The sequence below is a fragment of the Clostridium cavendishii DSM 21758 genome, from assembly GCF_900141845.1.
Lineage (GTDB): Bacteria > Bacillota > Clostridia > Clostridiales > Clostridiaceae > Clostridium_AG > Clostridium_AG cavendishii.
In genome coordinates, this window is the sequence record NZ_FQZB01000011.1 from 1 (window position 1) to 115,343 (window position 115,343).

The window sequence follows — 115,343 nt, forward strand, 5'->3', positions numbered from 1 at the left end:
CTTATACTTTTTACACTGCTTGGTATTTGAATACTAACTAAATTTGGACATTCACGAAATGCATCATACCCAATACTTTCTACACCTTCTTGAATTTCTATACTTGTTAGATTGTCACAAAGAGATAGTGCTTCAACTCCTATACTTTTTATGCTACCTGGTATTACTATACTTGTAAGATTATCTGTATTTTGCATCGCCCAGCCTCTAATGTCTGTAACGTTATACACTTCATCATTGCATACAATTTTACTTGGCAATATAAGTTTTGAATCTATTTCTCCTACTACATCATTCACACTTACACATTTATTATTAGCATCTGTTAACCTAAATTTTATACCTTTTATTGTAACGCAGTTATCTTTAAAATCACTATCTGTTTTCCATTCTGTTAAATCACTTATTCCAACCATTGTAGGATTTAACATTCTAGCTTTATTTTTAGATTTTTTATCTGTTGTTGAATTACTCTTATCAATTTTAGAAGATGAATCTTCAGCTGATTTCTCTATTTTAGCATGACTACCTATTCCACTACTTCTTAAAAGCATTTCAGTACTATCACATTTCGTTATTCCATTATGATCTATAAACACTCTTGTTCCTTCATCAGATTCTAAGCTTTTAAGTCTGCTTTCCCCATAAAATGTATGGTTTTCTGTGATAGTTATTGTACCTGGTATTTTTACAACTTCTAAATTATCACATCCATGAAATACATCATATCCGATGCTTGTTAATTCACCTGTTAATTCTACCGATTTTAACTTACTACAACCATTAAACGTATTATTTTTCAAACTTTTCACTTTACTTGGAATTATTATATTCTCTAATCCAATACAATTATAAAATGCATTCTCCTCAATAGCTTGTACACTTTCTGGAATTGTAATATTTTCAAGATTATTACACGAGAAAAATGCTCCATCTTCTATAGTTATTACACTATTAGGTATTGAATATTTCTCTTTTGCTTTTCCTTCTGGATATCTTATTAACTTTGTTATTCCTTTATTAAATAAAACTCCATCTTTACTTTCATAGTTTTGATTATTCTTATTAACATTTATGTTTAATAAATTACCACATCCATTAAATGCAGTTTCGTCTATGTACATTATATTACTTGAAATCTCTATACTTTTTAGGCTACTACAGTTAAGAAATGTACCACTCTCTATTTTAGTTACATTACCTAAATTATCTATACCAGTTAAATTACTACAATTATGAAATGCATACTTTCCTATGGTTTCTATTGTATCAGGAAGTATTACTTTTTTAAGATTCTTAGACTTAGCAAATGCCATTTCACCTATAATCTTTACTGGAACTCCATCAATTTTACTTGGTATCTCTACATTCGGCTCAGTTCCAGTATATCTTGTTATTGTTCCAGTTGATTTATCAAATTTAAAATTTTCCTTTGCCTTTACCTTATTAGCATCAATATTGTCTTGATTGTCTTGATTTTTAATAATTACTGCTGCTTGTACAACAGAATTTAAATTTGAAGAAATTATTGATGTAGCCAAAATTAAATTCATAATTTTTTTCCTTAGCATAATTATCCCCCTTATAACTCATACAATATTCTAATTATAAATAGTTCTTATTAGCAATTATTTCATTTTATTCATAATTATTATATTTATATTATATACAGATTAATCGCATATTTCTACAAGTTTCTTGCATAGTAATTATATTACATAAATACACTAATTAAACTATCGTAAGATTAATGCCTTTTCTAAAATATTAAATACAGCTTTTCTACTCTTTCATATTTTATTATTATAATTTATTGTATATTTTAAAGTATAAACGCCTACTACAAAAAACACCTTCTTGTAAAAATTTATTTATCTAAGGTATTATTACAAATAAAAAAGATAATTTAAATTGAAGATTACTCATACAAAGGATATAATGAAATTACTCTTTGATAATCACCAAATCCGTAGTTTGGTGTTTATCCAAAATCTATTAAAATTTTTAATTTCATAAAAATATTAATTAAAAATAATACATTTAAAATTTACTTTAACACTTGTTTTAGCTATGCTATCTCAAATTGTCCTAATATCAGAAAGGAAAAAAATTATATTAAAGTATTTTTTTAACTTATACGAAATCCAAAACTAGAGAGGAATTGTAATGAGAGAACAATATTATGAAAAACTATTAAATATAAAAACTTTAGAGGAACAAAAAGTATTCTATCAATCATTGCACTATAGCACATATGAACCAACCCCTTACTCTGCATTAGAAATATTATGTGAGCAATATAATTTTACTGCTGAAGATAGTATAATTGATTTTGGATGTGGCAAGGGACGGTTTAACTTTTATATAAACCATTTTTTTGATTCCACAGTTAAAGGTATAGAAATGAATACATTTTTCTATAAGGAATCTATTGATAATAAAAGAAATTATTTAAAAAAACATAAAAAAATAAATGATAAAATTAATTTTTTAGATTGCTTTGCAGAGGAATATAATATAAGTCCATCAGATAATAAATTTTACTTTTTTAACCCTTTTTCTATACACATATTTATAAAAGTTATAGAAAACATTTTAAATTCTGTAAAGGAATATAAAAGAACAGTAGATATTATATTATACTATCCATCAGAGGAGTATATTTACTTTCTAAATGACAATACCCCCTTTGTACTTTTCACCGAAATAAAGCTACCTTACTTATACGATAAAAATCCTCGTGAAAGTTTTTTAATATATAGACTAGTCTATTAAAAAAACATAATAACCTATAAATATTGTATTACTTAGGCAAATCTCCACTTCTACAATTCACTACTCGCTTATAATTATAAATAATTTTAGTGCTACCTATCTGAGATACATAATTTTTTTAGTAGTCTCTAAAAACACCTTAAAATGTCTTGCAAAAGTATATACATGGTTATACAACCTATATTTTATTTAAAAAAATGTAACTAGAATTAATAATCCTAGTTACATTTTTATAAATTTTATCTAAACTATTTTCTAGATTAAAGCTACAATTAATATAATCTTAAACACTAAATATTGTTTTATATAGCATTAGATTATTTATTATAAATTCTACACAATATATATTAGTAAATATTATTCTTTTCCTAGTGCAATTAATTCATTTACATCATTATCTTGAGGCAGTCTTTTATCTCTTTCTATAAGGCTATATATTACAGGAACAATTATAAGGGTTAATAAAGTGGATAAAGTAAGTCCCCCTATAACTACAATAGCCATATTTTGATACATAGTTTTTTCACCAAGTAAATTAGCTGCTTGAGGTATAAGAGCCATTATAGTTGCTATAGCAGTCATGAATATTGGTCTTAATCTTACCATTCCTGCATTAATTAATGCTTCATGTACTGTCATACCCTCTTTTCTATTATTCCCTACTTTATCAAGTAAAACTATGGCATTAGTTACAACTATACCTATAAGCATAAGTAAACCTATAAGCCCAACCATTGATAATGCGTTTCTTGATATAAATAAAGCTAAAAATGCTCCAGCAGCCGCAAATGGCAAGGAGAATAATATAGCAAACGGTGCTTTAGCTTCTCCAAAAGCTAGAACCATTATTATATATACTAAAACTACAGCTACTAAAATAGCTACCATCATTTCTTTAAAACTAGTATTTAGTTCTTCAGAAGCACCACCCTGAAGATAATCAACTCCTTTAGGAAAGCTAGATTTTATACTATCTATTTCTTTATAGGCTTTAGATGAAATTTTTTGAATATCTTCACTATTAATATCTGCTGTTATAGAAGTATACAATTCACCATTTAATTGTTTAATTGATACAGGTCCATTAATAACACTTACATCTGCAATATCAGATAATTTTATATTTTCTCCCATAGGTGAGGCTATTTCTATATTCTTTACATTATCTAAAGATTTTAAATTATCTTTTGATATTCCAAGATATACAGATACATCTTTATCATTATTTTTAAAGGTAGTTACAGTATTATAGCTAAGTAATTCTTGAACAGAAGTAGCAACTTGATAAGTTAATAAACCTTTCTCAGCGGCTTTATTCGCATCTACTTTAATTGATATTTCAGGTTTACTATTTTCCAAGTTATTTTGAATATTTTTAAGTTCTTCTATTGTTTTAAGTTTATCTACAACAAGCATTGCAGATTTATTAATATCTTCTTCTGATTTACCTCTTATATTTACAGAGAAACCATTCATAGAATTTCCACCAAGAAGTGATATTGGATTTATAGAATATTTTTTACCATCAGATGACATAGCTCTTACCTTATCCATTATTTCAGTTGAAGCTTTATCTCTATCACTATTATCCTTTAATACAATTACAAAACCTGCAGAATTACTAGCAGATTTAGTTCCATTAGAGTTTTCAATAGAACCTACAGTAACACTTACTGATTCTATATCATTTCTAGATAACATATCTTTTTCAAATTTTTTAATTTCTTCATTAGTTGTTTTAGCATCAGTTCCAGCTGGCATAGCTAAGTTACCAGATAAGGAATTAGGAGTTTCCTTAGGTAAGTATTGAAGACCAACCTTAGTTACTGTAAATATTGATACGGCTAAAAGTACTATAGATACAAAAATAGTAATAAGTCTATGCTTTAAGCACTTTTCTAATAAACGTTTATAAGTATTTGCTATCTTACCATCGTGATTATTCTCTTTTATACGCTTTCTTCTAGTAAGCATTACCTTACTCATAGCAGGAACTACAGTTAATGCAACTAACAAAGATACTACTAAACAAATTATTACAGTATAAGCAAAGGCTTTAAAGAAAGCTCCAATTTGACCACTTATAAATGAAAGTGGTAGGAACACTGCAATAGTTGTGATGGTTGAGGAAGTTATAGCCCTTGCAACTTCTGATGTTCCACTTTCTATTAGTTCAGTGTCTGCTTTTCCTTTTAAACTAGCCCGCCTATATATATTTTCTATTACAACTATGGAATCATCAACTATACGCCCGACTGCTACAGCAATTCCAGAAAGGGACATAAGATTTATAGATATATTTAATCTTGGAAGTATAATTAAAGCTGTTAAAACTGATAAAGGTATTGAAATTACAGCTATAACTGTTGCTCTTATATCCTTTAAGAATATAGCTATAACAAGAATTGCAAATATAGTTCCAATTACACCTTCCTTAAGCATATTATTTATAGAACTCTTAACATAAGTTGACATATCAAAAATCTTTTGAAAAGATATAGAGTTATCTTGATCGTGAAGTTTCTTTAATAGATCCTCAGTTTTTTTAGAGATTTCAACTTGATTTGCCGCAGGTGTCTTTGAAATACCTAGTATTAAGGCATCTTTACCATCAGATCTAACATAACTATCACTTTCACCAGACTTTAACTCAACATTTGCAATATCACTTAAAAATGCTATTTCAATTTTAGGTTCAGTTCCGTTTGTAGACACTGCTGAAGAATTAGAAGCTTTACTGCTTTGTGATTTTTGCATTTCACTAGCTTTAGCTTGTAATTCTGAGAATTTCTTAGCTTGGTTATTTAAATTATTTGAAAGACTTGTACTAAGAGCTTCTAATTTTTCTTTAGACGCCACAGCATCTTTACTAGCAGCAGCTACTTGTTCAGGTTTTAAGCTTGTATCTTTCGGATTAGCTTGGAACTTATTTAAAATAGCTAAATCACTATCAAGTTGCATTTTTACCGCTTGGATTTGAGCGAGTGTAGCTATTGATTCTGTATTTCCACCAGTTAATTCTCCAATACTTGCAGTGCCCTGAGCTACTTGTCCAAGACCGTTAGCTAGAGAATTCATACCAGCACTTGCTTGTTTAATAATATCTCCAAACATCTTAGATTGGTTAGGTGGAATAATAATAGGTAGAGATTTTATATCATCAATGGAAGTAATTTTCTTTTCTACTCTTATTGGTAGATTTTTATTATCTACATTTAAAGAACCTGTTGGGTATGAAAGATTATTTGCTTCAAGCATCGGCTTAATCTTATCTATTGTTAACCCTTTTTCTTTAAGTTTGTCTAAGTTTAAAGTGACATATACATCGCTATTACTTATACCCGAAACAGCTATTTCACTTATTCCTTGTATACGACTTAATTCTGGTTTTAGGGTTTCATCAATGTATTTTTTTAAATCATCTTTTGATTTTGTAGTCTTTAAACTATATTCTGCAAATTCTCCACCACCTACGCTAAAGGTAGAGATTTTTGGTTTTAGAGCTTTTTCAGGTAATTTAACGTTATTAACAACATCTTCTACCTGTTTTTTTACCTTCTCTATATCGCAAGAATAAGGAAATTCTGCTGTTAAAGTCACATAGTTTTCATTTGAAGTAGCTCTTATCTGCTTTACTCCTTCTACTGAAGACATAGCTTTTTGCAGTGGATTCTCAATTTTTTCTGAAATTTCTCTAGATGTAGCTCCAGGATAAATTCCTGTTACAAAAACATAGGGAACATTCATACTTGGGTAGAATTCTTGTTGCATATTCATAGTTGAATAGATACCACCAGATATTAGAACAAATACAAGTAAGAATATTACAAAGGTATTTTTCAAGGAAAATTTTACAATATGCTTCACTTACGTTCACCTCGCTTTAATGTATTTAATTGAAAGATAAGTATAATCCTATTGTCCTATTTTTAATAAATAAAAATACCTAATTAATTTATAATATAGATATTAACACCTCCAAAATTAATTACTATTTAACCAATCATTTATTTATATATGAATTATATCATACAAAAGTAAAATACTGGTTATAACTGATAAATTATTACAACTCATTTATTTTATTGAGCTTTTTAACTAACTTCCTAGAAAAACTACCATACTCCTATAAATGTGAATTAATATTAAAATTATGTATTAATATGCAAAAATAATCTTATATAAATATAATATAAATTTATTTAATTATAAAAAAGTTACTATAGTCACTAGGATTTAATGACTATAGTAACTTTTTAAGTTTATTTGTAATCTATCCTTTATTTACTAGTTTTTAAAGGGTTCTTAGACATTTTCTCAAACATAATTAAAATCATAGTTCCTATGAAATAACACAAAATATCCTGCAAATCAAAGGAATCACCTATAATTGTTGCAATTATTTTATGCTTTTCTAGATGTAATACTCTTACAATATGAAAATACTGCATTATTTCAACTGTTGTAGCAAATAAGAATAGGTAGATAGGCAAATGTCTTATTGACTTTTTTGTAAATCCTTTTATTAAGGTATATATTAAAATAACTACTAGAATATCTCCAATGTAAGGTCTAATAATTGTATCGTGGACAAAAAGAGCTATAAATATTTCAGTGAGTAATAAAATAATAAAAGCTAATATATACTTTATATTTAGTTTCATGATGCTTACCTACTTTCATTTGTTCATAAATTTTATTAATTAACAAATAACGTATTTACTAATTTAGTTCACCTATTATATATTTAACATCTATATAATCAGTTAACCATACACCATTTTCTGATAAGTAGAAACTTGCCATATAACAAAATATTAACACTTTATAAGTGTTTGGTGAAGAAAAAATATTGTTCATTAAATAAATTTTAAAAATAGTAATGAAGATAGGGGTATACCACCAGATAGATATGCAGTGAATTAAATATTAAATTTTATGGGACTTACATTTTAAGATGATTGGAGAATCTGTAAGGCTAATAAGGGAATGAGCTTAGAAGTGGTGATGAAAAATATGAGGATTATCATATAAGATATTTACTTGAAAGTGGCAAAAAAGTGATTTTGGTAGATTTGCTTAACTAAAAAAGTAACGATGTTAATTTTTTGAAAATTAACATCGCTCATTTGAGTCTAGATTAACGTAAAGTTACAATTGAAAGCATCCAATTGACTTTGTATTGGAAGAGCATAACCTATATTGCTTAAGTAACCTTTCTGAATACGAAAATTTAGTCCAATGATTTGATTGGTATCTTTAAGTATTAATACAGAACCCGAATCACCACCAAACATCCAAGGTTTACCGTCAGGGTTACCAACGCCATGTACTTCTATTAAATTAGTAAAACCATCTGTTGAAGCGGTAATAGAGTCTATTACTCCAGTAGTGAATTCAGTACTACAACCATATTTATAGACAATGTCGCCAACTTTAGGTGTACCTATTGAAGATATATTTACCTTAGTAGGCTCATTATGTCCTTTTAAAACACTATTTTCATACCTTCTATCAAAAACTAAATGAACAATGCCACAATCTGTACTTCTCTGTCCACTTTGATTAAATCCTTTTGTATATATACCGCATAAACTTTCTTTAACATTAGGATGTGGTTGGTAAACTTCTTCATTTGGATTGGAATGAGTAAATACATGTTCACACGTTAACATGTATTTTCCTGGATGAATTCCAAAGCTTTCGTTACCAGTTTCAGTGCGTAAGAAACAGCCTATCGATCCAGGATCGTGAGTATGACTTTTTCCACAAAACCCTATCCCCATAAACATAGGCTCATGACGATCCAGAGGATTAATATCATTCAATTTTAAATTCATATTTTTAAATCATTCCTTTCAGTTTATAAATAGTAAAATATAATGAAACTTATAATTATTTAGAATGTTTATAAAAAATTCAATACATATTTATTTTTATAAAAATAATTCTAATTATACAATGAAATACTTAGAGTATTTTATATGTATTTACATATACAGATATTTTGGAGATTATAGAAAATATAACTTTATATAAAAATATTTAATTATAAGATTTATTAGATAGATTGGATAATTTTAAGTACAAATAAGGTGAATAAATTTTATATTTAAGCCTAAAATAAAAAGGCAGTTAATTGATTAGCTACAAGATTAAAATTATGTTATAAAATAATAATTCTTTTATAAAGCTAATCTGATAATAGTTAAAAAGGAGATGTGTATAAATGGCAGCAAAAATAAGTGGAGGAGTATCATCAGCGGGAGTAATTGCTTATCAAGATGACAAAGATTCAAATCAATTTCATTATCTACCTGCAAATATAGAATTTGTAGAAGGAGATACATTAAAAGAGTTTAGTGTCACTTACTGGGGGTTAGGAGATCCCTATTATGTTCAAGATGACACTGGAGAATTTATAAGCCTTTCTGGAGCCACACTATCTGGAAGAGCAACTTTTGATATTTCTAATAATCAACGTAAAAAAATAAAAAGTGCTATTCAGGATAGTTATAAAATTAAAGAACCACAATTAATACCATTACACTTAGAAAATTGTAATGTACAAATGGTATATGGTGAAAATACTTTAAAATTTGGGCCTCAGTCTGATAAAAAATTCCCTGAAGTCGTTAATTTCGGGTCTACTTTTAATTATCTTTTAGGTACTGGAAACAGCCTTTTTGCAAATTATGTAGGAGCTCAAACAACTGAAGCTGGGGTTGTTTCAAATTCCGATTTTGGAATAAATATATTTGGTGATGCAGAATTTGTAGGAGATCCTTGGGAGGTAAAAGTTACAGCAGATTTAAATCAAGTTTGGTCTTATGTCAGGGAACAATTTGATCTTAGTATTTCTATAGGTTATTTTGAAATTCCATTAGTTAAATATAATTCTATAATTGAAAGTTTACATAAAAACCAAATTATAAAGTTAGAATTCAAAGAAGGTTCTTTAGATAATGAAAAATATGGCAGACAAATTTTTGATATGGGTAAAGAAATGTTTGAGGCATTAAATAACGAAGTAAAATCAAGCGAAGGCTTATTTAAGTTTGAGCCTAATCCAAAACCAAGTGAAACGGTAACCCCAGGACAAAAACCTAATATATGGCCATGGAGAGTTTATATTAATGGAGGCTATGGTAAAGAATCTTTGGAAAAAAGGCAAGTAATACATTTTGAAAAGACTATAAAGTATAGTGGTAGAATAAAAGTTCAAGTAAGTTCTTCAATGACATTAGCGGTAAAGTGTAATAATGATACTCAAAAATATTTCAAAGATCTTGGAGATTTAAGTGTACCATGTGTTACTAAAGATAAAATGACTAAATTTAATGAACGTGCAAAAAAAGAAAGAGTTAAAAAAGGAAGTCTTGCAAAGGAATTATTAGAAAAGGTTAAAAAAGGTACTATCACACAAGAGGAATACGAGAAACAAATGAATTATTTATATGAACATAATATTTTTGAGGTTTTAACACCAATAAAATCAGAAGATGGTCATTTTAGTAAGGCATATAGACAAGGAATTTTGGAAAGTGAATTCTTTGGAAATTTAAAGGATTGCGAATGTTGTAAAGGCTAATATAAAGGTGCATAAAGACTCTAATATTAAGGTTTAGGATTTATGCACCTTTTTTGTTGCATTTAAAATGTAAATTAAATATTTAACTATAAACTATGTATATTTTTGAGCCTTCGTCTAATTTCAGTAGTAAGAAGTTCCTTCTCCACTTCATCTATTCCATCTACAGATAATTTACGAGTAGCTATAATTAAAATCCAATCTTCCATTTCTTTAAGAGATATATTTGAATGTTTTAAATATTCATCTAGAAACACTTTAATTATTTTTTCTCTAATTGAATCAAAATAGGATACTATTTCATTAGGTATGTTCGCAGGTACAATTCCAAATCTCATCATAACAATATATTCCGCTAAATCTGCTTCTGGATTACCACTAGAAGCATTTGCCCAATCAATTACTAAAGTTTTATTATCTCTAACTAATATATTATTGGGATTAGGGTCTCCATGACACAACTGCTTCTTAACAGGTATATTATTTGAAATATTGAGAATTAAATCTTTTTCTGAGCTTGTTAAGTGATTTCCTCTATTTATAGAATTAATAATAGACTCTCTTTGAGATGACATATTTATAATTGATTTACTATGTATTTCACTTAAAACTTTAGCTGTCATTTTAGTGGTATCTTCATAATTAATTTTTTGTATACTCTTTTCAACGGAAGAATGGATTAAAAATTGTTTCATGAAGATTTCCATCAATGTTTCACCATATACACGTTCAAATACAATTCCCCAACGACCATCAAATTCTAATACTTCAAAAGGTTCAGGTACAGGCAACCCATTATCCCATACAATTTTAGTATTTGAGTATTCTATTTCCATTGCATTGTAATTAGTATTAGCTTTGGCTAATTTAATTACTTTTTCATTACCTTCCCATTCAAAAACTTCCGCGCAAGCACCCTCACTTATTTTAACACCAATTTTTCTATTCATTTTTCACACTCCAATAGAACAGCATGTCCATATTATACCATAATATAGCAAATTATTAGTTTTGTTATTAAAATTTTTACATTCTAATATATTTCTCAAATGAATAGATATATTTAAAATAAATTAACTTTCATAATCACTAAGAATATAACATTACTTAAAATTGAAACTCAAAATGTTTAATACCACTCTTGATACTTATAACATTAACTATAAATTTAAAGTTAAACTTAGTAATTAATTCATTATTCAAGTTATTTTGATACACTCCCATTGACTTTAGCTAGCCTTTAATATCTTTTCTACTTTTTAGAAACTCAATTGTTTTATCAATTAAAAAATTTTGAATTAATGGGTATGTTGGATTTAAAGGTATACTATCAAATAATTTAATCTCACATGTCTCAAAATCTGGTAATTCGCTTAACCTACTTACATTAGCATAAAAAAGTTTTCCTAAAGACTCTATTCCATTATCATCAATTGAATAAATACATATAGGATATAACTCATATTCTTTAGCACCAGTTTCTTCCCACAATTCTCTTGAAGCAGTAGTATTAATATCCTCAAAACTTTCTCTATGTCCACCAGGCATTTCCCATGTTTCTCTTTCCTTATTTCTTACAAATAACCACTTACCCTTGTATTGTGTTGCAATTACAGCAAACTTTAAATCACAATCTTTAATATTTTTTAAATCATAAGATTTTAATTTTAACATATTTCTCCTCCAAATTAATATTATTAATTAACTTAATTATCAATTATATATTTTTTTATTCTCATTGACTTTGTTTAAAAAATATATATCCTAAATTTTGTTTTATCCATTTAAGAATAATCTCATTTCTTAAAATTTTTCATAAAACCATAATATTTTCCTTATTTATTATTATGTACCTAAAAATGTTAATATGAAAGTGTTTAAAAGCTAAAATATAAAATTGTGAGCAATATTAAGGATAGAGATTTTCACGATTCGAGCATTAGAACTTGGGATATCAGCAAAAAAAATTCTAATTTCAAAAGATGGCTCCCTACTTGATGGTATTTATATTCCTATTAGAAGAAGATAAGAAATGTTAAAATTTTTTCTGTGCCTTAATAAAAGATTTTATAGTTATATTACTGAATGAAGCACTTGAAATATTTATTTAATACTTTTATTTCAATGTTAATAATCGAAAAAATTTCCAACATAAAAACTTATTATCTGCACAAAATAATTTAGAAGGTGGTGATTATAAAATGACTAATCAAAATAACCATTCCAATTTCACTCAAAAAAATAATTGCTTAAACTCTAAGCAACAAGATAATTCTTTTAATGCTATACATGATAGCGGAATTTCTACCCCTAATAAATATAAAAATGTTGAACCTCTTCCTGAATCCTCACGTCCAAGACGAGATGGCCCTGGTGGAGAAGATGGCGATTAATTTATATTAAGTAAAATAAACAAGTGATAATATGTATTAATATCGTCACTTGTTTATTTTATTCTTTTTTACCACCAGTTAAAGTTTCAATTTAAAAATTTATAAAGAATATAAATATGATTCTCCACAAATAATAGACAGGCTATATGTATGAATGTAAAAATCATATCGAAACATATATATTTAAATATTCACTTATTATTTTGAAACTCTTAATCACCATTAGAAACTTTAAAATTTATGCATTTCCATGTTGGAATTTTTCTACATTTTGAAGTTGATATTTACACCCTTATATTGATTAAAAAAACAGGAATCTATAGGATAAAATTCACTATTATGTTATTATAAAACTATTAAATAAATAATAATTTGTATTTAAATTAATGAATTATGATTTGGAGATGTACAATGAAGGGGATATTTATAGGAAATTTTTATCATTGCATGCCATCTAAGATTCCTGACGATGATGGTAAAAGAGCTATAATAAATTATTATTGTTTTGGCCCAATTGAAGTAGTTATATATGGTATAACATCAACAAATGAATATTATTTTGATTATACTTATCCAGAACTTTGGGGCGATGCTGAATTGGAACATGAGTATAATATAATAACTAAAGAAAAGATGCTAAAACTTATTGACGAAGAAATAGAATTATGTGAGCGTAATGGTGGCGCTAATATTGCTGAAGCACTAAGAAATGAAAGAAAATTAATTGAAAAATAGTAAAATTAGTTATATAAATAGCTATTTTGTGAGGAGAAGATATATATGAAAAGCACTGAAAAATCAGAGGATTTTAAAAGCAATGATGATAAAATTGATTGGAGCAAACAGTATGAAGTTGTAGAGAAGATAGGGGTAAGAGGTTATTTACAAATACATCTTGAAGAATGTAAATACATATGGAGAAACATGGTGCCTAAATCAGGGCAGGCTAATAACCTCCAAGGCGAAATGCTTAGAATGGTAGTAAAGTTAAGCAATGAAGCCATTAATAACGGAAATATAAATTGGGATGACAACTTCGAATGGTTCTGCGATTTTCTCAAAGAAAATTTAGTAAGTTGTGGTTTGTTTGATGAAACAAAGATTATGAAAATAAAGATGATTTTAGATTATATAAAGGATAATGGTAATTATGCTCGTAAATATGCTAATGGTGAAATTAGTGATAATCAAGTTGATATACTTAAATTAGCATATACAGATGATGATATTTATGACTATTTATCCGATGCCATTGCAGAGTATTATTTAGCCCATAAGGCTCCTATATCATATGAAATTAAAGATTTTATTTATAGATAAAATATTAATACACATTTCAATTTGAGTTTAAGCAATATAAATAGTAATTGGAAAGGCAGATTGTTTATATCTACAAACAAGTTAGAAAGGGGTATGTTGAATGAGTGATTGGTTCACAATTGACCATATAGACAAGGACACACATATTATCAGCGAATACAGGCATTGGGAGGAAACGCACGCTTATCTTTTAAACGGCGCAAACCGCAGCCTGTTAATTGACACCGGTCTTGGCATCTGCAACATTTACGATGAAGTGATAAAGCTGACCAACAAGCCAGTAACTGCCGTGGCAACCCATATTCACTGGGATCACATCGGTGGTCATAAATACTTTCCCGATTTTTATGCCCATGTTGAGGAATTGAATTGGCTCAGCGGAGAGTTTCCGCTAACCATGGAACAAATCAGGGGAATGGTTGTAGATCGTTGCGATTTGCCGGAAGGATACGACGTGGATAACTATGAATTCTTTCAAAAAACGCCTACAAGGGTGCTGAAGGATAATGACGTGATTAATATCGGTGGTCGCATCTTGCAGGTACTGCATACGCCTGGCCATTCACCGGGGCATATGTGCTTTTATGAAAAGGAGCGTGGCTATCTTTTCACTGGAGACTTGGTTTACAAAGATACCCTGTTCGCCTATTATCCCTCCACCGACCCGAAAGCCTATTTGAAATCAATGGAGCGAATTACTGCACTTCCGGTAAATAGGGTATTTCCGGCGCATCACAGTCTGGATATACAACCGGAAATACTCCTAAGAATTCGAGATGCTTTCCAGCAGCTGAAAACAGAAGGCAAACTGCACCACGGCAGCGGGACTTTTGAGTACAAAGATTTTGCTATCTGGCTGTAATTCAATCCATGGGCACAAGCATAATCTCTGTTCGTCAAATTCCAATTTATCGCTTATATTAGCTTATATGAATTATATGGAGAAATTAATATGAAAATGAACATAGAGCCTATGAATTATGATGGCGCAAAGCAAATTTCAAAATGGATTTATAAAGAGCCCTATTCAATATATAGTATGGACGGAAGTGAGAACTGCATATCTGAACTTCTTAATGGAACATATTTTTTAGTTTCTGATGAAGAAAATAATATTATAGGTTACTATTGTTTTGGTGAATCAGCTCAAGTTCCAGTAGAAAATAAATTTGGAGTTTATAATTGCAAAGATATTATTGATATTGGATTAGGAATAAAACCAAATTTGTGTGGTCAAGGAATAGGATTAGAATTTTTAAGTAATGGCTTAAACTTTGCTAATAATAAATTATCAGTAAAAAGAATCCGTTTGACAGTTGCAGCCTTTAATCAACGAGCAATAAAAGTTTATAAGAGTGCAGGTTTTGAAAAAATTAATTCTTTTGTAAGAATATCAGAAACTGAAGAAGTTGAATTTTGGGTTATGCTTAAATAAGCTAGTTTGTTTATATAAATTCCAATTTATTCAACAGTATTATTTATATGTATTGAATAAATTCTAAGTTTATTATTTAGCATACTTTTTTATCTAGATAAGTATTTAGACCCATGGTTTGGTTATATTATTCCAAATAAGAGAGAAATTATATCTGTTTTAGAACACCATTTATTCAAAGAAAAAAATGCTGATGTCCGAGAGGATATTCTTGATTTATTAATTATGTATTCAGACTCTGATTTAGACTATTTAGCAGAAAACCTAAATTTATTAAATAATGAAGATTTAGCAAATGCCATAGCTGCATTAGGTAGTACATTCAATTGGAAATATATAAATGTGATTAGATTATATAAAGATTACGATGATGAACGTGTTAAGAAAGAAGCAATAGAATCAGAAAATGATTTACTTATGTCTAAAAAAATAAATGGTGGAAACGAAGCACACAATATTTAGATTAAATTTAAAAATATTTGATGGAGGTATTAAATGCATTTAGGTTCAATTTATTTAATAGTTAAAGATTTTAATAAGTCCATAAATTTTTATGAAGAGTTATTGGAGATGAAAGTAACTTCAAGAAATATGGATCGCTTTGCTCAATTTCAATTTGAGGGACATAATATATCTATAATGAACGGTTATTTTGATAATCAAAACCCTGAATTAACAATACATAAAGGTCAATATGTTGAAAAATTTGATAACCTGGTTGCTATAGCAAAGGCAAAAAACACAAATAAGTTTGTATTAAATTTTTGGGTTGAAGATTTAGAAAAAGAACGAGAAAGAATAATAAATCTAAAAATAAGCGATTTGGTGACTAATGTTAAGTATGTAAATAATGTAATGCCATATTATTACTTTCAAGTTGCAGATCCAGATGATAATGTGATAGAGATTACAGGCAAATATACGTCTAAAGATGGTGAATTTAATGAATAGAGACATTGTGAAATTGTCTGAACAAGATAAATAGTAATTTATCTATGTTTGAATTTCAACAAAGGAGGTATAGAATTAAAATGAAAATTGAGATTACTGATGAAATTAAAGAACAAGATAAAAACATTATTTTTCAAGGGATATTAGAATATAATTTAGCAAGAATTGAAGATAAAAACCCAAAGGATTTAGGGGTTTATTTGCAAGATGAAACAGGTAAAAAAGTTGCTGGTCTAATTGGAGATACACATGGTAATTGGTTGTTTATAAAATTTTTATGGGTAAGCGAAGAATTACGTGGACATAATATTGGAAGTAATATTTTAAATCAGGCAGAAAAAGTAGCAAAAGAGAGAGGTTGCAAGTATTCATTTTTAGATACATTTAGTTTTCAAGCACCTGAATTCTATAAAAAGCATGGATATGAAGAAGTGTTTAAATTGGAAAATTATCCCGTGACAGGAAAACGATATTATTTTACAAAACCGTTATAAACTCAAAGATAAATTCCAATTTGAAAAGAAGGTGAAAATAAATTATGAGAGTTCTTGGTAAAGGAAATACAGCAGAAGTTATAGAATGGGATAACGATAAAGTTTGTAAACTGTTTTATGAAGGATATCCTCATAGTGCAGTTGAACGTGAATACAATAATGCAAAATTAATACAAACAATGGACATACCAATGCCCGAAGTTTATGAAATTGTACATGTTGGAGTGCGTGAAGGAATAATTTATGATAGACTTGAGGGACAATCAGTATTAGAAAAATTGCTTGAAGGCGGAGATGTTAACCTTTTGTTTAATCAAATTGTTGACTTGCATAAAAAAATATTAGGATATAATACTTGTGAAGTAATGTCATATAAAGAATTCCTTCAATTATGTATTGGGGAAAAAACAACTCGTAATGTAGATATATACAATGAAATAAAAAGTTTACCAGATGATACTTGTTTGTGTCATGGAGATTACCACCCAGGGAATATTTGGATGGATACAAATAATAAAATTTCGGTAATTGATTTTATGAATGTATGCCATGGGCCATGGCAATATGATGTTGCTCGCACATATGTCTTAATTTCGGAGGGTGATGTACCACAAGAAGTACCTAACAGAGAAAAAATTATATATATGCAAAAGCAATTAGCCAATATATATTTGAAGAAACTTCATGTTTCATATAATAATATTAGTGAATATGTCTCAATAATACAAAAATGCCGTGAATATGAATTACAGTATTGATTATATAATATAAATTTCAATTTCATAATTGAGTTTATTTAAAATAAATTTTAATGATGCTGTATTAAAATTTATTTGCTAATAGCGGATAAAAAAAATCACATGTGAATATTAGTGCAATTTCACATGTGATTTTTTTCAAGATTTTAACTTAACTATCAACTTTTGTCCTAGAAACGAAACTCGTTTACTTACTTATACTTTTTCTGAATTTTCAATAACAGACTGTCCATTTGTTTCAATTACTTCTTTGTACCAATAAAAACTATCTTTTTTATACCTTTTTAAATCTTTTAAATCTTTATCAGTTCGATTTACATATACAAAACCATAACGTTTACGAAAACCACTAGTAGTACTTAACAGATCCATAAATGACCATGGACAATAACCAAATAGGTTAACTCCATCATTGATTGCCAAATTACATTGTTTTAAATGACTTTTTAAATAATTAATTCTATATTCATCATTAACTTTATTTTCTTCTGTTAAATTTTCGATACCACCTATACCATTTTCAGTTATTATAATAGGTAAATGATATCTATCATTTAATTCATTCAAAACTACCCTTAATCCAATAGGATCTACTTCCCAATCCCACTCTGTTTTTTCAAGAAAAGGATTAGAATCTCCTTTATAAAGTCCAGGATTTACTTCAAAGGATGTTGTCCCACTTTTTCCGTCAGTATTAAGAATAACATCTCTATTTTCTATATCCTCTGGTGCATATTCAACCACTCTGCTCTGATAATAATTTATACCTAAAAAATCTGGTTTTGCAGCTACAATTGATTCCATGTCTCCATCTTCTATGGTTGGCTCAATATTATTTTCCTCCATGTACCTCCATACATTTTCACGGTAACATCCATGTACATAAAGGTCTGTAAACAAATAGGTACGGAAATCATCTGCTTCCTTTGCAGCTTGAATATCTTCTGGTTTACAACTCTTAGGGTAATTAGGTGAAATCCCTATAGCCGGTCCAATTTTACCTGAAGGAACCATCTCCCTAAAAAGCTTAATAGCTTTAGCATGAGCTACCATCATAATATGATTCATTTCATATTTTTGTTTTTCTAGTGGAATTTCACTATTAAAAACCATAAGATATGGAAGAAGAAACATGTTGCTTTGTTCATTAATAGTAAACCAATATTTTATATCTTCACCTAAGTTCTTAAAGAGAACCTCACAATAATAAACAAAATCATCGATAACCTCTCTACTTGACCATCCACCATATTCTTCTTGTAGACAAAGAGGCAAATCAAAATGATAAATAGTTGCTAAAGGTTCAATATCATTATCTTTTAACTCTTTTACAAGTTCCTTATAAAAGTTAATTCCCTTTTCGTTAACTTCCCCTCTTCCATTAGGCAACACTCTACTCCAAGATATTGAGAACCTATAGGCTTTCATGCCTAATTCCTTCATTAACTTTATATCTTCTTTGAAACGATGATAATGATCAGATGTAATACTTGTATTAGTATAATTTTCATTAATATTAGCATCTACAATGGACATAGTTTTTCCATCCTCTAAATATGCTCCTTCAAATTGATAAGCTGATGTAGCTGCTGCCCATAAAAAGTTATCTGGAAATGCTTTAGGTTTTTTATATCTCATTTTAATTTCACCTTCTATTTTTAACGTTTATCATATTTTTTAAATAATTTCATAAGACGTCTAGTTGTGTTTAGTTCACTCATAACCACCATTAGTGTATCTTGTGCATGTGCAAATAATACTGAGTAAGGAAGTTTATCTCCCATAGCCTCTCCTTGAATAGCCTTTGTTTGACTTGAATGAGCAAAAGAAATTTTCTTTTTAGCTTCTGACATCTTTTCTTCAGCTTCTTCAAAATTGCCTTCTTCAATGCATACTATAACTTCTTCAATAATTGCTCGTGCATCCCCTGCATTTAATATAATCTGCATACTTATTTCATTTAATTGTTCTAAATCTAACATCGCTTAGACCTCCTACTACGTTTTATCTTTCTTCTATTAAATCCTTTTTTGTTTCTTGAATATCATAAACCTTAAAGAATGGATACCAAATCATAAGTGATACAAAAATATTCACAAATAATAACAATATACCTTTAAAATCAAAGTTTACTAAATAAGTTGAAATTCCTACTGGCAAGTACCAAAGTTGCATAACTTTTGAAGGTATTGTAACCATGCCTATATTTAAGAAAATATAAGTAATTGATGGTATTATTAGTCCATTTAGCCACATTGGAACCATCAAAATCGGATTAAATACGATTGGTGCTCCAAATACTGTAGGTTCATTAATATTAAAAATGGCTGGCACTATGGTTACCTTTCCTACAGCTTTTAAACGTTTAGATTTTGCAGCAAATAACATCAATAGTACAAGTGGTAAAGTAGTTCCCATACCACCAATCCATACCCAACCCATTAATGTTTCAAAGGTATGAATGTTATTTGCACTCAATCCTTTTGCAATATTTTGAGCATTAGCATCAACTCCTGCAACCCAGATAGGGAAAAGAATTGGATATAGAGACCATGGACTTATTCCAAAAGAATATAGGAATACACAAATAAACGTACCTAGAACAAATCCACCAAAACTTTGTCCTATATAAGATAACGGTTCAAAAATTTTCAAAATAGCTGCATACAAATCAAAATGTAATTGGAAAGTAAAAAGCCATCCTAGAATAAGTAAAATAGATATTGGAATGATTGTGTCAAACCAAACAATTATAAAATCAGGCAAAGAACTTGAATCTTTAAATAGTGACATCTTACTAGAAAAATACATTGCTATGCCTACTATAAGACCTACTAAAAGTGCAACAAACATTCCGTTAGCACCTAAGCGCTCAAAACTAAATGAAATATTTCCATCAGCTATATTAGGCTTTAATAACATTAAAAATAGTGCTACACCTGTTAATGCTGAAATAAGCTTTCTATCATTCTTTTTTTGCTTTTCCATAATAAAATATGGTGTTAAAAATACTATGAATATACTCATTAGTCCAAAAGAAAATGACGAAATTGGCGAAAGATCTGGCATACTTGGGAAATATACATTTAAAATAGATATCATAGTTATTAAAGAACCTACAAGTATTAAAGGTATTGCACCCATAATAGAATCTTGAATCGCTGATACCCATACGTTTCTTGTAATTTTATTCATTGCTGGAGCAAATTTATCATTCATCCAATTAATAAATTTTTTCATAATATTACTCCTTTCTATATATTATTTTATAAGTAATTCTAAAATTAACTCTAAAGCTTTATCTCCATTTAAGCTTCCATAAATTAAATTATCAATCATTGCCACAGGAACATTATGAGCCTTACCTTTACTTAATAATTCTTCTTCCATGTACTTTAAATGTGGACCAAATAATAAAACATCAATATCATTGATATAATCATCTACTTCTGACTCACTGCGCGCTTTAATATTAATTGCTACATTACGTTTTTTTGCAGCCTTTCTAATATTTTGAGCCAAAAATCCACTAGATGCTCCACCTCCACAAACAATTAAAACATTTTTTTCATCCATACTAATTCCTCCTTTGCTTTTTGTAATTACAGATTAATCTATTTAAGTTCTCAATTCAAATACTTCTCATTCCTACCATTAGGAAAATAATTTATTTGAGATAATAAATTTCACTATATATACTAATATTAAACATATAATAGATAAAAGAAATTTCATATTGAAAGGATAATTTTTTATGGAAGAAAATAAAAAACTATTATTAGAATATCTTAAGAAAAAAAATGATTGGGTAAGTTCAAAACAATTATCTATATTGTTATCTGTATCAACTAGAACAATTCGTAACTATGTAAAACAGTTAAATACAGCTTTTGAAAATCAAGAACTAATATTTTCTTCCTCACTAGGATATAAAATAAATCTAGAATACTATAATTTAATTAAAAGTAAAAAAAAGGAACACGAAAACATTGAAACTCCTCAGCAAAGGATAGATTTTATTAGAAATAAGCTAATAATACATCCTGAAGGTTACAGTATATACAACCTTTATACTGATTTATATGTAAGTGAAGAAACTATATTAAGTGATATAAATGTTTTACAAACATTTTTTAAAAGTTTTAATTTAGAAGTAATAAAAAAAGACGGTGAAGTTCTATATTTACAAGGTCTTGAACGAGATAAAAGGAAAATGATTAAATATATTATAAATTTAGAAAGTGCTGAAGATTTCATTCCAACTGAAGCATTAAGCATGTTTGCTATGAATTTGAATGAAGAACAATATAAAGATTTCCGTAATTCCATTCTTTCAATTTTTAATAGTAATGGCTTATTTATAAATGATTATGCTTTGAATAATGTTACTCTCCATTTAATAGTTATGGTTCAGAGGATTGCTAAAGTATTGAATATATCAGAATATGTACCAATTGATAAAATAAAAAACACCATAGAAGCTAAAGTAGCAGAAGAAATAAATATATATCTTAATAAAACCTATGAAATCAATCTAAATGATTCTGAAATTTATTATTTAACTTTAACAATATCTAGTAATACATCTAAAATTAATTATGCATTAATAAATGCAAATAATATCCATAACTTCATCGAAGATAAATACATCAAAATAACAAAAGAAGCTGTTGAAAATGCTGAAAAAATCTTCTTACTTGATATTTTTAATGATGAATTTTTAACTAAATTTACGATACATATTCGTAATCTTATAATAAGAGCAAACAATAATTTTTATACAAAAAATCCTTTGACGAATAAGATAAAGGAGACTTATCCTTTAATCTACGAGATGGCTGTATTTATAGCAATGGAAATTGAAAAAAATGCAGATATACAAATTAAAGAAGATGAAATAGCCTTTCTTGCTTTGCATATTGGTGCAGAAATAGAAAAAAATAATTGCTTTAAAAATAAAATAACAGCTGTGTTTGTATATGCAGATTATTATAATTTACACACCCATGCTTATGATAAAATTAAACATATTTTTAATGATGATTTGGAAATTATAAATGCAACATCTATTAATAATTTTTCTTTAAAAGAAGTAAATGCTAATTTGATTATATCATCTGTACCGATAATATCAGATAAACATACAACAATTATAGTAAATCCATTTATTAACGATGATGATTTAAATAAGATAAAATCTACAATAAACACTATAAAAAAGAATAATAAACAAGGAAATTTAAAAAAATATCTTGAATACTTCTTAAGTCCTATACTTTTTAAAAAAAATCTTTATTTATACGATAAATTTGATATGATTAGATGTTTAACTGAGGAAGTTATTACCTTAGGATTTACGAAACCTGATTTTTATAAAGAAGTTATTCAAAGAGAAAAAATGTCATCTACGTCATTTGGTAATTTAGTAGCCGTCCCTCATTCAATGAAACAGAATGCAAAAAAATCCTTTGTTTCTATAGTATTAAATGAAAAAGCAATAGAATGGGGAGAGCATTTAGTTAACATTGTTGTTTTAATAGGTATAAGCCCTACTGACTCCTCAGCTTTCAGAGAAATTTTTGATGTTTTAATAGAAATTTTATCTGAACCGAAAAATATACAAAGCTTGTTGAAATGTAATAGCTTTGATGAATTTTTCTCCACAATTTTAAATATGATTTAGTACTTATTCACTTTATAGTTGTAATATACAATAAAGTCTGTGAACAAAACTCTATAAGTCACAAAATAAAATAGCCTTATATGATAAAATAAGAATATCATATAAGGCTGTTTTTATTATAAAAAAAGAAAAATATTAAATTTAAACTTAATTAATATCTTAATTTTTCATTATGTATATGATAAGCATTAATACTATAAAAAATGTTTAAAAGAAAGTAATTGTGATTTAAAAATAACTAAAACAGAAAAAGCCTATATTGCTAGGATTATAGAATGTTAAGGAGGTATAATACTATCTTGTAATCACAAACAATCAATTACTGCATATTATAAAACGAAAAAATATTATTTTAAGGAGTGTTTTTTATGCAGAAATGGATTCTCCAACCTAGTAATTCTTTATTGATGTTAGGGGATTTCAATGCTAACTATTATGTTTTTCCCTATGAAGTAGATTCTGATGTAGAGATTGTTATCAAAGGGCAATTTCCATATGCAAGATATATATCTTTTACTTTAAGTGGTCAAATGGACAATGTCATAGCTACAGCATCTGATCGATTATTAATTCCTGACCCTGGAAGTACAAATCCTTTTTTACCTTGTTCTGATTGGAATGCAAAGAATCGTAATTATACTATAAAAATCCTTCCTACTGCTCCACCAGAGGGATCTGAGCATTTTGTCCCTGAGGCAGGCAATAACACCTTTTATGCTGGAACTTTAAAAGATGGTACACCTAATAAATTTGGACTTATTGGATTCCGAATTTATGTTCCTAGCATTGGCTATGATAAGACGGGTGGCGTAGGTCTTCCTAAAATCACTTACTGCTCTACAAAAAAGAATTGTAGAAATACAAGAACCTATAAAACTGTTAACAAAACCACTAATCCTGAAATTCCATCAACCCCTACAAATATTTTTGATAAAGAACTTTTCTCTGAACGTTGTAACAATATAGTTGGACAAAACTGCGATTTAATCTGGAGTCGTATAGGTGTTATAGCAACAAGAATTTTACAACCTGACCTAAATACTGTCTATATACTTTCTGATCAAATAAAAAGAGATCCTGATAATTTATTATTTATTAGATGGAAAGCTCCAACATTTCCTGACACCTATCATAATATCGGAATCTCAGGACACGAGGACATGCGTTACTGGAGTATGTCTTTTATAACAAAAGTGGGCTTATTAGGACTCTACACTCTTAGTGATTTTCAAACCGTTACTGATAAAAATGGTTATGTTAATCTTGTTATCAGCTTTGGAGCCCCACGACCATCTTGTGTGACAACCGAAAATGGTTTTAATTGGATTGATGCCAGTGAACTTCCTTTAGTTCCCCTTACCCTTTTCTATAGAAACAACCAGGTATCTCAATCATTTCCTTATACAGCAAAGAATGTACCAGAAGGCCAAATCGTTCCACCAGAAGTTATGGGAGAGTACTACCCTTGTGGTAAATATGTAGCTCCTTTCTATTTTGATCCATGCTATTGTCATTATAATGACGGACATGACAATGATAATTACTCTTGTTAATGTAAAGAATATCTATTAAATATTATTTCATCTGTTATTTTATGATGGTTGATGTAAATGTTAATATGAAAAGGTATGAAAATTCAAATATAAAAATAAAATGTATCCTTTGTCAATGACAATTTCAAAAAAGTCTATGCGCCATTGACAAGATGATTTCTGTATTAACAGGAATCATCTTTTTTATGCCCCTTAAAATTATAAGTCTTTAAGATGTTATCTTTAGAAATCTCATACTCAGCATCTTGTTTAAATCTATAATTCTGTGGCTTTGATGAAAAATAATTATAATATCCTCATCTAGATACTTCCGGTTATTTTGCATAAATGACTAAGTATATTTTTAATTAAACTTTTATTCTTAAATGGATAAAGTCATCACTTTCCCATAATTCATCAAAATATTTCATATCAATACAATAACCCCAATATATTGACAACAAACCAGTGTTTACATATAATTTTAATGAAAGGGGTGGAATTCTAATGTTTTGTAAAAATTGTGGACAAGAAATTGATGATAAAGCTCACATATGTATACATTGTGGAGTTGCTACAAACTCAAATCCTGCATTAGTAGATAATGGTGGATTCGGATGGGGAGTATTAGGTTGTTGTATTCCAATTGTTGGTCTTGTTTTATTTTTAGTTTGGAAAGACAGTAAACCAAAAACTGCAAAAGCAGCTGGTATTGGAGCTTTAGTTTCAGTTAGTGTTATAATACTATTTTACGTATTAATTTTTGTTATTGGAGCTGCTGGAGCTATGTCTAGTTATTAAAAAATGGTACAAGCTTTTTTTTATAAGTGGTTACCAATTGTTTTTGGTTGCCATTGTAGAGCGGATAGATCTTTCTATTTTAGAAATGAACAATTCCCTATATGTGCTAGATGTACTGGTGAACTAATCGGGATAATTTGTTCTCCATTTCTATTCTCAGTATATCATCCTAATATAATATACAACATAATTTTAATGGCTCCAATGATTTTAGATGGACTTATACAATTATCAACTAATTATGAAAGTAATAATCTAAAAAGATTTATTACAGGACTTATTTTTGGTTATGCTTTATGTAATATCTTTATAATATCAGTTGTTTTTATGTGGAACTGTGGTTATAATTATGGTAAAAATTTCTAAATATTATACTTAATAAGTTTAAGCATATGGTTCTATAATTTAAACAATATAAAAAATCAATTTTATGAGAAATTCATAGACATAAGATAAAGGAGCTGTCCCATTAGCGGATTTTAAATTCGTCATATGCTCCCCTTATGGTAGACAGATAAAATAATAAAACTGTTTATCATGAGGGGAGTATTTTTTTGTATAAAAAGATATTGTTACAATGATAAAAGTGCTGAAGAAAAATGCTATGTAATTAGCTTTTTAATTTTTGTATCTAGAATTATCTTTTTCTCTATCATACTATTTTAATCTAAATACTCCTCAACATCATCTATTTGATTATCTATTAACATCTTAATAAATACAGTAAATTTCTTATTTATCTCTACAGCATATTTATCTATTAATTCGTAGGATAAATCATATTGCTTCATTACACCCTTACTAAGCAATGTTATTATTTTGCCATTAAATACACTTTTATCTACGATAATTATTCTAGGTTCTCCATCATTAAGTACATTTAAATCCATACATATAGCATTACCACCTGTTGTAGTTGCAAATGTTATTACTCCATATTTTATCAATAGTGCACCTGGAGCTAATTCAGAGTTTTCATGTTTTATGTCATCAAGCGATAATAAAAATACATCCCCTCCTAAATCTATACCATTTATAGGAGAAAATCTTTTGTAAAAATAAATGATTTTTTTTGGAACAGTGATATCTTTTAATTCTTCTAATTCTTCTTTTTCATAAATACTATTATAAAAACTATACGTTTTAAATAAGTTACTTATAACTTCTAAATCATTATCTTCTGCTATTTCAAATAAAGAATCACTCGTTTCTTCATTATTACAACTTAATTTTATTTTTAATTCTTCTACTAACCAATCTATTGATTTCATTATATCTCATACTCCTTTATTTTTATTGCTTTATGAACTTCTTACTTTATTAACTGCATTATTATACCTACAATAATTTATTATGCACTGAGCTTTATACATTTAATTTTTTATAGTTTTGTAGTAAGTACACCTCTTAAATTAACTCATTTTTATTATTCAATTTTCCCTACCATTTGTGTAATTAATTCTATATACTCTTTTATTTTTACTTTTTGTAAATTATGTACTTTTTCACTACCTCCTACCTCCTACCTCCTACCTCTAGTAAAAGTACATATCCAAAGCATTCGTTATAATCTAATTCTCCATATTTTTTTAAAGCTTCATTATATTTATTTAATTCCATATATTTCTCTACAAAATACTCATCAACTGTTAATTTGTTCATACCAGCTTCTTGCTCTACCAATTGCCTAGCAAATTCAGCTTCATCATATTTGGCTTATAATTAAAATTTTCTTCAATTGCATCTATTCTAAATATAGCTTTCCCAGCTTTAGTCGTCCCCTTGTGGAACTAAGGTCGTCTTATTTAATTTTAGTAATATTTTCTAATATTTTCAATATTTCTTATTAATTTTCAACTATAAAGTCAATGAACTAGACTACTTTATTTTTCAGCTAGTTCACTTTCTCTTTATATAACTTATTTATTAAGATTATGCAGTAAGATATCATTAAGATTATATTAGTTTTAATATATACAATGTAAATTTAGACTTATCTGATGATGATTTCTTTGAAGTAGGTAAGTCACTTACAAAGCTTTTAGATCCACCTAATACTTCATTCCAAAAAGAAGTTAGATTAGCTCTAGCGTAGGCTAAGCTACTAAGATAAGTGGAAGTTTATTAATTTTCTTGTTCCGTTAATGCCGTTATAAGTCACATAAAATTAATAAACTTCTACCTACAAACTTATAACCTAATTTTAATATAAATTAAACAAAATCAATCATTGTACAAGTATGTATACGAGATATATAAGGGAGGAAAAACATGAGTAAAAGAAACCTAGTACTTATTATGACTTTCAAAACTGAATTTTTAAAAAATGCTAGCATATCCTTAAGTGGTGTTAAAGAAAATCTTTCTAAAGAAGATGTTAACTGTGTTATGGAGCTTTTAATAGCTAAGAAAGCTTTTGATTGTAGAGGTGGAAAATTAGTTTCAAAGGTTAAACCTGATGTAGTTAATAAAACTACTGAAACCTATAAATTACAATAATATATACTGCCCATAAAAAAGAAGAGAAGTGATATATAAAATGGAACCTATAAGATAGACACTTATAAAAGAGAGCTATCTATATAGGTTCTTTTTTTAATATACTATGACAATTCTTGGTATATTTATGTTATTTTAAACTTCATTAAGTACAAATTCCTTTAAATACCTTATCATTTCGTTCCATTCAGCTGGAGCTTTTATTATATTTGTTTCTTCATACATATCAGTTTTAACTACTCCTTTGTTGGGCAAAACATCTATAGTATTAACAATACTTGTGGAAATTTGATTTCTAATATAGCTTTCTAAGGTTTCTTTACACTTAAAAAAACATTCTGCTGTTGCTTCTATCGGATTTACTAGCTTTGTGATGGTGTTATGTGAGTTTTCTTTTATTTCTTTAAATAAATTATCAATATTTTCTTGATTTACCTTATCTTCATTAATGTAAAAATAATTTTGTGCTAATATTAGATACTTTTTAAACAAATCTAAATCAATATTTTTTATTTTATTCCTATCAAAAAATTGCCATCTTCTACAATTAGTTAGAATTACTTTTTCATTTTTACAAAAATATGTTGTAATTTCATTTATAATATGAATATCATATGAATCAAAATCCTTATTAAACATTTCAGAATTTGCTTGACTTTTAACCTCTATCAAGCCATAAATTTGAGTTTTAACACCACCTTCTTTATTATTCTCATATTTATACCCTTTAGCTATTAATAAATCTGGAGCTGTACCATCTTCAATAGTATAAATAAACCTATTATGTTTAGGTTTATTTGTACTTTTCCTAGGCTTACTATTGCTAGATGTATCCACAATTTGATAATCTTTAAAGACGCTTTCTAAAAATGGTTTTATAATTTCTAACTGATAATTAATTTCTCTAGGACATGTTTCAGATATTGTAATTACCTTATTTAAATAAATATCAAATGTATAATTCATTCCTACTATATCAAGTTTATCCACACGCCTTACCTTCCTTTCAAATTACTACCTATAATGTATATTAATATCATATTTCCTATTACAAATGATAACATTAGCAAGAAACATTGTAAACAAAACCGATTTATTAAATATGACCTTATGAAGATTACATTAATTACTTAGTTTGATATCCATAATCTAAAGGTTTTGCAAAAAATTTATCTTTACCTATCTTATTTTTAACAGGTATTTGAATTATTCTTCCGCAAATTCTATAAAAAAAAGGATTCATAAAAGATTTAGACATTAACTTATATACCTCTTTAGGTACACTTTCATCATTAATAAATGAATTAATTAACATATTTAATGATGTCATAAACTTCTTATAAGTTTTAGCTGATTTCTCAAGCTCATTACCATCTATAAGAGTTCCTGGAGATAAGCTAATCCCCCCCATCCATTCAAATCCCATTTCTTTTGCAAACAGCTCACAGGTTTTAATTGCTGCCTTATTTGCTTCAACTTCTGGAAATCCGCTGTTTGTTATTACAAACAACTTTTTTTGCTTTGCTTTTAATTTTTCCCTGTTCTCATAAAGAGTCTCAAAGAACTTAACAACTAAACCAGGTACTGAATTCTGATATATTGGAAGTACAAGTACTATTGTGTCTGAAACATCAACACATTCCACCTGTTGTCCTTCTTTTCTCAAGTAAATCATCGAACAATGCGCCTCTTTCTTATTCAACTTGTCCATTATATAATTCCCAATAGATTCTGAATTACTTTTTTTTGACTTTGGACTACCTATAGCAATAAGTATATTTTTCACCATATTTCTTACCTCCTATCATACTATATTAATCGCTCTAAAAAACTTAAATCAGTTTCATCAGTAACTATCTTAACATCTGCTTTACTGCTAGCCTCTGATAAGTTACAGTTTAACACTGTACTTTTAAAATTATTTATAGCTTCAACATCTTTATTCTTAATAATTCCTATAAATATAATATCTGGATAGCCATCATAACGATTCTTCATAGCAGTTCTGCCATTTTTTTCAACTTGGTAAGGTAGAAAAAGTGGCTCAGTTCTGTCAATAAAATTCTTCGTTACAGAATTACACATACCAAATTGAATCGGCGAAACAATAATTAAAACATCACTCTCTAAATATTGTTTTAGGATATTATTAACCCCATCATTAATAGTACAAATTCCAGGCTTAACATTTTGACAGCAATCGCATCCTATACAATTTTTAGGATTAACTTCATTTAAATTATTAATTTTGTAATTTATATTCGCCTTAATTAAACCTTCTTCTAATTTTTCTATTACTTTTACATAAAATAAATTGTCTTCCCTGCATCCATTAATAATTGTTATATTCAAATGTAATCCCTCCAACTAATTTCTATATTTTAAAAATCATTTTTGCTTTTATTGCTTATCTTTCATAAATCCAATCCAGTTAATCATAGTATCATGGCAAAGTTTTAAATTTCCCAAATTGCAATGTGCCTCTCCTGACTCATATTCTGTAAATATTCTAACTGTAATTGACTTCGCATTAGTAAGTGTATTAATTTCTGCTCCTACTGTTCTATAATCAATTAAATGATCTTTTGTTGCCCCAATAATTAAAACATCCTGCTTAATCTTATCAGCTATATTATAAATTTGATACTGATCCATTTTCTTAAGATACTCATAAGGCGTTTTTGCTTCATAAGCATACATTCCATGAAGAAATCCCCATTTTACAAGCTCATCACCTTTTTTAATCTTAGCTCCTATAATAGTATTAATTATAGAAGCTAAATTGTACTTCATACAAAAATTAGTTATTCTTTGGATTTTCTTAGGACGCATTCCTATCAGCACATCTTTAAAATTCGTAAATACTGACCATGCAATAACTTTTTTAATCCTGTCATCAAAAGCTGCTGCACGTGGTGCAAGCATTCCTCCAAGTGATGCTCCTATTATAGTTACTTCATCTAGCTTAAGATAATCTAGTACTGCTTTTACTGGTTTCTCCCATTCATGAGTAAAGTGTTTCCTCTGAACACGTATGACTCCTCCCTGTCCTGGACCTTCAAAAAGATAAGTATCATATCCCTGTTCCGCAAAATAAAGCATAGAAAAGAAAAATTCTTCTATATATGAATCATTTCCACCATGAAGAAGTACTGTCCCCTTCTTTTCCTTATTAGCCTTTGCAAACATTACTGGCAATTTTACATCTTCATAAGGCACTTTATATTGTTTTACCTTTCCACTTTCAAAATAATCTGCATAGTATTCATAAAACATTTTTGTTGCTAAAAGATAATATTTTTTCTTATCTGGATCGCCATCATACATAAAAAATTCACTCATTCTATAATAAGCAATGGCATTTTCTATTCTTCCATCTTCAATAGCTTCATCACCTATTTCAATCATTTTTCTTTTCCAATCATTACTTGTATGTATATCTTTAGCTATATATTTAATGTCTTCTATGCGTCCACCATCCCACATAATTGTACGGTTTAACTGAAAATTTAGATTTAAATTATCATTTAATTTATAAGATCCAACCCTAAACTTAACCATATTATAAAACACCTCCATTTCTTATATTTATTTTAAAAGAAATGGAGGTGTAATTACTTTCAATTAGTTGCTATTCTTTTATTGTTTTATATACATCTCTTAAAGATATACCAAACATTCGCTTACAAGTTGATGCACAATGTGATGAACTATCAAATCCTGCTAAAATGCATGCGTCAGTAATGCTTCTACCTTCACAAAAGTATTTATAAGTTTTACGTAGCTTTTCAAATGCAAGATAACTATGTAACGTCATACCTGTTTGCTCCTTAAATAAATGTGATAGTCTACCTTTTGATACATATATATGATTGCTCAAATCTTCAACAATTGAATGTTCAATTGTTTTTAATCCACTAATATAATCTAAAACTTTTTCTATTCTTTCCTCATATCTACCTTCATCCGAATTATCAATTCTACACTGCCTCAATAATATTGTATCAAGTGTTTCTTTATCATTAAGATGCTCTATATATTTCTTTACAATACTATCAACAACATTGTCATTTATAATGCAATAAGAATTTCCATTAAGATATTTTTTCTTTATTGATGCAGTATACCTACTTATTTCAGTAAACAAAAATATAATTGCACCATTTTCATCTATTCTTCCTGTATGAACTACATTTGAAGCAATACAAATTCCACGACACTTTATATTTTTATTTTCAATCTGCCATTCCATTTTCCCACCTAAAGAAATAATAATATGTGATGCAAGATGTTTATGACTTTCTGGACTTTTATAATCAGCTAATATCATCATAGGATCACAAAATTTAAAAATCTCCGACATTTTTACCTCCTCGTTTAATAATATTAATACACTTATTTTTATAATTTTCTCTTACGTTACTCCATCTCATTTTGTCTTACTCCTTCATGCATAAACTCTTTCAACGTATTCACCTATACAAATTTGGAATTTATATATTTTGCCCTTCCTCCAATCTTATCCAAATCACCAACCAAAGTAATACTTATCTGCTCTGAATATAAATCTATATTAGAAATCAAATTTCCACATACACATCATAATCAATGTTGTTTCAAATTCAAGTTTCTATTATAGCTTTTTATAAAAAATAAGATAATTTTAGTTAAATAACTTATTATTTATTAACTAAAACTATCTTATTCAAATCTCTAACCATACACTTATCTTATCTTATTTTATTAATTTCATCCTCATGTAACGGTAACTATTATAAGTCTTCTGTCTTATAAACAGTATATCCTTCATAATAATAACTCGTATCAATTCCCTTCATATAGATTTCTCTATCGTTAATTTTATCAGTTAATGCTTGCTTTAAAAGGTGCTTAATCTCTATATCTTTTATAGGACTACGTTCCATTGCAAGCAAATAATCATTCTTATCAACTTCACTCCAGTTAACTACTTTGCCTAACTCTTTTTTTAACATTAAATCAAACCAAATTCGTGCACTTCTTCCGTTTCCTTCTCTAAAAGGATGGGCAATATTCATTTCAACATATTTTTCAATTATTTCATCCAAACTTGATTGTGGCATTGACTCAATATGTTCTAATGATGCTTTTAGGTACATAACAGGCGCAAATCTAAAATTCCCTTTTGCAATATTCATATCACGTACTACTCCTGCAAATTCATATATATCCTCAAATAAATATCTATGAATCTCAGCTAATGTATTATATTTTCCTGCTTCTAAGCTATCTAAATATCCACTTTCGAATAATTCAATAGCTTTTTTCTTACTTATTTTTTCTTCTACCCTAGCAAGTTCAACCGAATCTGTAATTTGCAATTTATTATTAAGTGCCATAATACCTCCTGTATAAATAAATCTCTACCTTTTCTCTTATATATTAATACCTTTTTATTCTCTATTTTAATTTTTTATCTTATTATAACACTAATTGAAAATTTCTTTAATAAAAACTTGGTTTTAATCTTAATTTACTTACACTATACATATCTTATATAAATTTAATGTTCTTTAAAAGTTAAATACTAATCCTTAATATTTTTTCTAACAATTTGGGTTCTCAACAGATACGCTTCATCTCAGGCAAACCCTTTTCATAATTCTTTAAAGACTATATTATAGCAATAAATTTTTCAGTAATTCTTCACATTCATTGACACTCATTATTTTAGGCACAGGATAACTTGGATTTCCTTCTTTTATAGCTCTTTGTGAAATTAAAGGTATATCTTCTTGCCTTAATTCTTTTATACCTAACGGAATATTCATATTCTTATTCATATCCTTTATAGTTCCTATCAATTTTAGGGCTAAATTTTTTTTATCATCATTTTTATCTCCTAAATTTGCATAAATAGCAATTTCAGATAACTTTATATAAACTGACTCTCCATAATACTCCAATACCTTTGGAAGTATTATGGCATTAGCTAGACCATGAGCTACCCCATACAATCCACCAATACTATGCGCTATTGCATGTACATAACCAACATTAGCTCTAGTAAAAGCTTCCCCAGCATAATTTGATGCCACTAACATAGCGTTACGGCCTTCAATATTAGTTCCATCCTTATATACATTTTCTAAATTATCAATAATTAGTTTTATTGCTTTTAATGCCTTGTCATTTGTATAGCTTGTTCCATTTTTACCCACGTAAGCTTCAATAGCATGGGTTAATGCATCCATTCCAGTTGAGGCAGTGAGATGTTGTGGGACACCAACAGTTAATTCTGGATCTAATATTGCAAAATCAGGGACAAGTTTTAAATCTGCTATTGCATATTTTTCATGGGTATTTGAATCTGTTACTACTGCTGCAATGGTAACTTCCGAGCCACTTCCTGCCGTAGTAGGCACTGCAAAAAATGGCGGTATAGGTTTTTTCACCTTAAAAAATCCTCTTAAGTCTTTAATCTGTAAATTGCTATTTGTAGCTCTGGCTGCTGCCACCTTTGCACAATCAATTGGAGAACCTCCTCCAATTGCAACTATTGCCTCACAATTAGAGTTTTTATAAACTTTCAGACAGTCTTCAATATTTTCTATAGTTGGATTAGGTTTTACACTATCATAAATCTCATAACTTATATTGTTTTCTTTTAGCTTTCCGAAAAAGTCTTCCAATAATCCTGATTTCACTATAGTTCGGCTTACTATGATTAGCACCTTATCAATACGCTGTTCCTTCATTATATCTGGTAATTTATTCACACTACCTGCCCCAGATACTAATTCAGGTATTTTGAACTTTACAATTTTAGTTCCTACTCTAGCTGCTGCTTGGATAGTTCTATAATATCCTTTTTTTAATTCCCAAATCATATTCTACCTCCATGTTACACTATGTTAAAATTAATACCATTATAAAAGAAAACCTACCATATTATAACTATTAATTTGCTAGCATTTAGCCATTCCAGTTACTTTCATGTTGCTTTTCCAATCATTTCATTTTTACCTCCTATTATTTTACTTATATTACAATATGATACACCTTATAAAGGAAGTTATCAAATCTATTTTTCATCTAAAACTTCATTCAGATTCCACCTCAAGGTGGACATCCTTGCCATTAGCTAGTGGTTCCTACTACCAAGCCAACGATGGACTTTCATCATCAGGTACTTGCCAATTTTGAGTACATTAAAAAGGAGCTATATAAGAATATAACTTGATATACCTCCTTTTATATGTTTTACTCATTCATTTGTAATACAAATTATTAATAGAAATCTACTTAAACATTCGATTTTTTGTTCAACTTTTTCATCTTTTAATATTTATATTTTATAATCTTACCTATAGTCCAATAGAGTATTATCATTTAAGAATTTATTGCTGAAACAACTTTATTTCTACTGTTATTTGTAGTTAAAATTATTTCTTTGTAAATATAATCTATATTATTTTCAATTAAATCACTGATTTTCATCACTTCTATTACAATAAAATTATAACATAATCCAATAAAATTTTTTATATCATTAGTTTATTTACTAATATTTAATCACTATATATTTACTTCATCACATATCTCAACTACATCATTTAGATTTTCAAAAAATTATATAACGCTGTTTTAATTAACTGAAAACCTTATTTAACAATCTACTTTTCCCATACATTAAGTTGATAAACAATTGTATTTTCCTCATCTAATGAAGAAAATTTAAATCTACGTAATTCATTAAATCCATAGCGTTCATAAAATTCCCAACTACAATCGGTAGTAGTCCAAAGAAATACTGTATCTAAGTTATTTTCCTTACAAAATTCAACATATCTATTCATAAGCTTACGACCATAACCCTGACCTCTTAAAGAAGGAGAAAGTATGAATAGATTTATCTCACTATCAAAATTATCAGCATCTGCTTCACCTTTTGCATCATGACTCTTCATATTTTTATATACTTCAAAAGCTCGTTTACGTTGTCCCAAATCTCCAATTATAATGTGCCACCACATACTAATATTCAGCTTATATTGAATAATAGTATACTTAAATTCCTTAATCCAAGCATTATCTTCAATACTACCAAATAAAATTCCAACTACCTGATCATTATCATCAACAATTAGGTCTAAATGCTCTGACCAATTAACACAATTCATAACATAATGCTTATAAATATACTTAGGATTTTTTGGATTTATAAGATTTTCTTCAAATAACCATGTACTCTTAACTATTTCTATACAGCTATCCAAATATTTCTTTTCAAACTTTTTATACTTTAACATCATTTTTTCCTCCAATCTACTATTTATAAATTCTAAAGCACATCATATTTGTAGGTCAATATATCAAAACAATTATAATTTGTCTTATCTAATAGTTGATTTAAATAACTCTCTAATGTAATTTCTACCGACAAATTAATCCCATTTAAAACCGGCTTTATATTTTCTTTATGATATTATTAAATGTATACTACTATATAGGAGGTACAAAGTATTGTTTACTAAAGAAAAAATAAATACCGGAAGACAGCTCGAATTTGATATTGCACGTGGTCTTGCCGTCATCTTTATGATTATAATTCATGCTCAACTATACTTTGCAAATACAAGTACCTTAAGCACTTATTTTGCAAATTTCAATGATTTTACTGGAGATATTCCTGCTGCCCCAGTGTTTATGTTTTTATTAGGTGTTGGTATTAACTATACTAGAAAAAATAATCCAAAGTTAATAATGCAACGTGGATTAATACTTATTTTTATTGGCTATCTTTTAAACTTTATTAGAGGATTTGCTCCTTTAGTAATTTTAGTAATTAAAGCTTATACTCTAGCTGATGCATCCTATTTATATAAAGCTATTAGTGAATTATTATCTGTGGATATTTTACATTTCTCAGGCCTTGCAATGATTATGTTTGGATTATTTAAAAAATATAATTTAAAAAATATTCAAATATCAATAGTAGCCATAGTTTTTGCTTTATTAAATCTAGTTATGTTAAATATTAAAACAAATAATATTGCAATATCAGCCCTTACAGGATTATTTTGGGGAAGTAATGAAATTACCTTTTTCCCATTTTTAACATGGATGTTTTATCCTATTGCAGGATATATTTTTGGTAGTTTTTTAATTAGATGTACTAATAAGAAAAGATTTTATACTATATCTGCTTTAATCTCAGCAATAGTATTTTTTTGTGGAGCATATTTATTTAATATAGTTTTTGAAATTCCAACTGGATTAAATAGTGATATAGGATATTATCACCATTTTTTAACTGACAATATCACATTCACAGCGTTTATAATACTTGAGATTTGCATCATAAGTTTTATAACACCTTTTGTGCCTAAGTTTTTACAAAATATTTTCACAAGATGGAGTAAGAACGTTACAATAATATTCTGTATCCACTGGGTCATAATCACATGGTCTACGCTATTTATTCCTTTAGGAAGCATGGGAATATTTAATTTTATATTATATATAATAATTCTTATAATAGTAAGTGATTTTTTAGCATATTACTATTCAAAGCTAAAAGAAAATTAATTTTGCAATATATGAACTAATAATAAATTTATAAATGGAGGATTTATGGATTGGATAGAAACTATAAGAAAGGCTTTAAATTTTATAGAAGATGAAATATCAAACAGTAAACTTTCTATAGAACTTATTGCGCAGCATGTATATGTTAGTGAGTCACATTTTGCAAGAGCCTTTAATATTTTGACTGGATTTACTTTGTCTGAATATATTCGTAATAGAAGATTAAGCATATCTGGGGAACTTTTAAATAAAACAGATTTATCAATAATTGATGTTGCATTTAAAGTTGGATATGAATCTCCTGAAGCTTTTTCTAAGGCCTTTAAAAGATTTCATGGTGTAAATCCAAGTGAAGGTAGAAATGCTAAACTTAAAGAATTCTATCCTTTACATGTGACTTTAATATTAACTCAAGAACGTCCTCTTACTTGGACTATTGAAGATAAAAAAGCAATCTTTTTAAGCGGAACAACTACAGTGGTTAATTATGAAAATTCTTATGAAACTGAGTATATATGGCCACAATCAGAGGCAGATGGATATATTGATAAGTGTTTTAATTTCGCCGGGTTTAAAGCCTTAGTGGGAGTATCTGTAGATAAAGGATACACTATTAAAGCAATGTGTGATAAAAAATCACCGGAAACAACCTGTATAATCCCACCTAATAAGTGGGTAATTTTCCCTTGTCATGGTGATATTCCAGAACATATTAGTAGAGTATGGTCTCAAATCTATACAAATTGGATGCCAACAAATGATTATAAACTTAACGATTATCCAATGCTTGAGGTTTACTTTGAAAACGAGGATGGCTATGATGACTGTGAAATTTGGATTTCTATTGAAAACAAGTACTAATATTATAATTCATAGAGTGTGTGAAAGTTCTTCTTTTTTGCATAATAAAACAGCTTTTTATTTTATCATAAAAAGCTGTTTTATTTTATAATATACAGAGTTTTTTCACAGATCCTCTGTATCATTAACCATTGAACTATTTTCTTTTTCACTGTAAATACTGAATCTTTCCAAATACTTATCTACATCAAGCTAACTGTGTTTATAATTAATTTTATTAGACATACTTTCTAGAACTTTAATAAATATCTCATGAAATACCGTAACTCCGCAGGTGAGGATAGTGGATGGTATTTGATATACTTGATTTTCAACCTATTTGTTCCTCTTTGAATATTTCATTACTACAATACCATCTTCAACAGAGTAATATTGTAATGATAAGTCTATTTTAGGGTTATTTTCTAAAAATAACTTTCTGCCCTTCCCCAAAATAGTAGGTATTATCCCTATAACATACTCATCTATTACATCCGCTTTGATAAAATAATCAATTACTCCACCACCGCCAAATAGAAATATGTTTTTCCCTTCATTTTTCATATTAGCAATTTTTTGCACTATATCTCCATTTATGAAATGATAGTTTTCATAGTTCTCTATTTCTTTAGATGTTGCTATATATACATCTTTTCCTGTAAAGTCTTTATGAAAACCTTGGTCATAACAATTTTTCCCCATGACTACAACATCAATATCTTCCAAAAATTTATTATAATCCCACTTCTCCACAGTATTAAGTGTGTTATTACCAGCTCCAATTATCCAATCATAGCCTCCATTTTCATCAGCTATGTATCCATCTAAGCTTATTGCTAAGTTTAATATTATTTTTCCATCCATTTCTTTTACTCCTTCAATTTACAGCTAATATTATTGTGTTATAAATTAGTATCCTTGATACAAACTATATTATACTTGACAGCCTATGTCATATTAAAAAAGGATTATTATAAAAACAGATAATTTAACATTTAAAATTATATCTATATATATAAACTTTGAATAAAACTCAATTCAAACTTATATAAATATTATTTATACTTTTCAAGATGATATCTTAAATAATTAATTTACATAGAAATCGTAAACTTTTTATAAACACCTACTTATTATGATAATTATTTTCTCATTTCTTAAGTATTCTTTCTAAACTTCCCATATCTAATAAATTAACCGTCTCAAATTTCCCCTTATAAAACACACCATAGTTATTAAAAACACAAGGCAATTCCTTTGCTTTTTGTAGTGTATCCACTTGAATTAAAGATAAAGGAACATCTTTCATTTCACAATACTGTTTTATCTTTTCAATGTTTTGATAGATGTAAGGGCATTGCATATCATAATAAATTATTAAATCTTTACATTCAATTTCTTGTTTTTTAGCATTTTGCATGAACTTTGGTGTTGTCCCATCAAAAGAAAGTGCAAGCAATTCATATCCATTATCAGTAGTATCAACAACCTCAAAACCAAACCTCTTCACAAATGATTGATCAGAAAGCCAATGTTTTTGTTTCTTTGCTCCCAGCATACAAATACCTGATTTACCCTTTTCCCTTGCATCTGCTAAACAATACTCCATCAATGATTTTCCATACCCTTTCCCCTTATAACTACCAGAAACCCATAAGCAATATATATAGTAATAATTATCACCAGTTATAGGAACCCAAGCTTTCTCAAGAGGCGCATATTCAATAAAAACTGTTGCCTTTTCATTTAACTTTCTAAAAACGTGCCCTTCATTTAATCTATCAGAAAGCCATTGTCGTTTTCCCTCAATACCTTGATGTGTTTTTTTACTGCGTATGATACAGCATAAATGCTCATCAGCAATATTTTCTGTTGTTAAGTTAACAAAATCATTACACATATTTTAATTTTCCTCTCCTACAAATTCCAATCTATGTTACGAAATTTAAAATTATTATTTAGCAAAGTAATTCACATCTATTTTCTTCATTATGATTAATCCAAAATACAGATTCATATGCTAAATATTTTTATACATACTATAATCAAGCCTACTTGTAAATCATTATATTTTAAGTAACATTTGTAAATAGTGTAATTATATTATAATATGAAAATAAATCAAGAGCTATCATGTTAAGTAATATTATTTAAATTTCTGATGAAAATTTTTGTATTAAATTCGGACAACTGTTTCGATATTACTTTGGAGGTAAATCCCCCCCATTACATTAGTTGCTTTAGCCGGTAAAAAGTAAATAATAAATCCTATAATCACTGCACTGACTACTAACATTAATACTATTTTTTTCAAAATTCCCACTCATAAATTTAAAATGCGTATCACGAAGCTCATATTTTAACAAATTAGATTTTCAATATAAATATAAGTATCTACTACTAGAATTAATGATTTGTTAATGTAATCCTAATAAAGGCTAAAATTTATAATGGTAGAGGAAAACCTCATCGTATCAAATGTACAATTCCGATTAATGATTATAGGAATAATTAATAAAATTATAAAAAAAACAATAAGGTATGACTTTTATAGCCACACCTTATTTGGATTATTTTTCATCTAGAATGCTATTAGTACCTATTTTAAAAATGTCTGCAATTGCCTCTAGACCCATTACTTCAGTAAGTGTAATCAATAGACAAAATGTGATAAGAACTTTAATGAATATTTATATCTTTATTATTCCTTTAATCGATTACAATTTCTCAAAAATTAGTGTAGCTTGAATTCTATCTCCGCCCATAAAACCTTTGCTACCTGACGAAGCAGTAGTAATGGTATGTAATCTATAACCTTTAGCAGCTTGTGCGTTTATAACTTTTTCTAATTCTGTCAAATTACCTGAGCCTGTCCCAATAAGCTTTTCTTTTAGTACAACTTGCAAAACAACATATTGCATAATATTTCATCCTTTCTTTAGCGCACATATCTATATGCTTAATTTTTGTACATTTCGTATCACACCTATATCGTTTTTACACTTTTTATCATAAATAATATCATTTTACATAATATCTTAAAAATCAAAAAATGTCAATTTTTTTACATTTTCATCGAAATTAAAGTTTTTAATTGTATAGCAAACCCGTAATAACTGAAACCATGACAAATGTTATTTCTATTGAATACAAAACCTCAAAAAGTCAGGGCCACAAGTAAACGTGTATATATACTTTCATACGCTTCTATTATTTCTACCCCTTTATTCTCACATAATTTTCTTAGTATCTCTCCTATATAAATTTTTATTTTCTCATAGCTAAAAGCTCTTTATAACCACAGGTATAACCTGTGGTATTCAAAATACAGCAAAAACCCTGGATTACTCCAGGGAGGACAAGTCCATAATATTACGCATCATAGAGGGGCTCATAGAAACTGTTATCATATATTATTCATCAATATGATTTGTTACTACACTCTTATACACCATTAAATTCCAAGTATCTTTTTTACTTTTCTAAATGATATTCTATAAATTATATACATAAACAAAAAAACACTAAGTGTAATTATTAAATTAATTCCAAGAGAAATAGATTCACTTTCAGTAATTCTTCCACCGTCATTTCCATACAGGATAAGAATGTTTAATAAATATATTGCAGATGCTCCAAGTATCGTTGGAATAGTAAATATTTTTTTGAGTTGAATTTTTATACATCTTTCAATATAATTATTTCTTGCACCAAGTCTTTTTAAATCATCAAACAGTAGCTTATTATTAGTAGCAATTGTTATGCTTCTTATATATGAAACTATTGCTACTGCTATAAGGCATATAATTGAGATAAAAATAAATAACATAAGAAAAACAGCTATATTTTTCAAAATATCTTGATGATCTAAAACAGTAAACGAAGGGTAGTATTTCCAATTTAAAAACAGTTGTGTATTGGAAGAACTTAACTCAACATGCTGTTGTTTTTTATAATTCTGTTTATGTTCTTCTTTTTCTACTAATTTATTTTTATATTCATCATAAGAAGTATCTACTGCTACATCATCAGAACTTCTTTTAATAATTTCATTTTTTAATTTATTTGCAAAATCATAAGTTTTATCTGGATTCTTTACATTAAAAAGAACGAAATTCTCAAAGTTTTCAATTGGAAGATTTTCAATAAACCTTTGATAATCTTCGTCAGAAATTACATATTTTGTGGTATCTTTTTTTACAAACGGTTGAAATATTATTGTTCCTTTGTATTTAACCCTTTCAGATATATCAGTTACAGGATTTGTAATTGTATTTAACTCATTAAATTTTTTATGAGCAGTTTCTGCACTATTAGTTTCAATTATAGTTAAATACTCATTAGGTCTAAGACTAACCTTATTTTCTGACACTTTATTAAAGTCACTTTCGCTGAAAAATTCACTATAGCCTATTTTTTTAATAGGAGTAAATGTTATTTTACCATTATCTTGCCAACTTTCATTAATTCCATTTACTATGAGTGAAATAGATTTAACTTCATTATAGCTAGTAATATCTACTTTGTATTCTTTAGCAAGAGAATATATCTCATCTTTTTTAATTTGATTTTCAGATGCTTTGTAGTAAAAAGCATAATCAACTGGATTATGCTTAATTGAGTAAAAAACGCTTGAAACAGCCATAGGTGAATAAAATGCAGCAAATAATGCACCACCTATTAAAAGTGATATAGTACACATATTTTTTACAGTTTGTTTTCCTATAAATTTCATCATACTCTTTGGAATTATGTTTTTATAATATTTTCTTGAATTTTTTCCTTTTTTATTATAAATTACAACATAGGTTGTAAACATATATATACCAAGTACAGATAGTAGAAATGTTATATCCCAAATTTTAGGCATATGGTAGCTAAAGTAGCGTATAGATATTAGAGGTACCCCATATCCTAAAATTAACCCTGTAATTATTAAAATTATTCCAACTACTTTATACCAGTGTTTTACATCTTTAATTACTTCAGTTTTTCTATGTTCATTAATTATATCTATTATATTAGTACGTTTTAGAAATCTTACACCCATACTAAATATACATAATGTAACAAACAAACAGAAAATAATCCCCACTATAAGTCCGAACCATCCTATATGATATTGCATTTCTTTTGTATCAATGATTAGCATTTGAAATAGTTTCCAAATACTAAAGGATATTGGAATGCTTAATAGCAAACCAATTAAAGAACTAATAAATGTAATAAGTGAAAGTTCAAAGAAAAAGACTTTTTTAAGCTTATTTTTTTTCGCACCTAAAGATAGAAGTATTCCTGTTTCTCTGCTTTTGTATTTGAAGAATAATGAAGAAGCATAAGTTGTAAAGGCTACACATGCAGTTATGGCGATTCCGAATACAAGGTATACCTGCTTTCTGCTGTCACCTCCAACTGGAAGTATTTTTTGTACTGTTGGACTAAAAAACATTACAGCAAAAGAAGTAACAAGAGAAACTGATAGTATTGTACAGAATATTAGCAAGTAATAATTTTTAATATTTTTAGAACGGAGTTTTGAGTATATAGAATTCATTGTCATCTTATGCATCCTTGTCACCTCCAAGTACTTTTAAGGTTTCAAGTAGAGAATCAAAAAAATCACTTCTATTACCGTTTCTTTTTAATTCTTTATATATATTTCCATCTTTTAATACTATAACTCTGTCACAGAAACTTGCTGAAAAACTATCATGAGTTACCATAAATATAGTAGCATTAAGCTCATCTTTAGCACGAATAAATGCATCAATAACTGCACGGCTTGATTTACTGTCTAAGTTTCCAGTTGGTTCATCTGCCAGTATTAAAAATGGATTATTTATTAGAGCTCTTGCAACTGCAGTTCTTTGTTTTTCTCCTCCTGAAATTTCAGCAGGATATTTATGCTTAATATGAGAGATACCAAAAAGTTCACATAATTTATTCGCAGAACTTTCCATAGTTGCAATGTTTTTATCACCAATTATTTGAGGAATACAAATGTTTTCAAATATTGTAAGTCCATCAAGAAGCATAAAATCTTGAAACACAAATCCTAACTTTTCATTTCTAACATCTGCAAGTTCATCTTCTTTAAGATTAGCTATGTTCTGATTATTTAATAAAATTTCTCCACTGTCAAAAGGTATAAAACGAGATATACTGTTTAATAATGTAGTTTTTCCACTTCCGGACGGCCCCATAACTCCAACAAATTCACCTTCACATACTTCAAAAGATACATTTTTTAAAACATCATACTTTATACTATTTGTTTTATAAGATTTGTATAAATTTTTAACTTGTAGCATAATAAAAACCACCTTTCTATATTTTTTCTTGATATATATATAGTAGCGTGGAAATTATTTTTATTTAAGAATGATGAATGTAATATAAAGCATGTTTTTTGTAATGTTTTGCATCAATATACATATTATATAAAAACATACAAAACAGTATGTTATAATTTTTATAGGAGGTGTTTATATGCTTCATGTTTGTATATGTGACGATGAAAAACTTCAAAGGAGTGGCCTTAAATCTACAATTAGTACACAACTTGAACTTAAAGGTATAGATTTTTCTGTACATGAGTTCGAAAATGGTGAATCGTTAAAATCAGTTCTAATTAAAGACAATAATTATTTTGATATTATTTTTCTTGATATAGAAATGAATGGAATAAACGGAATAGAAACTGCAAGGAAAATACGAGAATTAAATGATAAAGTAGTAATTATATTTGTAACTGGATTTTCTGATTATGTATTTGACGGATATGAAGTAAAGGCACTTAACTATATATTGAAACCATATATTAATGAAAAAATAGTTGATGTTCTATTTGAGGCATTAAAACAAGTTGAGAATGTTCAAAATGATTTTTTTATAGTTCAGTTAAACAGAAGTTCATATAAAATAAGTCTTAGTGATATTATTTATTTTGTAAGTGATAAACGGAAGCTAAAGCTTATAACCAAACAAACTACATACGAATTTTATGCAAAACTTGATGATATAGAAAAAAAAATGCCTAGTTATTATGTAAGAATACATAATAGATACTTAGTTAATTTGAATTTTGTAAGAGCCATTGAAAATAATTCTGTAGATGCAAATGGTGAAAAGCTTCCTATAAGCAGAACAAGATATCAAGAAGTTATGATTGCTTTTGCAAAATCTATGCTTTCTTAGGGGGTAATATTTATGGAAAATTTACTTCGAATTTGTTTTTATAGCTTAACAAGCTTAGCTTTCATTTTAATAGGAATAAATATCTATAAAATTACTGACTGTTTTGTAGATATAAAAGAAAATAAAATTATAAGGGTAATTGCATTTTTAGCCTTTCCAATTGTCGCAATGGTTGTTATATATGTAGGAGATGTTGAAAATGTAATATATGCTTTAATTGGATATATAGCTGTTATGTTAATATGTTATAAAGGTAGCATTATAAAAAGAATCTCTGTAGTTATGGTGCTTTATCCTATTATAGTATCTTTTAATTTTATAGTTAATAATATAAAATTTCTTACACAAGGGTGTTTTACTTCACGAATAAATTATATGATAGTAAGTTATATATCAGTTTTGTTCTGGTATCTTATGTATAGATTTATGAAAGATAAAATTTTGTATGCTAAAGAGTATATTAATGACAGTGTATGGATACTTATAGATATTATATGTGCTGCACCACTTATATCTATAGTTGCAACAATAATTTTATCTGAATATAACGAACAGTATAAAGCATATATAATATCCTTAGTTTGTATTATATCTAATATTGGAATTATCTCAATCATAAATTACATAATTAAAAGTGTTAAAATTAGTTTTGAAAATCAAAATTATAAATTGCAGTATGATTATTATAAATCATTAGAAGAAAAACAATTGGAAGTAAGAAAAATATATCATGACATGAACAATCATCTACAGGTAGTGGCTAATTATATTAATAGTAATGATATAGATAAAGCTAAAATGTATTTTCAGGATTTAACAACAAAAACTAGCTTTTATAGAAATAAAGTATTTTGCAAAAACAGTATCGTTAATGCAGTTTTAAATAATAAATATGATGTAGCAGTTCAAAATGAAATTGATTGTAAAATAAATATTTCAATTAAAGATCTCCTTTCAATTGACGATATGGATTTATGCACAATATTTGCAAACTCTTTTGATAATGCAATAGAAGCTTCACTTAAAATAGAGAATATAAAAAATAGAAAAATAACTGTAAAAGCTAGAATAGATAAAGGATATTTTAGTTATTCTATAATCAACAATAAATTAGGAGATATTTTAAAACTTAATGGAAATATATTATCAAGTAAAAACGATAAAAAATGTCATGGCTTTGGACTTAAAAATATAAAAGGTATTGTAGATAAATATGACGGAACTTTTAATGTCTCTTATACAGAACATGAATTCACATTAATTATCATCATAAAATTATGATAATTAATGTGAACTAATATACTTATTATAAAACCACAAAATAATTTTCCAAAACCACGAAAAGCCAATGAAAAATCTATAACTTCTAGAACTGGTAGTCATTCTAAAGAATTAGTGATGATAATCTTGTTGTTTTGTTATATAGATAATTTTATTTCAAGTTAAGTATCCTTTGGGAATTCTATATCTATGCTTGTACCAACATTCATCTTACTTTTTACATTAATTTTCCCTTCATGTGCTTCTATTATTTGCTTTGCAATTGCCATTCCAAGTCCTGAACCTTTAACATTTACAGCGCTATTAGTGCCCCTATAATACCTCTCAAAAAGCTTTCTTAATTCTTCTTCACTCATTCCTTTTCCATTATCTTCGATCCTTATATATATTTTCTCCTCTTCTTTTATAGAAACTTTTATTATAGTATCTGATGCATTATGAATTACTGAATTACACAATAAATTAGTAAAAGCTCTTTTAAAAAGTGTATTATCAAAATTAAAATTTATCCTACTTTCTGTGCAGTTAAAAATAATATTTCGCTTGTCATATTTTGGATCATTTAATATACTTATAATTACTTCCTTTAATAAACGTGCTATATTTCCTTCTTTGCGATTTATAGGAAACATACCATTTTTGAATTGATAAGTAAAATTCAAATTTTCAACTATGGTTTCTACATTTTTTGCATTTCTAAATATTACTGCTCCATATTTTTTTACAGTCTCAGGACTAACAGCATATTCAGAATCAGTTAATATTTCTGCATAACCTTTTATTGGTGATAATGGAGTTTTTAAATCATGAGAAATATTAGCTATCCATTCTTCCCTTAAAGTTTCATTCATTTTTCTTTCATCTTCACTAGTTTTAAGCTTACTATCTAAAAGATTAAGACTATGAAATACATCACTATACATTCCATTTTCCTTCATAGGAACATACTCATTTGAAGCAAGTTTTTTTATTCCTACTATTATATATGATAATGTATGCTTCATCCATATACCATAAACCGCAACAAGGAATATAATAAGTATAAATAAGCCTAATAGAACAAACTTAATATTTAAAAAATTGTCATAATTAAAGTACATAGTTATTTTTGATATTTTTGCAGGAAACCCAATAATATATGCCCATTTTTCACCATTATCATTAACATTTCCAACAAACATAGTATAATTCGGAATGTCGCCTCCAGTCTTATATAACTGAACCATTTCTATAGGATCATAATGCTTTAAAACCCCAGTAGGCTCATTATATCCTAAGGTTACATCCCCTTTTTTATCAACGATTTGAAAATAAAGCTTGTATTTTTTTAAGTCATTTATTCCTGAATCCGTTAACTGTGGCTTGCCTTCTTGAAAACAAATTTTTCCAGAAAAATTTGTTGTAAAGTATACAGGCCAACTGCTCCAGTTAGCATAACCATCTTCGCTACTAATACTAACATTTAATACATAAAAACCTATTCCTTTAAAAATTAAAATTAAAATAATAACAACAATAAAAAATTTATAATATAAATTGAATACTATTTTGTATCCTGCTTTCCTCATTCTACCCACTACTCATTCCTTTTTACAAGTTTATATCCAAGTCCTATTACAGTAACTATTAGCTCTGGTTTAGAAGGATTTTCCTCAAGCTTTTCTCTTAAATGTCTTATATGAACAGAAATTGTATTATCATATCCCATATAATCTTCTCCCCATACAACCTCACAAAGTCTTTCCTTATTAACTATCTTATTAGAGTTTTCTGCCAAATACAAAATGAGCTTATATTCCTTTGCTGTAAGTTTAACTTCTACCCCCTGCTTATATACCTGACTATGCAACCTTTCAATAGTAATATTTCCAAGATTTATCGTATCATTCCTACTATCACTAACTTCCTTTATACAGGCATATTGCTGTCTTCTAAGCTGTGCTTTAATGCGAAAAGCAATTTCTTTTGGACTAAAAGGTTTGGTAATGTAATCATCTCCTCCTATACTTAAACCAACAATTTTATCAATGTCACTGTTTTTTGCAGACAAAAATAAAATTGGACAATAAGAAAATTGTCTTATCCTTTTACATACCTCTATACCATCAATGTCTGGAAGCATTATGTCAAGTACTACTACATCGGGCTTTTCAACATTACACATGTTTATACCATCTAACCCGCAATGTGCCTTTCTAACATTCTTAAAGCCTTCTTTTAATAAAACCTCCTCTATTAAGTCAGTTATATCTTTTTCATCATCTATAAGTAATACTTTTTTATCTGCATCATTTACTAAATCCACGTCAAAAACACCTCTTTAATATAATTAGATTCTAAATACTCTATTAACTTAGAATCTAATTTCCAGATTATACATCTAGTATACAACATTTTTGGTTATAATTCTCATATAAGATTTAACAGATAAAAAGTAAAAACAGAGATAAATTACTGCATATACTCCTATGGTCATCCCCACCCATTCCATTTGTGACATTGACCAGCCAGAGCAATATTTTATAAATGCTATAAGTGGAAATATACTATGAAGAATACCAAATAAAAGTGGCATTACAAAAATAAATCCCAGTTGTTTTGATACGATTCTCAAAGTTTCCTTCTTACTTAAACCTATCTTTGAAAGTATAGAGTATCTAGTCTTATCCTCATAGGCTTCTGTTAATTGTTTATAATACATTATACTTCCAGTGGAAACAACAAAAAGAATACCTAGAAATGCACCTATAAATACATAGCTGCCATACAAAGAATGAACCTCCATATACATATCATAGTAAGAGGAAAAATTCCTATCCTTTGGCATCATTTGGTTAAGTTCTTCAACAACACCTCCACTTTTCAATATATTATCAAAATTATATGCTCTTATAACGCTTGTATTATTTCTATTCTCATCTAAAAGCTTATTAAAAAATGTATCTTGCACTACTATAGTTGCTTTTTGAAATTTAATTCCAAAAACACATCTTACATCTGAATCCGAGATATCAAATTTATAAGCTTTATCACCAATAGTTGAATCGAGCTCATCACCAGTTAGTCTTCCTCTTCCTTTAGCTAAACTACTTACTTCAATAAAAAAACACTGATTCTCTTTATTTATTTTAATATCCTTAGCCCTCTCTGTAATATCTGTACCATCATTAAAACTTGAATTATTTACAATATCCTTGTATTCAGATTCCGATATTATAAACATATCAAAAGGAGCCTTAAAATCTTTTCCAAAGGAACCTTTATATTTTTGTGTAAGTCCACTTCCATTTATCATTACAATATCTTTTTTATAAGTTGTTTTAATTTCTTTATGATTATTAATAATAGCCTCAATCCCTTTATTCAAATCCTCATTTCCACCTTGATACATTATTGAATAAGGGCATCCATTTGGTGCAACTTTATCAATTGTCATATTAAGACTGAAAGTAAAACATAGTGCTGTAATTGCAACCGCAGAAATAACAGCTATGGTTGCAAGAAGATTAGAATTTCCTTTAATTCTGTAGATTATTTGAGATACTCCTATTAGATTTTCTCCTTTATAATAAGCTTTTTTATTTTTCTCAAATAGCTTAAAGATATAAATTATTAAATTATTAAACAATATATAAGTCCCTAAAACAACAAGTAACATTACAATAAGAGCCTTATACAGCATTTGGATACCTCCAGACTCTAAATTCATTTTTAATGTAAGGCAATATCCAGCACCTACCATAATTATGGATAACAATGCCAATATTTTAGAAAATTTAGGTCTCTTTTCACCTTCCTTAGCTGCATTTATAAGTTCTATAAGCCTAAACTTATATATTATTCCATATGCCTTTATAGAATTCAGCAAGAATATAATCATAAAAACAAAAATTGTCATACATACAGATCTAATATCAAAATTATACTGTATAGGCTTATCCAACTTCATACACATAGTAAGTATCTTTAAAAATAATTTTGATGTAACTGCTCCTAATGGCACACCAACAATTAATGCAAGTATTCCTAGAAAAATATTTTCAAAGAACATTAGCGTACCTATCTCCTTCTTTTTCATACCAAGCAATGAGTATATGGCAACCTCTTTCTTTTTATTTTTTATAAAAAAGCTGTTTGCATAACCTATGAAAATAGCTGAAAATATTATAACTACAAAAGCTGCAGCTTTAAAAATAACTCCAACCTTAACTCTATCTGAACTAAAGGATTGTATTTGACGACTATAATACATAGAATAAAATATCATGAGAATAAAAACTGAAGTCAATGTACTTATAAAATAAGAAATATACCCTTTAAAATTATGTTTTACGTTGTTTGCTCCAAGGCTAAATAATGTCACTTTCAGCACCTCCTATAGTAGCAAGAGTGCTTAATAGTTCATTATAGAAATCTTTTCTGCCTTTTGTTTTTTCAATTTCAGTATGAAGTATACCATCCTTTATAAATATAATTCTGTCACAATAACTTGCTGCAAAGGCATCATGAGTTACCATAACAATTGTTGCTTTATTATTAATATTTAGTAAAGAAAGGTTGTCTAAAAGTTCTTTTGAAGATTTTGAGTCTAGTGCTCCTGTAGGCTCATCTGCAAAAATAATTTCTGGTTCTGTTATTATTGCCCTTGCTACTGCTGCTCTTTGCTTCTGACCACCTGAAACTTCATAAGGATATTTCGCTAAGATATCTTCAATATTTAAAATACTACTAATCTTTTTTAATTTTTCTTCCATAGTCGCAACATCTACCTTAGATAAGGAAAGTGGTAAAATAATATTTTCCTTTATGGTTAGTGTATCAAGAAGATTATAATCTTGAAAAACAAAACCTAACTGCTTTCTTCTAAAGCTTGACAATTCATCTTCATTAAGATTTAAGAAACTTTTCCCTCTTAGTGAAATTGTTCCTGACGTTGGACTATCAATAGTTGATATTACATTTAATAATGTTGACTTACCTGATCCAGAAGGTCCCATAATCCCTAAAAATTCACCCTTTTGAACAAAGAAACTTACTCCATTTAGTGCCCTTGATTCACTTTCTACTTGTTTTGACCCATACACTTTTTTCACATCTCTAACTTCCATTATATTCATAAAAATAGCCTCCTTATACTGTAAGGTTATCAACCTTACAGGCTTCTAAATTTAACTTCAGTTAGATTGTACATATACGATATTAATCTGGATTTAAAACCATCTTAAGTTCATCTTAAGTTTCCTTATAAAGTCATTGTGAAGAACTATTGAACTTAAAAATCAATTTTATGAAAAACTTATTAGCACAAGATAAAAGCCATATTGTAAAAACAATATGGCTTTCTTATGGTGGAGGCGAAGCATAACCTTTAAAATTTACTATACTATCATTTTTAATCCCTCTCTAAAATTAAGACTCTTACACATGCACAACTGCATGAATAAGAGCCTTTACTCTCATAATTAATAATGTTTTTATAGTTTGACTTTAAAATTGGCGATATGTCATCCAATTTATTTATCCCAGAAGTGAAACTTTCCTCTATGCTTCCTGCTTTTTAGATGCCCATATTATTCCTAATATTGACGTTATACTTATCACTACAAAAACAAAACATGAAACACTTAGTGGATAGGTAGATCCTACTTGCAGCTGTGGTGAATTAAGTATACGAATAGTAGTAACGAGAGGTACAAATGAAGAGAAAACATCTGACCATATACTCATAAACGAAACAAATGCATAAATTATAGAAATAGCAATGGCTATTACATAGCTTTTTTTACTTAAAACTGCTATACATACTACTGGTAGCATAGCTGCAAATACTAAGCAACCAACTGAAATCGTTATCCCTAAGCCATATACAAATTCATCCAAATTAATTGTAACTTTAAACAAAGCGGCTGGAAGCCCTAGCAAATAACTGTATAGACAAAAAACTTGAATTCCTGAAAATAAAACAAGTAACTTTGCTAAAGATAGCTTTACACGATTAACAGGAATAATTAGCAAATTTTTATATGTGTTCTCAATCCGTTCTCTATTGAAAAGATAACTTCCAAACAAACCAAATATACAAGGCCACAAAAACAGGATGGCAGGCCAAATGGATTCAATGGTAAAGTCTAACCAATGTTCACCTATTCTAACAGGTCTAATAAGTACTGCAACTATAGGCAGTATACTGCAACCTCCAAGACATATCCATAACATACCTGATCGCTTTAACTTCTTTAACTCCACCAAAAATAGTTTAACCAATTGTCACACCCCCTGTAAGCTTTAAGAAATATTCCTCTAAGTTGCCCTTATAAATACTAATTTCAGATACGCCTATGCCAGCTACATTGAGCTGCCTATTGATTACTTCAAAATCTCTATCTAACTCATAAATTTTAATTCCTTTTTCATCAATTACTTCAAAATCAATAACACCCAATTCTTTCTCTAGAATTGGAATCGCCCTCTGAACATTTGATACAACCATTTTAACATAATGACGATTTCTTCTTTTTACTTCATCCATTGATAATTCTTCAATTAGTACTCCCTTATCAATAATTCCAATAGTATCAGCCATCTGTTCTATTTCACTTAAAATATGACTAGAAATAATTACTGTAATACCTTTTTCAGCAGACATTTTTTTGATTAACAACCTAATTTGCTGGATACCTACAGGATCTAGTCCATTAGTGGGTTCATCTAAAATAATAAATTCCGGCTCATGCATAAGTGCCATTGCAATCCCTAGACGCTGCTTCATCCCAAGTGAAAATTTTCTAATTTGCTTGTTTTTTTCACCTTCTAAATTAACTAATGCTAATACTTTTTCAATAGCATCTTTAGATTGCAACCCTCTTAAATCAGCTATAATTTGTAGATTTTCTCTTGCTGTCAGATTTTCATAAAAGGCAGGCATCTCAATAAGTGCCCCAATACGGCTAAAAGCCTCTTTTGTTGGTACATCAAATTTTTTGTTAAAAAGTATTATTTCTCCAGATGTTGGTTCTAAAAGACCTGTAATCATACGTAATGTCGTTGTTTTCCCTGCGCCATTCCTACCTAGTAGCCCATAAATTTCACCTTTTTTAACATGGATATTTAAATCTGATACTGCAAACTGTACACCATATTTCTTGGTTAGTCCGCATGTTTCTAAAACCATATAATCTCCTCCTTTTTTATACTATGAGCTTAGTATAACAAGTACTTCTAATATCCTGCTGATATAAATCTGATATTTTTCTTACATATACGAGATTATTGGAAAACTTACATGAAATATTGTTTCTCCTGGAACTGAGCGTAGAACAACTACCTCTCCATTCATTTTTTCTGTCAGCTCCTTAGCAATAGCTAGTCCTATTCCACCACCGTTGCTTCTTGAAAAATCAGCTTTATAAAGCCGCTCAAAAATAAATGGCAGATGTTCTTCTTTTATTCCTTTACCCTTATCTTTTATATTAATGCATACTTTACCTTCATCGATGGCTACAAAAATGCCTAGGTAATACCCATCCTTCCCATGAATAAGTGTATTTCTAATAAGATTTTGAAAAATCCTTGTAATAGCATTTTTATCAGCCAAAACAAATACTTCATGTTCTAAAATATTAGCATCAAATACTATCTTTTCTTTTTCTATATATGGAATAAACTCAATGATAATCTGCCTTAATGCTTCACATATATCTATATTTTCTAAACTTAATACAATTTCACCTGCATCTAATTGAATAAATTCAAATAACTGATTGATGCATTTCTTTAGTGCTAAAGCTTTCTCTAGCGCAGTATTTATATATTCATTCTCTTGTTCTTTTTGAATTCTTTTCTGTTGAACTGCTTCCAAATAACCAATAACAGAGACGAGAGGTGTTCTTACATCATGTGATAAATTTGATAAAAGCTCCTTCTTTGTTCTTTTTTCAGTTTCATATTTTTCACTTTGAATGAAGTAAGCCGAAATCAATTCATTAATTTTAAACCCCAAATCACCTAACAAATCTTTATCCTCTGAAAAAATATAAAGCTTATTTTTCTCTTTCAACAATATATCCATTGTTTGAATCATAGCTGCCATTCTTTTCTTCCATCGATAGTTCTTTATTACAAAACAAATAATTATACCTATTAATAAAGCTATAACAACATATGCCATTACTATTCTTCCTCTCCAGAAAAACGATAACCAATCCCCCATACCGTTTGAATATATTGGGCTGTTTCAGAATCATCCCCAATCTTTTTGCGAAGACGATGAATCAACGCCATAATATTGTTATCATCAAAGACATATTCATCCTCCCACACAGCACTATAAATCTGCTTCTTGGTGAACACCTTTCCTCTATTTTTTACTAAAAAGTACATCAAATCAAATTCTTTCGCAGTCAAATCAACGCCAGTACCATTCAGACGCACTTTGTGAGTAGAAGGATCAATATGCAGATTTCCAATATCAATCGCTTGCTCAGAATACTCACTGTTTGAATTAAAAACTGTATATCTACGCAGCAGCGAAGCCACACGCGCAGAAAATTCATAGCTGCTAAATGGTTTTGTTAGATAATCATCTGCCCCCATGCGCAGCCCAGACACTTTATCTACTTCACTGTTCTTGGCAGTCAGCATTAAAATCGGCACATGGCTTGTTTTTCGAATGTCGGACAAAACATCAAAACCACTCTTCTTTGGAAGCATGATGTCCAAAACAATCATATGATAGCTATTTCTAACAGCCTCCAATGTTCCACTTTCTCCATCGTGGCATACTGTTACCATATATCCCTCTGTTTCTAAATTATTTTTTAGCAAGCGGCATAAATCAATGTCGTCGTCAATAACAAGAATTTTGTTATTCATATTTCCTTAGCACTCCTTTCCGACTTTATTCTCTCGCTCTTTCAGTGTATATACTTAGTATTTATTTAAGCAAATCAAATTGTAGATTGTCAAGTACTTTTGCATATGTTTTAAATCGATCTCTACTTACTATTTTAACATTTTTATAAAGCTTTAAATGAGCTGTTACATCATCTAGATTTCTACTATTTATTATATCTATAGGTTTTCCAGTCTTTAAATCACAAATTATTGAACCAAAAGTTACTCCTTTTCTAAATGAAAAGTCATCAATTGCAATAAATTCAGCATCATATTTTACAGTTATATTATAATTTTTTGTTAATCTGAGAATAGAACTATAGCTTACTGGTATATATTTTTTAAATAGCATATGACATTGATTATCACTTTGACTAAGACCAAGCTTAAAGAGATAGTTGGATAAGCGTTCAGTTAATCTTTTATATCTTAATAGAAACTCGCTAAACTCTTCTGAAAATATTTTTCTTGGACAACTATCATTATTACAAAAGAAGCGTCTTTCTCTAACAATTGGCCTTATATACTTATCCAGTATAGGTAAATCTAATATTTTTCTTTCATATTTACTGTGAACTTTTGAAGTAGATTTACCGCACCAAGTACATTTTGCCTCAAAATTATTAAGTTTTAAAATTATTAAAACACGTTCCTCATTGACTTCAAGCTTTTCAACTGTAAAATTACTCAAAAATGCTTCATTAATCATTTATGTCATTACTCCTAGATCAAATTTGATGCATTAAATTATAGTAGATTTTAATGTACTATTTACCGCTCTCTATTTTTTCAATTTTAAGTTTAATCTTTAAAATTACTTATAGGGTTTTAAGTTCAAAATTTAATTTATACATTTGCTTAATGCAAGATAAATCAATGATATTTTCAATGAATAAATTAAGATTTAATATTAAAATACTATATTAATCACGGTAATCACTTCACCTATATGACTAATTTTATCAAGCCTAAACAATTCCCCCATCCTTAACATTCACTACCCTATTACCATACTCAGCAGTTTCCATTGAATGAGTAACCATTATAATAGTCTTTTTATTCTCCCTATTAATCTTTCTAAGCAGTTCCATAATCTCAGTTCCAGTCTTACTATCAAGGTTTCCTGTTGGCTCATCTGCAAAGATTATTTCTGGATTATTAATTAATGCCCTAGCTATTGCCACCCTTTGCTGTTGCCCTCCTGATAATTCCTTTGGAGTATGCTTTCTTCTTTCAGTAAGTCCTACAATCTCTAATATATTATCTAATTCCTTTTTATAATCATTTGTTTTATTACCATCTAAGAGTACTGGTAATAATATATTTTCCTCTACATTTAAGTTAGGTATTAAATTATAAAATTGAAATACAAAGCCAATATTTCTTCTTCTCATAACACTTTGTTTATCATCATCAAATTTTGATATATCCTCCCCTTTCATAAGCACCTTACCAGCTGAAGGCTTGTCTAGTCCTCCTAATATATAAAGAAGTGTACTTTTGCCCGACCCTGATGGTCCCATTATTGATACAAAGTCTCCAACATTAACCTTAAGAGAAATACCTTTTAATATCATTAATGCCTCCTTGCCCATTTTAAATTCCTTGGTTATATCTTTTCCTTCTACTGCAATATTTTCATTTATACTATTCATCATTAACTCCTCCCTAAAAAACTAATCTGTTTTTATCTTTTCAACTATTTTCATCTTATTGTTCTTTATTATAGGTACAATTGAGCCTACCAATGTTAGAGCTATTCCAATGAATCCTGCTATTAAAAATGTAGATAACTGAAAATCTGGACTCATTGATATTCTTGGTCCTGCCACTATAAATATTGTTCTTATTTCTAAATAAGAAATTATCATACCAGCACCTGATCCTATTATCCCTGAAGTAAAAGCTTCTATTAAAGTCATCTTTACATTCTGTTTCGTGCTAAGCCCCACTGCTCTATACATAGCTATTTCTCTTTGTTTTTGTATATAATTTATCAATAGATTGTTTATAATACCTATAGTGCTTAATAATAAAATACAGTAATTAAGGCTATTTAATGGTTTTAAAAATGCTGTTACCACTTCTAAGCTATCCTTAGTGAATTCCTCCACCGTTCTACTGTAATTTTCCTTACTTCCATGCATACTTCTTATTTTTGCCATTGTGCCTTCTGAATCTTTTGATCTATAAACTATCATTCCGTAGGTATTCTGTCCAAAGTCACTTTCTAAATATTTAGATGGAAGTACTGCTTGTGAGTTATTAGCCCTAGATTTATAACTTCCAAGTACTTCATATTCATATTCACTATTTCCTATAGCTACTTGAATTTTTTCTCCAACTTTAACCTTAAGCATTTTTATAAACTCATAATTCAATAATATATTTCTACCATCATTGAATTTTTTAATTGCATTATTCTTCTCTTCACTATCCTCATATTTTAATGCAAACATATCATTGTACTCCTCTAAACTCTTGACTCCTTCAACTCTATTTGTGCCACAGCCATTTAAAGTCATCGTTCCATTAATAACATAGAGTGGTACCACTGATTTCACATTATCACTGCAACTTAACTTATCTACAAAAGTCTTATCAATATTCTTAGCTTCTGTAAAGCCATCTAGTTTAGAACCTTTAAATACATCTCCAATATAAGTACTTACAAAACTTCCTACTACAGTAATTACAATAACAGCTGATATACTTATAAAAAGAAGTGTAATATTTTGAGTAATATTCTTATTATCTCTCATGTTTCTTGCAGAAAGCTTTCCTTCATTACCTAAAATAACACCATATACTTTTTCTAAAACTAAAGAAATACCATTTGTAACTATAGGTATTAGAATAATCGTAGCAACTATTAACGTTATTAAAGATAATCCTCCTCCAATTAATAGCATATTTCCTTTTAATATATTAGGAAGTAAAATCGATATAAAAAATAAAATAGCTCCCATTAATATCTTAAATTTATTACTCACATGTTTTTTTTCTACTGTTCCTAGTACAATATCCTTTACTGGGATTTCACTAGATTTTTTCACTGGAATATAAGCACTTAAATTTGACATAATAATTGCTACAAAAAATGTTACTATAAGACTTGTAGCAGTAATTACCATAGGAATCTCTACTCCTTGTGTAAGGTTTTGTGTCATTCCTCTCAGCATAAACTTTAATGTAATCATCCCTAAAGGTATTCCTATTGCCCCTCCTAATACTCCATAAACTAAACTTTCTAACATAAGTATCTTTGTAACTGCCTTCTTAGTTGCTCCAATACTACGAAATGTTCCTATTACACGTAATCTTTCAATTGTAATAACCTTATAGCTACTATATATAATAAAAATACTCATTGTTAATGAAAAGAAACTTATTAAGAAAAATGGCATAGTTTTTTGTTTTGCATCTTGCTCTATTTGCTTTTCATCTACCACAGCATTAACCTTATATTTATCTTGAGATAATGTTTTTGATACTTCCGTTATTAGTGTATTAGTATCAATATTTTTTTTAGGCTCTAGAAGAATTTCAGTGTATTCATCCTTTATGTTTAAAATATCTCTTAAGGTTTCCTTTGGAATTAATGCATTAAATCCTCTAGTGCTTCTTAAAAATACTGTGTCATAGGCTGCAATCCCATAGACTTCAAAGTTGATAGGTTTTTGATTAATTGTTAGCTTTATGTTATCTCCCTTTTTTATCTTATATTTAGTTGTAAATTTCTCTGGAAGGATTATTTTATAGCCACTAAAATTGCTTAAATCCTCATTGTCTATAAGTCTTGGTTTATTAATAGTATTAAGTCCATCTAAATCTGCTGCTAACATATCAAAGTTTTCAAAATATCCATTTTCACTATATAATGCTGTACTTTTTATTATTCCTACTTTACTTTTAATTTTATCTAGATTTTTTACCACATCTTCTTTAATAAATTTTAGTTGTTCATTTTCATTTTTCGTTGCTGTTACACTTACTGTGGCCACCCCTGAATATCCTTTTTCCATCTTTCTTTGAGCTACTTTATAAGAATCTCCCATAGTAAGAGAAACAAATAATAAAGTAGTAGATAATATTACAGATAGCAGCATAACAGCTGTCCTAGTTTTTCTTTCCTTAATGTTATTTAAAATATACTTAAATATGATTTTCATTTATTCACCCACTTTTTTATTTTCCTTTTCACTAAAATAGGAGTAGCTGCGCCCACTAACTCCGTTTTATTTTTTTGTTTAACCATATTTTTCTGTACAAAAAAAGATTGTTAGCTTATTAAAAATAATAAACTAACAACCTTAATATCCATTTTATTTAACCTTAAGACCACCTTAATGTTAAAACTCAATTATGAATTTTGTCCCTTCTCCTAATTTACTTTCCACATAAATATTCCAATTATGCCCTTGAATTATTTCCTTAGCTATCGCCATCCCAAGCCCTGTTCCTTCTGTCTTGTTATCAGTGTTTGTTCCTCTGTAATATCTCAAAAAAAGATTCTCTACCTCTTCTTCACTCATACCTCTTCCATTGTCACAAATACATATCCTTGTGTTTTCACATTTCTCTATAAGTATTTTAATCTCTGTGCCATCATCATTATGAATAATTGAGTTATATATTAGATTCATTAAAGCCCTTTTTAAAAGAAGCCAATCATACTCTAAATTAACAACTTCCTCATCACTATGAAAATTAATGTTCTTCCACTGAAATTCAGGATTATTTAATATATCAATTACAATTTCTTTAATAAACCTTACTATATTCCCTCTCTTTTTATTTAAAGGCAACATACCATTTTCAAGCTGATAAGTTAATTTTAAATCATCAATAAGCTTTTCTGCATAGCGGATATTCTTTAATATAATCTTCCCATAAACTTGAGTTTTCTCTAAATTGTTATCCCCAATTGGATCAGCTATTAACTCTGCATAGCCTTTAATAGGTGATAAAGGTGTTTTTAAATCATGAGTTATATTTGAAATCCACTCTTTTCTTAACTTATCATCCATATATCTCTTTTGCTCTCTTAATTTAAGCTCATTATCTAGCCTATTCAAATTGTCATAAATAATGCCAAATTCACCTTTGTTTTCTTTAGGTTCATAGTTTCTTAAAGATATTCTCTCTAAACTCATAATTATTTTAGACATTTCCTTGGTTAATCTAATACCATAAACTCCACCAAAAACAACAACTATAAAAATAATAGCTCCAAGTATAGGGATAATGAATGATTTACCACTTATAAATTCATTATTGTCTAAATACATGGTTACCTTAGATATTTTATTATGAAAGCCTATTAGGTAAACAAAGTCCTTTCCATTAATGGTAACAGTGCTACTAAAGACCTCATTACTCTCTTGTTGCTTTAATAAATCAACTTGAGAGTATCGTTGTTTTACATTTTCAGGTTTATTATAGCTTTCAATTTCATTGCCATCCTTATCAATTATCTGAAGCCATAATTTATTTTCCCTAAGCTTGTCTTTTCCCTCTTCTGTAATAAAATACTTGTCTTTATTACAGGTAATTTCCTTAGAAAATTCCTGTGTGAAAATTCTCGGCCAATTACTCAATTCTATATCACCATTAGGCTTTTTTATAGTAATAACTTGAAAAGTAACAACTATTATAACAGCTAAAATAAGTATTAATCCAATAAATAAAGTAACATAGGTATGTAATAAACGTTTATAATCTACTTTCATGAATTACTCCTATTCCTTTATTAGCTTATAACCTAAGCCCTTTATTGTTAAGAGAAGTTCAGGCCTTGAAGGATTTATTTCTATCTTTTCTCTTAGGTGCCTTATATGAACCATAATAGTATTATCACAGCCTACTGCATATTCTCCACATATTTGTTCATATAATCTCTCTTTACTTATTATCTTGTTTAGATTTTGAGCTAAATAGGATAATATTTTAAATTCTGTACCTGTTAATTCTATTTCCTTTTCTTCCTTAAGGACTCTTCCCCCATCTATATCAATGAATAAGTTGCCTATATTAATTATCTCATTGGTATTTTCTATGGATTTATTATAATGTTGTCTACGAATTTGAGCTTTTATACGGAAGGATATTTCTCTTGGACTAAATGGTTTTGTAATATAATCATCTCCTCCACTACTAAGACCTAGTATCTTATCTATCTCATCGTTTTTTGATGATAAGAAAAGTATTGGACAATATGAAAATTCTCTTATTTTTTTACAAACCTCTATACCATCTATATCTTGAAGCATTATATCTAGTACAATGATGTGTGGTGAATATTTCTTTGCTAAATTTATGCCTTCTATGCCTGAGTGAGCTTTTTTTATTTCTTTAAAACCATCGCTTTTTAGTACTTCTTCTATAAGATCAGTTATATCTCTTTCATCATCAATAAGCAAAATTTTAGAGTTAGTAAAATTGAGTTCGTTATGTATTACCATATAATCCTCCTTAATAAGTAATAATAAAAAATATTACTTTGCTCAAATATACATTTTCTTCACATTACTATTATATCTAATATAGTAATTCTATTAACCATACTTTGCAATTAACTTTTTAATAGTATTTCAGTTTTGCGAAAATTATGTATCCTATAAATACCATTAATAATATTTATTAAATGAAGGTGATTCAACTATGACTGAAACAGAAAAAGCTTATATTGCTGGAATTATAGATGGTGAAGGAAGCATAATGCTTCAATCCTTTCACAAAAACCAACTACCTGCCCCCTGTGTTTCTATAACTTCAACTACAACTGAACTACTAACTTGGATAAAAGAAAAATTTCGAATTACTTTTAATCAAATACAAATCTGTACCTTATAGAAACGGACATTATTCAGAATATTTCCACATAAATCCACAACAGGTTTTATACTTTCCACTAATAGCTCTTTCAATAGCCTGAAATGTAACCTCATAAAAAGTAGCAGCCTCTCTTAAGTTTGGCCATTCTTTAATTAAGTTTCCATTAATATCATACTGCCTTACTGCTCTTTTCTTTTTATTTTCTATTCTATCAGCATATTGCCATATAAAGTTACAACAACTTTTTCTTTCTCCTGTACATACTCTACGAATAGCCTTAGGTGTAGTATTATAATATTCTGCTGCCAACTTTACTGTATCCCAAGTATCAATATAATTACCTTTTAAATCATATTGCTCTATTGTTTTATTTTGTTTTGCTTTTTTATCAATATTTTTTTCTTTATATCCTAATTTAGTCCGTATGTTTATTCCATCTTTTAAAAACTCATTGTATTGTTTTAAATATAACCATAAAAAGTTTTTATGTGATTTATATTTCTCATATTTACAACATTTTTTAATATCACTTACATCAAATTCTTTTTTTAACTCTTGTAAAGTATATGTTCCTATATAATTAGCATCTTTATCTAATTTAACTACTTCTATGCACGATTTTTCTTCTCTTTTATTTTTTTGATACTCCATATATCTCTTAAATTCATCCCATTTATCTTTTTTTCTTTTCATATAAAAAGTTGCATTTTCATATAAAGAATCTACAATATCTCTATATTTTTTACCAGCAAAACTTATTTGACAGCTGTTTGGTGAATGTCTATTTATTAAAATCTTTTTTTCTGAATCAAAAAACAGCTTAATTCCATATAACATATCATATGTACCAATAAATTTTATTTCACAAATCAAAATTGGACTTTTTCTCTTTTTTCTTAATTTCATATAAGTGGATATACAACCATCACCATCCATATATCCCCTAACAAAATGATTGATTAAGTTTTTAGGTATCATATCCTCATTTGGAAATTTTAATACTAATGATTTTCTTGGTATACAGCCTAAATTTATTAAATCATTTGCCATCTTAGTACTACTAATACCAATGAAAATATACCCCTTTTTATCCACACATATTGGTCTATTAGAATTTATATCCTTTAAAAATTCTTCTAATACATTTTTATCATCTGGATGCAACTGAATTATTATTTTTTTATTTTTTTCACCTTTTTCAAAAACACATCCATCTGCATATAAAAATCCTAACCAATATGCTTTTCTTTCAGTATCAATTTTTTCAAAATATGAATTATCTTGAATATATTTTGACATACTATCACCCAATTATATTTTTGGTAAAATAACAAAAATTATTCATTCAAGTCGAATGTATATTCTGTTAGAATTTGTGAAATACTAATATTAAGTAAAATTTAATATTTAATATAAAAAATCCACGACAAATTTGTCGTGGATTTTAATGGTGGAAGCGAAACGTGACCTTTGAAATCCACCCTTAAATTTATATATTAAAAATATTATGCTCACATTTAACCCCGAGTAATCGGAATGGGATTGAACTATTCAAAACCTGTTCTAACACAAAACCTAAAAAAGCAATTACTGTTAAAATTTTATTTATCATAGGCATCCCTCCTCGAATACTAACCAACATAACGTGTCCCTAATTGTCGATATGGTTTTCACAAGTTTCCCTGTTCCGGAGCAGGACAACTATAACATATCATATATGTAAATATGAGTCAATCATTTTCCTATATGCATATACCGTGTAAAATGCATACTTACTCTTTCTTCTACATAATGCTTCAAGAGCCCTTTGTAATCTATTGTCATAGTAATTTTGAAGTATACTCAAATTCCATCTATTAACTTTATTTTTCTTAACATGTAATACATGATATTTATATATTTTTTCACATTCTGATAACTTTAAAACAGTCTCACTTAATTCTTTATTTAATATACCCTTAGGATACGTTCTTAAAATCTCACATTTATCATTCAAATTAAGGTTTTTAGCATTTTCTAGATTAGTTGAAATAAAAATTACATTATCATATTTTACACCTTCAAAGTCAGTATTTTTCAAATTACAATTAAAGAAAATAACCTCTTTTAATATAGCATTCTTAAAAGATGTACTTTTTAAATTACAACTTGTAAACTCTACCCCCAGTAATTTTGTATTTTTGAAATTACATTTAGTTATATTTGATGCATGGTATTTAACGTTTTCAAAACTAGCATCTTTGTAAATCAAATTATGTATATTAGTTTGATAATTATATTTATCTTTAAATCCCTTATACTTCACTGGAGAATTAGACAAATTAAATCTTACTAACTTTTCCTTTTTAATCTTCTTCATTCTCTTTATCTTTTGTTTCATTTTTCTTCTTTTTTTACCTCTCCCCATTATATGCCTCCAAAATAAAAATACACTATAACTTAACATAGTAATTATACCATATTTATACATACTCTTTTATTTTTCGCATAAAAAATCCACGACAAAACTGTCGTGGATTTTAATGGTGGAGGCGAGGGGTATCGAACCCCTGTCCGAAAGCAGACCAGCTTAGCTTTCTACGAGTGTAGTCTATATTTTAACATTCCCTCCAAGTAACGCCCATAGACAGGCTTTACTCTTCAGTAGCTTCATTTATTCCGTTCTATACTCAAAGCTTTGTATAGCTCGGTTCCCCACTTTTTGACGCCCTAGCCTAAGTCGTGGGACTCAAAGGTAGGACGAGCAGACTACGCTGCTAACGCGAAATTATCTTCTGCGTTTACATTTAATGCATACTTTATTTACGAGGCGCCATGCTTCCCTCGACTCGCTTACCAAACCCATCATTACCCCCGTCGAAGCCAAAACGCCCCCATGTATAGGTAATATGGTTTAAACGCAAATACCATATTTAGTTTTTAGAACTTAATTATATACTATAAATTTAGTATAGTCAACCTGAGAAAAACTACTCTGTTTTTTAAACATTTAATTTGTTTCTCTCTGTAATGTATATATTATATTAAAATCTTTTTTCTTTCAACGCAAAATTTTTTCATTTTTTTGAAATAAAACTATTTGAAAAGTATTAATATCTTTTCGTGGAATCTTAAGGAAATTTTAAGATTTACTTTATTTAATATTAAAAGTTTTTGGATATCATTATAAATGTACTAATAAGTATTGTGTTTTTAATTAATTTTAAGGAGGAAATTTATGAACGTGTTAGAAGTTACTGATGTTAGAAAACATCTTGGTAAAAGAGAAATTATAAAAGGGATATCTTTTAATGTACAAGAAGGTGAAATCTTTGGCTTTCTTGGTCCAAATGGTGCTGGTAAAACTACTACTATAAGAATGCTTGTGGGACTTATTTCTCCAAACAATGGTTCTATTAAGATAATGGATTATGATCTACACAAGGATAGAGAAAAAGCTCTTTCTTATCTTGGTGCTGTAGTTGAAAATCCTGAACTTTATGGCTACTTATCTGGAAGAGAAAATCTTATGCAAATAGCTAGAATTAGAGGTATTTCTAAAGTAGAAGTAGATAATATCATTAAACTTATAGGACTTGAAGATAGAATAAATGATAAATTCAAAAAATACTCTTTAGGTATGAAACAAAGGTTAGGTCTTGGCGCAGCTCTTTTATGCAATCCTAAACTGTTAATATTAGACGAGCCAACTAACGGGTTAGATCCTTCTGGTATTTTAGATTTTAGAGAAATAGTAAAAACCGCTGCAAAAGAAAGAGGAATGGCTGTTTTCGTATCTTCTCATATACTTAGTGAAGTTCAACAGCTTTGTGATAGAGTTGCCTTTATAAATCATGGTGAAATTCAATCTATTGAAAATATAAATGAAACTACTACATTAAATGAAAAAGAAACTTTAGCTTTAATTACTCATAAAAATGATCTAGCTACTTCAATAATCAAGGATTTAGATTATGTATATGACTATAAATTAGAAGATGACAAGCTTTCAGTTATAATTAAATCTGGCTTCACTCCTAGTCTTATAAATAACTTAGTAAGACATGATATAGCTATTGAAGAGATTTATAAAAAGCATAAGGGACTTGAACAAAGATATATGGAACTTGTGGAAGGAGGAGTTAGATAATGTTATTTACTCTTATAAGGAATGAAATAAGAAAAATTTTAAGAAGAGGTAAAACTTGGGTTGTATTTGCATTATTTGCAACATTTTTAATTCTTTTAGCTATTGGTAATAATATTGGTGAGAAAAGTGAACAAAGATTCAACGCTCCTGAACGCAGAATAGAATCTATAGAACATCAAATAGCTTATCAAAAAGAAAATTTAACTTCTAAAGAAAAATCTTTAAGTGCAGATGAATATTCTAAACTTAAAACTGAAACCGAAAAACGTATCCAATCTTTAGAGGAACAAAAAAAATCTTTTGAAGAAATCAAGGCTGATCCTTCAAAATCTGAAAACTTATGGAAGGTAAAGCTAGACAATGATATCCTTGGACTTGAAGAAGAACTAAAAGATAACTCAATACCTGATCAATATAAAACTAATTTACAAAATGAACTTAAGAACTTAAAATATTTAAAAGATCATAATATAAAACCAATGAACCGTTCTGAATTTACTTCTTATAATTATTTTGCTGGACTACTTAAGATTTTAGGAGTATTTATGCTTGGTATAGGTCTTGCAATATTTATGAGTGATATAGTTTCTGGTGAATGTACTCCAGCAACTCTTAAATTTTTACTTATTCAACCAGTTTCTAGGGGGAAAGTTCTATTTTCTAAATTTATATCTGTTATTTTAACCTCTTTAGGTATGATTCTATCACTTGAAGCTATTGCCTTCTTAGCTATAGGTATATTCAAGGGCTTTGGAAATCCTGATTATCCTATGAATTTTGGTACAAAATATGCTTTCGATTTAGGAAATATTAAGGATGGTGCTAATCCTCTAATAGAAGTTGCTAACTCTACTTCTATGATACCTTTATCTAGCTTTACTTTAAAAGCTGTTTTACTTCAATGTTTATTTATAGTAGCTTGTTGCTCCTTTATATTTATGATATCTACACTTGTTAAATCAAGCATGATATCAATGGCAATTAGTACTGCTACACTAATAGGCTGTAGCATATTAAATCAAGCTGTTGGTCAATTTAGGAAAATATCATTCTTATTCTTCCCAAGTTACGGTGATTCTTCTAGTTTATTAGATGGTAGTATATCAGTATTCTTTAATAAACCTAATGTAACTATGCAGTTTGGTATTATAGTAATGATAGCTTGGATAATAGGCTGTTACTTAATATCACACATAATATTTAGCAAAAAAGATATATTAATTTAGCGTTTTTCCTATAATACTTACTTGCTAAGTAGCAAGATGTATTATTTTCCAAATAAATTATTCAATAATCATAATAATTGTTGAATACCCCTAAATAATAAGAAAGCTATGAAACTAGTACAAAATACTATTTCATAGCTTTTTTATTATATGATTATTTAAAGCTTACTTCTCCACCTTCAACCTTATCAACTACAACTAGAGATTCTACTCTAACACCCTTTTCTTCTAGATACTTTCTTCCATTTTGGAAGCCTTTTTCTATTACTATACCTACTCCAACTATTTCAGCACCTGATTGTCTTACTACATCCATAAGTCCAAAAACAGCACACCCATTAGCTAAGAAGTCATCTATTATAAGTATTTTCTCACCTGGTTTTATAAACTTTTTATCTACTACTACATTGTAAACTGTTTTTTTAGTAAAAGACATAACTTCTGACTTATAAGCATCTAACTCTCTTGATACCCTATCTATTTTCTTTCCAAAAACAACCGGTATATTATCAAAATATTGAGCTGTTATAATACCAAGGCCTATCCCTGTTGCTTCTATAGTTAAAATTTTATCTATTTTTTCATCTTTAAATCTATTTTTAAATTCTTTTCCTATTTCATTGAAAAATTCTACATCCATTTGATGATTTAAAAAGCTATCTACCATTAATATATTATCTTTAGTAACATAACCTTCTTTTCTTATTTTTTCTTTCAATAATTCCATATATATTCATCCTTTCATGTATATGAAGTTTAAATAAAAATTCAAATTTTAGTTTAATTATTTGAACTCACTTTGTAATAATATTCTTATAAATCTTAGTTAGAAGAAATTCTATTTTAAAATAATTTTTCTAAATTTATACTAAAACCTTCTACAATTTCAGAATAAATTATGCCTTTTTCTTTAAGCAAATCTATTTGATCATAATTATTATCATCTCTTTTTAATTCTATATCAAAGGTTGCTTGAAATACCTCACAAGATTTTTCTTCTAATAAATTAGCATGTAATCTTCCATATATCCTTTAATGCTTAGTAGATGGTGATGGTGACATATACACTAATCCATCAATAAATTCTAACAAAGCATCACTCTTTTGTCTTAGTTTGTAAAACTCATCTATGGTAATTTTGTTTTGTCCTACTAGTGCCATTATCACTCACCTCCCTAAATGTATGTTCCTTAAGTAAGAATCCAAATTTTAATTTGGTTAATTCGAACTTACTCATACGAATGTAATGAGTAGGAGTCTCCTTATTATTATACCTTAATTCCATATAAGTATAAACATCCTTTACAAAAAAATAAAACAAATACCCAGCTAAGTTTAATACTTAACTAGGTATTACTAAATTCTTATCGCTCTTCCCTAAAATATGCAACTCCTAACGCTTTTGGCGGTGAGTTCTTTTTAGATTTTCTAAAGGATACCATAACTAAAACTATTATTGTTACTAAGTATGGTAGCATTGATAAAAAATATGGTGATATAAAAGCATTACTTATTCTAAACCCTATTATATCAAGACCTCCAAAAAGATATGCTCCTATTATAGCTTTGTAAGGATTCCAAGCAGCAAATATTACTAGCGCTACAGCTATCCAACCTCTTCCTGCTGTAACATTTTCTTGCCAAGCTGGTACATATACAAGTGAAAGATATGCTCCACCAAGCCCAGCTAAAGCACCACCAAAAAGTATGTTTAAATATTTATATGCTGTTACATTTATACTCATAGCATCCGATGCTTGAGGATTTTCTCCTACTGCTCTTAAGTTTAATCCCCATTTAGTTTTATAAATATATATTCCTACTAATATAGTTACTATATATGATAAATACACAAAAACATCTTGTCTAAAGAATATTTCACCTATGAAAGGTATATTTCCTAGACCAGGTATAAATTTAGGTGCAAAAAATTCCTTTATATTTTCTGGAACAACTTTTCCTACTACCTTTTGTCCAACTAAACTTGCTATACCAGAACCAAATATAGCTAAAGTAAGACCTGTAACTACTTGATTTGCTCTTAAAGAAACAGTTAAAACTGAGTATACAAATGCTCCAAAAGCTCCCGCAATCATAGCTGCTAAAAGAGCTAATAGAGGACTTCCAGTAGAATACCCAACTATAAATCCGAAAATAGAGCCTAGTAACATCATACCTTCAACACCAAGATTTAAATTACCAACCTTTTCTGTTAGTATTTCTCCTAATGTAGCAAATAGTAATGGTGTACCTGCTATAACAGTTGCATGTAAAAATGATGTTATATTCATATTACCTTTCTCCTCCTGTAACTATTTCCTTCTCTACTACACGTTCTATATCTTTTTCTTTTATAACATTTTTATCTCTAAATAATAATTTATATTTTGTAAAGAATTCACTTCCTAATACACTAAATAATATAAGTGCTTGTATAACTAATGCAGCCGAATTTGGTACACCATAGGCAGTTTGTATATATGATCCACCTTGAGTAAGTCCTGCAAACAATATTGATACTAATCCTATTATTATTGAGTTTAAGTTAGAAAGCCATGCTACTATAATTGCTGTATAACCTACTCCACCTGTAACTTCTATAGAAAGAGTTCCACTAACTGCTGAAGCTTGTATAAAACCTGTCAAACCACACAAAGCTCCACTTATAAATATAGCCTTTATTATAGTTTTCTTTATATTAATACCTGCATATTTTGCTGTATTTTCACTTTCTCCAAGTACTGATATTTCATATCCTAACTTACTGTGTTTCATTATTATATAAAACACACCAATTAAAACTAATGCTATAATCCATCCTATATGAACACCAAAAAGCTGTGGAAGTACTGCATTTTTAGGGAAATTAGCTATCTTAGGAAATCCCATAGCAGCTTTATCTCTCCATAAATCATATTGTAAAAATGTTATAAATTTTAAAGCTATATAATTTAACATAAGAGTTATTATAGTTTCATTTGTATTAAACTTAGTCTTCAATACAGCTGCTATAAATGCCCAAATTCCTGCACATATCATAGCTACTATAGCCATCAATATAAGTAGTACTACCTTTGGCATAGAGCCCATATTTAATGCAACTAAAGCTGCACCAAACGCCCCCATAAGAATTTGGCCATCACCTCCAATATTCCAAAATTGCATTTTAAATGCTATTGAAATACCGATAGCAGTTATAATTAGAGGAATAGCATAAATTATAGTTTGTGTTATTTTACCTTTAGATCCAAAAGCCCCTTTTATCATTCCCATAAATACAGTCATAGGGTCATAATCTAAAACTTTCAAAAATACACCTGCTACAATTAAAGCCAAAACTATTGATAAGACTTTCACTATAACAGTTTCTCTTTTACTTACATCTTCACGTTTTACAATTCTCATATTAGCTATTCCTCCTTTAAGCTTCCTTTTGTCCAACCATCATAAGTCCAAGTTTTTCTCTTGTAGCTTCTTTTGAACTAATAGTTCCTGTGGTATTTCCATTACAAATGACCATTATTCTGTCACAAAGCTCTATTAAAACATCTAAATCTTCACCAACAAATAAGACTGCCGTTCCCTTTTTCTTTGCATCATTTATTAAATTATAAATGGTGAAACAAGTATTTATGTCTAATCCTCTAACTGGATAAGCCATAACTAATAATTTAGGATTTAAACTAAGTTCTCTTCCTAAAAGTATCTTTTGAATATTTCCACCAGATAGGTTCTTTATAGGATAATGTATACTTGGTGTTTTTATTTCTAATCTTTCTTTAAGTGCTTTTGCATGCTTAGCTACTGGCTTTCTATCTATTAAAAACTTCTTTTCCGTATAATAAGATTTTAATAAAAGATTGTCTACCATCCCCATAGAACCTACAAGTCCCATCCCAAGTCTGTCCTCTGGTATAAAGCTCATACTTATTCCCCTTTTTACGAACTCTCTAGGATTTTTTCCTTCTAAATGTTCTCCATTAAATATTATGTCCCCTTTTTCAATATTTAAAATTCCTGCTATAGCTTCACAAAGCTCTTTTTGTCCCGCACCGGCTATACCCGCTATGCCCAAAATTTCCCCTTCTTTTATAGAAAAATTAATATTCTTAACGGCTTCTCTTCCCTCTTCATTAAGAACTGTTAAATTCTCCACCTTAAGTAACTCTTCACCTAATGGTGTATCAACAGTTTCTATCGATAAGTCAACAGCTCTTCCAACCATAAGCTCTGTCAACTTTTTAGGGTTTGTATAACATGCATCTAAAGTCTTTATTGTCTCACCTTTCCTTAAAACCGTTATTCTATCTGATATTTCCATAACTTCATCCATCTTATGAGAAATAAATATAACTGAGCACCCATTCTCCTTCATCTTTCTCATAATTTTAAATAACTTCTCTGTTTCCTTTGGAGTAAATACTGTAGTCGGTTCATCTAATATAAGTAATTTAGCCCCCTTATATAAAACCTTAAGTATTTCAAGATTCTGCTTCTCGCCTACGCTCATATCTGAAACATACTTATCCAAATCCACACCCAAGTCATATTTTTCACTTATTCCTTTAACAGTGGTATCTACTTTCTTACCGTTTGAAAATATAGAGGTTTTTGTTCCAAGCATTATATTTTCTCTAGCTGTCATAGCTTCTACTAGTTTAAAATGCTGATAAATAGTTCCAATTCCTAATTCCATTGCTTCCTTTGGTGACTTTAACTTAGATATTTTTCCATCAAATTCAAGTTCACCACAATCTGGAGTATATATACCTGAAATCATATTTATTAAAGTACTCTTTCCTGCTCCATTTTCACCAAGCAATGAATGTATTTCTCCTTTTCTTATCTCAAGATTAATATTATTACAAGCTAAAACACTACCAAAGCTTTTACTAATACCTCTTAAAGAAAGTAATTTATCATTATTCATAAACAAAGCCTCCATATTAAACTTAATTTTAAATATCACTAGTAATTATATGTATTATATGAGTAAGTTCACATTAACCAAATTTAGATGTCAACTTATATGTTTTAGAATTCAATATGAAACTCCTACTCACATTAGTTTGTAGGAGCATTCATATTGAAAGTTTTATAGGATTTAGTTACTTGCTATTAAATAAATAATTAAACAATTAATTACTTGCTTGCTGGTATTGTTCCATCCACACCTTCAACAAACCAATTTATATTCCAAATCTCATCATCAGAAAGTGTAGATCCTTCTTTAACCTTAACTTCACCTTTTTGATCTTTTATAGGTCCCATAAATACTTTATTTTTAGTTTCTTTTATTTCTTTCTTAGCTTTTTCTAATGCATCTTTTGCATTTTCTGGTGCATTACCTGTAAGAGGTGCTAAATCAACTATATTGTCAGCATATCCACCCCAATACTTTTCTGATTTCCATGTACCATCCATAATAGCTTTAACTTGTTTAACATAATATGGTCCCCAGTTCCATACTGCTGATGTCATATTAGCTTTTGGAGCAAGCTTAGACATATCTGAATTATAACCTACTGAGAAAACTCCTCTTGATTCTGCAGCTTGTTGAGGTCCTGCTGTATCTTGGTGTTGAGCTATAACATCTGCTCCAGCATCTATAACTGCTAATGCAGCATCCTTTTCCTTTGCTGGATCATACCAAGTGTTTGTCCATGTTACTTTTACTGTAGCATTTGGATTAACTGACCTAGCTCCTAAAGTAAATGCATCTATATTTCTTATAACTTCTGGTATTGGGAATGCAGCTACAAACCCTAATTTATTAGTTTTTGTTTTAAGTCCTGAAACAACTCCATTTAAGTACATCATTTCATGAATTTTTCCAAAGTATTGAGTTAAATTTTCTGAAGTTTGGAATCCAGAACAATGCATAAACTTAACATCTGGATGTTTACTTGCTTCACTTACCATAGCATCTTGATATCCAAAGCTGTTTCCTACTATAACGTTGTAGCCATCATCTATCATATTCTCTATAACTTTTTCTACTTCTGCTTTATCTTCTTTTACATTTTCTTTATAAGTAGTTTTTACCTTTAATTCTTTCTCTAAATATAATCTTCCCTCATTATGGGCATAGGTATACCCTCCATCTCCAGCAGATCCAATGAATACAAATCCTACTTTTACATCTTTTGTAGCCTTAGCATCATCTTTTTTGTCTTCCTTACTTGCACAACCTGTAAGTACTAAAGATGATGCTATCATAGTAGTTAAAACTACTTTTAATATTTTTTTCATTTCCTTATTCCCCCTTGGATTTTATGTATTATTAGTATTTTAAACGCCTTATATGGCTAATTAAAAACAATAGTACCTTCTTTGAATTCCTTTATAATAGCCAAGGATTCAACTTTAACTCCCATTTCCTCTAATACTTTTCTACCACCTTGAAAGCCTTTTTCTATAACTATTCCCACTCCAACAACATTTACCTTAGCTTGCTTAGCTATTTCCAAAAGTGCTTTTGCTGCACAACCATTAGCTAAGAAATCATCTATTATAAGAATATTTTCGCCTTCGTTTAAAAATTGCTTTCCAACTCTAACTTTATACTCTTTTCCTTTAGTATAAGAAATAACAGGTGCTTCAAATACTTCCTTATCAAGATTTAAGCTTTCTGTTTTTTTACCAAATACCACATTAACATAATCAAAATATTGCGCTGTAATGGCAGCTATACCTATTCCAGACGCTTCTATTGTTAATATTTTGTCTATTTTTTCTCCATTAAATCTATTTTTAAACTCTTTTCCTACTTCATTTAAGAATTTTATATCCATTTGGTGATTTAAAAAACAATCGACTTTTAATATGTTCCCATCTCTGATTTTTCCTTCTTTTAATATTTTTTCCTTTAAAACTTGCATTATGTACTTCCCTTTCTTTAATGTTTTCCTTTAAATACAAAAAATTCCTAGGCAACAACTACCTAGGAATATACATTTAAATACAAATAGTGAATATTAAACAAACTATTTATAAAACCAGTACATTCGTAGTCAGGTAGTTAATGGCTTCCTGGTAGAAACGCTAGGACCATATTTCCTAGCATATACGATATGAATATTATTCAATTATAAACATTGTATTGTTCGTGTTTCAACTCTTATTAGTATGTTATAACAAAACAAATAAAAAAGCAATAATATTTTAATAAATTTTATAATTTATTATTAAAGAACTTTTATATAAATACTGTAATCCTTTTATCTTTTTATTTATATAATAATATATAGGTATTTTTTAGGAGGAACCTTATGCAGTTAAATAATAACTATATTTATTTCGTATTATCTATATTTCTTGCCTTTGTTGCCATTTGTTTTATAATATTTAAAATTTTAAGTGATCATTCCTCATCATTATCCAAAATTGAAAATTTGATTAAGCATAAAAAATTCAATAAAGCTTATCTTTATTTAAATAAAAATAAAGATATATTAGATAAATACTACTTCTATTGCCAGTATATATTGGTACTTACAAAATTAGAAAAATTTGAGGAAGCTTATGATGAAAGCTTAGAAGCTCTAAAGCTTCCAGATTTACCATATCAACTATTTAATAATATTAGTTACGTTTATTATAATTTAAAAAAATATGATGAAGCAATAGAATTTGCGAATAAAGCATTAGCACTTTGTCCTAATGATATTTATGCTTTAGCAAACAAAGGTTTTGCTTATATAAAGATAGGAAAATTAGATACAGCTTTAAAAACTTTTTCAGCTGCTTTAGATATAAATTCAAACTTTCCAAATGCCATTTCAGGAACTGCTCACTGCCTTTTTGAAAAGGGTGAATTTAAAGAATGTTGCATCTTACTTGAAAAGTTTATAACTCTTAATACTGAAGAATATTCTGCTTATAAAAAACTAGGTGAATGTTACTTTTATTTAGAAAACTATATTTCTAGTGCTAAAATGTATAAAAAAGCTTTAGAATTAAATCCAAAATCAATACTATGCTATTGTGAATACTCAAATGTGTTATGTTATCTTGGAGATTTTAAAAATGCTATTAATATATTAGATAAAGGATTAGAAATAGACCCATTTAATGCCTTGGCTCTGTATTATAAATGTAGACTTTGCTCTATTTTTAGAGAAATTGATGAAGCTTTTTACTATTTAGAACGCTCAATAAATTTATATGATGGCTTCAAAAAAATAGCTATTAATGATAATTTTCTTAACAACCTAAAGTTATATTCTAAATTTAAAGATTTGACTGAGATAGGAGTTTAAGTGGAATTGGGTGCAATGCAAAGTTGGATGAAGTTAATTTTCTTGTTCCGTCACTACGCTCAAAGTCACAGAGAATTAATTTCATCCAATTTTCACTAATAACAAGCAATAACTAACTAAACAATTACTAGCTCTGTTTCTAAAAAAACATACTGTAAACCTTTAACGTAAATTACCTTTTAATAAATTTAGAAGCTTTACTTATATAGTTTTATAGTAAAACAAAAAATTTACGGTGTAGTGAAAAGTTTGTATGATCAAAAATGAAATATCAATAAAGGGAAGTGAGATTTTTTCTCCTTCCCTTTATTTTAATATTTACTTCTTTCTTTTAGTTGTCTTTCTATATCTCTTTTATGAGCCTTTTCTAGCATAGCATCTCTCTTATCATAATTTTTCTTACCTCTACATACTCCCAAATTAACTTTAACAAGACCATTTTTAAGATATAAAGATAACGGTATTAATGTAAAACCCTCTTGCTTTATAAGTCCTGTTAGTCTATTTATTTCTGATTTGTGAAGTAATAATCTTTTAACTCTTAAAGGATCAACGTTAAATATATTTCCTTGTTCATAAGGACTTACATGCATTCCTATTATAAATATTTGCCCATTTTCAATATCAGCATAACATTCCTTTAAGTTAGCCCTACCAGCTCTTATGGATTTAACCTCTGTCCCAACTAACTCTATTCCAGCTTCCATAGCCTCTTCTACAAAATAATCATGTCTAGCTTTTCTATTTTCAGCTAGCGTCTTATTGTTTAACTTTCTAACCATTTCATCACCCTCTAGGTCCTATTAATTTGATTACTTTTAATATTATCACAAAATTAAATTAATTGTAATATTTATCTCTTATTTAAAACTATTATTTTAAACTTCTTCTGTAACCTCATCTACAATAGCTAAGATTTCTTCTTTTTCATCTTCTTCAGCTTTTTTAGAGTACTCATCTTCTACTATATAAAAATCTACTTGTCTATTAGGAATGTCAACTCTAACGCATTGAACCTTTACTATATCACCTAATTTGTACATTTTTTTAGTTCGCTCACCTATAAGCATAAGTCTTGCTTCATCATATACATAATAGTCATCATCTAAGTTTGTTATATGCACTAAACCTTCTATTGTATTCGGTAACTCAACAAATAAACCAAAGGAAGTTACTGAAGATATTATACCTTCAAATTCTTCTCCAATTTTTTCTTGCATATATTCAGCTTTCTTTAAATCATCCACTTCTCTTTCAGCCTCTTGAGCTAATCTCTCCATTTCTGAAGATTGCTTAGATGCATTATCTACTATAGGTACTAGTTTTTTAATTCTTCTTTCATCTATCTTACCATTTAAATGCTCTTTTATTATTCTATGAATTTGAAGATCTGGATATCTTCTAATAGGTGAAGTAAAGTGACAGTAATATTCTGCTGCTAATCCGAAGTGACCTGAACATTCTGGTGAATATTTAGCTTGCATCATACTTCTTAAAAGTAATGTACTTACGACTGTTTCCTCTTTTTTACCCCTAACTAATTCTATAACTTTTTGAAGATTTCCTGGTCTAACTTCTTGATTCCATCTTACTGTATAACCTAAGTTGTATAAAAATTCTTTGAATTTTTCAAGTTTTTCATTGTCTGGTTCTTCATGAATTCTATACACAAACGGTATATTGTTCCAAAACATATATTCAGCTACTGTTTCATTGGCTACTAACATGAATTCTTCTATTATTCTATTAGCTATTCCTCTTTCATAAGGCTTAATCTCAACAGGTTTCCCATTTTCATCTAAGATAATTTTAGATTCTGCAAAATCAAAATCAATAGCTCCTCTATTTAACCTTTTCTTATTTAAGATACCACAAAGTTCTTCCATTGCCTTAAAATCATCAACTAAATAATCATATTTAGTAAGATGCTCTTCTTTGCTTCCTTGTAATATTTTAGTAACATCTGTATAAGTCATTCTTTCATCTGTTTTTATAACTGTTTCAGCAATTTCATGGCTTATTACCTTACCCTTTTCATTAATAACCATAATACAGCTTAATGTTAATCTATCTACCTTTGGATTTAATGAACAAATTCCATTTGATAGTTTCTTTGGAAGCATAGGAATTACTCTATCTATAAGATATACAGAAGTAGCTCTCTTTAAAGCCTCCTTATCTAAAGGATTATTTTCTTTAACATAGTTTGTAACATCAGCTATGTGAACACCTAATCTAAACTTATCATCTTCTAATCTTTCAATAGATACAGCATCATCTAAATCTTTAGCATCTTCTCCATCTATTGTTACCATTCTGACGTTTCTTAAATCTTTTCTTCTAGCTATTTCTTTTTCAGATATTTCCTCGTCAATACTTTCAGCAAAATCTAAAACTTTTTGAGGAAATTCTTCTGGAAGTCCAAACTTTTTGATTATAGTTAAAATATCAATACCTTTATCTCCCTTTTTACCTAAAATCTCGATTATTTTTCCTTCTGGCTTTCTATCACCTTCAGCCCATTTAGTTAATTCGACAACTACTAAATCTCCTGTTCTAGCCTTTAATGTATCCTTCTTAGATATAAATATATCCTTTTGCATTCTTTTATCTTCAGGTATAACAAAACCAAAGTTTTTAGAATCCTCATAAACACCTATTGTTGTTTTATTAGCTCTCTCTAAAACTTGTATTATCTCACCTTCACATTTTTTTGCTCCAACATCTTCTTTTATTATTCTAACTGCTACTATATCTCCATTCATAGCTCCATTTATAAAAGAACTTGGAATAAATATGTCAGCCATATCCTCCTCACCTTCAGGCGTTACAAAACCAAAGCCTCTCGGATGAATCTGTAGTTTTCCTTGAAATAACCCCATTCTTTCAGGAAGTCCATATTTGTCTCTTGAATTTCTTACTATAACCCCTTCTCTTTCTAACTTTCTTACTGATTTTTTAAACATTTTATATTCTTCTTTACTTATATCAAAAATAGCAGCTAGCTCTTGAATATCCATTGGCTTATATGCTTCTTCTCTCATAAAGCTAACAAGTACTTTTTTTAATCCCATATTATCATCTCCTAATCTATTTAAACTGTCCTTCATATTATTAACATCAATTAAGTTTATAATCATTTTAGTTTTTAATTATTATAATATATTATACACTTATTCTATATTATTTGATTAACGTTAACTATACAGCCATTAACTTTATTTCTTTACTTCTATATTATCACTTTGAATTTTATATCTTAATTAACATATATATTTTTTAACATCCTTTTAACCTAAACAAATTTAAAACAAGGAAAGTATATAAAATCTTCACTCTAAACCTTTTGGCTCTAATTCACCAAAAACTTATATGCTTTCCCTAAGAACACAAATATAATTTTCTCTTACATTTAAAAACCGCCCTTAAAATATAGGACGGTTTTAGCTTTATATTACTTTATTAAATTTATTGCTATCGTATTTACAGCAAACAATAAAGCTGCTATAAATGTAATTTTTACAAGCATAGCTTCCTTTGTTCTGCTCTTATTTTTAGCAAAAAAAGTATCACTTTGTCCTTGAATAAGTCCACTCAAAGCATCTGCCTTAGTTGGTTGTAATAATATAGATACAATGATAACTATACCTAATATAGCTTCAAGTACTAGCATAGCTGTTCTCATATCAGCACCTCCATATTTTGACTTTTCATCTTAGCATAATTTTATAACTTTATCATAACATAATGTAAAACTATTTACAAGAAATACAATTATAAATACTTGTATTTCTTTCCACATATAAAAGATAATATTATCCAATTTACTTATTATAATTGCTTCTATAAAATTCAAAGTCATCAATATAATTAACCTTTTAGGAATATACATGTTTGTAATTTTCTCTATAAACAAAAAAGATAAGCCTAAACTTATCTTTTTTATATTCTATTAAAACTATTTAAGATTAAAAAATGCTTTTCCACCTCTATATTCAGCTATCTCTTCTAATTCTTCTTCAATTCTTAATAGTTGATTATACTTAGCAACTCTTTCACTTCTTGCAGGAGCTCCTGTCTTTATTTGACCAGCATTTACTGCTACAACAAGATCTGCAATAGTAACATCCTCTGTTTCTCCTGACCTATGTGAGATTACAGCAGTATATCCAGCTCTGTTTGCCATTTCTATAGCATTTAGAGTTTCTGTTAAAGTTCCTATTTGGTTAAGCTTTATTAAGATAGAGTTAGCAACACCTTTTTGTATTCCTGTTTCTAATCTTTGAGTATTAGTTACAAATAAATCATCACCTACTAATTGAATCTTACTACCTAATTTATCGGTTAGCATCTTCCAACCTTCCCAGTCTTCTTCGTTCATGCCATCCTCAAGTGATATTATTGGATATTTATTTACCCAATCAGCATAAAAATCAACCATTTGTGCTGATGTTAAAGTTTTACCTTCATGTTCTAAAACATACTTACCATCTTTGTAAAACTCTGAAGCTGCAGCATCTATTGCTATAAATATATCTTTTCCAGGTTCATAACCAGCACCCTTAATAGCTTCTATAATAATTTCTATAGCTTCAGTATTAGACTTTAAATTTGGTGCAAAACCACCTTCATCACCTAAACCTGTAGCATAACCCTTTTTAGTTAAAGTCTTCTTAAGTTTATGATAAACCTCTGCACACATTTGAAGAGCTTGTGAAAAACCAGTAGCTCCAACTGGCATAATCATAAATTCTTGAATATCTACTGAATTATCAGCATGACTTCCTCCATTTATAATATTCATCATAGGTACTGGTAATACTTTAGCATTTACACCACCTACATATTGATAAAGAGGTAATCCTAAATAATTAGCCGCTGCCTGCGCTACTGCTAAGGATACTCCTAGAATAGCATTTGCACCTAATTTGCCTTTATTTGGTGTTCCATCTAAATCTATAAGAACCTTATCCACTAAAGGTTGATCAAATACATTCATACCTATAAGCTCTGTAGCTATTGATTCATTAACATTTTCTACTGCCTTTAAAACACTTTTACCTAGATAATTATCTTTATCTCCATCTCTAAGTTCTACGGCTTCAAAAATACCTGTAGAAGCCCCTGATGGTACAGCTGCTCTTCCTATAGTTCCATCCTCTAATACTACCTCAACTTCAACTGTTGGGAAGCATCTTGAATCTAAAATTTGTCTTGCTACTACGTCAATAATTTCTACATATTGTTTCATAAAAAATTCCTCCTTGTTTTTACTAATAATATTATTAGTATTTAGTTTTAGCATTATGGATAATTTGAACTCAATTTTCATTTAAAAATTAATATGTTCAATTTATAAATCCTTTAATAGTATTTCAAATATTTTAAAACCTATTACAAGTTTGTGCATTTGAAATTATTTTATTCTATTTTATAGTAATATCTTTCTTAATTTCCTCTTTTGCTAATTTAATTATAACTCAACTAATTGATAATTTCAATCATTTGATACTATTTTTCATTTATTATTTTACTAATAGTTTTTAAATAAATATCTTTATTAATAAATAAAAATAATCTTTATATTAAAAAGGTATTTATATAAAGAAACATACTATAATTTTTATGAAAAACTAAAATATCTTGCTTTAAATATTAATGTTGATAAATTACATTCATATTAGTTCTTTTATAAAAATTTTATTCACATTAAGCTACCATTCTACATATACTTAAAAATTGCGATACTCTTTTAGTTTAATCTTTATATATTTTATTTTTTATTTTATTTTTACACTTTATGACATGGTAATCTATCACATTTTTACTTCTTTCTTCATATTATTTAGTAGATATGATTAATAGGAGGATTTTAAATATGTCTAATTATAATTATACTGAAAGTTATGGTCCATGCCAATCTCAACCACCATGTCCTGGTAAGGTTTGTAATCCACTTAAAAATTGTTGTACTGGAGTTCATATACCTGATTTTGATTGCGAAGATGCAAGACCTATTTTAACTAGATTCCAAGAGATTTATGACTATAAAAATGCATTTGGAACCCCTGCAACTGATACAATTACTGCTTCTACTACTTTTTCTATAAGTTTAGAAACTACAAACTGTAATCCTTGCTGTGCTTGTAATACTTGTACTATAAGTTCTACATCTATATTTAATATTGAATCTGTATGCACAAGAGTTATAAGTGCTCAGCCTACAGCAACTTTAACAGCAACTAGTTTTAGTATTAATGGTCAGCAACCAACTAGCATTACCGCTACAAATCCTAATTTATACAATCTTGACATTTCTGGGATAACAGGTTTACCTTCTCAAAATTGTGTTGATTGCGATAAAGGAACTAAAGCAAACTTAATTACTAATTCTCCATTCTTTATAGTATATAGACTTGAACACACAATTTGTGGTACTGTTTCAACATCTAGCGGATTATGTAAATTCTATTCAATTTTTACAAATTCATTTACTGACACAACAACTACAGGATCTAGCATATTTATACAAAACTTATGCATAGCTCCAAAATGTACTTTATCAATTCCATCAATTAGCTTAGCTTTATGTTATGATGCTGAATTAATAAATCCACGAATAGTTCCTGGTGCTACTGCTGGTACAGTAACTTTATTAGGTACCGTATATATAGTTCCAACAGTTGAAGCTGAAGTTCAAGTTTCTAGGAGAAAAATTGTTTTAGTTAATGATTATATCCCTCAACCTTCACCTCAACAACTTCCTAAACCATGTGATTGTAATAATCTAAAATGTAGACCTAAACCAAATTGCAAACCAGAACCACCAAAACCATGTGATTGTGATTGTGATCAATTTTAAACACTAAAATAGTGTTAGATAGTTAAATTTAGCTATTAGAGTTAATAGTCCAAATTCTTTTATAGATTTGGACTATTTCTCAATATAGATGGATTTTTTTAATTATTTTACATATTCCTTTTTAACATTTTCCCTATTTTGTCATATATTAGTATAGAAGGAGGCGATTAGATATGTGTAATTGTAATTCTTTGCGTTCTAATCCAATTTTGTTTAATGCACCTAATAATTTGATAGAAACTCAAGCCAATTCTCCAGCTTTTGTTAAATCAGTTACTGGAAAATGCTTTGCTGGCTTATCTCCAGATTTAACAGCCTCTGCAAATCAAACATGTTTTGCAGCTTTAATAAATCCAAGATCATCTTGTGTAAATTGTTTTTTAAATGAATTTACAGTTTGCAACCTTTCTTCTACTCCATGTGTAGCTAATCTTTGCCTTAATTCCATACCAAATAATGCTTGTGTTAACTTAGCCACTAATGTAAGCCCTACTGATACTTCAATTCGTCCAAGAATATGTCCAAGGTGTAAATTAATATCAGCTGATAAACTTAATACTAGCAACTTAAACAATAAAAATATTCTACAGTTAGTCATACCTCCATTTAGTTCTATAACTAAAGAAGTTGAAGGTGTGTTTATATGTCCAAGTTGTGGTTCTTTCCTTGTGCAAGTACAAAGTCTAGACGGTCTTTCTCCAATCACCTGTAATGTATCTTTTATTTGGTGGGAAGAGAGATTCATAATTACAAACTGCTGTTCTTTCTAATATTTATATATAAGATAAGTAAAAAAACTCTATGGAGCTTTTATTCCATAGAGTTTTTCAGCAATTATTTTATTAAACTTTTTCCAGTCATCTCAGCTGGAGCTTCTACACCCATAACCTTAAGCATTGTTGGAGCTATATCTGAAAGTTTTCCTTCTTCTAAAGCACCATTTTCAGCATCTTTTGATATCCATAAAAATGGAACTGGTTCAGTTGTATGTGAAGTCATTGGACTTCCTGTTGAATAATCTATCATTATTTCAGCATTACCGTGGTCTGCAGTTATAAATACTGTACCTTCTTTTTCTAATACTTTTTCTACAACTTTTCCTAAACATGTATCTACAGCTTCAATAGCTTTTTTAGCTGCTTCAAATACTCCTGTATGACCAACCATATCTGGGTTAGCATAGTTTACAATTACCATATCATATTTATCTGAATCTAATCTTGCTATTATTTCATCAGTTAACTCAAAAGCACTCATTTCTGGTTTTAAATCATAAGTTGCTACTTCTGGTGATTTTACAAGAGCCCTATCTTCATTAGTATTTGGTATTTCTACACCACCGTTAAAGAAGAAAGTTACATGAGCATATTTTTCTGTTTCAGCCGCTCTTAATTGATTTAATCCTTTAGCCGCTACAACTTCACCTAAAGTATTAGTTATAGTTTGTGGCTTATATGCTACTTCTACCCCTTCTAAAGTTTTATCATATTGAGTCATACATACAAACTTAAGATTTAAAGTTTCTCTTTTAAATCCTGCAAATTCTTTATCATTTATAGCTCTAGTTATTTCTCTAGCTCTATCTGGTCTGAAGTTAAAGAATATTACTGAATCTCCATTTTGTATTTTTGCAACCTCATGTCCATTTTCTTGTATTACACATGGTAAAACAAATTCATCTGTTTTATTGTCATGATATGAAGCTTCCATACATTCCACAGCTGATGAAGCAGTTTCTCCTTTAGCAAGAACCATAGCATTGTATGCAAGTTCAACTCTTTCCCATCTAGTGTCTCTATCCATAGCATAATATCTACCACTAACTGTAGCTATTTTACCTACACCAATTTCTTTCATTGCGTTTTCAAGTTCTATTATAAAATCTTTACCTGATGAAGGTGGAACATCTCTTCCATCCATAAATGCATGAACATATACATTTTCAAGCCCTCTTTTTTTAGCTAGCTTTAAAAGCCCTTTTAAATGCTCTATATGTGAATGAACTCCACCATCTGATAATAATCCCATTAGGTGTAATGCGGATTTTTTTTCTAAAGCACTGTTTATAGCATTATTTAAAACTTCATTATCAAAAAAATCTCCATCTTCTATAGCCTTAGTTATTCTTGTTAATTCTTGATATATTATTCTTCCAGCACCTATGTTTAAATGACCAACCTCTGAGTTACCCATTTGTCCTGTTGGAAGACCTACATCCATTCCTGAAGCTTGTAGTTTTGAATGAGGATATTTTGTAAAGTATTTATCATAATTTGGTTTATTAGCAGCTTCAACCGCGTTTCCATCTTGTTTTGGAGCTATTCCAAAGCCATCTAATATCATTAACATAACAGGTTTTTTAGCCATAATTTCCCTCCAAGTATCTAAAACTTTTTCGACATTTTTATATTATTATCTTTGATTATTTTCCTTTTTATTATACTATAATTATTATTAATTCACAACTAAATAGCATATTACGTAAACATTTGCAAAAAAATTTATTTGAATTTTCTCAAAAATAATTTTATGAGTGTGTTAAAACTATTTTTGTAAAAACTGTATGAGTTACCATAACAGTTTGTCCTTCATTGTATAAATCAAATTTTGAATTTATTTTTATTTCCTTCTTATTTTTAAAATCCGTAATTATATAAGTATAATACTCATTACTTTCACTACTTTTTGAATAAAAAGTTGCTTCCTTACACTCACCTATAAATCTTGTATTTAAATTAAATATAAAATCTATTATAAACAAAATAATTTGAATTGTAGCTATTAAGGATATCATAAACATAAAAATTCCTAAAATAAAATATGTCCAATCATTTTTAAAATCAACATGCAATAACAATTCCTTAAAAATTACTCTTTCTTTGAATATAGGATAACCAATAAACAAAATTACTACAATTCTAATAATTAACCAGCTAAAGGCTTTTTCAAATATATCTTTCCTGTTTATATTATAATTCTTGTCTCCAAAATATATTTTAAATCTCCAAAAGAAGTTCTTTGCCTTTCTTTCCTTATAAGTACCAACTTGCTTTTGCCAAGCTATTCTTCTATCATTTTCATTAAATACATCCTTAGCAATTAATGTAACTAATAATGGAAAATATGATATAGCTAGTTTTATTGATGAATCAATAAACAAATCATCCTTTTTAATAAAAATGGCCCAGATACAATATATTAATAATATAATCTGAAAAATACCATATTTAACAATTCCAGCATTTATTCTATACTTATTTTCCCAATTTTTATTTTCAACTATAATCATAACAGCAATCATAGTAAGTACTATATTAAAAAGCAAATATCCTAGTATGTTCACATTATAAATTGGATTAATGTTTTTTAACTCTTTTATATTAATATCAAATATAATTATTAAATTAAATATGATATTTATGATTATATTTATTAGAGTTATTATTTTCAAATTTTCTATATTTCCTAAATCTCTTTTTCTATCCATTCTACACATCCTAAAAGATTTTACACTTTAAGTTATAATAAATCTATTTAAACTCATATATAACTTAACAAATTTGATATTATAAAATTAATTAATAAGTCTACTTATCTAATGAAGCTATTAAATCTTTAATAAGGATACAAAAAAGGTGCACAATATGCACCTTTAATATTAGAAGTTTACTATTTTAGAGAAGTCTGTAGCAACTAAGCTAGCTCCACCAACTAAAGCACCATCTATGTCTGACATAGCCATTTGAGCTTTAATAGTGTTTGGCTTAACTGATCCACCGTATTGGATTCTTACTTTATCAGCAACTTCTTTTCCAAACATTTCACAAACAACGCCTCTTATAGCCATTATTGTTTCATTAGCTTGTTCATCAGTAGCAGTTTTTCCTGTTCCTATAGCCCAGATTGGTTCGTAAGCTATAACAACTTTTTCTGCTAATTCTTTTGATAATCCTTCTAAGTCAGCTTTTATTTGAGCTCCAACTACTGCATTAGTTGTTCCATTTTCTCTTTGTTCTAAAGATTCTCCACAACAAAGGATTGGAGTTAAGTTATGTGCAAAAGCAGCTTTAACTTTTTTGTTTAATGCTTCATCAGTTTCGTTGAAGTATTCTCTTCTTTCACTATGTCCTAAAACAACATAGCTAATTCCCATAGCTTCAAGCATTCCTGGAGCAACTTCTCCTGTGAAAGCTCCTTTTTCTTCAAAGTGCATATTTTGTGCAGCAACTTTAATGTTTGATCCTTCTACTGCTTTTAATACAGCATCTAAACAAACAAATGTTGGACATACTACTACATCACAAGTAGCATCCTTTACTAATGGTTTTAATTCATTTATAACTTTAACAGCTTCTTCTGGAGTATAGTGCATTTTCCAGTTTCCAGCGATAATTGCTTTTCTCATATCTTTCACCTCATATTATTATTTCAATTTATATTTATTAAACTCAAAATATTGGTTTTTGACCAAAAGATCAAAAACCAAATATCTTAAAAAAATATTTATTATTTATCGTTTAATGCAACGATTCCTGGTAATTCTTTTCCTTCTAAGAATTCTAAAGAAGCTCCACCACCAGTTGATATGTGAGTCATCTTATCTCCGAATCCTAATATATTAACAGCTGCAGCAGAATCTCCTCCACCTATAACTGTTGTAGCATCAGCATCAGCCATAGCTTTAGCAACTGCTACTGTACCTTTGTTAAAGTTTTCGAATTCGAATACTCCCATTGGTCCATTCCATATAACTGTTTTAGCATCTTTTATAGCTTCAGCATATATAGTTTCAGTCTTAGGTCCTATGTCTAGACCCATGTGTCCAGCTGGAATATTTTGATCTTCTGTAACTACAGGAGCAACATCTTTAAATTCAGTAGCAACTCTGTGATCTACTGGTAATAAGAATTTAACTCCTTTTTGAGCAGCTTTTTCTATCATTTCTTTAGCGTAGTCAATTCTATCAGCTTCTACTAATGAAGTTCCGATTTCGTATCCTTGAGCTTTTAAGAATGTATAAGCCATTCCCCCACCTATTATTAAAGTATCAACTTTTTCTAATAAGTTATTTATAACAGCTATCTTATCTGAAACTTTAGCTCCACCTAATATAGCAACGAAAGGTCTTACTGGGCTATTTACAGCTTCTCCTAAGAATTTTAATTCTTTTTGGATTAAGTATCCACATACAGCTGTATCAACGAACTCAGTAACTCCTACTGTTGAACAGTGAGCTCTATGAGCTGTTCCGAATGCATCGTTAACAAATATATCAGCAAGACTTGCTAATTCTTTTGAGAAAGTTTCTACATTCTTAGTTTCTTCTTTTCTACATCTTGTGTTTTCAAGTAAAACGATGTCTCCATCTTTCATATCAGCAACAGCTTTTTTAGCATTTGCTCCAACAACTTCTTCATCTCTTGCAAAAACAACTTCTTTTCCAAGCATTTCAGTTAACTTTGTAGCTACTGGTGCTAATGATTTAGAAGCATCTTTACCTAAATGTGAGCAAAGTATAACTTTAGCTCCTTTTTCAGTTAAATATTTTATAGTTGGAAGTGCTCCAGTTAATCTATTTATGTCAGTGATAACTCCGTCTTTTAGTGGCACGTTAAAGTCACATCTTACTAATACTTTCTTGCCTTTAACTTGTATGTCTTCAATAGTTTTCTTGTTAAAGCTCATTTAATTCACCTCATATAAAAATTTTTATTTAAATATATTAAGAAAATAATAGAGACAAGTTAATTGATCTATTATTTTTAAGAATACACCTTATTGAAAAAGGTCTGGCCTTATAGCCCAAACTACAAAACCAGACCTATAATTCTTTTATTTATTACTAACTTAATTACAGACTAAATTCTATAAGCTAGCGAAGTACTTAATTGTTCTAACCATTTGGCTAGTGTATGAATTTTCGTTATCATACCAAGAAACTGTTTGAACTTGGTATAAATCTTCTCCAACTGGAGTAACCATTGTTTGAGTTGCATCGAATAAAGAACCAAATCTTATTCCAACGATATCAGAAGATACTATTTGATCTTCATTATATCCGAAAGATTCATCAGCTGCTGCTTTCATAGCTGCATTTATACTTTCAACTGTAACATTCTTTCCTTTTACAACTGAAGTTAATATTGTTGTAGAACCAGTTGGAACTGGAACTCTTTGTGCAGCTCCTATTAATTTTCCGTTTAATTCTGGAATAACTAATCCGATAGCTTTTGCAGCTCCTGTTGAGTTAGGAACTATATTTACAGCTGCTGCTCTAGCACGTCTGAAATCTCCACCTCTGTGTGGACCATCTAATACCATTTGGTCTCCAGTATAAGCATGGATTGTAGCCATGATACCAGTTTGAATTGGTGCGAAATCGTTAAGTGCTTTAGCCATAGGAGCTAAACAGTTAGTTGTACATGATGCAGCTGATATTATTTTATCATCAGCAGTTAATATATTGTGGTTTACATTGAATACAACTGTTGGAAGATCGTTACCAGCTGGAGCTGATATAACAACTTTCTTAGCACCTGCTTCGATATGTGCTTGAGATTTTGCTTTTGATGTATAGAAACCAGTACATTCAAGTACTACGTCTACTCCTATTTCTCCCCAAGGAAGTTTAGCAGCATTTGCTTCTGCATAAATCTTTATTTCTTTTCCACCAACAACTATAGAAGATTCTTTAACTTCTACTGTTTCGTTATATCTACCTTGAGATGAATCATATTTTAATAAGTGTGCTAACATTTTAGGATCTGTTAAGTCGTTGATTGCAACTACCTCATATCCATCTGCACCAAACATTTGTCTGAATGCAAGACGTCCAATACGTCCAAAACCATTAATTGCTACTTTAACATTTGCCATTAAAAATTACCTCCTAAGATTTTAATATATATAAAATATTTTTAAAAAATATTTTTGACTATTTAGCGTTTATTAAATCTGGTCATTTAATGTCCCATTAATAATAAATTTGTCCCACATTTATTATTATAGAATATTTAATTGGAATTTTAAATACTTTTTTCAAAAAAAATCATAAAATATTTAAAATAAATCATTATTTTTACTTATCATCCCTTATTTTCAATTTATTTGAATTTTTTCCCGGATTATTAAGTAACTTTTGTACTTTTTTTTAATTCTACTATTCTATTTTGGTTTTTCATCTTATTATTTATGCATCTAAATTCAAAAACTTAATAATTTCCATTGCAGCACCTTCATCTGTAATCAGCACTCCTTGTTCCCTATTAAGCTCTGTAGCCAAAATCGCGTCTACCTTATCGGCACCTCCCGCAACAGCTATATGTGTTGATATTTTACTAATATCATTTAAATTAATTCCTAGGGTAGGACTTACAGAAACCACATTTGAGTTTTTATCAAAATAACAACCAAAAGCCTCACCAACTGCTCCTAGTCTTAAAAGTTCTTCTTGCTGAGCTTTAGATAAGCCTCTTTTTCTAGCCATATTGTCAGCTCTTCCTATTCCATAAATAAGAATATTAGCTTTGTGTATTGTAGCTACTACTTCTCGTATTTCATCTTCCTTAGTAAGCGTCTCTAACACTTGCCAATTTAGATTTTCAGGTACATGTAAAAGTTTATAATTTCCATTAAGTTTTTCTGCTAGCCTTGCAGCTAAAGTATTGGCTTGTGTTTCCACTTTTCTACCCATACCACCTCTAGCAGGAACTACTAATATATCATTAAGACCGCTAACTTTAGGAAAACTATCCACAACTTCTTTTATAGTACTTCCTCCAGTAAGAGCCACAATATCTTTATTCTTAATAATTGCTTTTGCATAATTTGCAGCTGCCTTACCTAATTCATTTAATATATTAGCATCTTCACTAACATTTCCTGGAACTATTATTACTTTTCTCATCCCTAAAGCTTTTCTTATTTGTTCTTCAGTTTCAGAAAGACCTTTAATCTCATGAATAAATTCTTTTAGTTTTTCTAAAACAACTTCTCCATTATTAGTAACAGACATCCCTGGTGTATTTATTTCGATAAGCTCTTGTGTTTTTAAAAAATTTATCTCTGTTCTTACTATTCTTTCTCCTAGTCCTAGCATATTAGCCAAAACTCTACGTCCAACTGGTTGATTATAATAGATAGTTCTAAGTATTATATACCTCTTTTCCAATAAATCAACCATCTCAGGAACTATTAGTTTTTGCAATTTTAATATATCCTGCAATCCAAACACTCCTTTGGTCATATATAGTCCCATGTATTAAATTTATGTCCCACCAACTTATTATAAATCATTAAATATATTTTTAAAAGTTTTTTTTATCAATTTGTCATGATTATTTTACTATTTTATCATTTATATTTTATCCAAATTAAAATCATATTAACCCATATTATTTATAACTTATACTTTTAATAATTAATTTATATATAAAAATGTCTATAAACACTTTAAATTGCCCCCATCTTTTTACTTGATAAAAAGCAGTTCAAAATATTTATAGACACCTTTTATTATTTTTAAGATTCATAATCCTACACTTGCAAATTTTAAAATCTTTTTCTTTTACTTGATGATTTAATACCAAGCTCTTCTCTATACTTTGCTACTGTTCTTCTAGATATATTGATATCCATTTCATTTAATTTATCACATATTATCTGATCTGATAATGGTTTTTTCTTATTTTCATCGTTTACAAGCTTTTCTATTGCCTTCTTTATGTTTATAACTGTTACATCTTCACCTTCTACAGCTTGTGAGTTACTTTGTTTAGTAATTCCTGTTGTAAATAAATCCTTAATTTTAACAGTTCCCCTAGAAGTTAAAACATATTTCTCGCGAATCGCTCTAGAGACAGTCGATTCATGCATTTCTATAGCTTCAGCTATTTCTTTTAAAGTCATAGGTTTTAGATACTTTTCACCCTTTTCAAAATATTCCTTTTGTTTTTCTAATATTTTTTCTAAAACCTTATGCAGTGTACTTTTCCTTTGCTCTATACTTTTTATTAAAAACATAGCACTTCCTAATTTATCTTTAACATACTCCGTAGCATTTTCATCTTTTGTATTTGTTAATATTTCTTTATAGATTGGGTTTATAGATAATCTTGGAACCACTTCTTCATTCATAATTATAAAATATTCCCCATCTATGTTTCTTATATAAGCGTCAGGCACTATGAATTTAACTTCTTCGCCAGTATAATAGCCTCTAGAAGGTTTAGGTTCTAATTTTTTTATCACATCGCCATATTCTTGAGCCTTTTGTGGTGTTATACTCATTGCTTTTGCTATAGCTTGATATCTATTATCTCCTATATCCTCCAAATGATTTTCTATTATAAATTCTAAAGGCTCATCTAACATACCAACATTTCTTAATTGTATCATTAGACATTCTTTCAAATCCCTAGCCCCTATTCCATTAGGTTCTAATGATTGTACTAATTCTAGAGCTTCCTCTATAAATTTAACCTCTGTTTTTATTTCCTTAGACATACCTTCTACAGTTGCATCTAAATAACCTCTACCATCTATATTCTCTATTATGTAATCTGCTATAACTTTTATATATTCATTTTCATCAATCTCTAGAACTTGCTCATGAAGGTATTCCTTTAGAGACTTTTCATTTGTTATAAAATTAAATGGACTTACATCTTCATCACTATTATAATCTCCATAACTTTGAGAGCCATAATTATCAAATTCAAGATATTTTATAAACTCCTTATAATCAATTCTATCTTGTGTTTTAACTTCCTCCTGACTCTCTCCTTCTTGAGCTTCTAAAACAGGATTCTCTGAAAATTCTTTATCTATGTACTCTCTTAAATCATAGCTTGACATTTGAAGCAGCTTTATTGACAACTGCATTTGTTGAGTCATTATTAGTTTCTGCTCTTGAGTTAAATTCAAATTAAAATTCATATTCATAATATTCACCTTACTATTTTAAATTCAATGGCTTATATTGCTTTTAAGTTTCTGTAAAAGTTTCCACCTTAATTATCCTATAAATCAACATTTTTTTCAACTTAAAAAATAAGCCATACTAATGTATAGTATAGCTTGTTCAAATTTATATCTATTTTACTATATAATTTTTAGTTGGAACAAAACCTCCATTAACATAACTACTAATATCCTGCTTAAGTATTAAAGTAACAATTGCCTTATTTTGGTTTTTTAAATTATTTATCACTTTAAACATTTCCATTTTTTCACATTCATTATTTTTAAATATTTTGTTTTTAATGTCTATCTTATCTCCGTTTAAAATACCAACTAATAAACTTCTATTGAAAGACTCTTTTCCGACATCTTCTGATCTTTCAGTATAATATACTAAATTATTTTTAACATCTATACTCTCTACACTAAAATAACTATTAGAATCTAATTTTTGATTTATTTCTTCAAATTTAGTTAAATTATCATTAGAAAAATCAAGCTTAAATAAACCACATACTTCACCTTGTTTAGCTACCGTATTTATGGCTATACAATCATCATTTAATACATTTATTAATCCCGGATTCCTTATATTTTTTACCGTTTTTATCTCTCCAGTATTAAGATTTAACCTATTTACTGTATTACTACTTCTATAATAAACATACGGCTCAGATATTAAGATATTATAAAAAAATCTCTCATTATATCTTTTTATCTCATATTTTTTCCCAGTCTTTAAGTTTATAATTTCATAAGTTGAAAGTCCACCACTATTTTCAATAAACTTATTGAAATAACCTATATAACCTTTAGAAATAAGCTGTTGAGTACAAATTGCCTCTTCTCTTATTTTGTCTATATCTAAGCTCTTTTCATTTTGTAAAAGTTTTTCAACCTTAAATGTATCTTTATCTATTGAATATATATATTCACCGTCCGTTACAATTATAGTTCCATTTTCTTCTGATCCTAATACCGCTATTATCTCTATGTCAAACTTTAATTCTTCCTTTTTATTTTCTTTTAAATTAATATTATAAAACTTCTTTCCATTTTTAATTCCTTCAAATGCAATAATATGTTCATCATCTTTATACGTTACAACTATAAGATTTTCTAATATTTTTGCTTCTTTATCTAAAACCACCTCAGTTTTAGTTTTTTTAAGTTCTTCTATCTTTTTAGTTTCTTCCTTAACATTATCAGATACCTTTATCTCTCTATTTTTGCATCCCTGTAAGTTAAAAGCTGTTAAATTTACAATTATTAAAACCACTACTATAAATAATTTTTTCACTTCTTATCCTCCACTTCTATTAAATTACCAACAACTTAAATTGATTTTCATTAAATTTCTTGGTAAGTAAATAGTAGCAATAAACTATTTCATTAAAATTACCAAATATTACATAGCTATTAAACGTATATTAATTTTAACTTCATTATTTTTTATATCCATTTTTATACTTCCACCATGCTCTTCTATTATGTATTTGCAAATATAAAGCCCTAACCCATTTCCTCTATCATCGTTTAAGGAGTTTTCACCTCTTACAAAAGGTTCAAATGCTCTATACTTAAAATTATCATCTAAGTTTAATGTTTTATTAATAACTTGTATTTCATAAAATGAATCTATTATTTTTGTAATAACTTTAATCTCTTCATCATCTTTAGAATACTTAATAGCATTTTCTAAAATATTTATAAATACACTCTTTATCTCATCTTCAACACCAATTATATTACAATCTTCTATTTTAAAATCAATACTTATATGTTTGTAGTTTAATCTTATTTTCATTTCCTCTATTGTTTCTTTAAGTAATAATCCAACTTGTATTGTCTCATTGCTTTTACACAAAACCTGTCCCTTAGATGCCTCTAAAATATTACAAATCATATTATTTAATTTATTACTTTCTGAAATCATAGACGATATTGCCCTGTCCCTTAGAATATCATTATAATAGTTATCTTTTAAAAGTTCAGCATAACCAGTAATTGACGTTAACGGTGTTTTCAGTTCATGTGTTATATTACAAAAAAATTCTCTTCTTGAATTTTCAAAATTATGAATATCCCCTATTTGCCTCTTTATCTTATCTCTCATTTCATTATATTCTTTAGCAAGTTCTTCTACTTCATCATCATTTTTTTTAACTGCTATTTCATAATTATAATTTCCCTTTGAAACCTCTTTAACTCCCTTTTGTAAATCCTCTAATCCTTTGGTAGATCTTGAAATAATTAAATATATAAAAATTAATAATAGAAAAACAAATATAAATTCTGTTATTGTAAATAAATAATACAAACTTTTATTATTTTTCATTAATTCTTTATACTCTGGAATGATTTCTACTATTCCTAAAAAATCCCCTTTTATATATAATGGATAAGCAAAATATGCTTTATTATCATCTAATTTATCATTAAACACTATATATGACTTATTACTTTTTGCCTTAATAATATGCTCATTTATACTTTTATCTTCTGTTCCTACTATGGTTTTATTTCCAAACTCACCATTTATATCATAGATCCCTACTGTTGCATTAAAATAATTAGAAAGTTTCTTACAAATTTCTGCTGAATAAAACACTAAATTTTCTTCATTTAAAGGTTTATCATTTATAACAAAAAATTGTTCTATCATATCTATAGAATTATTTTTTTTAATATTTATATCATTTTTTATTACATTTGACTCATTATGTTCTATAATTCCTTTTATAATTAAATTTAAAATTATACCTGCTATTATAAGAAGAAGTCCTACCCTTATTAAAATTTTATTTTTAAGTTTTTTATTCTTCATTGAAATTACCTCATCTTATATCCCATGCCAAATACAGTTTCTATGTACTTTTCTCCATCTGCTTCAATTTTTTCTCTAATTCTTCTAATATGAACATCTACAGTTCTAGCTTCTCCAAAATAGTCATATCCCCATATTTTGTTCAAAAGCTCTTCTCTTGAAAAAACTCTTCCCTTATTTGTAGCTAATAATTGTAACACCTCATATTCCTTAGGTCTCAAAACTATTTCCTCATTATTTTTAACAATAACTTTACCAATATTGTCTATATAAACATTACTTGAAATCTTTATTCTATTACTATCAGGAGTATTTCTTTTAATTTTAGCATCCCTTTGTAACGCCTTGTTAACCCTAGCTATTACCTCTTTTATATGAAATGGTTTAGTAATATAGTCATCAGCCCCTATTTCAAAACCTAACACTTTATCTACAATATCATTTTTAGCAGTAACCATAATTATTGGTATTTCCATCTGTTTCTGCATTTTTCTACACAATTCAAATCCATTTATATCAGGTAACATTAAATCTAATAACACTAAATCCGGATTAAATTCATTAAATTTTTCTATTGCTTCTTTTCCATTTATAGCGCTATTCACTTTAAAACCTTCTATTTCAAGAGCAAAGGTAAGCATATCCCTTATACTATTGTCATCTTCTACTACTAAAATCTTACTTGCCATATTTTCACCTCATTATTTACTTTACATTATAATTCTACCATTTACTTGTTACATGAATGTTTCATTCACATAATATTTTATATTCATATTAACCATATATGTCTGCTACTATAACTTAATCATAAAAATTTAAAGTTAATTTTCTTAAATTATGAGTTTCTTTATAAAAAAGTGTCATCAACTTTTAACTATTTTCCAGCAAATAATTACAAAAATCTTAAAAAAAAGAATATCCTTAAAGTTAAACTTCAGGATATTCTTTATTAACAATCTATAATATTTATTTTTATTATCTCTTTCCTTTATCAAATGGCTCACCAGCAGCTCTTGGAGCTTGTGATGATTTAGAAAATACTACTAGAGCTATAAGAGTAACTATATATGGGAAACTCTTAAGTATTACTCCTGGTATTTGTGATAAAGCAGGTATAACCTGTGATACGTTTGCTATAGTACTTGCAAAGCCAAAGAATAATGTTGCACCTAATATTCCAAGTGGTTTCCATTGTCCAAATATTAAAGCTGCTAAAGCTAAGAATCCAAGACCTGCAACTCCACCATTAAACTCACCAGCATAAGTCACAAGAATTATTGCTCCTCCTAATGCTGAAAAAGCACCTGAAATCATAACTGCAATATATCTCATTTTATATACATTTACACCAGCTGCATCAGCTGCTTGAGGATGTTCACCACAAGCTCTTAATCTCATACCAAAAGAAGTTTTATAAAGTATGAAAGCTGATATAGCTAATATAGCTAAAACTATCCAAGTAGTTAAATATGTGTTTGTAAAAAGTAATGGTCCTAAAACTGGTATTTTAGAAAGTCCTGGTATATCCATTGGTAAAAGTCCTTGCTTAACTCTTATATTACCACTACCAGTCATATTTCTTGCTAAAAATACTGTTAAAGCTCCAGCTATCATGTTTATAGCTGTACCACTTATTACTTGATTTGCATTTAAATTAATACTTGCAACTGCATGTAATAAAGAAAATAAAATTCCTATAATCATAGCCACTGCTAATCCAATCCATAAAGGCGCTGAACTATTTGGCATTTTATCTTGTAATTTGAATATTACTAAAGCTCCTGAAAATGATCCTACAACCATCAATCCTTCAAGACCTATATTTACAACTCCACTTCTTTCACTATAAAGACCACCTAGGGCAGTTATTAAAAGAGGTATTGTGAAAGTAATAGCATATGGAAAAATTTGCTTTATGATTTCCCACATATTATTTGCCCTCCTTTTGTTTTTTCTCTATGGCACCTTGTATTTTTCTTTTTTTCAGTTTATCAATAACACGTTCTATTAAAACGCTAGTTGCTGCAAAGTAAATTATAGTTGCCATTATTGTTTCTGCAATTTCAGGTGGAATACTTGTTTTTACACTCATAAAACCTTTTCCTGTATATAATAATCCAAAGAATATTGCTGAGAATAATACTCCTATTGGAGCATTTGCAGCTAATAATGCAACTGCTATACCATCAAATCCTTGATTTGGAAGCACACCTATTTGCATGCTTATAGCATTACCTGTGTATTGGATAACTCCTGCAAGTCCTGCAAGTGCTCCTGATATCATCATTGATAATACAATATTCTTATTTACTGCGATACCTGCATATTCTGCTGCATCTCTATTAAAACCAACAGCTTTTAATTCATATCCTAAAACTGTTTTTTCAAGTATAAATGAAATTATTATAACTGCTAATATAGCTATTATTATTCCGTAATTTATAAACGAGCCACCAAATAATTTTGATAACCATGGTGCAGCTAATGATGCTGCATCTGATAATTGTCTTGATTCAGTTTCTAAGCTTTCGCCCTTAAAATAAGCTGGAATTGTATAATACACAACCCAATATGATATCCAGTTCATCATTATAGTTGATACAACTTCATGAACATTAAATTTTGCTTTTAATATACCTGGTATGAAGGCCCATAAAGCTCCTCCCAATAAACCAGAAAGGACCATTATTGGTAAAAGTACTGGTGAAGGTAATTTTAATGTTAATCCTACTGCAGTAGCACAAAAACCTCCAAATAGCATTTGACCTGCTGCTCCTATATTAAAAAGTCCTGTTTTAAATGCAAAGGCTACTGATAATCCTGTAAGTATTATAGGTGTTGCTGTAGCTAAAGTATCGCCTATTCTTTTTGAATTTTTAAGACCACCTTCTACTATATATTTATAGCCTTCAATAGGGTTATGCCCCATGATAGCCATTAATATAGCTCCTGCAATAAGTCCTAATACTACAGCAAGAAGAGATATAACTCCTTGTTTTTTCATTATTTTTCCCCTCCTTGAACTCCAGCCATCATAAGACCAACTTCATTTTGATTAGTTTCAGCAGTATTTACAACTCCTATAAGTTCACCACCATTTACGATGGCAATTCTATCTGATAAGTTAAATATTTCATCTAATTCAAGTGATACAAGTAAAACTGCTTTTCCCATATCTCTTTGTTCTATAAGTCTCTTATGGATATATTCTATTGATCCAACATCTAGACCTCTCGTAGGTTGTACAGCTATAAGAAGTTCTGGTCCTAATTCAATTTCACGACCTATAATAGCTTTTTGTTGATTACCACCTGATAAAGTTCTAGCTTTTGAAGCTCCACCTTCACCTGATCTAACATCAAATGTTTCTATTATTTTATTTGCATAGCTTCTTATTGCTTCTCTATTTAATAATCCATTTTTTGAAAAAGGCTCACGATTATAAACTTCAAGCACCATATTATCTTCCATAGTATAATCTAAAACTAAGCCTCTTCTATGTCTATCTTCAGGAATATGAGCTATTCCCTTATCTATTCTTGAACGAACATTAATGTCAGTTATATTCTCATCTTTAAATATTATATTACCTGACTCTATTTTTCTAAGTCCTGTAATAGCTTCTATTAATTCTGTTTGTCCATTTCCTTCAACACCTGCAATACCTAGAATTTCACCTGCATGTGCTTCTAATGAAAAATTCTTAAGTCCTAAGACATTTTTATTATTCATTACAGAAAGGTTTTCAACTTTTAATACACAGTTTCCTATGTTAGCTTCTTTCTTATTTACTTTAAAAGAAACTTTTCTTCCTACCATCATTTCAGCCATTTCAGCCTGACTTGTTTCTTTTACATTTACGGTTCCTATATATTTTCCTCTACGAATTACTGTACATTCAGACGCAACTGCTTTAATTTCTCTTAATTTATGAGTTATTAAAATTATAGATTTCCCTTCATCTGTTAAGCTCTTCATTATTTTCATTAATTCTTCTATTTCTTGAGGAGTTAAAACAGCAGTAGGTTCATCAAATATTAAAACTTCAGCATCTCTATAAAGCATTTTTAGTATTTCAACACGTTGTTGCATACCAACTGTAATGTCCTCTATCTTTGCATAAGGATCTACATTTAATCCATAACGTTTTGATAATTCGGCTATTTTTTTTGCTGCTGATTCTCTATCTACTACTAAACCTTTTTTAGGTTCACATCCTAGTATTATATTTTCTGTTACTGTGAAATTATGAACTAATTTAAAGTGCTGATGCACCATTCCTATACCAAGATCATTTGCTACATTTGGATTTGTTATTTTTACTTCTTTACCTCTTACTTTTATAGAACCGCTTTCAGGTTGATACATACCAAATAGAACACTCATTAAAGTGGACTTCCCTGCACCGTTTTCTCCTAATAGTGCATGTATCTCCCCTTTTTTTAGACGAAGTGTAATATTATCGTTTGCTACAATACCTGGAAATTCTTTACGGATATTAAGCATCTCTACTACATATTCCATCTAATCTCCTCCTTAAATTTCCTGTAATCATTTACACATTTTTAATTAATACTTCCTAATTATAATATTATAATTAGGACTCTTTTTCAATACTTTTCATTAATATTTTTGTTAAATTATTGATAATATTTTATTTTTATGGAAAAGATAGCTGAACTATCTTTTCCATAACATTTCATTTTATTATTTTATTATTTTATTAAGTCACCTTTTTCACCAGCTACTTTTATATCACCTGATTTAAGCTTAGCTAAAATGTCATCACATGTTTTCTTAGTTTCAGAACTTAAATTTGGATTTTCTTTTGGTATACCAACACCATCATTCTTTGCATCGTATACTAACGCTTTTCCACCATCAAATTTTCCATCTGAAGCTTTTTTAACTAAGTCAGCAGTTGCATTATCAATCTTCTTAACAGCTGAAGTTAAGACAACTGATTTTCCTTGTTTATATTCACCATCTTTGAATTGGTCACTATCAACACCAACTATCCACACATCTTTACCAGTGCTTACTCTTGATTTAGCTTCTTTTATAGCTCCTACACCAACTCCACCAGCTGCACAGAATATAGCTTTAACTCCTCTATCATACATAGAAGCTGCTAATTGTCCACCAGCTGCAACATTGTTAAATGATCCTTGATAAACAATATTATCTGCTGATAAATCTATTTTAGTTCCTAATTTTTCATTAGCATATTTTATACCTTGTTGGAATCCCCAGTTGAATTTTTGAACTGGTGGTATTTCCATACCTCCTATAAATCCAACTTTACCTTCTTTTAATTGAACAGCTGTAGCGATTGCTGCCATAAATCCTGCTTCATGTTCAGCAAATGTTACTGAAATTGTATTTTCTCCAATTTTTGCATCTTTTGAATCTGATTTTTCTCTAGGAGCACCATCTAATATAACAAATTTAGAATCTTTATATTTGTCTTGTGCTTTATATATAGCTGTTTCAAATTTAAATCCTGGAGTTACTATGAATTTATATCCAGCATCTTCTAAGTTACCGATTTCTTTCATATAATCAGCTTCTGTTTCTCCTGCTGGTTTTAAATATTTAATATCATTATCAGCTAGCTTTAAATCATCCTTAGCTTTTTTAATTCCTTCCCAAGTACCTTGGTTGAAAGATTTATCATCTATGGTTCCAGAATCAGTAACCATACCTACCTTAATACTTTCTTTTTTAGTGTCCTTTGCTTCCTCGCTCTTTCCGCAACCAGCAAATAAAGTAGCTACTACTGCAACTGAAGTTATTGTAGCTATAAGTCTTTTCTTATTCATACAAAAATCCCTCCTATAAAACTTTTAATTTTAATTTAACATCTCTTGATTTTCAAGGATGAAAATTTACCCCTTTAACCTGTATGTATAAGTTAATTAAGTAATATAAATAATTTGACCATCTAATAGTATATACTATTTTCGTAAAAATATATACTTTTTTTATATTTATGGTTTCGCTTACTCATAAGTAAACATTTACTTAAGCAAATTATAACACAGGTTTTTAATAAATCAAATATTATTTTTTAAAAATTAGCAGTTGAAATTTATAAAAAGCATATGTAAGCACTTTCATAGTTATAAATTTAATAATTTTTAATTGCATTTTTCTTTATTTTCTATCATTCATTTTAATTATTCAGCTTATTTTTATTAATTATTCATTTTTTATTGATTATTTTTTGAAATTTTCTAAATTTTATTTTTTCTAAACGTTTTCTACTTAGAGTTTATTGCATAAAAATTAAACAAAACTATCACTATTAGTTATTTTTTGTGCAAAATTAAAGAAAACACTTACAGTATTTTTATATTATATACTCTTTTAATTAATATGTTTAAAATAAATATCAAATTACATTTTTTGTTTTAAATCATAAGTATAAATTTATTATACTTATCTATGATATAAAAATAGACTTACACAAATTTCCACTCTACTTTTTATTATTAAAGCATTATAAAATTTATGCAAGTCTTCTATCTTATCTCTATAATTTTCAAAAAATCAAAAATTAAATTCTAAATTAATGAAACTTTCATTAAGTGAGTATCCAAATTTTAAATTTGGATAATACGAACTTACTCCTATGAATGTATATGAATAGGAGTTTCATTAATAATCCTCTACAAAGAAAATTCCTGCTGCCTTAGGACCAGAATGAATACCTACTGTACAACCAACCTCAGCAGCTATATAGTCTATATTATTTTCTTCTAAATATATTTTCAAAGGGGTATATACATCTTCATTATCAGCACATAATAAAACAACAGCTTCATCTTCTTTTCTGCCTAAAGTTTCAAATGTTTCTATTATTGATTTTACAGCTTTTTTACTACCTCTAACCTTTGTTGATAAAGCCATTTTGCCATCATTAACCTCTAATATCAATCTTAATCCTAGCATACCACCTATAACTCCAGCTGCTCTTGAAAGCCTCCCGCCTTTAACTAGATTATCTAAACTTTCAAAGCTAAGTGCACTTTTAATATGTGGTATTATATCTATAAGTTCTTTTTCTATTTCTTTTATGCTTAGACCTTTTTCCTTTAACTTAATAGCCTTAAGAACTAATAACCCTAAACCTGATGTAACATTTAAAGAATCAATAATTACTATATCATCCTCAGCCTCAAGCATATCTCTTGCAATACACGCTGACTGAAAAGTTCCGCTCATATGAGACGAAAAATGTATAGATAAAATTTTATATCCTTCCTCTAAATATTTTTTATAACAATCATAAAATCTACTTGGAGTAACCTGAGCGGTTGTAGGTAGTACATCTTCTTTTTCCATTCTTGAAAATAAGGTTTTTGAATTTATTTCCAAACCATCCAAATAACTTTCTTCTCCAAAATTTATAAGTAGTGGTAATACTTCTACATCATGCTTACTTAGTATCTCTTTAGGAATATCTGCTGTACTATCTGTTATAATTTTTATCTTTTCCATTAATTATCTCCTAAATTTTTATTTCATATTTGGAAATCCTATTTGCCTTAAAGCCTCATATACTACTATCGATACTGTATTTGATAAATTAAGACTTCTTGTTGAGGAACTAATCATAGGTATTCTTATTCCATGATGATTATTATGTACCTCTTCTGGAACTCCAGAAGATTCCCTTCCGAACATTATAAAATCACCTTCTTCATATTTAACCTCATCATAATGATCAGTAGCATGAGTCGAAGATAAAAATATTCTAGCCCCTTTATGCTTATTTAAAAACTCCTCATAATTCTCATAAACCTCAAGATCTAAGTACTTCCAATAATCAAGCCCAGCTCTTCTAACTTTTTTTTCATCAAGATCAAATCCAAGTGGTTTAATTAAATGAAGCTTAGAATTTGTTAAAACACAAGTTCGTGCTATATTCCCTGTATTCTGTGGTATTTCCGGTTGATATAATACTATATTTAAATTCATGAATTTCCCTCCAAAAATAGATATTTTGCAATTATTAGCATTTAAATAGATATTTATCAAAATTAATATATCTTAAATCATTTATATACTATCTTATAATATTATTAACAACAAAAATAATCAAGTTTATATTAAAGCAATTTAAACTTGGTTATTATTCCAAGTTTAAATTGCTTTTTAACTTAATATAAATTTTTCTATTACCTTTGCAACACCATCATTGTCATTTGTATCTGTTATATAATTAGCCTTTTTCTTTAAACTCTCTATTGCATTCCCCATAGCCACACCAAGTCCTGCATATTCTATCATAGATACATCATTTTCATTATCACCTATGCAAATTACTTCTTCTCTCTTTATACCGTAATATTTAGCAAGCACCTCTACTGCTTGTCCTTTGCAAACACCTTCTGCATTTATTTCTATATTTAAATCACCTGAACTTGCTATTTCTAAACTAGGTATTTTCATAAGTTCCTCTTTAGCCTTATTGATACGATTAGCATTTGGATGAAATACTATAGCTTTTACTAAATTCCCGTCCATTTTTTTAAAAACATTGTACCACTTATCTTTATTTCCTATATATCTGCTTATAACAGGCATATCTTTAGGAAGTTTTCTTCCTATCGCTATATACGACATAAATTTATGAAATCTTGAACCTAAATAAACCTCATTATATGTGTGAAAATGTGGAACTAATTTATATTTAAGTAAAATATCTAATATCGACCTACATTGGTTCTCAGTTAATGTATTCATATATATTACATCACTTTTATCTTTTTCCCTTATGAATGCACCATTTGCAGCTATAACTGGTGATTTTACACCTAAAAGATTTGAATAATATGCTGCATTATTATATATCCTTCCAGTTGTTATAACTATATGAACACCTTTCTCATGAGCTTTTCTTAAACTTATCTTGGTTTCTTCTGATATTTTATGTTTACTATTTAACAAAGTTCCATCCATATCTATACATACTAATTTATATTTCATTTTTAACTCCTTTTTCATAAGTTAATTATTTTCCTTAAGTAATATTTTATTACTCCATCTTTCTTTTTTAAATATACTTTTAAATATTTATAAAATTCTTCTTTATTATAAACATTATACTCTAAGCCATAGGCCTCTTTATACACAGCATCTACAAGCTTTACAAGTTTCTCTCTAAGCTCTTCATCATCTATTGACTTTGCAAATTCCATATCTGTTTGATTACTACTTTTTATAATTTTATTTTTCTTCATAAGCTTTAAAGAATAAATATAAAGTGGTTTATTACTTTTAGTTTTTAATATATATTCAATCTTTTTATTACGTAAATACACCAAAACTGAAGCAATTAATATTAAAAATACTAAAGCTAAAATTTCAAAAATTAAATTATAGTTTTTGGTAGTACGTCCTTCTTTAATATCTGTTGGCTTATTTTCATACTTATTTTCTTTATCTTCTTTTTTATTATTAATATCATTATTAAAAACTTCTTTACCACTAATTTTATCATTTTCTTTAATTATCTCTTTATTTTTAAGTTTTTCATCATAAGGAGTTGGTGAAGTATCCATCTCAAGCCAAAACTTTTCATACCCAAAATAATTGCTTTTATCATCCGGAACTAATAAAACCTCACTCCATGCATGAGCATCTTCATTTGTTACTTTCATACTACCATCTTCAAGTATTCTTTCCTTTGAAATATCTGAAAGTTTGAACCCTTCAACATACCTTGTTGGAACTGATACTATTCTATTTAATATAGTATAAGCCGTTGCAAAATAAACACAATACCCCTTCTTTTCTTCAAATAGAAAATAGTCTACAAAATCACGACCTTCTGGAACCTCATTAACAGATGTAGTATATTTATAATTTTTTGTTAGATAATCTTTTATCTTTTGAGCTTTTTCATAATTTGTATTACAGCCTTCTACTATTTCATATGCTAACTTCTTAGTAGCTGGAGTTACAGTGTCTGGAATATATAAATTTTCCTCCATCTCTAAACTATAAGATGAATTGTCACTTTCCTTTGAAAACTTAATATTTTTCATATTTTCTTTTATAAAATTGCAATCTAAATATTTTACTGTATATGGTCTTTTTATAGGAATTTTACTGTAAAATATATTTGTATCTTTATCTACAAAAACCTCGTCCTCTTTTGAATCCTGATATGCTATTATAGAATAATTAGGTGAAAAAATTGAAGTTGTATTTACACCATCTGGATATATTGTAATATCCCTTTGAACACCACCCTTAGCTGTAGCTCTTTCAATAAAGCCTTGATTTGAAGTTACAGATGACTTAAAATCAAAATTTCTATTAAGCCACCTATCACCAGTATATTGTGTTTTAACATTACCTCTAAAATACACTGGCATTCCTGGCTCAAGTCCATTTACTCTAAAAGCCTCTTTATTATTTATATTTACAGATCCTCCAAGTTTTTTTTCACTATCTGAATATCCAGAATAAGAAATACTATATTGTTTTTTAGTCGAATTAATATTGTTCACATCTTTAGAATCTTTCACAAATTCATTTATACATTTATTATTAATATAATCACCATACTTCCCCACCTTATCTTTTGGAATTGTATTAGCTATAAATGTAAGTAATATGCTAGTAACTACAATTAAAGTATATACCTTTTTATTTGATATAGAATTTCTAATCCCCTCTCTTTTACAATTATCATTAATATTCATAAGTGTATTTAATGCTAGTATTATAAAGGAATATAATACCACCCAAATTACTAAACTCTTTATCTCTGTTTTATAATTTAAATACCAATAAGCTAGCAATAACATGTAATTTAAAAATAAGATTATATCTGTCAATTTATTTTTTATTAAGGAGTAATATACTGCCGTTATTATTGGTATAATTATAAAAAAAATGGTTCTATAATCAGAAATTTGCGTTGGTAAGCCTTTTGAAAGCTGGTCATTTATTTTTTGTATTGGATTTATTATATTATTCCATATGCTTCTTACTACTGTATCTCTAAACATTATCGTCGCTAGTAACATACAAACTAATATAACCATAGTAAATAGTAATTTTCTGTCTAATCTTTTAAGCTTATTATCATAAAATAATGCTATACCAATTCCAAACATGAAAAAAATTGTATTTATGACATATGAAAAGCCCTGTATAGAAAAACAACCTTTTATAATTGTAAGAGTTAATATAATGCAAATATAATTCAAAAGGAGTTTATTAACTTCATTATTTTCAAAATTCATCTTCTAATTCTCCTCCATCTAAACATCTTCTTATATTACAAAGTATTACTCCATTCTCTTTTAGTTTAAACATTTTCTCTTTATCAATATTAAAGGTAATATAAAAAACATTTATTATAAAGCCCCTTTTTATAATATCAAAAATACTTTCGTATATTTTATAATCTAATTGGTTAATTATTAAATAAACCCCATTAAATTCTTTCATTATTTCTTTAGAGCTATGAATTAGTTCAGCTATACTTAAATCACCTATACTATCATTATAAACCATATATTCTATCAACGATTTAAATTCTAAACCGTTATCTACCTCAAATTTCATAGTTTCCCTATTATTAACAAACATAGTACAACTTGTGTTATTTTTGATAAAAGTATTTACTAAAGACACTGAAAAATCAACTAATGTTTCCTCAAAACTATTATTATTATATAATTTATAATTCTCTTTACTCATATCTAGAAATATAGCTAATTCTTTACCTGATGTTTTATCATCTTCTTTTACATATAAGTCTCTTCTTTTAGCTGATACCTTCCAATTTATCTTCTTTAATGGATCTCCACTTCTATATCTTCTCATTTCTTTTATAGTATAATTATCTTCTATAAGTTTATTAGTCCCATTATTTTTTAATATATTTTGTCCACTTATAATTTCATAGCTTAAATTATATATTTTAGGATATACTTTTATATTAAACTCATCAGAATTTCTTCCCCTGAAACCCAATAACCCAAAGATATCTTTTGCAATATAACTAAATTCACCAATATTATATACTCCTCTTTTATTGAAATGTATATTATTAGTTATTAAAACTTCTTCCCTTGGAGCTAATGTAATTATTTCTCCTTTATATGTAGAATTTAACTTCGTTATACTTGAATTGTATATTTCTAAAAAGGGAATTATTAATATACCTCTATTTTTTATAATAAAATCAAAATTTTCATCTTCACCACAAACATACCTATATCTATTATTTAGATTTATTATACTTATCAAATTTTTGCTGTTAATAAAACTTATAAATGAATATAATAATGGTAATATAGCTATACAAATTAACATATAGCCAATTTGTTCTCCTTGAATATAAACAATTACAACAGTAATTATTAAAAATATTAAGTACCTAATCTTCCTATTATCCATCATTTCACCATTGGAGTTTCTGTATTTTTTAATATCTCTTCCATTATTCTTTCTTCTGTATATCCTTTAACCTTTGCTTCTTGTGACAATATAAGTCTATGGCTTAAAACACCTATAACATTATTCTTAACATCATCTGGTATTACATAATCTCTATCATCTATTAGCGCTTCAGCCATGGCTATTTTTTGAAGTGCCATAGCACCCCTTGTGCTTACCCCTAACTCTATATACTTCGAATTTCTAGTCTTTTCTACAATTTTTATTATATATTCATTAATCGTCCTATCAACCTTTATACCATTTATAGCTTCATAAAGCTCTTCAACGTCATTAGCTGTTGCAATAGCTATAATATCTTCCAAAGGTTTCTTATGTCTATAAATTTCCAATACTTTAACTTCATCATTAAAAGACGCATACCCCAGTCTTATCTTCATAATAAACCTATCAAGCTGAGCCTCTGGCAATCTATATGTTCCATCATAATCTATAGGATTCTGTGTTGCTAAAACCATAAACGGAGAGTTTAAATTATAGGTTTCTCCACCTTCTGAAATTTGCTTTTCTTCCATAACTTCAAGCAAAGCAGATTGTGTTTTAGGCGATGTTCTATTTATTTCATCTGCAAGCACTATGTTAGAAAATATAGGGCCTTTTTTAAACTCAAATTCTCCACTTTTTTGATTATAAATGGATACTCCTGTAATATCACTTGGCAAAAGATCTGGAGTAAATTGGATTCTACTATATTTTAAATCAAGACTTTTTGCTAAAGCTTTAACTAATGTTGTTTTACCAACACCTGGAACATCTTCTATTAAAACATGTCCTCCAACTATCATTGCCTTTATAATATCTATAACTTCTTTTTCTTTACCTATAACTACTCTACTAACATTATCCCTAATCTCTGCAATAACTTTATTTTCCATTGTGCCCTCCACTAAATTCAAAATATATTTAGAATAAACTTTTCTATTATAAATATTACGTTTTATAAATAAAATAGTCATATTATAATTCTACTATATTTAAAAATTTTATTCTATATTTTACCTTTAATGTTTCAATAAACCTTACAAAATACAAAAAAGCAACAAAGAGTTGCTTTTTTTGCATTTTCGTATATTTTATTGAGCTGGTGCTGGTGGTACTGCTTGTGCTGGTTGTCCCGATTGCTGCTGCCCTTGTTGCCCTGATTGTTGTTGTCCTGATTGTCCACCTTGTTGATTAGATTGCTGTTGTTGGTTAGATTCTGCAGGAGTCTGTGGTGTTGGCACTGGATCTGGTTTTTTAGTTCCAACTCTTAACACTCCATTAACTACTTGATAACTATCACTTGCTATTTTTTCTTTATTTATTTGGTTTCCATCTTGTTTAGTTATAAGATAAGATGTAACTTTATATCCCGCCACTGGATTCTTATCATAAGATTGTTGTCCTTCTGGCATATTAGGATCTTGCACTGTTGTTACATTAGGTTCTAATTTTTGAACACCTTCTGCAACTAATTCATAAGTTTTCCCACCCATACCTTCTTTATTTCCATATACATCAAACACTACATTTTTTCCACTTATATATCCACTAATATATATAGGAAAATCATAAGTATTTTTAAATTTATAATCAAGTGCTCCCCATACTACTGTTGCATCTAAACCTACTGGTGAATACGAAGCAGGCATTGAATGATTATGTCTTTCTGTGGATTTGATTCCTGCCCCTATTATAGCCCTATATAATGTTGTAGAAACTTGGCATACTCCTCCACCAATAACATCCTCTACTTTATCACCTACATAACCTTTTCCATTTTTAAAACCTCTTTCAGCCGTTCTTTCCCCTACAGTATTATTATAACTAAATTCTTCACCTGGCAATAATATTGTGCCATTAATTGAACCAGTTGCTATTTTAAGATTTACATCTCTACTTTCAGGATGAGAATTAGCTGCAAAGCTTGTACTAAACGAAGATATTTTTCCATTTACCTTTGCTAGCATACTCTTATCTACCTTAGGTGCTACCTCTTCCACAGGAACTTCTATTTCTATGCTTTCAGTAGTTTTTCCATTTATATTTTCCTTAATAAGCTTGTCCATTTGTTCTTCATTGATTTTGCGTCCATTTTCTCCATCAACTACATTTATAGATCCATCATTAAAACTTAAAGTAGCATTTTTAGGCTGTCTATTTACTTTTGATGTAAGTTGTTTTTCATATTCTTTTATCTTTTCAGTATCATACTTTAACTTTAAATCAAAGTTTTTCTTACTTTTACTATTTATCAACGAATTTTTACTATATAAATTACCTGACTTTCCATATTTAAATGCCTCTTCTACAGTTCCTTTAACATCAAATTCTGGTTTAAGTTCATTATAACTAATATCAAGTTTTTGATCTGATGCTTTAACTGTAAGCTTCTTATCTGCAATTATATTAGAAAATGTATTTTTTAATATAATTTCTGCTTCTTCTTTACTCTTACCAGACAAATCCACATTACTCACCATAACGCCAGGATATATCTTGTTTTCCCAAGATTTCACTTTGCTATTTACACTTAAAGTATATCCTGTAAAACCTACAACTCCAATTGCTAAAACAATAGCTGTACTAATTATTACTTTTTTATTTTTATTTAATTTAGGTGATTTATTTGTTTGTGCTTCCATTGCCCAACCTCCTATAATAATGCCTAAGTAATTATACTATAAAAATAGTATATAATAAATAAAATTAATTAAATTTATATAATTATTAAAATCTAAATTTTTAACATATTACTATTTTAACATCTAAATTTTACACAAATGTTAAATTTATAATACAAAAAAGAAAAAAGTATATAATTTTTTCATCTTGGTAATACATCCCAAATAATAAAAAACCATACACTTTTCCACAAATAATAACTTTTAAAAATAGCCTAAATTTATTTAATATAAATAAAATCATTACCTATATATATACCTGGTTCACTTGCATCACGCATTCTAATATCAGTTATAACAACCTTTGATCTTGTTTTTGAAACATCACCTACTGCATCAAATGCTTCTATAGATATTACTATAGGCTGTCCTTTTGGAAGCGAAAACTTAGATTTATTTATAACTAATGAATTCCCTAATTTCCCAACTGTACCAGCATACTCTGAATTAACAAAAACATTATATCCATACAAATCTTTGTCAGTATTCCTCTTCCATGTAACATATATTTTTGCATTATCCATAGTTGCAGCTAAACCCTGAACATTTCTAGGTGGTGTTAAATAATCTACGCTATTTGGTCCCCAATTTAGATCTACAGGTGGATCTACACCCTTAATATTCCCTTTTTCCGTATACTGCCATAATGTCCATTTTGTCCATCCTCCTACACTTGGTGGTACCTTAGGATTTGAAGGCACATCTACATACATAGCTATCCATAAAGGCATATTTTTTAATGGATAACCTTTACCAGGAACATTAAAATTGTCATATAAATTGATGAAAAATAAACCTGTATAAAGCATAAGCTTTCTTCTAGTTTTAGACTCGAAACGCTTTCTAAATCTATCTATCCAATTTACTAATTGTGTTGTTGTTATTGATTTATTAGCTGGTGTCTCTACATCAACTACTGGAAACAAATCTCCATAATCTTTATCTCCAAATCCTTGCTGTAGAACTTGTATAAAGGAATCACATTGCGCGTCTGCAGTTGTTAAATCTGCTGATGGAACTGCAAAATGATATGCTCCACAAGGTATACCGTAATCTCTGCATCCCTTAGCATATTCTATGAACTTTTTATCTACTCTAAACTTTCCTGTTGCTGATCCAGAACTTCTTAAGTATACAAAATCTGAATTACTTGCTAACACTTTAAAATCTACATTACTTTTATATTCATTTAAGTCTGGACCAAATGTACTAAACGGATTTTTATCCTGCATCTTTTCCCCTCTTAATAATTAAAGTGATACACTATATATACTATGTTTTTCTAATAAAGTTGTTACAAAAACTTCCCTAGCGATAATAATTATCTTTTAAAAACAAATATCTTATGATATAATTTATTAAAGTAATTTATATTGGAGGTTTAAAATGTCAGAAATCTTATTTTGTAGTAATAGTTTAGGCGTAGAAGAAGATGAAGTTATAGAAAAACTAAAACTTACATTACCAGACTCTGCAATAGATGTTTATGGTTGTTTAGGACATTGTTCTTGTTGTGGTGATACACCTTATGTATTAGTTGATAAAAATTATATTGAAGCTGAAACTCACGAAGAATTAATCAAAAAAATTGTTGTTGCAACTAAATAAAAATCCAGAATTCAGATTTAGTTATTTAAAATTACTCAAATAAATATAGATAAATAACAATTTTATTTGAACAAAATGGAGAGCACATATGAACTCTCCATTTTCTTATTTTATAATATCTAATTCTACTGAAAATGTTATTTTATTCTCAATACATTCTGCCCAAATATCTCCGCCATGAAGTGCCACTATATTTTTTGATATAGCAAGACCAAGACCACTACCAGTTGCACCAGTTGAGCTGGTTCTTGATTCATCTACTCTGTAAAATCTGTCAAATAATCTATTTAATTTTTCTCTTTTTATATTTTCTCCTTGATTAGTAACACTTATTATACACTTACCCTCTATAACAACTGTTGAAACCTCTACTTTTGAATCTTCATAAGAATACTTAAGAGCATTTGTTAATAAATTTTCAAAAACTCTAAGCATTTTATCAGTATCTAAGTTTGAAATTACTTTTTCTGATGTAAAATTAGTTTCTATTCTTTTATTTTTCTCTTCAAAAAGTGGTATCATTTCATCAACAAGTTGAGCTATAAATTCATTTAAGTTTATATTTACACGATTAAGCTTTATACCTGCATTTGTAAGTTTTGTGTATTCAAACAAATCATCTATTAAAACCTTTAATCTTTCAGCCTTACTAAAAGATATATTTAAATATTCTTTAAGTTGTTCTTCATTTTTGTACTTTCCATCCTTTGCAAGTCCTATATATCCCATTACTGATGTTAATGGTGTTCTTAAATCATGAGATACATTTGTTATAAGTTCATTTTTACTCACTTCAGCCATTCTTTCAGATTCTATTTTCTTTTGAATTTCAGTTGCCATAAAGTTTATATTATAAGCTAAATTTTCAAACTCATCTTTTCCTTTTAAATTTATCTTATAATCTAAATCGCCACTAGCAATTACCTTTAATCCATCTGATATTTCTTGAATATATTTCATTTTATTATTTGTTATATAAATAAATGAAACTATAAATGCTACTACTGAAAGTACTAAAGCTAAAAAAGAGTTATTTACATCATATATATCTGTTCTAACCTCTGCTGATGGATATCCAAATACAAATAAAAATGCCTTTTCTGAGCCTAATGTTACAGGAAAAAATACCATATTTTCTGTTTTTGAATTAGATTCATTATATTCTTTATTTTTTATTCCTATTTTTATAGCTTCATAAACATCTATTTCCTTCTGCGATACATTTTCTGTTCTATAAATAACTTTTCCATCTAAATCTGTTATAATAACCTTAAAATTTTCGCTTTTTAAAGAATTTCTTCCAATAATAGCCTTCATGGTCTCCTTATCAGATCTATTTAAATCCTTAGTTTCTATAAGTTCTTTTGCAAGCCTTGTAGCTCTTTCCGTTATATTTTGGTCATTATATTCTATATGCTTATACTCTCTCGTATTCTTTAAAAATTCATTAAAAATACTAAATGTAATTAACGATATAATAAAGCATATACCTATTACAACTACTAAAGAAAACCTTACACTTTCCTCCATCCTTCTTCTTATAAAAGCATATACTATTTTTATAGGTTTAAATATACGCCATCCAAACACCCATCTTATCAGCCTAAATCTCTTTTTTTCTTTCGTTACAACCTTTTTCTCTTTCTTATTTTTCAATTTTATAGCCTACCCCCCAAACAGTTTTTATATATTTAGGCTTTCTTGTATTTTCCTCTATCTTTTCTCTTATTTTTCTTATATGAACCATAACCGTATTGTCTGATTGCATAAACTCTTCCTTCCATACGCTCTCATATATATTTTCTATTGAAAATATCTTACCTTTATTTCTAGCTAAAAGTCCTAAAATATCAAATTCTGTTGGAGTTAATTTAATTTCCTTTTCTCCTATTTTAACTTCATGAGTATCAAAATTAATTATTAAATCATCTACTTCTACAATATTAGCTTTATATGCTTCTCTTTGTTCTGAAAAATTATTATTTAACCTAGTATACCTTCTTATTTGAGATTTAACTCTTGCAATAAGCTCTAATGGATTAAATGGTTTAGTTAAATAATCATCAGCTCCTGTTGTTAATCCCATAATTTTATCCATATCTTCAGATTTTGCTGAAAGCATTATTATTGGTGTATTATTCTCTTCTCTTATCTTCATGCATGCAGCTATTCCATCTAACTTTGGCATCATTACATCTAAAATGATTAAACTAACCTGATTATTTACCAAAATGTTAAGAGCTTCTTCCCCATCTGCCGCCTTCAAAGTCTCATAACCTTCATTTTTTAAGTATATATCTAAAAGATCTCTTATTTCCTTTTCATCATCTACTATAAGTATAGTCTCTTTGTTCATTTTGAATAAATCTCCTTCCTATTCTATTAATAATTATATAAATAGCTACTGAAAGTTCTATAGCAACTAAAACATCTAAAATAACATGTTGCTTTACAAATAAAGTTGATAAA

Annotated in this window: 104 protein-coding genes, 1 other RNA gene, 2 pseudogenes and 1 riboswitch (1 of these 108 running past the window's edge); of the genes and pseudogenes, 27 read left to right on the top strand and 80 right to left on the bottom strand. The window is 28.3% G+C overall.

The window, feature by feature from the left end; translation table 11 throughout:
* On the bottom strand, positions 1 to 1,571 hold a 1,571-nt coding region (locus BUB01_RS12795; protein ID WP_143152493.1), incomplete at its 3' end, for a leucine-rich repeat domain-containing protein.
* A 595-nt stretch (positions 1,572 to 2,166) separates the two neighbouring features.
* Here BUB01_RS12795 and BUB01_RS12800 point away from each other — a divergent pair.
* On the top strand, positions 2,167 to 2,775 hold the full coding sequence (locus BUB01_RS12800) for an SAM-dependent methyltransferase (RefSeq protein ID WP_072988304.1): 609 nt from the start codon (positions 2,167 to 2,169) through the stop codon (positions 2,773 to 2,775).
* A 357-nt stretch (positions 2,776 to 3,132) separates the two neighbouring features.
* Here BUB01_RS12800 and BUB01_RS12805 read toward each other — a convergent pair whose 3' ends face one another.
* The 4 genes from BUB01_RS12805 to BUB01_RS12815 form a co-directional block, all read right to left on the bottom strand.
* A complete protein-coding gene (locus BUB01_RS12805; protein ID WP_072988307.1) occupies positions 3,133 to 6,642 on the bottom strand; it encodes an efflux RND transporter permease subunit in 3,510 nt (1,169 codons plus the stop codon).
* A gap of 413 nt (positions 6,643 to 7,055) precedes the next feature.
* Positions 7,056 to 7,439: a ribosomal maturation YjgA family protein gene (locus BUB01_RS12810; protein WP_072988311.1), complete on the bottom strand. Its 384-nt coding sequence runs from the start codon at positions 7,437 to 7,439 to the stop codon at positions 7,056 to 7,058.
* 58 nt (positions 7,440 to 7,497) lie between these two features.
* On the bottom strand, positions 7,498 to 7,635 hold the full coding sequence (locus tag BUB01_RS23600) for a hypothetical protein (RefSeq protein ID WP_207649990.1): 138 nt from the start codon (positions 7,633 to 7,635) through the stop codon (positions 7,498 to 7,500).
* Between the two features lie 275 nt (positions 7,636 to 7,910).
* Positions 7,911 to 8,561: a hypothetical protein gene (locus BUB01_RS12815; protein ID WP_143152494.1), complete on the bottom strand. Its 651-nt coding sequence runs from the start codon at positions 8,559 to 8,561 to the stop codon at positions 7,911 to 7,913.
* Between the two features lie 443 nt (positions 8,562 to 9,004).
* On the opposite strand from BUB01_RS12815, the gene BUB01_RS12820 reads away from it, so the two are divergent.
* Complete coding sequence (locus tag BUB01_RS12820) at positions 9,005 to 10,366, top strand: hypothetical protein (RefSeq protein ID WP_072988317.1); 1,362 nt, start codon at positions 9,005 to 9,007, stop codon at positions 10,364 to 10,366.
* A gap of 86 nt (positions 10,367 to 10,452) precedes the next feature.
* On the opposite strand, the gene BUB01_RS12825 is transcribed toward BUB01_RS12820, so the two are convergent.
* Both BUB01_RS12825 and BUB01_RS12830 read right to left on the bottom strand, forming a co-directional pair.
* Complete coding sequence (locus BUB01_RS12825) at positions 10,453 to 11,316, bottom strand: phosphotransferase (protein ID WP_072988320.1); 864 nt, start codon at positions 11,314 to 11,316, stop codon at positions 10,453 to 10,455.
* A 283-nt stretch (positions 11,317 to 11,599) separates the two neighbouring features.
* Positions 11,600 to 12,040 (bottom strand): NUDIX hydrolase, encoded by a 441-nt coding sequence (locus BUB01_RS12830; RefSeq protein ID WP_072988323.1) that lies wholly within the window; start codon positions 12,038 to 12,040, stop codon positions 11,600 to 11,602.
* A gap of 527 nt (positions 12,041 to 12,567) precedes the next feature.
* Between BUB01_RS12830 and BUB01_RS12835 the strand changes: the two genes are divergently transcribed.
* From BUB01_RS12835 to BUB01_RS12875, 9 genes are all read left to right on the top strand, one after another.
* Entirely contained in the window at positions 12,568 to 12,759 is a 192-nt protein-coding gene (locus BUB01_RS12835; RefSeq protein WP_072988326.1) for a hypothetical protein, read from the top strand.
* Between the two features lie 411 nt (positions 12,760 to 13,170).
* Positions 13,171 to 13,494, top strand: coding sequence for a hypothetical protein (locus tag BUB01_RS12840; RefSeq protein WP_072988330.1), 324 nt, complete (start codon positions 13,171 to 13,173; stop codon positions 13,492 to 13,494).
* A gap of 45 nt (positions 13,495 to 13,539) precedes the next feature.
* The gene (locus BUB01_RS12845; RefSeq protein ID WP_072988334.1) at positions 13,540 to 14,079 is read left to right on the top strand and encodes a hypothetical protein; all 540 of its coding nucleotides are present in this window, start codon (positions 13,540 to 13,542) and stop codon (positions 14,077 to 14,079) included.
* Positions 14,080 to 14,179: 100 nt separating this feature from the next.
* Positions 14,180 to 14,941, top strand: a complete 762-nt coding sequence (locus BUB01_RS12850) for an MBL fold metallo-hydrolase (protein ID WP_072988337.1) — start codon at positions 14,180 to 14,182, stop codon at positions 14,939 to 14,941.
* A gap of 90 nt (positions 14,942 to 15,031) precedes the next feature.
* Positions 15,032 to 15,514, top strand: a complete 483-nt coding sequence (locus BUB01_RS12855; protein ID WP_072988340.1) for a GNAT family N-acetyltransferase — start codon at positions 15,032 to 15,034, stop codon at positions 15,512 to 15,514.
* A 225-nt stretch (positions 15,515 to 15,739) separates the two neighbouring features.
* Positions 15,740 to 15,976: a hypothetical protein gene (locus BUB01_RS12860; RefSeq protein ID WP_072988343.1), complete on the top strand. Its 237-nt coding sequence runs from the start codon at positions 15,740 to 15,742 to the stop codon at positions 15,974 to 15,976.
* A 33-nt stretch (positions 15,977 to 16,009) separates the two neighbouring features.
* A complete protein-coding gene (locus BUB01_RS12865; RefSeq protein WP_072988346.1) occupies positions 16,010 to 16,465 on the top strand; it encodes a VOC family protein in 456 nt (151 codons plus the stop codon).
* A gap of 80 nt (positions 16,466 to 16,545) precedes the next feature.
* The gene (locus BUB01_RS12870; protein WP_072988349.1) at positions 16,546 to 16,959 is read left to right on the top strand and encodes a GNAT family N-acetyltransferase; all 414 of its coding nucleotides are present in this window, start codon (positions 16,546 to 16,548) and stop codon (positions 16,957 to 16,959) included.
* Between the two features lie 44 nt (positions 16,960 to 17,003).
* A complete protein-coding gene (locus BUB01_RS12875; RefSeq protein ID WP_072988353.1) occupies positions 17,004 to 17,717 on the top strand; it encodes an aminoglycoside phosphotransferase family protein in 714 nt (237 codons plus the stop codon).
* A gap of 195 nt (positions 17,718 to 17,912) precedes the next feature.
* Here the strand turns inward: BUB01_RS12875 and BUB01_RS12880 are convergent, their stop codons facing one another.
* The 4 genes from BUB01_RS12880 to BUB01_RS12895 are packed head-to-tail and all read right to left on the bottom strand — an operon-like array spanning position 17,913 to position 21,293.
* Entirely contained in the window at positions 17,913 to 19,355 is a 1,443-nt protein-coding gene (locus BUB01_RS12880) for a glycoside hydrolase family 1 protein (protein ID WP_072988356.1), read from the bottom strand.
* A gap of 20 nt (positions 19,356 to 19,375) precedes the next feature.
* Positions 19,376 to 19,699, bottom strand: a complete 324-nt coding sequence (locus BUB01_RS12885) for a PTS lactose/cellobiose transporter subunit IIA (protein ID WP_072988359.1) — start codon at positions 19,697 to 19,699, stop codon at positions 19,376 to 19,378.
* Positions 19,700 to 19,721: 22 nt separating this feature from the next.
* On the bottom strand, positions 19,722 to 20,957 hold the full coding sequence (locus tag BUB01_RS12890) for a PTS sugar transporter subunit IIC (protein ID WP_072988362.1): 1,236 nt from the start codon (positions 20,955 to 20,957) through the stop codon (positions 19,722 to 19,724).
* 21 nt (positions 20,958 to 20,978) lie between these two features.
* A complete protein-coding gene (locus tag BUB01_RS12895; protein WP_072988365.1) occupies positions 20,979 to 21,293 on the bottom strand; it encodes a PTS sugar transporter subunit IIB in 315 nt (104 codons plus the stop codon).
* A 178-nt stretch (positions 21,294 to 21,471) separates the two neighbouring features.
* Here BUB01_RS12895 and BUB01_RS12900 point away from each other — a divergent pair, with 178 nt between their 5' ends.
* The 4 genes from BUB01_RS12900 (at position 21,472) to BUB01_RS12915 (ending at position 26,099) form a co-directional block, all read left to right on the top strand.
* Positions 21,472 to 23,400, top strand: coding sequence for a BglG family transcription antiterminator (locus BUB01_RS12900; RefSeq protein WP_072988368.1), 1,929 nt, complete (start codon positions 21,472 to 21,474; stop codon positions 23,398 to 23,400).
* A 368-nt stretch (positions 23,401 to 23,768) separates the two neighbouring features.
* Positions 23,769 to 24,953: a hypothetical protein gene (locus BUB01_RS12905; RefSeq protein ID WP_072988372.1), complete on the top strand. Its 1,185-nt coding sequence runs from the start codon at positions 23,769 to 23,771 to the stop codon at positions 24,951 to 24,953.
* A gap of 486 nt (positions 24,954 to 25,439) precedes the next feature.
* Complete coding sequence (locus tag BUB01_RS12910; RefSeq protein WP_072988375.1) at positions 25,440 to 25,733, top strand: zinc-ribbon domain-containing protein; 294 nt, start codon at positions 25,440 to 25,442, stop codon at positions 25,731 to 25,733.
* Between the two features lie 3 nt (positions 25,734 to 25,736).
* Positions 25,737 to 26,099 (top strand): DUF2085 domain-containing protein, encoded by a 363-nt coding sequence (locus BUB01_RS12915; protein ID WP_072988378.1) that lies wholly within the window; start codon positions 25,737 to 25,739, stop codon positions 26,097 to 26,099.
* A 296-nt stretch (positions 26,100 to 26,395) separates the two neighbouring features.
* On the opposite strand, the gene BUB01_RS12920 is transcribed toward BUB01_RS12915, so the two are convergent.
* From BUB01_RS12920 to BUB01_RS23485, 3 genes are all read right to left on the bottom strand, one after another.
* Positions 26,396 to 27,004 (bottom strand): SMI1/KNR4 family protein, encoded by a 609-nt coding sequence (locus tag BUB01_RS12920; protein WP_072988380.1) that lies wholly within the window; start codon positions 27,002 to 27,004, stop codon positions 26,396 to 26,398.
* A gap of 155 nt (positions 27,005 to 27,159) precedes the next feature.
* Complete coding sequence (locus tag BUB01_RS23915; RefSeq protein ID WP_479723186.1) at positions 27,160 to 27,210, bottom strand: hypothetical protein; 51 nt, start codon at positions 27,208 to 27,210, stop codon at positions 27,160 to 27,162.
* 38 nt (positions 27,211 to 27,248) lie between these two features.
* Positions 27,249 to 27,416, bottom strand: coding sequence for a T6SS immunity protein Tdi1 domain-containing protein (locus BUB01_RS23485; protein WP_207649991.1), 168 nt, complete (start codon positions 27,414 to 27,416; stop codon positions 27,249 to 27,251).
* Positions 27,417 to 28,004: 588 nt separating this feature from the next.
* On the opposite strand from BUB01_RS23485, the gene BUB01_RS12935 reads away from it, so the two are divergent.
* Positions 28,005 to 28,232, top strand: a complete 228-nt coding sequence (locus BUB01_RS12935; RefSeq protein ID WP_072988384.1) for a DUF2922 domain-containing protein — start codon at positions 28,005 to 28,007, stop codon at positions 28,230 to 28,232.
* 135 nt (positions 28,233 to 28,367) lie between these two features.
* Here BUB01_RS12935 and BUB01_RS12940 read toward each other — a convergent pair whose 3' ends face one another.
* The 8 genes from BUB01_RS12940 to BUB01_RS12975 form a co-directional block, all read right to left on the bottom strand.
* Positions 28,368 to 29,222, bottom strand: coding sequence for a hypothetical protein (locus tag BUB01_RS12940; RefSeq protein WP_072988387.1), 855 nt, complete (start codon positions 29,220 to 29,222; stop codon positions 28,368 to 28,370).
* A 136-nt stretch (positions 29,223 to 29,358) separates the two neighbouring features.
* Positions 29,359 to 30,021, bottom strand: a complete 663-nt coding sequence (locus BUB01_RS12945) for a flavodoxin family protein (protein WP_072988390.1) — start codon at positions 30,019 to 30,021, stop codon at positions 29,359 to 29,361.
* Between the two features lie 20 nt (positions 30,022 to 30,041).
* The gene (locus BUB01_RS12950) at positions 30,042 to 30,584 is read right to left on the bottom strand and encodes a flavodoxin family protein (protein ID WP_072988394.1); all 543 of its coding nucleotides are present in this window, start codon (positions 30,582 to 30,584) and stop codon (positions 30,042 to 30,044) included.
* Between the two features lie 48 nt (positions 30,585 to 30,632).
* On the bottom strand, positions 30,633 to 31,793 hold the full coding sequence (locus BUB01_RS12955) for an alpha/beta hydrolase family protein (protein WP_072988397.1): 1,161 nt from the start codon (positions 31,791 to 31,793) through the stop codon (positions 30,633 to 30,635).
* Between the two features lie 70 nt (positions 31,794 to 31,863).
* Positions 31,864 to 32,595, bottom strand: coding sequence for an AraC family transcriptional regulator (locus BUB01_RS12960; RefSeq protein WP_072988400.1), 732 nt, complete (start codon positions 32,593 to 32,595; stop codon positions 31,864 to 31,866).
* 409 nt (positions 32,596 to 33,004) lie between these two features.
* Complete coding sequence (gene fic, locus BUB01_RS12965; protein WP_072988403.1) at positions 33,005 to 33,610, bottom strand: protein adenylyltransferase Fic; 606 nt, start codon at positions 33,608 to 33,610, stop codon at positions 33,005 to 33,007.
* Positions 33,611 to 33,889: 279 nt separating this feature from the next.
* Positions 33,890 to 35,101, bottom strand: a complete 1,212-nt coding sequence (locus BUB01_RS12970) for an iron-containing alcohol dehydrogenase (RefSeq protein WP_072988406.1) — start codon at positions 35,099 to 35,101, stop codon at positions 33,890 to 33,892.
* Positions 35,102 to 35,887: 786 nt separating this feature from the next.
* The gene (locus BUB01_RS12975; RefSeq protein ID WP_072988409.1) at positions 35,888 to 36,523 is read right to left on the bottom strand and encodes a GNAT family N-acetyltransferase; all 636 of its coding nucleotides are present in this window, start codon (positions 36,521 to 36,523) and stop codon (positions 35,888 to 35,890) included.
* A gap of 214 nt (positions 36,524 to 36,737) precedes the next feature.
* On the opposite strand from BUB01_RS12975, the gene BUB01_RS12980 reads away from it, so the two are divergent.
* Both BUB01_RS12980 and BUB01_RS12985 read left to right on the top strand, forming a co-directional pair.
* Positions 36,738 to 37,802, top strand: a complete 1,065-nt coding sequence (locus tag BUB01_RS12980; protein WP_084108755.1) for a heparan-alpha-glucosaminide N-acetyltransferase domain-containing protein — start codon at positions 36,738 to 36,740, stop codon at positions 37,800 to 37,802.
* 45 nt (positions 37,803 to 37,847) lie between these two features.
* Entirely contained in the window at positions 37,848 to 38,663 is an 816-nt protein-coding gene (locus tag BUB01_RS12985; RefSeq protein ID WP_072988415.1) for an AraC family transcriptional regulator, read from the top strand.
* A 315-nt stretch (positions 38,664 to 38,978) separates the two neighbouring features.
* Here the strand turns inward: BUB01_RS12985 and BUB01_RS12990 are convergent, their stop codons facing one another.
* The 6 genes and pseudogenes from BUB01_RS12990 to BUB01_RS13010 all read right to left on the bottom strand — a co-directional run bounded on the left by BUB01_RS12990 (position 38,979) and on the right by BUB01_RS13010 (position 44,953).
* Complete coding sequence (locus BUB01_RS12990) at positions 38,979 to 39,506, bottom strand: dihydrofolate reductase family protein (protein ID WP_072988417.1); 528 nt, start codon at positions 39,504 to 39,506, stop codon at positions 38,979 to 38,981.
* Positions 39,507 to 39,792: 286 nt separating this feature from the next.
* Complete coding sequence (locus tag BUB01_RS12995; protein ID WP_072988420.1) at positions 39,793 to 40,542, bottom strand: GNAT family N-acetyltransferase; 750 nt, start codon at positions 40,540 to 40,542, stop codon at positions 39,793 to 39,795.
* Positions 40,543 to 41,359: 817 nt separating this feature from the next.
* A complete protein-coding gene (locus BUB01_RS13000) occupies positions 41,360 to 41,563 on the bottom strand; it encodes a DUF4177 domain-containing protein (protein ID WP_072988423.1) in 204 nt (67 codons plus the stop codon).
* Positions 41,564 to 41,844: 281 nt separating this feature from the next.
* Positions 41,845 to 41,934: pseudogene (locus BUB01_RS22925) on the bottom strand (IS200/IS605 family transposase); the annotation flags it as partial.
* A gap of 162 nt (positions 41,935 to 42,096) precedes the next feature.
* Positions 42,097 to 44,211 (bottom strand): FtsX-like permease family protein, encoded by a 2,115-nt coding sequence (locus BUB01_RS13005; RefSeq protein WP_242958403.1) that lies wholly within the window; start codon positions 44,209 to 44,211, stop codon positions 42,097 to 42,099.
* Positions 44,204 to 44,953, bottom strand: coding sequence for an ABC transporter ATP-binding protein (locus tag BUB01_RS13010; protein WP_072988427.1), 750 nt, complete (start codon positions 44,951 to 44,953; stop codon positions 44,204 to 44,206). The genes BUB01_RS13005 and BUB01_RS13010 overlap by 8 nt, the downstream gene beginning before the upstream one ends.
* Positions 44,954 to 45,131: 178 nt before the next feature.
* Between BUB01_RS13010 and BUB01_RS13015 the strand changes: the two genes are divergently transcribed.
* Complete coding sequence (locus BUB01_RS13015) at positions 45,132 to 45,839, top strand: LytR/AlgR family response regulator transcription factor (RefSeq protein ID WP_072988430.1); 708 nt, start codon at positions 45,132 to 45,134, stop codon at positions 45,837 to 45,839.
* Between the two features lie 12 nt (positions 45,840 to 45,851).
* The gene (locus tag BUB01_RS13020) at positions 45,852 to 47,120 is read left to right on the top strand and encodes a sensor histidine kinase (protein ID WP_072988432.1); all 1,269 of its coding nucleotides are present in this window, start codon (positions 45,852 to 45,854) and stop codon (positions 47,118 to 47,120) included.
* A 161-nt stretch (positions 47,121 to 47,281) separates the two neighbouring features.
* On the opposite strand, the gene BUB01_RS13025 is transcribed toward BUB01_RS13020, so the two are convergent.
* The 13 genes from BUB01_RS13025 to BUB01_RS13085 form a co-directional block, all read right to left on the bottom strand.
* The gene (locus tag BUB01_RS13025) at positions 47,282 to 48,688 is read right to left on the bottom strand and encodes a sensor histidine kinase (protein WP_072988893.1); all 1,407 of its coding nucleotides are present in this window, start codon (positions 48,686 to 48,688) and stop codon (positions 47,282 to 47,284) included.
* A gap of 8 nt (positions 48,689 to 48,696) precedes the next feature.
* Positions 48,697 to 49,425, bottom strand: a complete 729-nt coding sequence (locus BUB01_RS13030) for a response regulator transcription factor (RefSeq protein WP_072988435.1) — start codon at positions 49,423 to 49,425, stop codon at positions 48,697 to 48,699.
* A gap of 75 nt (positions 49,426 to 49,500) precedes the next feature.
* Positions 49,501 to 51,483, bottom strand: coding sequence for an FtsX-like permease family protein (locus tag BUB01_RS13035; protein WP_072988438.1), 1,983 nt, complete (start codon positions 51,481 to 51,483; stop codon positions 49,501 to 49,503).
* Positions 51,470 to 52,237 (bottom strand): ABC transporter ATP-binding protein, encoded by a 768-nt coding sequence (locus BUB01_RS13040; RefSeq protein ID WP_072988441.1) that lies wholly within the window; start codon positions 52,235 to 52,237, stop codon positions 51,470 to 51,472. The genes BUB01_RS13035 and BUB01_RS13040 overlap by 14 nt, the downstream gene beginning before the upstream one ends.
* 424 nt (positions 52,238 to 52,661) lie before the next feature.
* Positions 52,662 to 53,384 carry an ABC transporter permease gene (locus BUB01_RS13045; protein WP_072988445.1) on the bottom strand — a complete coding sequence of 241 codons (723 nt, stop codon included), beginning with the start codon at positions 53,382 to 53,384 and terminating at the stop codon, positions 52,662 to 52,664.
* A complete protein-coding gene (locus BUB01_RS13050; protein WP_072988447.1) occupies positions 53,377 to 54,291 on the bottom strand; it encodes an ABC transporter ATP-binding protein in 915 nt (304 codons plus the stop codon). The genes BUB01_RS13045 and BUB01_RS13050 overlap by 8 nt, the downstream gene beginning before the upstream one ends.
* A gap of 81 nt (positions 54,292 to 54,372) precedes the next feature.
* Positions 54,373 to 55,329: a sensor histidine kinase gene (locus tag BUB01_RS13055; protein WP_072988449.1), complete on the bottom strand. Its 957-nt coding sequence runs from the start codon at positions 55,327 to 55,329 to the stop codon at positions 54,373 to 54,375.
* On the bottom strand, positions 55,290 to 55,991 hold the full coding sequence (locus BUB01_RS13060; RefSeq protein ID WP_072988452.1) for a response regulator transcription factor: 702 nt from the start codon (positions 55,989 to 55,991) through the stop codon (positions 55,290 to 55,292). The genes BUB01_RS13055 and BUB01_RS13060 overlap by 40 nt, the downstream gene beginning before the upstream one ends.
* A gap of 61 nt (positions 55,992 to 56,052) precedes the next feature.
* Positions 56,053 to 56,721, bottom strand: a complete 669-nt coding sequence (locus BUB01_RS13065; protein WP_072988455.1) for a transposase family protein — start codon at positions 56,719 to 56,721, stop codon at positions 56,053 to 56,055.
* Between the two features lie 259 nt (positions 56,722 to 56,980).
* Complete coding sequence (locus BUB01_RS13070; protein ID WP_072988459.1) at positions 56,981 to 57,667, bottom strand: ABC transporter ATP-binding protein; 687 nt, start codon at positions 57,665 to 57,667, stop codon at positions 56,981 to 56,983.
* Between the two features lie 21 nt (positions 57,668 to 57,688).
* Complete coding sequence (locus tag BUB01_RS13075; RefSeq protein ID WP_072988462.1) at positions 57,689 to 60,184, bottom strand: ABC transporter permease; 2,496 nt, start codon at positions 60,182 to 60,184, stop codon at positions 57,689 to 57,691.
* A gap of 180 nt (positions 60,185 to 60,364) precedes the next feature.
* Positions 60,365 to 61,744 (bottom strand): sensor histidine kinase, encoded by a 1,380-nt coding sequence (locus tag BUB01_RS13080; RefSeq protein ID WP_072988466.1) that lies wholly within the window; start codon positions 61,742 to 61,744, stop codon positions 60,365 to 60,367.
* 9 nt (positions 61,745 to 61,753) lie between these two features.
* A complete protein-coding gene (locus tag BUB01_RS13085) occupies positions 61,754 to 62,476 on the bottom strand; it encodes a response regulator transcription factor (RefSeq protein ID WP_072988469.1) in 723 nt (240 codons plus the stop codon).
* Between the two features lie 199 nt (positions 62,477 to 62,675).
* Here BUB01_RS13085 and BUB01_RS13090 point away from each other — a divergent pair.
* Positions 62,676 to 62,834, top strand: a pseudogene (locus BUB01_RS13090) (LAGLIDADG family homing endonuclease); the annotation flags it as partial.
* A gap of 42 nt (positions 62,835 to 62,876) precedes the next feature.
* Here BUB01_RS13090 and BUB01_RS13095 read toward each other — a convergent pair.
* From BUB01_RS13095 to ssrA, 3 genes are all read right to left on the bottom strand, one after another.
* Positions 62,877 to 64,148, bottom strand: a complete 1,272-nt coding sequence (locus BUB01_RS13095) for an NUMOD1 domain-containing DNA-binding protein (RefSeq protein WP_072988476.1) — start codon at positions 64,146 to 64,148, stop codon at positions 62,877 to 62,879.
* A gap of 412 nt (positions 64,149 to 64,560) precedes the next feature.
* The gene (locus BUB01_RS13100; RefSeq protein WP_159433247.1) at positions 64,561 to 65,256 is read right to left on the bottom strand and encodes a pentapeptide repeat-containing protein; all 696 of its coding nucleotides are present in this window, start codon (positions 65,254 to 65,256) and stop codon (positions 64,561 to 64,563) included.
* Between the two features lie 116 nt (positions 65,257 to 65,372).
* Positions 65,373 to 65,724: a transfer-messenger RNA gene (gene ssrA, locus BUB01_RS13105) on the bottom strand.
* Positions 65,725 to 66,066: 342 nt separating this feature from the next.
* On the opposite strand from ssrA, the gene BUB01_RS13110 reads away from it, so the two are divergent.
* Positions 66,067 to 66,978: an ABC transporter ATP-binding protein gene (locus BUB01_RS13110; protein WP_072988479.1), complete on the top strand. Its 912-nt coding sequence runs from the start codon at positions 66,067 to 66,069 to the stop codon at positions 66,976 to 66,978.
* Positions 66,978 to 68,204 (top strand): ABC transporter permease subunit, encoded by a 1,227-nt coding sequence (locus tag BUB01_RS13115; protein WP_072988482.1) that lies wholly within the window; start codon positions 66,978 to 66,980, stop codon positions 68,202 to 68,204. Before BUB01_RS13110 ends, BUB01_RS13115 begins: the two co-directional genes overlap by 1 nt.
* Positions 68,205 to 68,358: 154 nt before the next feature.
* Here BUB01_RS13115 and BUB01_RS13120 read toward each other — a convergent pair whose 3' ends face one another.
* The 7 genes from BUB01_RS13120 to BUB01_RS13145 all read right to left on the bottom strand — a co-directional run bounded on the left by BUB01_RS13120 (position 68,359) and on the right by BUB01_RS13145 (position 75,085).
* Positions 68,359 to 68,931: a xanthine phosphoribosyltransferase gene (locus BUB01_RS13120; RefSeq protein ID WP_072988485.1), complete on the bottom strand. Its 573-nt coding sequence runs from the start codon at positions 68,929 to 68,931 to the stop codon at positions 68,359 to 68,361.
* A gap of 305 nt (positions 68,932 to 69,236) precedes the next feature.
* A complete protein-coding gene (locus tag BUB01_RS23820) occupies positions 69,237 to 69,365 on the bottom strand; it encodes a hypothetical protein (protein ID WP_278337136.1) in 129 nt (42 codons plus the stop codon).
* Positions 69,366 to 69,568: 203 nt separating this feature from the next.
* Positions 69,569 to 70,495 (bottom strand): ABC transporter permease, encoded by a 927-nt coding sequence (locus BUB01_RS13125; protein WP_072988489.1) that lies wholly within the window; start codon positions 70,493 to 70,495, stop codon positions 69,569 to 69,571.
* A gap of 1 nt (position 70,496) precedes the next feature.
* On the bottom strand, positions 70,497 to 71,609 hold the full coding sequence (locus tag BUB01_RS13130) for an ABC transporter permease (protein WP_072988492.1): 1,113 nt from the start codon (positions 71,607 to 71,609) through the stop codon (positions 70,497 to 70,499).
* Positions 71,610 to 71,625: 16 nt separating this feature from the next.
* The gene (locus BUB01_RS13135) at positions 71,626 to 73,134 is read right to left on the bottom strand and encodes an ABC transporter ATP-binding protein (protein ID WP_072988495.1); all 1,509 of its coding nucleotides are present in this window, start codon (positions 73,132 to 73,134) and stop codon (positions 71,626 to 71,628) included.
* A gap of 212 nt (positions 73,135 to 73,346) precedes the next feature.
* Positions 73,347 to 74,456: a BMP family ABC transporter substrate-binding protein gene (locus BUB01_RS13140; RefSeq protein ID WP_072988498.1), complete on the bottom strand. Its 1,110-nt coding sequence runs from the start codon at positions 74,454 to 74,456 to the stop codon at positions 73,347 to 73,349.
* 56 nt (positions 74,457 to 74,512) lie between these two features.
* Positions 74,513 to 75,085 (bottom strand): xanthine phosphoribosyltransferase, encoded by a 573-nt coding sequence (locus tag BUB01_RS13145; protein WP_072988501.1) that lies wholly within the window; start codon positions 75,083 to 75,085, stop codon positions 74,513 to 74,515.
* Between the two features lie 109 nt (positions 75,086 to 75,194).
* Positions 75,195 to 75,297: riboswitch (purine riboswitch) on the bottom strand.
* 178 nt (positions 75,298 to 75,475) lie between these two features.
* On the opposite strand from BUB01_RS13145, the gene BUB01_RS13150 reads away from it, so the two are divergent.
* Positions 75,476 to 76,465, top strand: a complete 990-nt coding sequence (locus BUB01_RS13150; protein WP_072988505.1) for a tetratricopeptide repeat protein — start codon at positions 75,476 to 75,478, stop codon at positions 76,463 to 76,465.
* A gap of 311 nt (positions 76,466 to 76,776) precedes the next feature.
* Here BUB01_RS13150 and smpB read toward each other — a convergent pair whose 3' ends face one another.
* The 4 genes from smpB to eno form a co-directional block, all read right to left on the bottom strand.
* Entirely contained in the window at positions 76,777 to 77,247 is a 471-nt protein-coding gene (smpB, locus tag BUB01_RS13155; RefSeq protein WP_072988509.1) for an SsrA-binding protein SmpB, read from the bottom strand.
* Between the two features lie 96 nt (positions 77,248 to 77,343).
* Positions 77,344 to 79,539, bottom strand: a complete 2,196-nt coding sequence (gene rnr / locus BUB01_RS13160; protein WP_072988513.1) for a ribonuclease R — start codon at positions 79,537 to 79,539, stop codon at positions 77,344 to 77,346.
* 380 nt (positions 79,540 to 79,919) lie between these two features.
* A complete protein-coding gene (secG, locus tag BUB01_RS13165) occupies positions 79,920 to 80,150 on the bottom strand; it encodes a preprotein translocase subunit SecG (protein WP_072988517.1) in 231 nt (76 codons plus the stop codon).
* Between the two features lie 273 nt (positions 80,151 to 80,423).
* On the bottom strand, positions 80,424 to 81,716 hold the full coding sequence (eno, locus tag BUB01_RS13170; protein WP_072988520.1) for a phosphopyruvate hydratase: 1,293 nt from the start codon (positions 81,714 to 81,716) through the stop codon (positions 80,424 to 80,426).
* 627 nt (positions 81,717 to 82,343) lie between these two features.
* Between eno and BUB01_RS13175 the strand changes: the two genes are divergently transcribed.
* Together BUB01_RS13175 and BUB01_RS22930 are read left to right on the top strand one after the other, a co-directional pair.
* Entirely contained in the window at positions 82,344 to 83,327 is a 984-nt protein-coding gene (locus BUB01_RS13175; RefSeq protein ID WP_072988523.1) for a hypothetical protein, read from the top strand.
* A gap of 173 nt (positions 83,328 to 83,500) precedes the next feature.
* On the top strand, positions 83,501 to 84,097 hold the full coding sequence (locus tag BUB01_RS22930) for a DUF6143 family protein (RefSeq protein ID WP_143152495.1): 597 nt from the start codon (positions 83,501 to 83,503) through the stop codon (positions 84,095 to 84,097).
* Positions 84,098 to 84,161: 64 nt separating this feature from the next.
* Here BUB01_RS22930 and gpmI read toward each other — a convergent pair whose 3' ends face one another.
* The 22 genes from gpmI to BUB01_RS13290 form a co-directional block, all read right to left on the bottom strand.
* Positions 84,162 to 85,694: a 2,3-bisphosphoglycerate-independent phosphoglycerate mutase gene (gene gpmI / locus BUB01_RS13185; protein WP_072988529.1), complete on the bottom strand. Its 1,533-nt coding sequence runs from the start codon at positions 85,692 to 85,694 to the stop codon at positions 84,162 to 84,164.
* Positions 85,695 to 85,854: 160 nt separating this feature from the next.
* Positions 85,855 to 86,814: a hypothetical protein gene (locus tag BUB01_RS13190; RefSeq protein WP_072988533.1), complete on the bottom strand. Its 960-nt coding sequence runs from the start codon at positions 86,812 to 86,814 to the stop codon at positions 85,855 to 85,857.
* 171 nt (positions 86,815 to 86,985) lie between these two features.
* Positions 86,986 to 87,732: a triose-phosphate isomerase gene (gene tpiA, locus BUB01_RS13195; RefSeq protein WP_072988536.1), complete on the bottom strand. Its 747-nt coding sequence runs from the start codon at positions 87,730 to 87,732 to the stop codon at positions 86,986 to 86,988.
* A gap of 101 nt (positions 87,733 to 87,833) precedes the next feature.
* Positions 87,834 to 89,012: a phosphoglycerate kinase gene (locus BUB01_RS13200; RefSeq protein WP_072988540.1), complete on the bottom strand. Its 1,179-nt coding sequence runs from the start codon at positions 89,010 to 89,012 to the stop codon at positions 87,834 to 87,836.
* 180 nt (positions 89,013 to 89,192) lie between these two features.
* Positions 89,193 to 90,203 (bottom strand): type I glyceraldehyde-3-phosphate dehydrogenase, encoded by a 1,011-nt coding sequence (gene gap / locus BUB01_RS13205; RefSeq protein WP_072988543.1) that lies wholly within the window; start codon positions 90,201 to 90,203, stop codon positions 89,193 to 89,195.
* Between the two features lie 313 nt (positions 90,204 to 90,516).
* A complete protein-coding gene (locus tag BUB01_RS13210) occupies positions 90,517 to 91,551 on the bottom strand; it encodes a sugar-binding transcriptional regulator (protein WP_072988547.1) in 1,035 nt (344 codons plus the stop codon).
* Between the two features lie 326 nt (positions 91,552 to 91,877).
* Positions 91,878 to 93,263 carry an RNA polymerase factor sigma-54 gene (gene rpoN / locus BUB01_RS13215; RefSeq protein ID WP_200802869.1) on the bottom strand — a complete coding sequence of 462 codons (1,386 nt, stop codon included), beginning with the start codon at positions 93,261 to 93,263 and terminating at the stop codon, positions 91,878 to 91,880.
* Positions 93,264 to 93,420: 157 nt separating this feature from the next.
* The gene (locus tag BUB01_RS13220; protein ID WP_072988552.1) at positions 93,421 to 94,587 is read right to left on the bottom strand and encodes a hypothetical protein; all 1,167 of its coding nucleotides are present in this window, start codon (positions 94,585 to 94,587) and stop codon (positions 93,421 to 93,423) included.
* Between the two features lie 108 nt (positions 94,588 to 94,695).
* Positions 94,696 to 96,114, bottom strand: a complete 1,419-nt coding sequence (locus BUB01_RS13225) for a sensor histidine kinase (RefSeq protein ID WP_072988556.1) — start codon at positions 96,112 to 96,114, stop codon at positions 94,696 to 94,698.
* A 5-nt stretch (positions 96,115 to 96,119) separates the two neighbouring features.
* Entirely contained in the window at positions 96,120 to 96,803 is a 684-nt protein-coding gene (locus tag BUB01_RS13230; protein WP_072988559.1) for a response regulator transcription factor, read from the bottom strand.
* Positions 96,804 to 97,092: 289 nt separating this feature from the next.
* Positions 97,093 to 98,046: an ABC transporter permease gene (locus tag BUB01_RS13235; protein ID WP_072988562.1), complete on the bottom strand. Its 954-nt coding sequence runs from the start codon at positions 98,044 to 98,046 to the stop codon at positions 97,093 to 97,095.
* 1 nt (position 98,047) lies between these two features.
* On the bottom strand, positions 98,048 to 99,121 hold the full coding sequence (locus tag BUB01_RS13240; protein WP_072988564.1) for an ABC transporter permease: 1,074 nt from the start codon (positions 99,119 to 99,121) through the stop codon (positions 98,048 to 98,050).
* The gene (locus BUB01_RS13245; RefSeq protein ID WP_072988567.1) at positions 99,121 to 100,641 is read right to left on the bottom strand and encodes an ABC transporter ATP-binding protein; all 1,521 of its coding nucleotides are present in this window, start codon (positions 100,639 to 100,641) and stop codon (positions 99,121 to 99,123) included. Before BUB01_RS13245 ends, BUB01_RS13240 begins: the two co-directional genes overlap by 1 nt.
* A 191-nt stretch (positions 100,642 to 100,832) precedes the next feature.
* The gene (locus tag BUB01_RS13250; protein WP_072988571.1) at positions 100,833 to 101,939 is read right to left on the bottom strand and encodes a BMP family lipoprotein; all 1,107 of its coding nucleotides are present in this window, start codon (positions 101,937 to 101,939) and stop codon (positions 100,833 to 100,835) included.
* A gap of 838 nt (positions 101,940 to 102,777) precedes the next feature.
* Positions 102,778 to 103,620: a DegV family protein gene (locus BUB01_RS13255; RefSeq protein WP_072988574.1), complete on the bottom strand. Its 843-nt coding sequence runs from the start codon at positions 103,618 to 103,620 to the stop codon at positions 102,778 to 102,780.
* A gap of 18 nt (positions 103,621 to 103,638) precedes the next feature.
* Complete coding sequence (locus BUB01_RS13260; protein WP_072988577.1) at positions 103,639 to 104,100, bottom strand: tRNA (cytidine(34)-2'-O)-methyltransferase; 462 nt, start codon at positions 104,098 to 104,100, stop codon at positions 103,639 to 103,641.
* A 177-nt stretch (positions 104,101 to 104,277) separates the two neighbouring features.
* The gene (locus tag BUB01_RS13265; RefSeq protein WP_072988581.1) at positions 104,278 to 105,111 is read right to left on the bottom strand and encodes a Cof-type HAD-IIB family hydrolase; all 834 of its coding nucleotides are present in this window, start codon (positions 105,109 to 105,111) and stop codon (positions 104,278 to 104,280) included.
* Positions 105,112 to 105,125: 14 nt separating this feature from the next.
* A complete protein-coding gene (locus BUB01_RS13270; RefSeq protein WP_072988585.1) occupies positions 105,126 to 107,381 on the bottom strand; it encodes a transglutaminase TgpA family protein in 2,256 nt (751 codons plus the stop codon).
* Positions 107,371 to 108,546 (bottom strand): DUF58 domain-containing protein, encoded by a 1,176-nt coding sequence (locus tag BUB01_RS13275; RefSeq protein WP_084108761.1) that lies wholly within the window; start codon positions 108,544 to 108,546, stop codon positions 107,371 to 107,373. Before BUB01_RS13275 ends, BUB01_RS13270 begins: the two co-directional genes overlap by 11 nt.
* Positions 108,543 to 109,478: an AAA family ATPase gene (locus tag BUB01_RS13280; RefSeq protein ID WP_072988592.1), complete on the bottom strand. Its 936-nt coding sequence runs from the start codon at positions 109,476 to 109,478 to the stop codon at positions 108,543 to 108,545. The genes BUB01_RS13275 and BUB01_RS13280 overlap by 4 nt, the downstream gene beginning before the upstream one ends.
* Positions 109,479 to 109,676: 198 nt before the next feature.
* Positions 109,677 to 111,227 carry a VanW family protein gene (locus BUB01_RS13285; RefSeq protein ID WP_072988595.1) on the bottom strand — a complete coding sequence of 517 codons (1,551 nt, stop codon included), beginning with the start codon at positions 111,225 to 111,227 and terminating at the stop codon, positions 109,677 to 109,679.
* 260 nt (positions 111,228 to 111,487) lie between these two features.
* The gene (locus BUB01_RS13290) at positions 111,488 to 112,498 is read right to left on the bottom strand and encodes a glycoside hydrolase family 25 protein (protein WP_072988598.1); all 1,011 of its coding nucleotides are present in this window, start codon (positions 112,496 to 112,498) and stop codon (positions 111,488 to 111,490) included.
* 154 nt (positions 112,499 to 112,652) lie between these two features.
* On the opposite strand from BUB01_RS13290, the gene BUB01_RS13295 reads away from it, so the two are divergent.
* A complete protein-coding gene (locus BUB01_RS13295) occupies positions 112,653 to 112,874 on the top strand; it encodes a DUF1450 domain-containing protein (RefSeq protein WP_072988600.1) in 222 nt (73 codons plus the stop codon).
* 105 nt (positions 112,875 to 112,979) lie between these two features.
* Here the strand turns inward: BUB01_RS13295 and BUB01_RS13300 are convergent, their stop codons facing one another.
* The 3 genes in view from BUB01_RS13300 to BUB01_RS13310 are tightly spaced (each overlapping or abutting the next) and all read right to left on the bottom strand, a layout consistent with a single transcriptional unit that may run on beyond the window.
* Positions 112,980 to 114,530: a sensor histidine kinase gene (locus tag BUB01_RS13300; protein WP_084108764.1), complete on the bottom strand. Its 1,551-nt coding sequence runs from the start codon at positions 114,528 to 114,530 to the stop codon at positions 112,980 to 112,982.
* Positions 114,520 to 115,230, bottom strand: a complete 711-nt coding sequence (locus BUB01_RS13305) for a response regulator transcription factor (RefSeq protein WP_072988603.1) — start codon at positions 115,228 to 115,230, stop codon at positions 114,520 to 114,522. The genes BUB01_RS13300 and BUB01_RS13305 overlap by 11 nt, the downstream gene beginning before the upstream one ends.
* Positions 115,199 to 115,343, bottom strand: partial view of a phosphatase PAP2 family protein gene (locus BUB01_RS13310; protein WP_084108767.1) — the 3' portion only. Its footprint extends 500 nt past the window's final position; only the last 145 of its 645 coding nucleotides appear in the window; the start codon falls outside the window, past its right edge — the gene reads right to left on this strand; the stop codon is at positions 115,199 to 115,201. Before BUB01_RS13310 ends, BUB01_RS13305 begins: the two co-directional genes overlap by 32 nt.

Bases quoted from the DNA above. Each gene is read 5' to 3' on its own strand.
- BUB01_RS13130 (WP_072988492.1), bottom strand. From the start codon at position 71,609: ATGAGAATTGTAAAACGTGAAGATGTAAGTAAAAGAGAAACTGTTATA.
- BUB01_RS13305 (WP_072988603.1), bottom strand. From the start codon at position 115,230: ATGAACAAAGAGACTATACTTATAGTAGATGATGAAAAGGAAATAAGA.
- BUB01_RS13055 (WP_072988449.1), bottom strand. From the start codon at position 55,329: ATGGGGGATTGGTTATCGTTTTTCTGGAGAGGAAGAATAGTAATGGCA.
- BUB01_RS12800 (WP_072988304.1), top strand. From the start codon at position 2,167: ATGAGAGAACAATATTATGAAAAACTATTAAATATAAAAACTTTAGAG.
- eno (WP_072988520.1), bottom strand. From the start codon at position 81,716: ATGAAACAATATGTAGAAATTATTGACGTAGTAGCAAGACAAATTTTA.
- BUB01_RS12935 (WP_072988384.1), top strand. From the start codon at position 28,005: ATGAGTAAAAGAAACCTAGTACTTATTATGACTTTCAAAACTGAATTT.
- BUB01_RS12985 (WP_072988415.1), top strand. From the start codon at position 37,848: ATGGATTGGATAGAAACTATAAGAAAGGCTTTAAATTTTATAGAAGAT.
- BUB01_RS12810 (WP_072988311.1), bottom strand. From the start codon at position 7,439: ATGAAACTAAATATAAAGTATATATTAGCTTTTATTATTTTATTACTC.
- BUB01_RS12840 (WP_072988330.1), top strand. From the start codon at position 13,171: ATGAAGGGGATATTTATAGGAAATTTTTATCATTGCATGCCATCTAAG.
- BUB01_RS12900 (WP_072988368.1), top strand. From the start codon at position 21,472: ATGGAAGAAAATAAAAAACTATTATTAGAATATCTTAAGAAAAAAAAT.
- BUB01_RS13285 (WP_072988595.1), bottom strand. From the start codon at position 111,227: ATGGAAGCACAAACAAATAAATCACCTAAATTAAATAAAAATAAAAAA.
- BUB01_RS13295 (WP_072988600.1), top strand. From the start codon at position 112,653: ATGTCAGAAATCTTATTTTGTAGTAATAGTTTAGGCGTAGAAGAAGAT.
- BUB01_RS12945 (WP_072988390.1), bottom strand. From the start codon at position 30,021: ATGGTGAAAAATATACTTATTGCTATAGGTAGTCCAAAGTCAAAAAAA.
- BUB01_RS12995 (WP_072988420.1), bottom strand. From the start codon at position 40,542: ATGTGTAATGATTTTGTTAACTTAACAACAGAAAATATTGCTGATGAG.
- BUB01_RS12885 (WP_072988359.1), bottom strand. From the start codon at position 19,699: ATGTTAGATTTAGAACAATTAAATGAAATAAGTATGCAGATTATATTA.
- BUB01_RS12910 (WP_072988375.1), top strand. From the start codon at position 25,440: ATGTTTTGTAAAAATTGTGGACAAGAAATTGATGATAAAGCTCACATA.
- BUB01_RS12970 (WP_072988406.1), bottom strand. From the start codon at position 35,101: ATGATTTGGGAATTAAAAAAAGGATATTATAGAACTATCCAAGCAGCA.
- BUB01_RS12830 (WP_072988323.1), bottom strand. From the start codon at position 12,040: ATGTTAAAATTAAAATCTTATGATTTAAAAAATATTAAAGATTGTGAT.
- BUB01_RS13250 (WP_072988571.1), bottom strand. From the start codon at position 101,939: ATGAATAAGAAAAGACTTATAGCTACAATAACTTCAGTTGCAGTAGTA.
- BUB01_RS13225 (WP_072988556.1), bottom strand. From the start codon at position 96,114: ATGAAGAATAAAAAACTTAAAAATAAAATTTTAATAAGGGTAGGACTT.
- BUB01_RS23820 (WP_278337136.1), bottom strand. From the start codon at position 69,365: ATGGCACTAGTAGGACAAAACAAAATTACCATAGATGAGTTTTACAAA.
- BUB01_RS13120 (WP_072988485.1), bottom strand. From the start codon at position 68,931: ATGGAATTATTGAAAGAAAAAATAAGAAAAGAAGGTTATGTTACTAAA.
- BUB01_RS12890 (WP_072988362.1), bottom strand. From the start codon at position 20,957: ATGAAAAAATTTATTAATTGGATGAATGATAAATTTGCTCCAGCAATG.
- BUB01_RS12870 (WP_072988349.1), top strand. From the start codon at position 16,546: ATGAAAATTGAGATTACTGATGAAATTAAAGAACAAGATAAAAACATT.
- BUB01_RS13255 (WP_072988574.1), bottom strand. From the start codon at position 103,620: ATGGAAAAGATAAAAATTATAACAGATAGTACAGCAGATATTCCTAAA.
- rnr (WP_072988513.1), bottom strand. From the start codon at position 79,539: ATGGGATTAAAAAAAGTACTTGTTAGCTTTATGAGAGAAGAAGCATAT.
- smpB (WP_072988509.1), bottom strand. From the start codon at position 77,247: ATGGTTAGAAAGTTAAACAATAAGACGCTAGCTGAAAATAGAAAAGCT.
- secG (WP_072988517.1), bottom strand. From the start codon at position 80,150: ATGAGAACAGCTATGCTAGTACTTGAAGCTATATTAGGTATAGTTATC.
- BUB01_RS13085 (WP_072988469.1), bottom strand. From the start codon at position 62,476: ATGGTAATACATAACGAACTCAATTTTACTAACTCTAAAATTTTGCTT.
- BUB01_RS13135 (WP_072988495.1), bottom strand. From the start codon at position 73,134: ATGAATAATGATAAATTACTTTCTTTAAGAGGTATTAGTAAAAGCTTT.
- BUB01_RS12845 (WP_072988334.1), top strand. From the start codon at position 13,540: ATGAAAAGCACTGAAAAATCAGAGGATTTTAAAAGCAATGATGATAAA.
- BUB01_RS13080 (WP_072988466.1), bottom strand. From the start codon at position 61,744: ATGAAAGTAGATTATAAACGTTTATTACATACCTATGTTACTTTATTT.
- BUB01_RS12960 (WP_072988400.1), bottom strand. From the start codon at position 32,595: ATGTCGGAGATTTTTAAATTTTGTGATCCTATGATGATATTAGCTGAT.
- BUB01_RS13060 (WP_072988452.1), bottom strand. From the start codon at position 55,991: ATGAATAACAAAATTCTTGTTATTGACGACGACATTGATTTATGCCGC.
- fic (WP_072988403.1), bottom strand. From the start codon at position 33,610: ATGGCACTTAATAATAAATTGCAAATTACAGATTCGGTTGAACTTGCT.
- BUB01_RS13065 (WP_072988455.1), bottom strand. From the start codon at position 56,721: ATGATTAATGAAGCATTTTTGAGTAATTTTACAGTTGAAAAGCTTGAA.
- BUB01_RS13015 (WP_072988430.1), top strand. From the start codon at position 45,132: ATGCTTCATGTTTGTATATGTGACGATGAAAAACTTCAAAGGAGTGGC.
- BUB01_RS13200 (WP_072988540.1), bottom strand. From the start codon at position 89,012: ATGAGCTTTAACAAGAAAACTATTGAAGACATACAAGTTAAAGGCAAG.
- BUB01_RS13095 (WP_072988476.1), bottom strand. From the start codon at position 64,148: ATGTCAAAATATATTCAAGATAATTCATATTTTGAAAAAATTGATACT.
- BUB01_RS13110 (WP_072988479.1), top strand. From the start codon at position 66,067: ATGAACGTGTTAGAAGTTACTGATGTTAGAAAACATCTTGGTAAAAGA.
- BUB01_RS13115 (WP_072988482.1), top strand. From the start codon at position 66,978: ATGTTATTTACTCTTATAAGGAATGAAATAAGAAAAATTTTAAGAAGA.
- BUB01_RS13235 (WP_072988562.1), bottom strand. From the start codon at position 98,046: ATGTGGGAAATCATAAAGCAAATTTTTCCATATGCTATTACTTTCACA.
- BUB01_RS13005 (WP_242958403.1), bottom strand. From the start codon at position 44,211: ATGCATAAGATGACAATGAATTCTATATACTCAAAACTCCGTTCTAAA.
- BUB01_RS12820 (WP_072988317.1), top strand. From the start codon at position 9,005: ATGGCAGCAAAAATAAGTGGAGGAGTATCATCAGCGGGAGTAATTGCT.
- BUB01_RS13190 (WP_072988533.1), bottom strand. From the start codon at position 86,814: ATGGATAGAAAAAGAGATTTAGGAAATATAGAAAATTTGAAAATAATA.
- BUB01_RS13145 (WP_072988501.1), bottom strand. From the start codon at position 75,085: ATGCAAGTTTTAAAGGAAAAAATATTAAAAGAAGGAAAAATCAGAGAT.
- BUB01_RS13175 (WP_072988523.1), top strand. From the start codon at position 82,344: ATGTCTAATTATAATTATACTGAAAGTTATGGTCCATGCCAATCTCAA.
- BUB01_RS13275 (WP_084108761.1), bottom strand. From the start codon at position 108,546: ATGATGGATAATAGGAAGATTAGGTACTTAATATTTTTAATAATTACT.
- BUB01_RS13260 (WP_072988577.1), bottom strand. From the start codon at position 104,100: ATGAATTTAAATATAGTATTATATCAACCGGAAATACCACAGAATACA.
- BUB01_RS12875 (WP_072988353.1), top strand. From the start codon at position 17,004: ATGAGAGTTCTTGGTAAAGGAAATACAGCAGAAGTTATAGAATGGGAT.
- BUB01_RS12850 (WP_072988337.1), top strand. From the start codon at position 14,180: ATGAGTGATTGGTTCACAATTGACCATATAGACAAGGACACACATATT.
- BUB01_RS13140 (WP_072988498.1), bottom strand. From the start codon at position 74,456: ATGAAAAAAATATTAAAAGTAGTTTTAACTACTATGATAGCATCATCT.
- BUB01_RS13240 (WP_072988564.1), bottom strand. From the start codon at position 99,121: ATGAAAAAACAAGGAGTTATATCTCTTCTTGCTGTAGTATTAGGACTT.
- BUB01_RS12880 (WP_072988356.1), bottom strand. From the start codon at position 19,355: ATGAGATATAAAAAACCTAAAGCATTTCCAGATAACTTTTTATGGGCA.
- gap (WP_072988543.1), bottom strand. From the start codon at position 90,203: ATGGCAAATGTTAAAGTAGCAATTAATGGTTTTGGACGTATTGGACGT.
- BUB01_RS12990 (WP_072988417.1), bottom strand. From the start codon at position 39,506: ATGGATGGAAAAATAATATTAAACTTAGCAATAAGCTTAGATGGATAC.
- BUB01_RS13265 (WP_072988581.1), bottom strand. From the start codon at position 105,111: ATGAAATATAAATTAGTATGTATAGATATGGATGGAACTTTGTTAAAT.
- BUB01_RS13020 (WP_072988432.1), top strand. From the start codon at position 45,852: ATGGAAAATTTACTTCGAATTTGTTTTTATAGCTTAACAAGCTTAGCT.
- BUB01_RS13150 (WP_072988505.1), top strand. From the start codon at position 75,476: ATGCAGTTAAATAATAACTATATTTATTTCGTATTATCTATATTTCTT.
- BUB01_RS12865 (WP_072988346.1), top strand. From the start codon at position 16,010: ATGCATTTAGGTTCAATTTATTTAATAGTTAAAGATTTTAATAAGTCC.
- BUB01_RS12905 (WP_072988372.1), top strand. From the start codon at position 23,769: ATGCAGAAATGGATTCTCCAACCTAGTAATTCTTTATTGATGTTAGGG.
- gpmI (WP_072988529.1), bottom strand. From the start codon at position 85,694: ATGGCTAAAAAACCTGTTATGTTAATGATATTAGATGGCTTTGGAATA.
- BUB01_RS12920 (WP_072988380.1), bottom strand. From the start codon at position 27,004: ATGAAATCAATAGATTGGTTAGTAGAAGAATTAAAAATAAAATTAAGT.
- BUB01_RS12815 (WP_143152494.1), bottom strand. From the start codon at position 8,561: ATGGGGATAGGGTTTTGTGGAAAAAGTCATACTCACGATCCTGGATCG.
- rpoN (WP_200802869.1), bottom strand. From the start codon at position 93,263: ATGAATTTTAATTTGAATTTAACTCAAGAGCAGAAACTAATAATGACT.
- BUB01_RS12915 (WP_072988378.1), top strand. From the start codon at position 25,737: ATGGTACAAGCTTTTTTTTATAAGTGGTTACCAATTGTTTTTGGTTGC.
- BUB01_RS13280 (WP_072988592.1), bottom strand. From the start codon at position 109,478: ATGGAAAATAAAGTTATTGCAGAGATTAGGGATAATGTTAGTAGAGTA.
- BUB01_RS12975 (WP_072988409.1), bottom strand. From the start codon at position 36,523: ATGTTAAAGTATAAAAAGTTTGAAAAGAAATATTTGGATAGCTGTATA.
- tpiA (WP_072988536.1), bottom strand. From the start codon at position 87,732: ATGAGAAAAGCAATTATCGCTGGAAACTGGAAAATGCACTATACTCCA.
- BUB01_RS13230 (WP_072988559.1), bottom strand. From the start codon at position 96,803: ATGGCAAGTAAGATTTTAGTAGTAGAAGATGACAATAGTATAAGGGAT.
- BUB01_RS13075 (WP_072988462.1), bottom strand. From the start codon at position 60,184: ATGAAAATCATATTTAAGTATATTTTAAATAACATTAAGGAAAGAAAA.
- BUB01_RS13100 (WP_159433247.1), bottom strand. From the start codon at position 65,256: ATGGGGAGAGGTAAAAAAAGAAGAAAAATGAAACAAAAGATAAAGAGA.
- BUB01_RS12955 (WP_072988397.1), bottom strand. From the start codon at position 31,793: ATGGTTAAGTTTAGGGTTGGATCTTATAAATTAAATGATAATTTAAAT.
- BUB01_RS13125 (WP_072988489.1), bottom strand. From the start codon at position 70,495: ATGAATATAACATCATTTTTACATGCAACTGTTATAGCAGGTACACCA.
- BUB01_RS13270 (WP_072988585.1), bottom strand. From the start codon at position 107,381: ATGAATTTTGAAAATAATGAAGTTAATAAACTCCTTTTGAATTATATT.
- BUB01_RS13025 (WP_072988893.1), bottom strand. From the start codon at position 48,688: ATGAGGAAAGCAGGATACAAAATAGTATTCAATTTATATTATAAATTT.
- BUB01_RS13290 (WP_072988598.1), bottom strand. From the start codon at position 112,498: ATGCAGGATAAAAATCCGTTTAGTACATTTGGTCCAGACTTAAATGAA.
- BUB01_RS13010 (WP_072988427.1), bottom strand. From the start codon at position 44,953: ATGCTACAAGTTAAAAATTTATACAAATCTTATAAAACAAATAGTATA.
- BUB01_RS13070 (WP_072988459.1), bottom strand. From the start codon at position 57,667: ATGAATAGTATAAATGAAAATATTGCAGTAGAAGGAAAAGATATAACC.
- BUB01_RS13245 (WP_072988567.1), bottom strand. From the start codon at position 100,641: ATGGAATATGTAGTAGAGATGCTTAATATCCGTAAAGAATTTCCAGGT.
- BUB01_RS12895 (WP_072988365.1), bottom strand. From the start codon at position 21,293: ATGGATGAAAAAAATGTTTTAATTGTTTGTGGAGGTGGAGCATCTAGT.
- BUB01_RS22930 (WP_143152495.1), top strand. From the start codon at position 83,501: ATGTGTAATTGTAATTCTTTGCGTTCTAATCCAATTTTGTTTAATGCA.
- BUB01_RS13050 (WP_072988447.1), bottom strand. From the start codon at position 54,291: ATGGTTTTAGAAACATGCGGACTAACCAAGAAATATGGTGTACAGTTT.
- BUB01_RS12860 (WP_072988343.1), top strand. From the start codon at position 15,740: ATGTATTCAGACTCTGATTTAGACTATTTAGCAGAAAACCTAAATTTA.
- BUB01_RS23600 (WP_207649990.1), bottom strand. From the start codon at position 7,635: ATGAACAATATTTTTTCTTCACCAAACACTTATAAAGTGTTAATATTT.
- BUB01_RS13040 (WP_072988441.1), bottom strand. From the start codon at position 52,237: ATGAATATAATGGAAGTTAGAGATGTGAAAAAAGTGTATGGGTCAAAA.
- BUB01_RS12835 (WP_072988326.1), top strand. From the start codon at position 12,568: ATGACTAATCAAAATAACCATTCCAATTTCACTCAAAAAAATAATTGC.
- BUB01_RS12825 (WP_072988320.1), bottom strand. From the start codon at position 11,316: ATGAATAGAAAAATTGGTGTTAAAATAAGTGAGGGTGCTTGCGCGGAA.
- BUB01_RS13000 (WP_072988423.1), bottom strand. From the start codon at position 41,563: ATGCAATATGTTGTTTTGCAAGTTGTACTAAAAGAAAAGCTTATTGGG.
- BUB01_RS12855 (WP_072988340.1), top strand. From the start codon at position 15,032: ATGAAAATGAACATAGAGCCTATGAATTATGATGGCGCAAAGCAAATT.